This window comes from Acinetobacter sp. BIGb0196 (assembly GCF_011759595.1).
Lineage (GTDB): Bacteria > Pseudomonadota > Gammaproteobacteria > Pseudomonadales > Moraxellaceae > Acinetobacter > Acinetobacter guillouiae.
Map to the genome: position 1 here is coordinate 922,743 of NZ_JAAOZA010000001.1, position 115,343 is coordinate 1,038,085.

The following is a 115,343-nucleotide window of genomic DNA, read 5'->3' on the forward strand; positions in this document are numbered from 1 at the left end:
AAGATCAGTGGTTGCGCAAAAGCACTTTTTAAGTTCAGTGGATGCTGTGACATTATTTCCCCCTTGAACTCAATGCAGGTGATACAAGATATTGTTCGAGCTGACGTAAAGTTTTATCTAAAGCAAAACCAATGATTCCTGTAATAAAAACTCCGACCATGACAACGTCTAAACGTAACATTTGTCGTCCGAGCTCCATCATTTGACCAATGCCAGTGCCTGCAGCAAGTAATTCAACGGCCACCAAAATCAACCAAGCACGACCTAGAGCAATCCGCAGTCCACCGATTAATGGTGGGAGGATGCAAGGGATGATGATGTATCTCAACCATGCTGGAGTTTTTAGTTTGTAGATCTGGCCCAATTCAATATATTTTTTAGGAATATTTCTAACAGCATCCGCTGTTGTGAGTGCGATTGGAAAAAAACAGGCTTTAATAATCAGTAAAATTTTAAATAGTTCACCAATGCCAAAAACCAAAATAAAAATAGGAATAAGCACAAAGATTGGAATTTGATAAAGGATATTGAACAAAATATAAGTGTAATTTCGGAAAGAGGTGAGAGATGCATAGGCAATGCCAAACAAAATCGCACAGGTGGCCGCAATTGAAAAACCCATCAGCAGTCGAGAAAGGCTATCTTTTAAATGCAGTTGTAGTTTACCACTTTGCAACAAGGCAAGAAATGTCTGCCATACCGTTATAGGTGGCACTAAAATTTGGGTTGGAAAAATCTGTAAATAGCTAATCAATTGCCAAACCAGTAACGCCAAGATGGGTGAAAGGAATGAGAGCAAGCGATAGACCTGCTCAGAAGACAATCGCCTCCATAATGGTGCTTTGATCGCCACGATTTTTTTTTCGATAAGCGGATTTACGAGGATTTTCATGACCTAGTTTCCTTACTTATGTTGAATATCAAGTGTTTGTAAATTTTGAATGGCTTGACTGGTAAACTGAGCATTGAGCAACTCTTCAGCTTTGATTGGCGTTTGAATCAATTGGTTTTTTACAGCATGGTCGATGACTTTTGCATAATGCTGTTTAAGAAAATCCACTTGGTACTCAGGTGACCAATCTTGTTGCCAGTTACTGCTGGTATTTTGACTTTCGCGTTGAATCACACTTAGAGGCTGACCAAATTTGGTTTGGCTTTGTTGGAATTCATCTTGATGCTGTGAAATCCACTGCATTGCCCGTACTGTCGCATCAGCAAGTAGTTGGGTTGTGTCTGGATGTTGATCCAGATAAGTCTTGCGTCCCCATAGTTCAGCACGCATTTTCCAGTCAGCGGGTAGACTTTGCGATGACCAAATAATTTTGCCAAGATGGCGATCTTGTAAAGTGAGCGCATCACTTAAGGTAAAAAATGCATCGACGCTTTTAGCGGATAAAGCAGCAGCTCCCGCCTGTGGATTGAGATTGATGATTTGAAAATCTTTAAGCTTTAAACCTTTGCTCTGTATCAATTGAGCAAAATTAATTTCCCAAGGACGACCACGATGTAAGGCAATCTTTTTACCTTTGAGGTCCTCAATGGTTTTGATGGGTGAATCCGCTGGAACCACCAAATAAACATTATTACCGACTCCGCCAGGGACGACAATTTGTGTTCTAACACCAGTGGCATTGAGTACTACCGCAGGAAGATTGCCATAAAAAGCAAAATCAATTTTATTGTTGATAAAGCTTTCATTGACTAAGGTGGCCACAGCCGCAGTGGTTACAGGTTCCCACTTTAATTCAATATTTTTCTGCTTTAATGCTTTTAGAAAAATGGGGTCCTGTGCAATAAGTTGTGGTACACCAATAAAGTCCAGACCGCCAGAAGTTCCATTGGCCACAACCGCAATACGAAGCTGTTGTTGACTGGTTTTACTTTGGTTTGGATCTTCGGTTTTGTGTACGCCACAAGCAACCAATCCTAAAAGACTAAAACTTAAAAAAAGACCAGAAAAAATACGCATATCATCATAAAAATCTAGAAATATAGGGGATAGAGCAAGAACCAAGCCAAAATAATTATTTTATATAAATCAGTTTGTTATGTTTTTATGATTGGTGTTATTTGAATGGATCAAACAGGTTATGTTGTGAAACCGACAGTATTGGATGGATAAGTGTTGAAATTTCAACACCATGTTTAGCTGGGTTTTTATAATATTTAGATAAAACAACAATATAGATGAATTCAATATTGAATAAAAAACGGCATGGTTTCTGCTCATGAGTTGTATCACTCACGATAGCGTGTAAAACCTTTAAATTATTGAGAAGTATTATGTCTGTTGAATTTTTATGGAGAATCCCTGTGCATGGGGATGGTCGTCGAGCACATCAGTTACATACACGAGGTGAATGGAACCAGCTGAGCCCAGCAGTACAATTCCCTCAACGTGTGGCACCTCAACATCAAGATGAATTGTTTGCCTACTATGATTATGTACAACAGGTAGCAAAAGCCGCAGATATCGTAGGTTTTCACGGCGCATTGATTCCTGCTTTTCCACATACTGAAGAACCGTGGGTGCTGGCATCGGCATTGGCAAGAGAAACCAAAAGACTCCGATTATTGATTGCGATTCAACCTTGGTTTATCCATCCTGCATACGCAAGCCAAATGGCAGCAAGTTTGCAGCGTCTCAGTCAGGGACGGGTTGAATGGAACGTGATCTCAGGTGGCGGTGGGGCACAGCAACGAGCCTATGGTGATTTTATTGAACATGATCAGCGCTATGCGCGAACCAATGAATTTTTAGAGTTTGTAAAAGGGTATTCGCATCAGGCACCTTTTGACTATGATGGAAAGTTTTTCCACGTTGAACAAGGTGGTTTGAAATACCCAATGAATCAATATGACGTTCCTCGTTTGTGGTTAGCGGGAGCAAGTCCAGCGGCACTGCAAGTTGCAGGTCGGCATGCCGATATCCATTTAACATGGGGGGAACCTGTTGAACAGCAGAAAAAAGTGATTGAACAGGCGCGATCCTTCCTTGCACAAAATACCCCAGACCATAAGGTAAAGTTTGGTATGCGTATTGATATTTTGGCACGCCCCACACAGGAACAAGCGTTTCAAGAACTTAAACAGATGTATGAAACCATCGCTGTTGATGGCAATGCATTTGAACGTAAAGATACTGAGTCGGTTGGTGCAAAACGTCAGCAGGCCTTAGCACAAGGCAATCGTTTTGAAGACTTATTTGTCAGTCCAAATGTTTGGGCTGGTATGTCAAATGTAAGGGGTGGTCCAAACTGTATTTTAGTGGGGAGCTATGAACAAGTGGCACAGCGCTTACAAGAATATATCGACATTGGTGTTGGGCATTTTATTCTCGCCAGTAACCCACATTTGGAAGAAGCATATCGGGTTGCTGAAGAAGTCTTACCCTTGGTTGGATATAAATTAAAATAATAAGTTTAGATCCCTTTGAGATATCAGAGGGATCTTGTTGTTTCAACAGCATAGAACTGTCTTAAAACCAACAGCTTTGCTGACAAATCGAAGAGTGTTTTTAATTAAATTTATAAAAATTAGTAGCTTATATTGTTGGCATGACTTGTGCAATTTTCAAGACAGTATTTTATTTTTTAGTTTAAATTGCCATGAGTGAACGAATATTTAATCCCCATCAGCGGGCGTTGCTATTTGGGCAATATGCATCTGCTTCAACTGCAACTGGCATATCAGACCCATTTACACGACATCATTTGGATGTGAGTCAATCACCTCCAGCAAAATTGAATAAATTGTGGATCGCGATCATTGCGGTTGCTGCAGCACATTTGGGTATTTGGTATATCGCAAAACAATTACCGACACCAGCTTTGGACATTGCAAAGCCAGAACCCGTGGTGATTGAAATTGTCAAACCAGTGGAACCACCTAAAGTCATTGAACCTAAAATTCCACCAGTGACGCAAAAACCCAAAATTCCGCCTGTGGTCGAAAAACCAAAACCGATTGCGAAACCTATCGAACAGCCGAAACCTGTTCAAAAAACTGTGGAGCAAGCCAAACCGATTGTAAAACCCATTGCGCAAGACACAGTTCAAAAAACTGAGGAACCTGTTGTAAGCAAAAAACTGAGCGCTGAACCTGCTCCAAAAACAGCAGAACCAGTGAAGCCTACTGATGACAATTTACCTGTGACAGAAGCCAAGGGTTATGCAGGTTATCTAAGCAACCCCGCAGCAGAGTACCCAGAACAGGCCTTAGAACGTGGTTGGGAAGGCTCGGTGATTTTAAGGGTCAAAGTATTGCCAAACGGTAGCCCAGATAGCGTAACGGTTAAACAAAGTAGCGGCAAAAAACTTTTAGACAGCGCGGCTGTAAGAACAGTAAAGCAATGGAAATTTTCACCGGCCTTAAAAGGTAAAACACCTGTCGAAGGTTGGGTTGATGTTCCAATTCATTATCAATTACCGAAATAAACTATTTTAAATTAAGAGGATATCTACATGACAGACATAAATTCATTGATCCATGACGGCACAATCTGGTTATTGGTTGCTTTCTCCATCGTCACATGGGTGTTGATCGTGGTTAAAGTGGTACAGACACAGAAAGCCAGCAAGCAAAGTAAGGTCTTTGTCGAAGCCTTTTGGAAAGCCAAAAATTTGCCTGAGGCAGTGACTCAATCACAACAAGGTGAAGGCCCTACAGCCCGTGTTGCAAATGCCGGTTTTCAAACCTTGATTGAGGCAGATGAAAAGACTCATCAAGATTTGCAAAACAGTTGGAGTCGTCAGGATCTATTAGAGCGTCATTTACGCAAGCAAATTTTAACTGAACGTCGTCAATTGGAAAAAGGTTCTGCATTATTGGCTTCGATTGGCAATAACGCACCGTTCATTGGACTATTTGGAACAGTGTTTGGGATTATTCATGCTTTACAGGCCATTGCACATTCAGGTAATGCAAGTATGGATGTGGTTGCAGGGCCAATTGGTGAGGCATTGATTGCTACAGGTATTGGTATTGCTGTGGCGGTACCCGCTGTGTTGGCTTATAACTATTTCATACGTAAAGTTAAAACCATCGGTGCAGACCTCGATGATTTTGCTACTGATTTTGTCAGTTTAAATCAAAAAGCGGGCTTTCAGTTACCTGTCACTAAGCCAAAAAATACCACTGGAAATACTGTAGTCAATCATGATGCATCCACTAAAGAAGTCAAAGAAAAAGGAGTGTTTGCATAATGGCCGTTTCAACCTCCCAAGAAGATGATGTGGTGAGTGAAATTAACATTACCCCATTGGTTGATGTGATGCTGGTTTTACTCATCGTGTTTATCGTTACCGCACCCCTGTTAACCAATACCGTGAAAGTAAATTTACCCAAGGCTGCACCGACGCAGTCAACGGATCAGAATAAAGCGGTTGTCATTAGTGTTAATCCGCAAGGAGAAATCTTCCTTGACAAGGATAAAGTAACTTTGGCAAGTTTTGAAAAAGAGATTCAGTCACGTAAAAACAGTAACCCTAAATTGGCTTTGAATTTAAATGCCGATGAGACCATTCCTTATGGAACAGTTGCAAAATTACTTGCCAGTATTGAGCGAGTAGGGGTAGAAAAATTATCTGTGATTACCGTACCCAAGTAGTCTTTGGATGCTGAATGAAATAGCTGCTACGGCAGCTTTTTTAGTGCCTAAAAATATGAGTAGTTAAAATAAAAACAGCGTTCAAATTTTATTGCTTTGTATAAGCATGATTTATATAAGCCTGATTTTTATAAACTGAATGTGTCTAAAATGAATGTGTTATTCACGATTTTGATCAGCAACATTAAGGTCGTTGTGTTGGGCAGCAATAGACGGGATGTACCATCAGAGCCCCATATTGGATTGACTTTTCGTCCTTGAAAAGTCAGAAGATCGCTGACTACAGCAGATGCTTGATGGCGTTAAGGCTCTGTAAATTTTATTTTAGGCTTGATTGTTCCATAATTTCTCAAAACGCCACGTTGGGAAAATAGTGTGTTCTGCAGCTAATCCTCCAATCTGTTTCGATGCAGCATCTATGCTATGGCTAAAACCCCAAATCAGCATTCCACCGCGTTCATGTTGAATTTTTTGTGCCTGAGCCAAATACACTTTACGCTTGGCTAAATCGGGTTCAGCCAGTGCTTTATAAAACAGCTCACTATATTCTGGGTCTTTAAAGTTGACACGATTGGTTGTTGAAATTGGCGCATCATTCACTACAGCAGTGGATAAATACGGTGTACCCACGTTGGTTGCATTACTGGAGAATTGCCATTTACTCCGATCAGGTCCATTAAAGGTAGCTAAATCAACTTGTTTGACCCGAATACTGACATTGGCTTTCTTTGCTTGTTCTGCAAATATTAGGGCAGGTTGGGCGTTGCCAACGGGAGTAATCAGTTCAACGCTTAAGCCATCTTTAAAGCCCGCTTGAGCCAATAAGTTCTTGGCTTCTGTAATGTCTTGTTGACGTTGTGGCAAATTTAGAAATGCTGGATCCTGTGGAGAATATAGATCATTGGCGATGCGTCCCTGACCGTTTAAACCCCGTTGTATCAGCTCTTGACGATCGGCGATTAAACGAAATGCTTGGCGGACTTTGGGATCATTAAATGGTGCCTGTTGAGTATTAAAGTCAAAACTATTGTGGGTATTGGTTTGAGAACGAACCGTTTGAATATGTTTTGCTTGCTCTAAAATTTTAATGTATTCAGGTGAAATCGCATTTGCAAGATCAATTTGTCCTGCCAATAATGCATTTAGTCGAGAAACTTGATCTTTAAAGTCAATGACTTCAAAACGATCTGCATAAGGCCGATCTGCTTTAAAATAGTTTTCAAACCGAGTAAAGACTGAACGTTGACCGGGGATAAATTCTTTGACTTTATAAGGACCTGCGCCCACAGGGTTATGAATGGGATCAAAATCAGTGGGGACAATACCGCCAAAATTGACCCAAGTTTCAGGTAGCGCTACAAAGCCAGCAATTGAACTAATAAAAGGAATGCGTACTGTATATTGATCTAATTTTTGGATACGATCACGATCAATCCATTGCACAAGATTCCGAAAAGGTGAGGCAAGCTTTGGATCTGTTAAACGTTGCAATGAAAAAATGACATCATCTGCGCTGACGGTTTTACCATGATGAAACTCTAAACCTTTACGCAATCGTATGGTCCATTCGCTGGCATTATGATTAGGTTCTGCAAATTCAGCCAAAGCAAGACGAGGAAGCATGTTTTCGTCCCATTCCCAGAGCTTATTATAAATTGCAAAGCCACGGGTAATCCCACTTCCTGATGCTGAAAGGTGAGGGTCAAGGCTACCTGATTGTTGTCCACCAATCAGCCCTAATCGAATTGTTCCACCATGCTTAGGGGTACTGGGAAGTGAACTTTGGGATTCAGTGCTAGATTGTGGAGATTGTCCACAAGCAGATAAACCACTGATTAAAGAAACGCCACCGAGCGCAGTTAGACTTTGGGTTAAAAATTTTCGACGTGAGAGTAACAAGGTTTCATGTGTCATTAAAAATACTCAGTTAGAACGTATTCAGAGGAGATTGCACAATGAATGCCAATTCTTTTTTATATTTTTCTAATATTTATCAATTGATTATAAGCGTTGTGTTTTTTGTCACTGTTGCTTTTTCAGCATTTCTGTTGAAAAAATAAACATGCATAAAAGTTGTATATCAATGAAGATTATTTAAAAGTAATAAAAATCAATGTTTTATATTTGAGTTTTGCCTATTTAAAGATTGGCATAGGCTTTGCGTAACGCAGTGTAAATTTATTTTACTGAGTGTGATATGAAACAGAACTTTCAATTAAAGCCACTGGTGATTGCGCTAGGGCTATTTGGGGCAATCTTTCCATGCGCTATTTTTGCTGAAGAAACCTCAGAGCAAGCCAAGGATTCTGATGGTGATGTAATTACCTTAGCCGATGTTGTGGTGACAGGAGCAAATAAAAAAGCCACCATTCTCCCCAAGCGTAAAGTCACTTCGATTTATGGGACGGATAGTTCTGTATTAGATACCCCACGTGTCGTTTCACAAGTATCAGAACAACAGTTTCGTGAAGATGTTATTCGTAGTGCAGATGATTTGGTTAAGTATGCTCCAAGTATCACCAGAGGAGGTGGGCAAAATGCCAATTTCGCGGCACAGATACGTGGGCAAAATTCCGAAGTTTTTCAAGATAGCCAACGAATATACAGTACCCGACATCCGACCAATTTAAATGCCTATGAAGCTGCTGATATTGTTGCAGGACCAACGGGGGTAATTTTTGCACCGACCTCAGGTTCAGGGGGATATATTAATTATCTCACCAAAAAACCGAATTTTAATAAAGCACAAACCACGATTTCGGGATCAGTGGGTTCAATTTATGCAGGGCAAGGTGCTGAGCCTAATTTCTCAGTCAGTATTGATCATACTGCACCTATTTCTAAAGAATTGGCATTTCGTGTCAGTGCAACAGCACAACGAACAGATGACTATTATGACAATGTAAAAAATAATTTTAATGCATTTTATGGCGCTTTGGCTTGGCGTCCAGATGACAGTCTACGGGTTGACTGGAATATCAGTTATGACGATTATTCAGATTTTAATGTGACGCATGGTTGGAACAGAGCAACACAACAATCCGTTGATCAAGGGCTTTACTATAAAGGCAGAGCGACCCCGATTATTCAAAACGGTTCAAACTTTTGGTCTCCAGTCTTTGAGTCTGGTGCAGCTCACTCTAAAGTGATTGGTTGGCAAACTCGGCAGAAGAATGACAAAAATCAATATATTGCTGTAGGTCCAGTACAGACTTCTCCTTTGCCAAGTTCCACTGCTGATCAAGCGGGTACAATTCGAGGCTGGGTCTATGATCCATCAATCGCAGGCAATGGCTTAGTCAAATTAGATGATGATGTTTCTGGTCGGAGCGAAGATAAAAACAGTGCAAAGCGCTTTAGTACACAATTTAAACTGGTCAAAGATATCAATGAAAATTGGTCTGTGGCCAATAGTACGCTATATCAAAAGAGTCGTGATTTGGGTGATTCTGTTGGGAGTTTCTTTACCGATTTGGACCATGAGTTATTGGACAACCGCTTAGAGTTTTTAGGCGATCATGACTTTGAGCTATTGGGTGTCAAAATCAGCAATAAAAGCAGTACAGGTGGCGCTTATCGGCATGAGAAATTTACCTCTCTCGCAGCAAACAATAGTTTTAATATCAATCCTTATGATTTAACCAATGATCCATCACAGAAAAACCCGGGGGATTTATTGGGGTTGGTCAATCATGGCGGTTCGACTGGAAGCTGGATTGGGCAGGCTGGTGTTCCACAGTATTCGCAGTATTTTGGCTATTTAAATCTACCTCGAATGTACCCTGTGGGTCATGGCTTATATGCTGAAAAAGGCGGTTTTCCTCCCAATGGAGGTGGTGCAGTTTATACAGGAACAGGCTTTTGGGACACTTACAGCGTATTTACACAGCAAAATTTTACCTTTAATGATGTTTTTGGGATTAATCTGGGAATTAACCACAGTTCTATAAAAGCAAAATTAGAGAATCCACTGGTTTTAGTCCCTACAGATGTCCGCTCAGATTCCAATAAATATAGTTTGCTCAGCTATCAAGCCAGTACCTTTATTAAACCTACTGAAAAAAGTACCCTATATTTTACTTATGATAAAAGTACAGCATTGAATACGGGTGTATTTGGTCCATTTTTAATTTGGGGCGCTGGAAATCAGCTAAATCCTTTGGCTTTTGACAGCCAAAGTGAATTAAAAGAAGTGGGAGTGAAATACGAGCCGATCACTGATCAACTTCTGTTAACGCTCAGTGGTTTTGAACAGAAGCGCGATTTATCACCTGATACCAATGGCAATATGGCGCGTTTTGAAATCAAAGGCCTTGAATCATCATTACGTTGGCAGCTACAAAAAAATATCGCGATCGGGGCAAACTTAACCTATCTCAATGCTGAATATTCTTCCATTATTCCGGCTGGTTTTTCACCTTTTGGTTTCCATGCAGACAATGCGACGGTATGGGGCGATAGCAATGCTTTAAACCAACGCAAAGCAGGACGTTATGATGCAGCAGGCATTCCTAAATATTCTGCAAGTGCTTATGTGGACTATCAGCACCAGTCAGGTTTTGGACTAAACTTATCGGGCTGGTGGACAAGTAACTGGTATACCAATCTAAGTCAGACCGTAAAGGTACCCAATAATTATAATTTAGATTTGGGACTTTATTATCGTCAACCGCAGTGGACAGTAGGCTTAAATATTCTTAATTTGACCAATGAGCGTAATTTCGTAAATGGTTTAGCTGGTGCAAATAGCGAGTTTTTACAGCCAATGCGTCCATTGACGGTACAAGGACAATTTAGCTATAAATTCTAAATTAAACAGATTTTTATTTTTGATTGCATTAGCCATACTTTTGTATGGCTTTTTTATAAATTTATTCTTAGTAGATATCATTAAAAATAAAAAACAGCAAAATGTTGAAATAACAACAATACGACAATTAAAAATGTCTATCTATCAGCAAAAATAAATATTTTTTTTATGATTTTTTATATAACACTTTGAAAATATTTAAATAAATAGAATGGCACAAAAGTTGCCAATAACAAGAATAGATTTATTTAAATGGAGTCAGCATGTTTAAGGTTACAAAAATTAGGCAGAGTATTTTAACTGCTATGTGGGGCGTAACGGCGAGTGTTTCAACACTGGCTATTGCAAATGACGAGATCGAGACTACACCAGCACAACAAGCACAGGTTGAAAAAGCCAAAGATGTCAAAAAATTAAGTGATGTGATCGTCACTGCACAATATCGGGCGCAAAATATTCAAAAAGTCCCAACTGCAATTACTGCTGTTTCGGGTAAGGACTTGGCTGCGAAAGGTTCTACTTTTATTGGGGATGTTTTAACCTATACACCAAATGCTGCAGCTGAAAACCCAGATGGGGATAGTCGTCCACGTTGGTATATTCGTGGTCTAGGTACGGGAGATGTGGCTGCATCGACAGTATTTCCTGTTGGCGTGTATGCAGATGGGGTTTATTTAAATGCGCCAGTTGCAGGTGCAGGTGACTTGTTTGATTTAGAGCGTATAGAAGTTTTACGTGGTCCACAAGGCACGCTCTATGGGAAAAACACCACTGCGGGTGCAGTCAATTATATTTCTAAAAAGCCTAATTTTTCAGATAAACCCAATGGATATGCAACCATTGGTTTAGGGGATCATAACCTACGAACATTTGAAGGTGCTGCCAACGGTAAAATTTCGGAAAATGTTGCGGTGCGCGGGGCTTTTTACTCTGAAGACCGTGATGGATATGCAAAGAATATTGCCAATGGTGAAGATTATGGCAACGTAGATAAAAAATCTTTTCGCTTCCAAGTGCTAGGCAAAATCAATGATGAATGGGATGCTTTGGTCAATCTACACAGCCAAACTTATAATGGCTTAGGCAGTAATGGTTCCTTAAGCGTGGGTAAATACTGGGGTATTTATGAAAGACCTAAAGGACGAGACACCAATTTAGATTTAGATGAAAACAATAAGATTCAGCATGATGGCGCGTCATTAACCTTAACTGGAGATTTGGGGGGCGGATATAGCTTTACTTCGATTACTGCTTTTGATAAGACCACACAAAAGTCGATTTCAGATGGTGATTACACCCCTTATGATGTCGCACGAAGCTATAGTGATAATGAATGGCGTCAATATAGCCAAGAGTTCCGTATCGCTTCTGATGCTGAAAAACGCTTAAGTTGGATTGCAGGATTTCATTATTTCAATGAGGATTTAGATTCCACTGGAGTCAGTGCACGTGTCAATAAAACATTGCCAAATGGCGCTGCTTCTCAAACTGCGTCTACGCCAGCATTTAGAGATATAACCTATAACCAAGCCACTCAAAGCTTTGCACTTTTTGGTAACAGTACCTATAAATTTACAGATAAATTTAAAGTGACAGGTGGTTTACGTTGGACCAGTGAAGAAAAAGATATTGATCTCAATCTGACTCAGATCACAACGGGAGACTATACAAAAGGCAGTTGGTGGAAAAAAGATGGCTATAGCAATGCAGTTTATAACCCAACTCCAAATGCAAATGGGTCAACAAGTCGCAATAAAACTTGGAATGAGTTGACCTATGACATCACCCCAGAATATGAAATTAATCCTAATTTAAATACTTATTTTAGATTCGCACGCGGTTTCCGCTCAGGTGGATTTAACACTGGTTTATCCAGCAGTTTAACCCAACTTGCCGACGTGAATCCTGAATACTTAAATAGTTATGAACTTGGTTTAAAGTCTACGTTATTGGACGGAGATTTAATCGCAAATGCCAATATTTTTTATTATGACTATAAAGATATTCAAACCAATTTACTGGTTGCAACAGAGGGACAAGGTGGTGGGGTGACCTCTGTTCTCGCCAATGGACCAAAAGCTGAAGTTAAAGGTGCTGAATTAGAATTAGATTATTCAGTGACTGAAAATCTACGTTTACGTTTTGCTGGTGCTTATCTTGACAGCGAATATACCGATTTCGTCGATAAAAACCCGGTAACCAATGTGGTTAATGCAGATAATACAGGCAACAGTCTAGTCCGTTCGCCAAAATACACCGTCGGTCTGGGTGGAGAATATACCTTTAATCTCAATGATGGTGCTCGTGTTGTTGTAGGTACAGATGCCAGCTATCGTGACCGTGAATTTTTCCTTGTAAACCGTCAAGACTATTCGGTAGATCCAATCTTAAGCCAAAAAGCATATACCTTATGGAATGCCAATGTTGGCTACCATAGCGCAAATAACAAATACCAAGTCAATGCTTACGTTAAAAACCTATTGAATGAAGAATATCAAGTACATGGCCGTCCAAATGGGCCCGCTGGACAATATGTTTTAACTTATGGAAACCCACGTCAAGTTGGTGTTTCTCTGACTGCTAAATTCTAAGTTATACGGAGAACATCATGGGAATTGAATTTTTTACCCGTCTACCACTGCATGGTGAAGCAGAGTACTTAGCAGGTGATCCACGCAATCGTGGTGATTGGTCACGTGTCGCAGGTGTAGAAAATACTGGTGCAACATCAAATTACCAAGTTGGTGATGACTTTACCTATATCGACTATCTTAGCCAAGTGGCTCGCGCGGCTGAAATCAATGGTTTTGCAGGCGCGCTGATGGTGAATGCACCTACAGGTGAAGAACCGTGGACAGTGTGTTCCTTATTGGCAAGAGAAACCAAACGCTTAAACTTTGTGACTGCATTCCAGCCTTATCATTTTAGTCCTTATAATGCAGTACAAAGTGCAGCAACGTATCAGCGTGCCACAGGGAATCGGTTGGTTTGGAATATTATCAACGGCGGCTCTGAGGTTATTCAGCGCCAAGTTGGGGATGTTACTCCGCACGATGACCGTTATATCCGTGCGACTGAATTTTTAGATGTGGTGAAAGGGTATTGGTATAATGAATCATTCCATTACCAGGGCAAATATTATTCTGCTGAAGGCGGTGGTTTAAAATATCCTCTGAATAAAGCTGAACTACCGATCATTTGTACGGCAGGATCGTCTGAGGCTGCCCGTGAGTTTGGTGCGAAGCATGCTGATTATTATTTAATGCGTGCTGAAAAACCTAGTGAAATTGCTGAATTGATTGCAGATGTGCGCAAACGTGCTGCGAGATATGGGCGGGATAATATTAAATTCGGCTTATCCATTGATACGATTGCACGCCGTAGTGAACAAGAAGCGTTGGCAGAGGCACAACGTTATTTGGATGAAGCTGCTGAAAAACAACGCTTACATGCGTCTGCTGCACATGCAGGTTTGAGATCGGCACGTGTATTGAGTTTTGAAAAAGAATATAGTGAAAAAGCAGGCAGTAAAAACGTCGATGATTTCTTTATTCATCCCAATGTTTGGTCAGGCTTTGGCTATATTGGTATTCCACCAGGTGTTGCTTTAGTGGGAAGTTATTCGCAGATTATCGAGCGGATTCAAGAATATAACAGTATTGGGATTGATCTGTTTTTCTTGGCGGGCTATCCACATTTAGAAGAAGCTTATCGCCTTGGCGAACATGTTTTACCTTATTTCAAAAAACAGCGTCAGGCATTACAGCGTATTTCTGAAGGGGCAAAATATCGTATCGCCTAACTTCCATTGCAACATGTTAAAGCCAAGATTTTTAAACCAGTCTTGGCTTTTTTATATCAATAAAAAATACAAAGCGTGGCAGTGTAAACTTGATTTTCATACTCTTCTTTCTATGCAATGATCAAAGTTTGATGCTTGATAAAGCTTAACCACATTTAAAAATCATTCCGAAGCTTAATTTCGTAAGAGCTATACTGATTATAAGTAAATAAGTGAATAATAATGCTTACTTGCATTTTTTACACAGTTTCGTATATTTGATAGTTGTGCTTCATTTTATCAACAACAATAACCTGACAAACAAACATGACCATTGAGCAGGAAAAATGAAAGTAATTAATATCCATAAAAGAGAAATTCAGCAATCAAAGGCTGAAATTGCTAAGTTATTCAGGACTTTGTCAACAGATAATGATTTGATGTTAGCAACAGACAAATGGCCACCCATGAAGTTGGACAATGGATTAAGTGTGGGTTCAAAAGGTGGGCATGGACCAATCAGATATTCTGTGGCAGATTATCAGCCCGAAAAATCAATCACTTTTCAGTTTGACTTAACAGGTTTTAATGGTTTTCACAGATTTAGCATTAATGAATTAGAACCCAACAAAACAGAAATTTCACATATTATTGATATGAAAACAACAGGTCTAGCGACTTTAAAATGGGCCTTAGCAATTCGTTGGTTGCACGATGCCTATATTGAAGACGCATTTGATAAAGTTGAGAATCATTTTACAGCTGACAAGAAAAATAGTGAGTGGAGTTTATGGGTAAAATTATTGCGAAAAATATTGAAACCTAAAAAGAAATAAAAACCAACACCCAACTTCATATTGTCTAAGCCCATTGCAACAGGTTAAAGCCAAGATTTTTAAACCAGTCTTGGCTTTTTATATCCATTTTTATCTTAATAAAAAATAGTGTGGACTGTAATTGAAGCTTTGAACAGAAAACCTGTAATGGTTTAAATCATGTAACGACATAAAGCGTCAACAATCCTATATAAAAAAATAAAGCTGTTTTCTTTCAATAATAAATCCTGATATTTGTGTATTTTTATTTTTTATAGATTTACATTTCTGCTATCAGAAAATCACCAAAAGCATTGACCTTAAAGTTAACTTTAACCTTAGTATAGAATGACGGTCCATACGAATCGTATCAAACATTGTAATTTACTGACATAAATGAGAACAGCAATAAGTTATTCAAAGTGTAAATCATACACAGGAGAAATTAACATGGCATATGTTACGACAAAAGATGGTGTTGATATTTTTTATAAAGATTGGGGACCGAAAGATGCCCCAGTATTATTTTTTCATCATGGATGGCCATTAAGCTCGGATGACTGGGATTCTCAGTTATTGTTCTTTTTAAATGAAGGTTTTCGTGTGGTTGCACATGATCGTCGCGGACATGGACGTTCAAGTCAGGTCTGGGATGGTCATGATATGGACCACTATGCCGATGATGTTGCAGAAGTGGTCAAACACTTGGGCATTAAAAACGCAGTACATATTGGTCACTCCACTGGTGGTGGTGAGGTTGTTCACTACATTGCACGTCATGGCGAGGAAAATGTATCCAAGGCCGTATTGGTCAGTGCTGTAACTCCAATTATGCTGAAAACGGAAAAAAATCCGCAAGGTTTAGCCAAAGAAGTCTTTGATGACTTACAGAATCAGCTTTTTAAAAATCGTGCTCAGTTTTATCATGATCTACCAGCGGGGCCATTCTATGGCTTTAACCGACCAGATGCTCAACCTTCAGAACCCGTCGTATTGAATTGGTGGCGACAGGGCATGATGGGTGGAGCAAAAGCGCATTATGATGGAATTGTTGCATTTTCACAGACTGACTTTACCGAAGATTTGAAAAAAATCTCAGTGCCTGTTTTAGTCATGCATGGGGATGATGATCAAATTGTACCTTATGAAAACTCAGGGGTACTTTCTGCCAAACTGGTTCAAAATGGCCGATTAAAAACCTATAAAGGTTATTCACACGGTATGTTAACCGTCAATGCCGATGTGATTAATCCAGATTTATTGGCGTTTATTCGCGAGTGAATAGTTGTCGTTTGATTTAAAAACAGAATATCAATAGAGGCCTTGCGGCCTCTTTTTTTATTAAAGTATCAGATCGTTATTATCTTATTATGATGTAAGTCTTTGAATAAAATTAGTTCTTAAAATAATAAAAATTAAATGCGAAAAAAGGATTGACATTAAAGTGAACTTTAATCTTAAAGTAAGTCCATACTCTATGAGGCTATAAAAATGAACGTCTTTGAAAAATTAGTTTTACCCAATGGTACTCAGATTCCAAATCGTATTGCAAAAGCTGCGATGGAAGAGAATATGGCAGATCTCAATCATGCACCATCAGAAGAGCTCATGCGTTTGTATCAGGCATGGGCAGATGGTGGTGTCGGTTTAATCATTACAGGTAATGTGATGGTGGATCGTCGTGCGATGACAGGACCGGGTGGTGTGGTCTTGGAAGATGAACAGCATTTAGCGCACTTCAAACGTTGGGCGAAAATCGCACGTTCTCAAGGCGCGCAAGCATGGTTGCAGATCAACCATCCAGGTCGCCAAATGCAGTCAAATTTAGGTCAGCCAACGTGGGCACCTTCTGCTGTGGCTTTAGATTTAGGTAAAATGTCAGATCGTTTTAATACTCCAATTGAAATGACTCAAGCCATGATTGACGAAGTGATTCAACGTTTTGCCAATACCGCACGTTTAGGTGAAAAGGCGGGATTTACTGGTGTAGAAATTCATGCAGCTCATGGCTATCTACTCAGTCAGTTCCTTTCGCCTTTAAGCAACCAACGTCAAGATCAATGGGGCGGCTCATTGGAAAACCGTGCGCGTATTTTGATTGAGATTGTCAAAGCAGTACGTGCAGTGGTGTCATCAACATTTACAGTTGCTGTTAAACTGAATTCTGCCGATTTCCAACGTGGTGGTTTTAGTGCTGAGGATGCGCAGCAAGTGGTTAAAATGTTAAATGATCTGTCAGTTGATTTGGTTGAGTTGTCAGGGGGGAGTTATGAAGCACCTGCTATGCAAGGCCAAGCCAGAGATGGTCGGACTTTGGCGCGTGAAGCTTATTTCTTAGAGTTTGCTCAAGAGATTGGCAAGGTTGCCCATATGCCGATTATGGTAACTGGTGGTATTCGCCGTAAACCCGTTGCAGAACAAGTCATTGACAGTGGGATCGATATGGTGGGGATTGCAACAGCCTTAGCAATCGACCCTAACTTACCCAATGCATGGAAACAAGGTCAGAATATCGCACCTGAATTGAAACCGATTCACTGGGAAAATAAAACCTTAGCTTCACTTGCCAATATGGCAACAGTCAAATTCCAGTTACAGAAACTTAGTCATGGGAAAAAATCGAATCCTAAGGTTTCACCTTTATGGGCCTTGATAGTACAACAGACAGAAACGACATGTCGTACACGCCAATATAAAAAACGTATGCGTCAGTATTCACATTCAGCTTAAGTACAAGATGTTGGATTAGATCTGACAGACTGTACTGCGGCTGTGGCTCAAAGAGGATTTCCCTAATGCTTAGGTATGATCACCGATTAAAATAATGATGAGAATACTGATCAATCTTTTTGCAGACTCCAAGGTTTGAACATCATAGATAATTTATCAATGACTTATGCACAATTCTGAGCTTAAAGTGAGATTTAAGCTCAATCGCTTTTATGATTTTCCGATAACATGGGAATTTTTAACATTTATCATTGGCATAATAAAGATTCAGTAAACGGTTGGCGTTTTCTTCACAGGTGATTTCGTCAGGCTTACTATTGATTGCAGTGATCATGCTGCGTAGGTTTTGCTTACTGATCAACAACTTTTGTTCTAGATCTTCAATGTCTTTGATTTTACTTTCGAGTAGTCCAATCAGAATATCATGATCCCACTTGCCTACATTTGACGGTAGAAAGGCTTTGATTTCAGCCAATGAAAATCCAACTTGTTGCGCTTGCTGAATTAAAAATAATTGTTTGAGGTCATTGTCGCTATATTCACGATAACCATTAGATTTACGTTTTGCCTTGGGAAGTAGTTTAATTTGTTCATAATAACGAATCGTTGGGGTACTCAAACCACTTTGTTTGGATAACTCGCTAATGTTCATTTTACTGACTTCCACTTTACATTAAAGTTAACTTTAGACTTATGGTCGGGTAAAAGCAAGATGAAAAATAACGTTAAAGCTGAGGTCAATCAGGTTTAAACGAATATTGTGAGTCCTTTCGGTGGAAATTCTCCCATTGAATCAAAATCATTAAACATTTGTTGTGATGAGCTATATTGAAATTAAATAATGATCCATTTAAATATCAATAGTTTGCAATAAATTCATACCATTTATTTGTTACGTGCAATTTTAACGATTAATTTCAAGTTGTTGTCCCTGACAATTCAAAAACAGCTGTTGCTGATGCCAAGCAAGTTGCCCCGAAACAATTGTGGTGCTGACCTCATAAGCAAATGTTTTATGCATAAATGGTGTCCAATTGCATTTCATATAGTTTTTTTGATCTTTCACTGCAATGTGTTGCTGATTTTCTCGAAGGATCACTAAATCAGCCCAGTAACCTTCTCGAATATAACCACGGTCTTTGATCCTAAATAGGTCTGCCACTTGATGTGCAGTTTTTTGAACCAGTGTTTCAATACTCAGTTTACCTGAGGCAACCAGCTCCATCAGTGCAGGCAACGCATGTTGTACCAAAGGCAGGCCAGAAGGGGCATAAAAATATGACTGGTGTTTTTCATCCCAAGTATGTGGGGCGTGGTCAGTACCAATAATATCCAAGCGATTGCTATTCGCAAGGGCATTAATCAAAGCATCTTTATCTTGCTGGGTTTTAATGGCGGGATTACATTTAATTAAGTGGTTCAAAGTAGCATAATCAGCATCATCAAAACTGAGATGATGGATACACACTTCTGCTGTGATATGTTTTCGATTTAAAGGCAGATTTTTAAACAAACACAGTTCTTTCGCGGTGGTGATATGTAAAACATGCAACTGTGTGGCATATTTCTCGGCCAAAGATACAGCCAATTTTGAGCTATCAAAGCAGACATGTTTATTTCTAATCTGCGCATGAATTTCTGCTGGAATATTTTCCCCATATTTTTGAAAATAGAAATTTTCTTCGGCTTTAATGGCAGGGGTAAACTCGCAATGAGTCAATAAAACCGTTGGAACATTTGCAAATAAGCGTTCCAAAACTTTAGGATCATCGACGAGCATATCACCCGTAGAAGCGCCCATGAAAACTTTAACACCGCTGATTGATTTGGGATCAAGCTGTTCAATAATATCTAAATTATGCGCACTGACTCCAAAATGGAAAGCATAATTGGCCCGACTATGTTGTTTTGCAATCTGCTTTTTCTGGGTCAAAGCGTCTAGAGTTAAGGTGGCTGGATTGGTGTTTGGCATATCCATATAGCTGGTGATTCCACCAATCGTTGCTGCCATTGATTCCGAAGCAATATTGCCTTTATGCGCTGCGCCGGGATCTCGAAAATGAACTTGGTCGTCAATCATGCCAGGAATTAACCACGAACCTTCAGCATCTATATTTTTCGCATGATAAGCCCCTGTAATATTGGGATGAATCTTTTCAATCCGACCATGTCGAATCAGTACATCGGAATAATACTGCTTGCCTTCATTGACAATATTGGCATTACGAATAATAAGATTGGGCGAATTTTTAAAACTCATTGTGCAATGCCTTATAGCCTTGAACCAGTTTGATATTGGTGCTGACAACGCTTTCTGAAAACTCACTGATTGAAATATCAATGGGTGGAAATTGCTTTAAATCGGTTTTGGGATTGATATAACTCATTGCAGGTACATAAAAATGATCGGGTAAATCACGACCATCAACCACTGCATTGTGACGAATCGCGCTGTGATGACCCACTGTGCAATTAAATAACACACTGTTAAAGCCAACAAAAACATGATGTCCAATTTCACAGGGACCATGAATAATAGAGCGATGCGCGATTGAAGAATTTTCACCAATGATCACTGCTGCCCCCGCTTTGGAATGAATCACCACTCCATCTTGAATATTGGAATTTGCACCAATAATGATGGGTTCCATATCACCCGCGTCATTGGTTTCATCTGCTCTGATCACTGCATAAGGCCCAATAAATACATTGGCATGGATAATGACTTTTCCGCAAATAATCGCTGTTTGGTCGACATAGGCTGATTGATCTATAACAGGGAGATCTCCAGATGGGTTTTTTCTAAGCATGACTAGACCATTTTAAATAAGTTAAACAATGAGGGTGGTTAGGATAAGGCATTACCATTGCCAAGCGCCCTGAGCAACTGCGTCATGGGCATGTAAACTTTCCGCATGAATCACTTTAAAGTTAAAGCCTAGAATGCTGGGATGATGGATAAATGTGGCATACAAGCGTCTTAATGCATCTTCACAAAACATCAGGTTTTGACCATTCGCAATAGCAAAGGCTTGTTCATCAATACGTTTTACCGCTGTTTGTACGGGTGTCATCAAGGCTTGTTCAGCCTGATTAATAAATAAAATCAGTGGGATATACTGAATGTTTTGATCTAATTTGAAATTTAACTGAGCAAAACTTCTTTGGCTGTGAGGCGTTGCTGCAATTGCATCTGTGCTATTTAGCCAACTGAGGATGTCTTGTGGGTCTAACTGAATCTCTTGATTTTCCAATGCGGATGCAAATCTTTGTTGGATGATGTTTCTGGCAAGTGCTGCGGAACAAGGACAAGTAGATGAATAGGGAATTTCGATTTTTAATTCAGCATAAAAATCATCTTTTAAAAGCTGACAGGACAACACAAAAGGATAGCTTTTCCAGCCAGACAATTGGCTGACTAAGGCAGGGCGCTCGAGATAAAGCTCACTATGAATTTCGATTTTGGCATGTGCTGATAAATCTTTATGGCTGGCTAAGAAATCCAATAAAGCGTCTTTAATATCAAGTAGCGCTAAATTTTTGATCGTGCTCAATTTCAAAAGTCGGGTATACAAGCGCGACATATGAATACCTTTGGCAAACACATCATTCAAACTGACATAAGCATTCACTTGGCTTTGACAAAGACTATTTTCGAGATAAAGCGGAAGCGCGATTTTTTCCATACCGACCCAATCGAGCGGATAGTGATAGCTTCTTGTGAGTGAGGATTCAGCAGAAACATCTGGAAGAACAAGATTCATAGGGGGAATAGCTTAAGTTGAAATACATATTGTTATGTTATAACATAACAATATTAATCAACACTACTCATCTGAGTTAAATTTACGCTATGAGATCATTGCAAATTGAGATGAACAAAAAATATTTGATCGGATTCATACTCTGCCTTTCTGCATGTAGTCAAAACAACTCAAATACAATTCATGCTATGCGTACAGTTCAGCAAACGTCACCACAAGTGCCATTAAAAGCAGACTTTCCTCAGCAGCAAGGTATTTTAAAACAAGAGAAAAATCTGCCGCCTGCTTATTTAAAATGGCTTAGTGAACCGAAAAATGCTGAAAGCGTTCAGGCCTATCAGCGCTTTTTAAAGCAACAAGGTATTTCTGCTTATATTCCTACTTTTGAATTTTTACAAACAGCCAGAGATTGGCAACAATGTGATGCATCTGAATTTGAAGTTCCGCCACAAGAGCTGTGGGGCAATATTGTGCCAACATTAAAAATTTTAAATCGTCTTGTGGATGAAAAAATTTTAACCCAGTTTAGCGTGACTTCTGTCTATCGAAATTTCAAGCTTAATCAGTGTGCAAAAGGCGCTGCTTCATCCAAACATATTTTTAATGCCGCATTAGATTTTCGTATTGGTGATGAATATCCGGACTTAAACCAACAGCTGATGATTCAAGAGCGCAAAGCAAAATTATGTCAATTTTGGCTGGATTCTGGTGAGGAACTTCACATGGGCTTAGGCGTCTATGCATCAGGACAGATTCATATTGATAGTGCAGGTTTTCGTACTTGGGGTGCAGACCATCGCTATAGCTCATCACCATGTATCAATAACGCTTTAATTGGCAACAATAAAAAAGTGAGTGAATCGCCATGAAGTCAAATTTCATCCGTGACATCAGACAACTTTTAATACGAGAAATTCAAGCGACACATGTTTATCTGCCACTAAACAATCTAAATTCTGATGTTTTTTAATCCTCAGCTTAGATTTATAGGATCTTGAAAAACGCTGTAATCATCACCGAATGATTAAAACTGAATCATCAAATTGCAGTGTTGAAAATGTATGTGCAAGCACAGCTAAAATTTAACTCTAAAGCGATCTGTTTGGAGTTATTCAGTCAGTATTTTCATGTCGATCTCGATATGAAAACACAAAAATATAAAGTGAGAATGCCAATGAATACTCTTTTAGCCACTCCGCAAAAACTTCCCGTCACCGTGCTTTCTGGATTCTTAGGGGCTGGAAAGACCACCTTACTCAATCATATCTTAAACAATCGTGAAGGCCGTAAAATTGCAGTGATTGTGAATGATATGTCGGAGGTCAATATTGATGCCGCTTTAGTTCGAGAGGGTGGTGCTGAGCTTTCAAGAACGGATGAAAAGCTAGTCGAAATGAGTAATGGTTGTATCTGCTGTACCTTAAGAGAAGACCTACTGGTTGAAGTGCGTCGTTTAGCACAGGGTCAGCGCTTTGATCAATTGGTGATTGAATCTACAGGGATCTCTGAACCACTCCCTGTTGCAGAAACGTTTACCTTTGAAGATGAAAATGGGATTTCTCTCAATGAGTTTGCCCGCTTAGATACAATGGTGACTGTGGTCGATGCTTATAACTTTTTAAAAGATTATAGTTCGCTGGATAGCTTACAAGCGCGCGGTGAATCATTAGGTGAACAAGATGAGCGAAATGTTGTTGATCTACTGATTGATCAAATTGAGTTTTGTGACGTGATTGTATTGAATAAAACAGATTTGATTGATCAAGACGAGCTGGAAAAATTATTTGGAATTTTGCAGTCTTTAAACCCAAGAGCAAAAATTGAAGTTTCTGCGTTTGGCAAGGTGAATCTTGATCGGGTGTTAAATACCCAGCTATTTGATTTTAACGAAGCGGCACAAGCTCCGGGTTGGTTAAAGGAATTAAGAGGTGAGCATACGCCTGAAACAGAGCAATATGGAATTAATAATTTTGTTTATCGAGCGCGCAGACCTTTTCACCCACAACGGTTTTTTGATTTTATCAACTCCGAATGGAAAGGCGTAATCCGTTCCAAAGGCTTTTTTTGGTTAGCCTCAAATCCCGAGTTTGCTGGATCTTGGTCTCAAGCAGGGGCGATGGCACGCCATGGTGTTGCTGGATATTGGTGGGCAGCAGTGCCAGACGAACATTGGCCTACGGATCAACAAAGTCGAGATGCAATTCAACAAAGCTGGGATGCTCAAACAGGTGATGCACGACAAGAAATCGTGTTGATTGGGATGCAGATGGATCAATCTGAACTTATTCGTCAATTTGATAATTGTTTATTAAACGATGATGAAATGGCATTAGGCGCAGAAAAATGGCAAGAGTTTGAAAATCCTTTTAGTGGGTGGACTGATTCTATCATTAGCCATTAATTCATTATGATCCATTCAATTCAGCCAAAGCATTGCTGAGAATACTTGCAAGCATGAGCATTTTTAATTATACGCTCATGCTTGGCTTTATATTCTATTAAAATTTCGCTCTTAAGGTGAAAGTCACATTACGTGGTTCCCCCCAATAAACACCATTATAGAAACCCACATTTAAATAGTATTTTTCATCAAATAAGTTATTGATATTCACACTTGCAGTCAGTTCATCACTTAACTTATAACTGGCAAAAGCATTGGCCAATACATAGGCCTTTTGTGTGACTACACCACCGTTATAGGCATTTTTAGGAGCTCCCCCCCATTCTTGTGAGATTTCACTTTGCCAATTAAATCCACCACCTAATGTTAGCTTTTCTGAACCTGTCCAGAGGTTCGCTGGAAGGGTATAACTACTAAATAACTTTACTTGGTTTTGAGGAATATTGCTTAAAGCATCGGCATTTGCAGAACTCACACTATTGACATAAGTATAGCCAAAGCTAAGATTCCAATTTTCCTGTAACTTTCCAATGGCTTCTAACTCAAAGCCATTGACTTTAAGTCCTTTGCCCGATGACATATATGCAGTATCCATCTCATCTACTTTTGGAATAGTGCCATTTTTTACACCTTCACGATATTCAACATCTTCTACCGCAAGGTCTTTGACACTTGACCAAAATAAAGCAGCACTGGTCAATAACTTACCATCCAATAGATCTGCTTTAATCCCTAATTCTGTAGTGCTTCCCATTTCAGGATCTAGATAATCGCCGAAACGATCTCGTTTAGTGGATGGATTAAATACATTGGTGTAGCTAGTGTAGGCTGTATAAGTATCATTAATGTCGTACAAAATCCCTGCATAAGGCACCAATTGATCAAAGTTACGTGGCTTTGTAGGAGAAACCGGGGCTTTAGGATCCCATTTATCGACTTTGTAATCATATGAGCTATAACGTGCGCCCAAAATTAACTTAAGCGGGTCAGCTAGATTTAAACGTAAAGTTGAATATACCCCGTAAAGCTCTGTGGTATTGGTACTACCTGCACCATTTTTTTCATAAGTGGGTTTTTTAATATTGCCAGTCCATTCTCGATAATCTGGAATAGCTGCAGGATAAGGAGGTGGGGAGTCATTAAGATCACTTTTCACACCCAATGAAGTGCTTTCACTTTTAAAACCACTATAACCAATGATTAAATCATGTTGGCGATTTAACAATTGAAATGGTCCTGTTGCATAAAGATCTAAATTGAGCTTTTTACTCTCAGCATAAGGGCTGACCATACTCCATAGACTTAAGCCTTTACCTGTGTTCGGGTCTGGAAAGCCACTACCACCATAAGCCACGATCCAACTATTATCCGAGGTACTGTGGGCAATCGCTGCTTTAACCAGCCAGTCATTGGTAAAAGTATGTTCAATATCGGCAAAAACGGTTTTATCGGTATTGGCAATTGAACTCCAGTCCGCAGATAAACTAAAGTTTCGCGAAAAATTTGCTTTGCTTCCATCAGCATTGAAATATGGTACTGTTCCCCACGTTGAGCCTTTAGGGTCGTTGTCTTGATATTGAAATCCGACTGAGGCTGTTGTTGTCGGGGTTAAATCTGCACTGATGATCCCCATTGCGGCTGTTGACTTGAGCTTATAACGATCCATATAGGACTCTTTATCGGTATACGCTGCCATGAATCGACTTCGAACACTGCCATCTTGAGTCAGTGGAATGGATACATCTGCTTCAACACGGGTATTGTCCCATGAACCATAAGTTGAGCTGACATTGCCCTTAAACTCTTTTTCAGGACGCTTACGTACCATATTGATGGTTGCAGAAGGGCTGCCTGTTGAACCAGTTAAGCCAGAAGCACCTTTGATCACTTCAACTCGGTCAAAGAAAAAACTATCAAAGCGGGGAGCGTTGTCTCCTACAGGCATACCATCAATTTGCCTATTGGTAATTTGAAAACCACGGGAATAGTAGTTAGAACGTTCACTGTCATTTTTAGTGGCAGTAACACCTGGTGTTGCGGCAAGAACATCATCCAGAATGGTCAGTCCGCGTTGTTCAATTTGTTCACGGGTGACGACGCTTACAGATTGTGGTGTTTCTTTTAAAGATAATTTTAATTTTGATGAGCTTCTTGAGGATTTTGCTTTAAAACTTCCACTTCCCTCAGTTTTTTCATCCTGAGCATCTGCTTTAACTGTAATGGTGGGGAGTACCGAAGCATTCGCTTCATTACTTTTTTGCTCTTGTGCAAAAGCACTATGGGAAATAGCGCTGCAAATAAGAATTGATTTTATTGCAATGTTTAATGCCGTTTGTTTACGTAGATTGTCCATAAGAATAGAAATTAGTAAATAAGAATCATTATTATTATCAATTAATATACAAAAAGATACAAATAAAACATAATTTTTAAACTTTTTTATGAATGATATAAATATATGGTTTAGGTGGGGTTGTTGAGTTAAGTATATGATTTTAAATTATAAGTTTTTTGAAATTGGTGTTATGTTTGAGTATAAATTTACACTAATAATCTGTAAAATAAGAAGCATATATTTTATTTATCACAATGATTAATTATTGACTGAGCCTTATCCTGATCTCGAATTGAAAGCTTATATCTTTTTCCATTGTCGGTTTTCTTCTGAGAAATTAACCAGAAACGAAACACCTGATTCATCACCAACAAGATATGAGGATGGATTCACCATCAGTACCTTTAATAAAGTCCCTGTTTCAATAGTAATTGGTTCTAAATCATCTTTATTTAAGGTAACGGGTTGGAGTAATTCAATGATTTCCACTTTTATACTAACCTATTGTTTGAAAATAAAATTCTATAAATAATTATTGCACAGCGCAAAGCGCTTTGCTGAGATACAGCGTTAAAAAACGCAACATTGATAGGTCTTTATGTAGCCTAAACATTTTTAAAGTTTCACTGTGGTATAAGGCTAAGTTTTCTCTCAGCGGAAAACTTAGCTTAGACAGTTTTAAATTTTATAAAGTAATCGTTGCACCAAGCGCTTTAACAAATTGGGCTAACCAAGCAGGATGTGCTGGCCATGCTGGCGCTGTTACCAGGTGTCCATCTGTAACTGCTTCAGTGACCGCAATATCTGCATATTGTCCGCCTGCGAGTTTAACTTCTGCGGCACATGCAGGATAAGCGGAACATAAGCGTCCTTTTAATACATCGGCTGCGGCAAGCAGTTGTGCACCATGGCAAACAGCGGCAATTGGTTTTTTAATCGCATCAAACTCGCGAACAATTTCGATTACTCGATCATTCATACGTAAATATTCAGGTGCACGACCACCTGGAATCACTAATCCAACGTAGTTTTCGCTGTTGACTTGGTTAAAGTCATAGTTAATTGCAAAGTTGTGACCACGCTTTTCGCTATAGGTTTGCTCACCTTCAAAATCATGAATCGCTGTTGCTATTGTATCGCCAGTTTTTTTATCAGGGCAAACTGCATGAACGCTATAGCCCAATCCAGTGAGGAACTGAAAAGGAACCATGGTTTCATAATCTTCAACATAATCACCCACTAACATTAAAATTTGTTTAGACATTTTTACACCTTTTGTTCAAATTTTATGATTTATTTCATGTAAAATAACATGCTCTAGTTGCAGTTTTAAGTTGAATTTATACGGCTTTAGTCTTAATTTAACAGACCTAACTGTAATAAAAATTGTATTCAGTGATGAATGAGAAAAATATGAAAAAGTATCTATTGGGTTTAGTGATTGCGGCGGCTGCCATGAGTAGCCATGCTGCGGTAGAAGAAACAGTGTATAGAGGAATGGGCGAGGCATCTGCACAGTTTCCAAGCTTTAAAAAGATGCAAAAGCAGGGGCTAATCAATAAAAAACCGGATATTTCAAGAAATGACTATAATGATGTATATAAATTAAAAAAACCGCTTCAATTTATGGGGCAAACGGTTGCACTGCTATCAGACGAATATATGGCACAGTATGCTGGATGTTGTGTCAGTGAGGGTTGGGGAGCTGTTTTAGCTAAAAAGAGTGATATGAAACTCTTGACTCAATTTGCCAAAACCAACCAGTGTTCATTAAGCAAAGTAGAATCAGATGCCAGTAATTATTATGGTTTTAAACTGAAAGCATTACCAACAGCAGAATATTATGAGCTTTCTTGCCGAGAACGTGATTTAGAAAACCAGCAGTAAAATAGATAAATTAAGCTCTATAGAGCAGTCGCGATTTAAATCTCATATTGCATAGGGTCTGTTGACAATTCGTCTATGTTTGCGACTAAGTATGTTTTTTAGGCGATACTAGGCGCGAAATACGAAATTTAGTCATTCTAAATGAGTAGTTCGTAACGACGTAGCGGCAAAAAACACGCTAGTCCCCCGCTGCGCCTTGCGCTGCAAACAAAGCAGTGCTTTGTTCTTGCTCAGGGTTGTGGCTAAAATTATCTCAGCCTTCGTTATGAAACTCGAAAATAGTCTCGCTATTCTCTTCGTTTCATGCCTTGCCTGCTCAATTTTAACCTACAACGCAAGCCATTTATGAAATGTCAACAGACCCAAAGTTTTCTCCCTCTTTGCTTTGTGTGATACACGGCATAGAGGGGGGGAGATGTCTTGACTGAATTTTTATGAATGAACCTGCGTAGGTGGTCTTGATCAATATCTACAGAATTAAAGCACCTGTACCAGCACCAATCACCATTAACCAAACTGGGTGAACATTCTTAAACAGACTTAGACAAATGGTGATGGCGACGATTGCGATCAGTAAAATATTTTGAGCAGAGGCTTGGGCAATAATCCAAGCACTGACTAAAACCAAACCGACTGTAATAGGTTTTAACGCCTTTTCAAATTTCGCCCGAAGTGGATGACTTTTAAAATTATTCCAAAATTTAAGTGCATAAATGGTGATGATTGAAGACGGACCAAACTTTGCAAAAGACGTCACGATCAGTCCCATAGGCCCTGCGACATGCCATCCCACCAAGGGAACAATCATCATGTTTGGACCTGGTGCAGCTTGCGCCATTGCAAACATAGAGCTGAATTGCTCAGCAGTCATCCATTGGTGAATCACAACCACCTGATGTTGCATTTCAGGTAAGATGGCATTCCCGCCACCAAAGGCCAATAAAGACAGTTGAGTAAACACTAAAGTCAGTGCGATGAGAACATACATCTTATTTTACTCCTGAGTCACTTTAGTTTGATTAAATGCTAAAACTGCCATATTCACGGTGACTAAAATCAACAGCGTCAGTGCCAAGGGCAATTTAATCAACAGCATAAAAATAATGGTCAAGATAATGGTGAAATAGGTCAGCTTACTTTTCATAATTGGTTTTAACATCTTAAAACCTGTCGCAAACAGTAGACCCGCAGCAGCAGCAGCTAAACCTTGAATCATGTGCTGCACCATTGGGATATCTTGAAAACTGCTGTATAACTGGTACAACGAGATAACAATAATGGTCGGGGCCAGCATAAGACCAAATACCGCACTAATCGCACCTTTTACACCAGCAAAGTCATAACCAATTGCCACTGCCATATTTACAATATTTCCACCGGGTAAGATTTGGCAGACACCCAACAAGTCGGTAAATTTTTCAGATGTTAACCATTTCTGATCTTCTACAATTAAACGATGTGCTAGAGGGAGTACCCCACCAAATCCCATGAGGCCAAGTTTCATAAAGCCTAAAAATAATGCTTTGCAATTGGGTGTGGTCATGGATTGTTCCATTGGGATTGCTTCAGTATTCATTTAGACCTCTTCAATTTGCTGTGATGTACTTGGCTTGAATATGATTATCTGCTTGTTGAGTTATAAAGAAAAATGCTATTTTTGCTGTTATTCATACCTAAAAAGTATGCTTTAAACATGAATTAGCACGATAAAAATGAAAAGATCGATATTGAGGCGAAAAGATGATTGATATTCATAAGCTTAATGCGTTTGTGGCTGTGGTTGAGGAAAGTAATATTTCTCGGGCAGCGGTACGTCTGAATATGCAGCAACCGCCTTTAACACGGATTATCAAAAACTTAGAAGATGAATTAGACACAGATTTATTGAAGCGTTTACCGCGTGGCGTAGAAGCAACTGAAGCGGGTAAGGCCTTATACCAAGAGGCACTTACCATACTTGCGCATGCACAGGCTATTCCCAAACGCGTGCAAAATATTTCTAAAGGTTTGGAAGGGCAAATCAATATTGGTTTTACCAACTCAGTCGGTTTACATTCCTTTTTGCCTGCTTTACTGCGTAATTTTCGTGAAGTATTTTCAGCGGTATCTATTCATTTGGAAGAAGATGGCAGTAGCTCATTGATTGATTCGATTATCAATGAAAAGAATGACATCGTTTTTTTGCGTAAGCCTGCGCCGATTGGTTTGGGACTCACCAGTTTGCACGTACTTGATGAGCCTTTAATTGTGGCATTGCCCAATAACCATCCCTTAACCGAACATCCTGATGCCATCCAATTACTTGATTTAGAGCCTTATGATTTTGTACTGTATCGCCGTTTAGCAGGACAAGACTTGTTTGATAATATTTTGGCTAGCTGTTATCAGGCTGGATTTAGTCCAAAGATTGTTCAAGAAGCCCCACGTTTAACATCGAGTTTAAATTTGATTGCAGCAGGGATTGGTTTGTCGATTGTTCCAGAGGCCATTCGAGATTTTTGGAACAAGCAAATTATTTACAAAGCGCTTAAAGCGGATACGCTGTGTATTGCACCAATTTATGCAGTCTATAAGCAGGATGCAGAAAATATCCGTTTAAAACATATTTTAAATTTGCTCGTTTAATTTATAGGTTGACTTGCTAAAGCTCCAACTAAATAAGTGGATTTATATATTTTGAATGTTTGAGCTGTTTTGGAATAATTTATGCTTTGAAACTCTATCTTTAAAACAAAATCAGTGAATCATTGCATTTTTGCTACACATAAAGCCTGAGCTCAAGATTACTATTATTGTTTTAAAATCAAACCTTAGAAATAGAATTGAGGATATCGCTTTGAAACTTGGATTTGTAAAAAGTGTTTTAGCATCTGCAATCATGTTGTCATCTGCACCAGTATGGGCTGAAACAACAGGGCAAATCACTCAAACCACTTCAGCTATTGTGAAAGATCAAAAAAAATCGGGGATTGATCATCAATATTTTGATCAAAATGTAAAAGGAAATGATGATTTTTATCAACATGTAAATGGAGGATGGTTGAAAAATACCGAAATTCCTGCAGATAAATCACGTTGGGGAACTTTTGATATTTTGCATGAAGAATCATTAAAACAATTGCATGATATTGTCGATGAGCTTTCAAAACAGCAATTGGTGGAAGGAAGTTCAGAGCAAAAAGTGGCAAGTCTATATGCCAATTTTATGGATGAAAAAAGTATTGAAGCATTGGGTATTCAGCCGATTCAAGCGGAAATTACCAATGTTGATGCATTGAAAAGCAAAAAAGATATTGCGCAATTGGCCGCACATTTTTCACGTATTGGTGTAACCAGCCCTTTTGATGTGGGTATTGACCAAGACATGAAAAACTCAACTGAAATGGTGGCAATGCTTGGGCAAAGTGGTTTAGGGTTACCTGATCGTGATTATTATTTAAAAAATGATGCCAAATTTAAGAAAATCCGTTCGCAATATCTAAAGTATATTGAAAAAACTTTAACCCTAGCTGGAGACAAGCAAGCCGCCCAGCATGCGCAAGGGATTTTAAAATTAGAAACGCAAATCGCCAAGATACAATGGAGTAATGTTCAAAACCGTGATGTAACAAAACTCTATAATATTTATAAAACGCAAGACTTAGCTAAACTTAGTCCAAAAATTGATTGGCAAACTTATCTAGAAAAACAAGAGTTGTCCGATAAGATTAAAACCATACAAGTCATTCAACCAAGTTACTTCAAAGGGTTAAGCCCAATTGTTGACAATACCTCACTAGAGGTTTGGAAAGCTTATTTTAAATTTCATTTAGTTAGTGATTTTTCATCATTGCTTAGTCAAGCTTTCGTAGACAATAGCTTTGATTTTTATAGCAAACAGCTCAGAGAAATTAAGGAGCAGAAACCACGTTGGAAGCGTGGTGTGCAATTGGTTGAGGGAACTTTAGGTGAAAGTTTGGGCCAAATTTATGTGAAAAAGTATTTTTCTGCTGAGAAAAAACAACGCATGGAAGTCTTGGTGCAAAACTTAATGAAAGCTTATTCTCAAAGCATAGACAAACTGGATTGGATGAGCCCAACCACGAAAGTTCAGGCGCAGAAAAAGTTAGCAAGTTTTGCGGTGAAAATTGGCTATCCAAACAAATGGCGTGATTATTCAGCTTTAGAAATCAAAAATAATGACTTGATTGGTAATGTGATCCATTCACGTGAATTTGAACATCAATATGCCTTGAATAAATTGGGCAAGCCTGTTGATCGTGATGAATGGGGCATGACACCGCAAACCATCAATGCGTATTACAATGCTTCATTAAATGAAATTGTCTTTCCAGCAGCAATTTTACAACCTCCATTCTTTGATATGGATGCCGATGATGCGGTGAACTATGGTGCGATTGGTGCAATTATCGGACATGAGATCAGTCATGGCTTTGATGACCAAGGCAGTCAGTTTGATGAATTGGGCAATATGAAAAATTGGTGGACGGCAGAAGACCATCGAAAATTTAAAGAAAAAACCAATACATTGGTTGCTCAATATAACGCTTATGAGCCAATCAAAGGTTATCATGTCAATGGTGAGTTAACTTTAGGTGAAAATATTGCTGATAATTCTGGATTGGCAATTGCTTATAAAGCTTATCAACTGTCTTTAAATGGCAAGGCTGCACCAGTGTTGGATAATTTAACAGGTGAACAACGCTTTTATATTGGTTGGGCACAAGCATGGCGTTCTAAAATTACTGATGCAATGCAAGTTGAATTCTTAAAAAGAGATCCGCATTCACCTGATAAAGTTCGTGGCAATGCCACCTTGCTAAATCAAGCACCATTTTATGATGCTTTTCATATCCAGCAGGGCGATAAAATGTATTTACCTGCCAATAAACGCGTGACCATTTGGTAATTATCTGAGCTAAAAGCCTGCCAAGCTGTATCAAGACTTGGCAGGCTTTTTTATATTTTTTTCACATGTTGTATAAATAAATGGTAGTGGAATAGATGTCTAGATAGAGCTTTTTAAGTTTTAACTTAATTGATTATCTCTAATCATTTTTTTTGTGATTTTCTTATCACTTTATTTCGATAAATAGTCAATAAATTCAATGTAATAAGTTTGTTGTTTTGAGCATTTTAAGATATTTTTATGCATAAATATAATTGAGAAATGTCAGGTGAATTTAAAAACATTCTTATTGTTGGGTGGGGTAGGTTTTGTATTGCAGGGTTGTACAACCATGAATACATCAACATCAGACGCTTTTAAACAATATGCTTCTGCTCAAGAACTCATTGATAAGCACAATATTAATGAAAACAATAGTGCATCTAAAGAATATGTTTATGATTGGGGATCAAAACAAAGCGATCAGCAGGTGCAGTCTTTAACACCGAAAAGTTACTTAAGCCGTTATTGTAGTGCCAAAGGTGGTCATTTTTCTCAAGTGCAAAAAAGCACAATGAGTTCTGTTAAGGATATTTGGGCAAAAAAATTATTAAATACTTATAGCAGTGTTAAACAGGGGATCGGTGCATACCAATGTACTGAAAGTAATGGTCAGCAATGGTATGTATCCATCGAACCTTTATCTGAACATAAACTCGATCAAACAGGAACCAGAGTTGTAAATTTACAAACCAAGGTTTTATCTTTGGATGAGCTTAATAAATTTTATAATAACAAAAGCAATATGGCGGCAGTTGCCCAAGAAAAGAAATCTAAAAATAGTTATTCAAAAAGCAGTGATGCAAAAAGCACTGATATAAAAACGAACAATTCAAAAAATGCTACTGTTAACAGCGTAGCAAAAACCGCCCCTGTTAAAGTCGTGGAAGAAAGAAAGCTAGTCGCCGCAGTTACAGAGGAAATGAAAGAAAAGCCTCAGCCTGAAAAAACAATAAAGACACCGCAGTCACAACAGATGCAATTATATATTTCTGCGCGCAAAGAGTTAGGGCGTGGGCAAAATCAGATCAATGCCTGTAACAATGCTGAACGTGCTTATAATTATGGGCGCTTGCATGGAACAAGTGGAATTAATGTCTATGCTGAATCAGGTGTATTGGTGGCAAGATGTTTGACCAATGTGCCAAGTTACAGTCAGCGCTTTTCTAATCCGCAAGATCGAGCCAAACGAATTTTGCAGAATTTGGCGGGTAATCAAAATCATGCAGTTGCCAAACATATGTTAAAACAGATTAAGTGAGGGAATAGGGTGTTTTACCTCAACGAAGTGAAACACCCAAATAAATTAAAAGCGTTATTCATCATTCAATGAACATTCAAAACTACTCGGATTCTCTTTACAACGAACTTTTTTGAGGAAATTCATCATTTGTGGATCATAAATACCTGATTTAGTCAGTGCAATACGAGATTCACGCATCATTTTGATATAGTTCAGTTGTTCATTGGCAGGAATATTCATCCAATATTTTGCAGGAATTTCTTTTTCATATTTGGCTACAATGTTAAATGTTCTGCCTAATTGACTTGCGACCCAAGTTCGAGATTTTTGTCCAAACCCTTGAGGGAATTTGTCTTTGCGAATAATAAAATTGGCCGAAATTTGAGTCAGTGGGAATTTTACGATGCCGCCTTTTTCTCCTAGGCCCTTATAGAGCTCAAAAGGTTTAAATGCAACAACAGGTGCAGGAAGGATATCAATTTCATGATTGTTAAATTTAGCGCCTGCACTGGTGACATCAACAGAAACAGCTTGTGCGCCCACTTGTTGAACCAATTTTGGTTGCGCTTCGTCATAACGGAACACCCCAATTTTTTTACCAGCAGCTTTTGCTAATGTGTTGATATTTTTGTCATTTACAAATAGATATGCTGGGCCAATTGTACCTAATCCTGCAATTTCATAAGGGCCATTGATCATCTTTTCCGCTGCTCGAGGTAAAGACAATAATTTATAGGCTGAAATGGCTGTTTTCATATCCGTTAATGCACCGATCGCATCTAAGGAGCCAATATATTTATTAAATTGGCGACCACGTAAACCACTGATAATTGCACCATCACATTTACCCACTTTTAAGTCTTCTGCGGCGAGCCTTTCGTCAGTAACGGCTCTTAAATCTATATCCGCACCCCAATTTTTTGCTTCAAGTGCATAATCTTTAGCTAGGGCATATGCATCACCTGCTTTACCAACCGGATCAAAAACACATACAACTTGCTTTGCAAAAGCAGGCATCGAAAGTGCGAATAAAGTAGTTATTGTAAGAGTTTGAACCATTTTCATATATATTTCCCTATAAACAGTTATGGCATATCTTATTAAAACGTATGTGCTATTGATGAACTAATGACCATGAGGATTGTTTTTTATGTCAAAAAATCCAACAAATGTAGGTTTTTGAATATAGATTATCGATTGAGATCTGAGATATTGGTCTTTTAGATCTTTAATCAGTTTGAGCTAGATGATGGATTAAGAAAGTATTTTATTTTTGAAATTTGAGATGCTTTCTATTTTTAAATACAACATAAATATTGAATCCAGTTTAGCACAGCAAATGAGCCACTATTTTATAGCAAATTTATCTAGTCAAAAATTCGAGCAATTAAGTGAAATATTGCTTTAATTATATTGAGAATAGATCGAATAATTAGTTGACCAATTATTTCTGCAATAAATTCTTTGAGAAAATTCCATATTTTTTTAAGAATATAGGCGACCCATTGAATTAAAGCTATGATCTTTCTACAAATGAAATTGAATATTGCCATGAAAGGATTGCGTTTATTCGACTGCCACCATTTTTGTAGTTTTGTCAGGTTAAGGCGAAGTACGTTTTCGTAGAAAATAAGCGCATAGAGCCAAATACAGAATAAAATACCTAAGCAAGAAAGCGTAATTTGTAGAATTGTCATTGAACGTTGTTTTTAATTTTGAATATAAAGTTTGGACCTATTCTAAACTGTATTTTTAATTATGTTAAGGCGCGATGATTTCACTCTTTTAGGTGAGGATTGTCATCTGCCTCTATCGGATGATTATGGAAAGTTCAGTTTTTCCATTTATCCAGTATTTGATTTTATCTTGTTGTAATGAGAAGTAATTCAAGTTACAGAGTCATAACAGGCGAATAGGTAGCGCTTGTGATACAAAGGATTTAATTTCGAATTGGACTTTGTTTATGTCACGCCAAATTTTCTCCTCAATGCATTCTAAATTTTCCCATATGGGTCGTTCTGTGTTAATGGCGACGGCATTAATGGGAACAGCACAATTTGCTGTCGCAGGGCCGACCGTCGATCAACTTAGCGATTGCTTGGTAAAAGCAACTACAGCAACAGATAAAACTACAGTATTACAGTGGACCTTTGCTGCACTATCTACACACCCCGATCTAAAAGCATTGAGTAATGTTAGTGATGCACAAAGAACACAACTCGATCAAAAGTTTGCTCAGGTTTTACAACGGGTGATTGTAGAGCAGTGTGCCGCACAGACCAAAGCAGTGATTGCAGCTGAAGGTGTGCAAGCAGTCGGTGACAGTTTCCAAGAGTTAGGGCGTACGACAGGCGAAGATATTATTAAAAACCCTGAAGTGAAAAAACAGTTACAGGGTGTATTGCGTTATATCGACTTAAATAAATTGGTGATGACTTTTTTAACCCCTGATATTTGGAATAAGTTGGGTGTGATTCGTCCTTAAATCACTTTATCTTTACGGAGCAAGACTTCTTATCTGTTTAAAGGAGTGGGAATCTTCATGACTCAATAGAAGTCATTATAGAAATTTCAACGAAGCTCCTCTTACTATTGAAAGGCTTTGGGGAGTGGAATGAATGCATCAAGAAAGCTTGTTTAAAGTGACATTGTTAAAATTAGATTGAGTTTTGGTCTGTAAAAAATTGGTGATTGAGGGTATTTAAAAGATCGGGTTTTTTCAGTGATTGCATGTTATCTTGATGATTTGATTCAAAGAAAGCTTAGGTCAATTTAATGAATTTTGAAAAACTCTTTTTATATAAACAATGGTCAGATCAGCGTTTATTTAAAGCCATAGATCAAATTGATCAAGTGCAATATTTAGAAGATTATAATTTTGCCAAGCAACAATTCAATCATATGATCATTGTCGAAGAGTTATTTAGATCTCGGCTAGAAAACAAAAAAGCGTTGCACAGCCAAACCAATACTGAATTTTTACCCGCCATAGATGAAATTAAACAACGAATTGCTGAATCACATTTATGGTTTATTGAATTTGTACAAAATATTCAATCGGATCAACTTGTAGAAATTATTCATTTTCAATTTATAGATAAAAAAACAGGCAGTCTTTCAATAGAAGAGATCCTCTTTCATATCATCAATCATGGGACATACCATAGAGGCAATATCGCGCATGCTTTACATCATGCTCAGGTGGTTCATCCTGCCGATACATATACAGTATTTATTCATCAAAATGAACCTGAACGTAGAGTGGGATAAATCGTTATCATGATATATGTAAGATGTTGAATTAAAAACTTTAAGTAAATAGATAAATAAACATGGACAAGAAAGCAGTCACAATTTTACTTAAAACCATTAAAAGCTCGCAGGATCAAAATTTAGAGCGTTGGTTTTATTGGGATACATACATGCAATTCATTACTGAAGATGAGTTTGAATATGCAAAAAGCCATTCCGTTATGTTTGAGCAAGAAAAAATAAGTCACAATGAAATCTGTCGAAGAATAAAAACAGCAGTTAATCAAATTGAAAAGCAATCTGTGGTGGATGCATTTATTTACAGTCTAAGTACAAGACGATTGGAGTATCGATCTTTTTTATCAAGTTACTGTATTGGTAAAAGTTTGATTGAACATGACTTTGTTTCCAGTCCAGAACCAAACTCAAATATATGTGCAGTTTGTGGGCTATATACATATGAGTTTGAAAGACTCATTGAGTTTAATACACTCAATTTCTTTAAATACAAACATGGAAGCTGTACAGATAATTTGATTTCTATTTTATTTGATTTGGAACAATTTCTTAAATTTCCTGTCGTTGAACCAAGCGATGAAGATTACAATATTCTCAATGAACTCAAAACGATAATAGAAACAGCTCAACCCAATGACAGAATAGCTCAACTTAAAAAGAGTATTTCTAAAGCACTCAAGTCCAATGACGATGAGCGTTTGGGGCTTTTAGAGATTTTTGGGGTGATTGGTATTTTGCATGATGACAAGCATTTTGGCTATACAGATAAATATGTGACATATCCAGAAAGAGAGCACCGACCGATTAGAAATGATGATTTGAACTATCCAACACGATGGTGGCAAGGACAGTTTGGCGTTGATCGTGAGAAATGGGATTATTGGTTTAAAAATAAATGATCAGTAGCGCTCCTCATCTCGTAAACGGAGGGAGAACATTCATTATTGGATGAATAGCATGATTAAGATCATATGAAGCTCCCTCTGGGAGAGGGTTGGGGTGAGGGAACCTTCTCACAAAAAATGACATCGAAAAGAAATAATCTATTTGGATATCTGGGAGAGATTTTAAAAACTAAGGGTATATATTTTATGAACTATAAGATTGCTCTTGAATAGTATCATTCTGCCCATACATATACGGTCTTTATTCATCAGTATGAACCTGAGCGTAGAGCGCTTTGATAGTTTAAAAATAACAGATGATTTTTGTTTTCTGATATTAGAAATAAGTTAGGTATTGTGAAATCAATCGTTGTCTAATTTGGTTAAAATTTAATTGTTAAAAATTAACCAATACGTATAATTAATTAAATGATACGTATGAGGTGAAATCTTATGCAAGCGAAATTGACCTTGTCTATAAATAAAAAAGTGATTGAACGGGCGAAACTTTATGCTCAGGAACATGAGCAGAGTGTTTCGAGTTTGGTTGAAGCTTATTTAGATCGTATTTCAGCACACACTGAAATTTCGAGTGATGTTCAAGCGCCTATTACTAGAAGTTTGACTGGGATGTTTGCCATTCAAGACCAAGGGCAAGATTATAAGGCATTGCTTTCTGAAGCTCGTATGGAAAAACATAAATGAGCGAGCGGATATTTATTGATTCTGATGTAATTTTGGATGTGGCTTTAGCGCGTCAGCCTTTTGTTGAGGCAAGTCAAACTGTTGTAGCGTTGTGTGAGAAAGGGCATTTTACAGGGTGCATTTCTTCGAACAGTGTTGCCAATATTTATTATATTTTGCATAAGTTGGGAGGTGATGAGAAAGCGCGTCTTTTTATTCAACAACTTTTAAAATTCTTGGTGATTATCCCTGTTGATCATGTTGGGATTTCTCAAGCGTTGGTGTCTAAGTTTTCTGATTTTGAAGATGCAATTCAATATTTTTCTGCGTTGAGTTTTGGTTGTAGCAAAATCGTGACGAGAAATATTCAGGATTATAAATTTGCTGAAATAAGTGTTGTTTTACCGAGTGCTTTTATCGGCTGAGGGTATTTTGCCAGATAAAAAATTTTGAGAAAAATAATAGATTTAAATGTATCCCAAATTTTAAAAACTCAACATATAAATCCTTTAAACAAAGAAAACCCGCTCTAAAACGGATTTTCTTTTTAAAATAAAATCAGTTTAACCAATCAATATTTTTTTAATGCTTTGGCTTAAAGTAAGGTTGGCTTAGTTTAATGAGCAGGCTTTACCCTGATACTCATAGCGATTTACCTCATAACTTTTACCATCCCAACGATATACCGCAAAACATAAACCTGGACCTCCATTTTCAATATCAGGCCAGCCGTCTTTGCCTGTGCTTTTTAGAAAAGTCGGTATACCCGCGTTTTCAAAAATAGTTTTCCATTTCCCATTTTTCTGTTGTGCAATAAGGTGGTATCCCACGCCTGTATTACCGTAGCACATGCTGCTGTAGTCTGAAATAACAGCATCATTTAGCCCATTTTTATTTAAATCCCGATATACAGTAATTTCACCTGTTTCGCATTTTCCTTCCCAACCATGCTTTGTTTTTGCAAAACCTGCTGCTTTAAAAATTAAATTTGAATCTTTAGAGGGAATATCAGGCTTTGATTTGGCACAGCTCATAGAAGTTAAAAAGATTGTGGTTACTAGTAAGATAAGTTGATTTTTCATGTTTTAAAGTTCTTTTACCATATACGTTATACAAACAAGATTTTGTAGTTGAATGAAAAGTGTAAATTAAAGATATGAAATTTAAAATATTTAATTTAGAGATGGCTCTATAGTTATGGCCTAGCATCTTATATTTGTTAATATCTACGTTAATTTTATTCGCTTTATTTAAGATATGAAAAATATAGTTATTGGGTGTTTAGTATTGAGCTTAGCTGGATGTAGTGCTGGTGTTGTCAATCAATCGAAAAAAATAGTTGGGCACAAATTATATCAAGATTCAACTGAAAATTTGACTAGCCATCTTCGTATTCAACAAGGTGAAAACTTTAGCGTAAGGATATATCCAAATGGATGTATGACCTCGATGCAACCTAAATTTTTGATGTCGCCAGAAGTTGAAAATATCAATATTTTGGGTGGACAAATTCGTTATAAAACTAAACTGTTAAATATGTCTTTTCCTCCTAAAGACATTCAGTTTGCTGAGTTTAAGATCCCTTCAGAACGTTTTTTAGCGTTGAGTGCGTATAAGAGTTATCACACAGGTTCAGAAATGCGTGGTTGCAGTGTTAATGCTGTTTATAAGTTTGCGACAAATAAGAATTATGAGTTATTAGATAATTCTGGTGGTATAAAGTGCTCTTTGGAAATTAATGAAATCATGCCAAATGGGGACAGAGTTGAGTTAAAACCACTTCGATATTTGAATAATGTGAATGAATGGGCAGGGTGTGACGCTCAGCTTAAGGGGTTGTGAGATTCTTGTTTTGATAATTTTGAAAAAATTATTTTAATCCCTAATCCTTGTGAAACAGCGCATCTTATCTCTTTAAACTAGAGGGACTATTCATGATGCAATTTAAACCATTATAAAATTCGCAATGATGCCCCCTCTCCCTCTGGGAGAGGGCTGGGGTGAGGGTGTTTTTCCATATAAAAAATTTTGAAATAAAACAATAGATTTGAATATAACCAAATTTTTAAAAGCTAAACATACCAATGCCTTAAAAGAAAACCCGCTCTAAAGCGGGTTTTCTTTTAAAATTAAATCAGCTTAACCAATCAATTTCTTCATCAATTCATTGACTTGAGCAGGGTTGGCTTTACCACGAGAGGCCTTCATTACTTGACCGACTAGACCGTTGAATGCTTTCTCTTTACCAGATTTATACTCTTCAACCATCTTCTCATTGGCAGCAAGTACTTCTTTGATAATGGCTTCAATGGCACCTGTATCAGTTTCCTGTTTCAAGCCTTTTTCAGCAATGATGTCATCTGCAGTTTTGCCTTCTTCCCACATAAAGCCAAACACTTGCTTAGCAATCTTACCGCTAATGGTATTGTCAACAATACGTGCGATCATCCCACCCAGTTGTTCTGCCGAAACAGGAGAGTCTTGAAGTTCAAGGCTGGCTTTATTTAAAGCACCAGAGAACTCACCCATCACCCAGTTTGCAGCAACTTTACCTTGAGCCGCGCCGCCAGAAGCAGTAACAACTGCTTCATAGAAGTCAGCCAATTCACGAGACAGGGTCAGTACATGTGCATCATATTCAGTCACTGCAAAGTCTGCGATAAAACGCGCACGACGTGCTTTAGGTAACTCAGGAAGTGCAGCACGTGCAGCTTCAATTTGCTCATTTGCAATGATCACTGGAAGCAAGTCAGGGTCAGGGAAGTAACGGTAATCATTGGCTTCTTCCTTAGAACGCATTGAACGTGTTTCCATTTTGTTCGGATCGAACAAACGGGTTTCTTGATCAATACGACCGCCATCTTCCAAGATGTCCATTTGACGTTGAATTTCAACATTGATGGCTTGTTCGATAAAACGAAATGAGTTGAGGTTTTTTAACTCACAACGGGTACCAAATGGTTGCCCCGGACGACGTAACGATACGTTACAGTCAGCACGGAATGAACCTTCAGCCATGTTACCGTCAGAAATACCTAACCAACGCACCAATGTATGAATCGATTTGATATAAGCAACAGCTTCTTCAACTGAACGCATATCAGGTTCAGACACGATTTCAAGTAAAGGGGTGCCAGCGCGGTTTAAGTCGATGCCAGACATACCTTCGAATTGATCGTGAATCGATTTACCTGCATCTTCTTCTAAATGCGCACGAGTCACGCCTATACGCTTCACTGTGCCATCTTCAAGCTGGATATCGATATGACCTAGCCCAACGATAGGATTGTCCATCTGGCTGATCTGGTAGCCTTTTGGCGAGTCTGGGTAAAAGTAGTTCTTACGCGCAAATACAGAGGCTTGGTCGATATAGGCATCAATCCCCAAACCAAAACGAATTGCAAGATCAACCACTTCTTGGTTTAGCACAGGAAGTACACCCGGCATTGCTAAATCAACAAGGCTGGCTTGCGTATTCGGGTCTTGACCAAATTCAGTTGATGAACCTGAAAAGATTTTAGACTGAGTTGCAAGCTGTGTGTGAATCTCAATACCAATAACGACTTCCCAACCGTCAATCAGCTTTGACACGGATGGTGCTAACTTTTGAGCTTCAGTCATTATGCATTCTCCTCAGCAATTTCCGCACGTTTAGTATGCCAATCTGTATTTTGTTGATATTGATGCACAATTGAAAGCAGTTGTGATTCTGACCAATAGTTACCAATTAACTGTAAACCTACTGGGAGATTATTCATATCAAAACCAACAGGTGCGTTAATGGCTGGTAAGCCCGCCAAGTTCACTGCAAGTGTATAGATATCGCCTAAATACATTTCGGTTGGACTCAAGTTCGCACCGATTTTGTATGCTGTCGTTGGTGCAGATGGTGCTGCAATCACATCGACATTCTCAAAAGCTTTTAAGAAATCTTGTTGGATTAAACGACGAACTTTTTGTGCTTTCACATAATACGCATCGTAATAACCAGCAGAAAGCGCATAAGTACCAATCAAGATACGACGTTGTACTTCTGCACCAAATGCTTCTGAACGAGAGCGTTTATAGAGATCTAAAATATCCGTTGGGTTTTCACAACGGTAGCCATAGCGAACACCGTCATAACGTGACAAGTTAGAAGACGCTTCCGCAGGCGCGATCAAATAATAAGTTGGTACATAGGCTTCAGTCATGTTGAGGTCAATCTCAACCAATGTCGCGCCCATGTCTTGCAATTTTTTCAAAGATTCTTCAACACGTGCCTTAACTTCTGCATCGAGGCCTTGAACATTGAAGTATTGTTTTGGAATACCAATACGTAAACCTTTCACTGCTGTTGCATTTAAGTTTGCAACATAGTCATCTACTTCTTTGTTGATTGAAGTTGAATCTTTGAGGTCATGTCCAGCAATGGTGTTCATCAAAAAGGCACAGTCTTCAGCAGAACGTGCCATTGGGCCACCTTGATCCAGTGATGAAGCAAATGCAATCATCCCGAAACGAGAGACACGGCCATAGGTCGGTTTAAGACCAGTTAAGCCACAGAAAGAAGCCGGCTGGCGAATTGAACCACCTGTGTCGGTACCTGTTGCAAGCGGTGCAAGATCAGCCGCTACAACAGCCGCAGAACCACCAGAAGAGCCACCAGGAACATGTTCTAAGTTCCATGGGTTTTTAGTCGCGCCGTAGAATGAGCTCTCAGAGGTTGAACCCATTGCGAATTCATCCATGTTCACTTTGCCTAAAGTCACTAGGCCAGCTGCTTTGGCTTTCGCCACCACAGTTGCATCATAAGGTGAAATGAAATTGTCCAGCATTTTTGAACCCGCAGTGGTTTTAATCCCTTGGGTACAGAAAATATCTTTATGCGCCAGTGGAACACCAGTCAATACACCAGCAGTTCCAGATTTTAGTAAGTTGTCAGCAGCATCAGCTTGAGCCAATGCTTGTTCGGGAGTGACCGTTACATACGATTTGACACGATCATCAATTTTCGCAATACGGTCCAAATAATGCTGAGTCAATTCACGAGATGAAAATTGGGCAGATTTTAAGCCTTCTGTCATTTCACGAATCGATAAACGGTGTAAATCAGTCATGAGTACAATTCTTTACGATTAATTTTTTAAAATAAGTTCATTTGATCAAATATTATTCAATCACTCTCGGAACGAGGTACAAACCATCCTGAGTTGCAGGAGCAATGGCTTGATATTCTTCACGATGGTTCGCTTCAGTCACGACATCTGGACGAAGTGGTTGCGGATTATCAAATGGGCTCTTAAGTGGCTCAACACCATCGGTATTGATCGCTTTTAAGGTCTCCATCATCCCTAAGATTTTATTTAAACTTTGAGCATATTCAGCAGATTGCGTATCATTCAGCGACAATCGAGCAAGATTGGCGATTTGCGATACAGTTTGTGCATTTAATTCTGCAGAATGCTGAACATCTGAACTTGACATGATGTCTCACCTAATCAGTTTTAAAAAAATTCAAAATATCGTGCGTTATAATAAGCGATTGACTTGTTCAAATCATCACATTTAGTTAAAGTTGCCATCTTGCGTCCATATAAAGTTTAAACTGAGAACGACCCGTGATTCTAAAACGACTAATTGGCTTGTTTTCGCCAGATCTAGCCATTGATTTAGGTACTGCAAATACACTTATTTATGCACCAGGAAGGGGCATTATATTAAACGAACCGACAGTTGTGGCGATTCGTCACAGTGGTTCGCAGAAAATTGTTGCAGCTGTGGGTTTAGATGCTAAGCAAATGCTTGGTCGTACCCCAGCCAATATTTCTGCAATCCGTCCGATGAAAGATGGTGTTATTGCAGATTTCGAAGTTACTGAAACCATGTTAAATCAATTTATTGGTAAAGTGCATGAAAAACGTTTATTTCCACCTGCACCTCGTGTAGTGGTATGTGTACCATGTAAATCAACATTGGTAGAACGCCGTGCGATTCGTGAAGCTGTGTTTAACGCAGGTGCACGTGATGTACGTTTGATTGAAGAGCCTATGGCTGCTGCGATTGGGGCGGGTATGCCTGTTGAGCAAGCGTGTGGTTCTATGGTCGTAGATGTGGGTGGTGGTACAACTGAAATTGCCATCATTTCTTTACAAGGTTGTGTGTACGCAGATTCTTTACGTATTGGCGGTGATGTTTTTGATGAACAAATTATTAACTATGTACGTAAAGCACATGGTTGTGTAATTGGTGAAACAACGGCTGAAACTATCAAAAAAGAAGTGGGCATGGCTGTTGCTGATGGCACAACTTTAGAAATTGAAGTTCGTGGTCGTAACCTTGCTGAAGGTGTACCGCGTGCTATTACGGTAACTTCAGATGAAATTACCCAAGCGATTTCTGATCCATTACAAAGTATTGTTTCTGCTGTGAAATCGGCACTTGAGCAAACTCCACCTGAGTTATCTTCAGATATCGCGGAGCGTGGTATTGTGTTGACAGGTGGCGGTGCATTACTACGTAACCTAGATAAGTTGCTTGCTCAAGAAACAGGTTTACCTGTTGTTGTAGCAGAAGATCCTTTAACTTGTGTAACGCGTGGTGGCGGTAAAGTCTTAGAATTCTTTGACAATCCAAACCATGATATGCTTTTTGTAGGCTAAACTATACTCGATTAAGTTTAAGGATGAGGCGGTGCAACCGAATCTCTTTTCAAGACAACCGCCATCTTTTCGCTCGTTCATCATTGCGGTCATCACTTGTTTGGTAGTGCTGTTTTTTAACTGGCGCATGCCCCAAGTGATTCAACCTGCAAGAGATGTCTTGTATGCGGCATATAATCCAATTTATGCCTTAGCAAGCTATCCTGTATTGTCGAAAGAATGGCTAAATCAACAAACTAAATCTGAGGCTCAGTTACGTCGTGAAAATACCGCGATGCAAGCTGAATTGCTTCAGGCTCAAGTACGTCTGCAAAAACTCTCTGAACTTTCTGCTGAAAATACCCGTTTACGTGGTTTGCTCGATACGCCATTGATTATCGATGGACGTATGGAAATTGCAGAAGTGATTGGAACCGATGCTGACCCATTGCGTCATATCATTATCATTAACCGTGGTGAAGCCAATCATTTAAAAGTTGGGCAAACCGTTTTAGATGATAAAGGAATCATGGGGCAAATCATCAACGTCTATCCACATAGTAGCCGTGTCATGTTGCTTTCCGATAAAGAACATTCTTTATCTGTACGTTTAGAAAGCTCAGGTATGCGCGCCATCGTGGCGGGTACTGGTGATTTAGGACATTTGAAAATGGAATATGTTCCAACAAGTGCCAATATCAAAGTGGGTGATAAAGTTTATAGTTCAGGTTTGGGGCAACATTTCCCAGCAGGCTATTTGGTCGGTTCTGTATCTAAAGTCATGCGTCATAACACGGGTGAGTTTGCGCAAATTGATGTGGTTCCAGCTGCACAATTAGCAGGTGGTCATCATGTTGTGGTACTTTTCTCTGATTCTTTAGCGATGGAGCAGCCAAATGTTGATCGCTAAGAAATTACCTTCTGAAAAGCAACGTAAAGATCCATTATGGATTATTGTTGTCTCAATTATTATTGGTTCAATTTTAGTGGTTTATCCGATGTCCTATGCATTAGCAGGATGGCGGCCACTGTATATGTTTTTAATCATGCTATTTTGGGTGCTGTGTCAGCCTACATGGTGTGGAATTTGGTTTGCATTTACCATGGGGCTATTTACTGACTTATTGTTAGATGCACCTTTGGGGATGAATGCATTGAGCTATGTGCTGATTGCATTTTTAACTCGCTATTTTATTCGAGAAAGACGTGTACTGACATTTAGTAATCTTTGGATTATTAGTATGTTTGCAATTCTCGCGCATTTGGTCTTTACCTTTATGGCGCAAGTGATGGCAGGTACGCATTTTTCGATTACCCGTCATTGGCAAACATTGGTTTCGAGTATTTTTTGCTGGCCAGTTCTTTATTATTTATTAAGAAGATGGCGCATTTAATTCTGGCCTCAGGCTCGCCAAGGCGTAAAGAGCTGCTTTTACAAGTGGGCTTGGATTTTAGCATCCACAGCCCAGATATTGATGAATCTGTCTTGGAACACGAACAGATTGAGCAGTATGTCCAACGTTTGGCTGAAAGCAAAGCCAAAGTGGTATTGGCGTTGCATCCGCAAAGCACTGTTATTGCAGCAGATACAAGCTTGGTTTTTGCCAATCAAATTATTGGGAAACCAACATCTAAGCAGCATGCTTTTGAAATATGGACATTATTGTCAGGTCAAAAACATGAAGTATTGACAGGTGTTTGCGTTGCAAATGCACATCAATTATTGAGTATCGTGGTTCGTACGGAAGTTGAGTTCCAACAATTCAGTCTGAATGATATGGAAGAATATTGGGCTACAGGCGAACCTTTGGGGAAAGCTGGCGCATATGCAATTCAAGGTATTGCGGCAAAGTATGTGACAGGTATAAATGGTAGTTATAGCAATGTGGTTGGGCTACCGTTGCATGAAACGATACAGTTACTTGATCGTATAGATCAGCGCAGTTGAGGCACTAAATTAACTGCTGAAAAGAATTTTTATAATGTTTTGAGTTTAGTTATGTCTGACGAGTTATTGATTAACGTCACACCTATGGAATGTCGTGTGGCGCTAATTCAAAATGGTACGGTCAACGAACTGTTTGTTGAACGAACTGTTAAACGCGGGTTAGTCGGGAATATTTATAAAGGAAAAGTTGTCCGTGTACTTCCAGGGATGCAAGCAGCCTTTGTCGATATCGGGTTATCTCGTACTGCATTCTTACACATCAATGATATGATTTGGCCGCGTAATCAACCTACGCCAAATGTCTTTGAGTTATTACAACCCGGTCAAATTCTGACGGTTCAAGTGATGAAAGACATGTTGGGCACTAAAGGTGCGCGGCTGAGTACCGATCTTTCTATCCCATCTCGTTATCTTGTCTTGATGCCATATGGCAGTCATATTGGTGTATCGCAACGGATTGAGTCTGAAGAAGAACGTGACCGTTTACGCTCGATGATTGAAAGAATTCAAAGCGAGCATAAGTTGCCGGGTTCAGTGATTGTACGTACAGCCGCTGAAGGAATTGAAGAGGCTTCAATTGCTCAAGATATGGCATATTTAGCCAAGCTTTGGGAATTTATTCAGAAAAAACAAAAAATTATTGCAGTACCTTCGCTGATTTTTGAAGAACTTCCTTTACCACAACGTGTTATTCGCGATTTAGCCAATGATGATACGGCAACAATTTATGTAGATTCACGGGAAATACATGCCAAGTTGCAAGAGTTCGTTTGTGAATTTGTACCGAGTATGGAAAGCCGCTTGCAGCACTATCCTGGTGAGCGTCCACTTTTTGATTTGTACAATGTTGAAGAAGATATCCAAAAAGCATTACAAACCCGTGTAGCTTTGAAGTCAGGTGGTTATCTGATGATAGATCAGACTGAAGCGATGACCACAATTGATGTCAATACAGGTTCGTATGTCGGTGGCCGTACGCTAGAAGACACTGTGTTTAAAACCAATATGGAAGCGACACAGGTGATTGCGCGCCAATTACGCTTACGTAATTTAGGTGGCATTATCATTATTGACTTCATTGATATGCAGGAAGCTGTACATCGTGAAGAGGTCATGAATCAGTTTGATAAAATGCTGGAACGTGACCATGCAAAAACCAAGATTACCCAAGTCTCTGAACTTGGCTTAGTTGAAATGACACGTAAACGTACCCGTGAATCATTAGAGCATTTGTTGTGTGAATCATGTCCGACCTGTCAAGGGCGCGGATTTGTGAAAACAGCAGAGACAGTGTGTTACGAAATTTTTCGAGAAATCTTAAGATATACCCGTGCTTATGAGTCTAAGAGTGGCTTTACTGTTATCGGTCATCCGTCGGTGATTGATCGCCTATTAACTGCGGAAGCCCCAGCTGTCGCGGATTTAGAGCATTTTATTAATCGCGTGATTAAATTCCAAGTCGAAAATTTATACACGCAAGAGCAATACGATATCATTTTGAGTTGAAATTGTAACAGGATGTCGTTAAACAGTTGTTACATCTGAAATTTTACTTTTTGAACTGATTTCACAATACTAGATTACAAAGGTAGCCAAAGACTTTCTCCCTTTCACAGTCTTAGCAAGTGAGGTCATAAAATGAGTGTAAGTGAACAATTAATCAGTCGTAGTATCAAGCATGTGTTGGAAAGCCAGCCTAAAAATACATGTGTTATGTTAGATGACAATGGTCAAGAAGTGAAAATCACCAAAGACATGGTGGTTAATGTCTGTCATCAACTGTTAAATAAGTGTCGTAATGTTAAAGATTAAGGGGCATATATTAGCCCCTTAATTTTTGAATCAATTTAAGTTTTTATCTCTCAATCAACACTAAAATCAAATCAATTATAAAATCCTATACTAACTTTCGTGCTGCAACAGATTCCTTCGTTACATCTTGAGTATCCGTTTTTGCCTTGGCTTGAGCGTTTGGCTTTTTATCGGTGAGTTCTAGTGCATTTTTCTCTGCAATAATTTGCTCAAACTTTTGGATTTCATTTTCCAAATGCGTGAGAAGATTCTGCAATTTAGGCAGAGATTTACGGCAACCCGTTAAACCGACTTCTAATTTATCTAAATAACTGGTCATGGTGATATTTAGTGCCTGACCATCCAAAACAATAGAAACAGGGTAGAGGGCATCTAATTTAGCGCCATTCCAATACAAAGGTTCACGTGGTCCAGGTACATTGGAAATGATTACGTTAAACGCCTGACGTTTTGGCATAAGTCCTGATGCAATATTCACGCCTGCTGCACCAAAAACGAAAGCACTATAATTTAAGATTTGATCAGAGCTCATACGTTTAAAACGATTTTTTGCATTTTGTACACTGCGTTTAATAATGTCTAAACGCTCTAAAGGACTTTCTTTATGTGTACCTAAATTTGCCAAAATCATAGTGATACGGTTACTCATATCTGAGTCATCATCACGTAATGAGGCTGGAACCATCGCAATCAGAGGTTTTTTCGGTAAAGCTTCTTGTGTGATTAAATAATCACGTAATGCACCTGCACACACCGCAAGCACCACATCATTAATCGTTACACCAAGAGCTTTGGAAATATCTCTAAAACGATCAAGTTCAAAAGACTGAGCAGCGAAACGACGTGATGAACTTACCCGTTGATTAAATAAACTACTCGGCGCTTGAAAGCTTGAAACATAATCGGGGTTTTTCCCCATTTCTTTAAATACAGTTTGGAACAGCTCTTGAGTGACCTTAGGTGCTGCTTCAACTTGCCCTTTTAAGGCAGAGAATATTTTTTTAGCTTTATCCAGTTTGGTTTCTTTTAAACGTTTTGCCCGTTTACCTTCGACACACCAAGGCGGAATAATGGTTTTGGAGTCAGCATCTTTTGAAAATGATTTTTCCACCAGACGCATACCAGCCACACCATCAATCATGGCATGGTGGATTTTAAAATACATGGCAAAGCGATTGCCTTCAATCCCTTCAATAATATGACAGGTCCAAAGTGGCTTTGCTCGGTCAATCAACGAACTGTGTTCCTGTGAAATATAAACCAATAATTCACGGATACGTCCCGGATGAGGTAGTGCGATATGACGGAAATGATGATCGATATCAAACTCTTCGTCTTCATCCCAAAACATGCCACTTAAGCGATTGTTAAAGGGTGGGACAGGAATAGATTTTGAATTACGAATATCTGCAACAAGATCTTGAATGAAGGTAGAAGGCGCATGTTCTGGTATTTCAAATAAGAATAACCCACCAACATGCATGGGTTGTTGACGTTTTTCTAAATTTAAAAAAATAAAATCAATAGGGTGTAATGGGCGCATAGTCTTGGATTGCCTCACTGCAATTTCTACAACAACTCATTTATGAGCTGGTGAATTGTTAGAATTATAGAACCGTGTAACTTGGGTCTGTTGATCATTCGTCCATGTTTACAACGATGTGATGTTAGAAAACATCAGGTACATCGTTACATTTTGTGTTGCCAACAATGCAGCGCTTTGTTGGCATTCTGGGTATAGCTAAAATTTCTCAGTTTGAGTGATGAAACCTGAAAATAGTCTCACTATTTTTTCATGCCTTTGCCTACTCAACTTTAGCCTATAACACAAGCTATAGATGAAATATCAACAAACCTTAGTATAAAACTTTTCTAAGCGTAAAATCCAAGCATTTCGATGAACGTTAAGTTAATAAAAATTCATGAGTTTTAATGAGTTTTCCTGATATTACTTTTTTAAATTGCCTGCGTGTAAGCCACATTCTTTATGTGTTGCTTCTTCCCACCACCAGCGACCTTCGCGTTCATGTTGATTTGGCAATACTGGACGGGTACATGGTTCGCAGCCAATTGAGATAAAGCCTTTTTCATGTAATGGATTATAAGGAATCTCCATCATACGAATATAGTTCCATACATCCGCACTTGACCAATTGGCCAATGGGTTATATTTAATCAGTTGTTTGCCTTCACCAGAAAAACCGCTATCCGCTTGAATGACTGGAATTTCCGTACGTGTACCTGGACTTTGATCTTTGCGTTGCCCAGTAATCCAACCATCTAAAGTGGCTAATTTTTTGCGTAGCGGTTGAACTTTTCGGATACCACAGCATTCTTTATGATCATCTTGATAGAAGCTAAATAAACCTTTTTCATTGACCAACTGTTGAACGGCATCTGCTTCTGGAAAGCAAATCTCAATTTTAATCCCATAGTGCTTACGTACGGTTTCAAGAAATTGGTAGGTTTCAGGGTGTAAACGACCTGTATCTAAACTAAAAACACGAAATGGTTTACCTAAATTGTGTGCCATATCGATAAGAACAACATCTTCTGCGCCAGAAAATGAAATTGCAATTTCACCTTGCTGAGAAAGCGCAAGTTCTAAAATTTCAGAAGGTGATTTGTCGGCATACTCAGTCGCAAGTGCGTCCACAAGATCTATGGTTGGAATGGCGGTCATATCTGCTCCTGGCAGTTAGCTTGAAGCTACAATTTTCGTAAACATGTTCAAAAGATATTTGAATTTAAGCATTTTGGCAAAAATTAGCTCAATTCAACTTATGTGAATTGCTGCTTTTGACGATCCAGATATTTTAAAGTAAATGAAATATGCTACTTAGCAGATTAATTAAAATGCTTATGAATAAAACAGATTTGTAAATATTCACAAGTCTTATGCATAACCAAATGAAATGGGTTTGCTGTAAAAACTTTCAGCATTCTTTTTAAACTTTAGTGCTATGATAAGCCCAAAATTTTTAACTGACATTTGGGAGAACCCATGGAAATCGTATGTCTTGATCTTGAGGGTGTATTGGTACCAGAAATCTGGATCAATTTTGCTAAAAAAACAGGAATCAAAGAATTAGAAGCAACAACTCGTGATATTCCTGACTACGATGTGTTGATGACTCAACGTTTAAATATTCTTAAACAGCATGGTTTAGGCTTAAATGACATTCAAGCTGTGATTGCAGACATGGGGCCATTTCCGGGTGCAAAAGAGTTTGTAGAATGGTTACGTACCCATTTTCAGTTGATTATTCTTTCAGATACATTTTATGAGTTTGCACATCCGTTGATGCAACAGTTAGGTTGGCCAACAATTTTCTGTCATAAATTAGAAACTGATGAAAATGGTATGATCACTGCGTATAAATTGCGCCAACCTGATCAAAAACGTGAAGCTGTAAAAGCTTTACATGGTTTAAATTACCGTGTAATCGCAGCAGGCGATTCGTATAACGATACAACCATGTTGGGTGAAGCTGATCATGGTTTCTTATTTGATGCGCCTGAAAATGTGATTCGTGAATTTCCACAGTTCCCGCCAATTCATGGTTATGACGCGCTTAAAGAAGCAATTCGTAAAGCATCTATTCGTGATATTCCAGCTTAATCTAAGATTTAAATCCAAAGGCGCTCAATGCGCCTTTTGTTTTGCTTTGATTTTTAACACACTTTAGTGGATGTTCTGTTTATTTTTAAACGCAAAAACAAATGCCAAGCTGGCCAACAAGATAATCATACAAATATAGACATCTGCAGTAAAAATTAAGCCTACTTTATTGACAAAGTATCCAGCAATAATCGCAGGTATACTAAAGGCCAAATAGCTTTCAACAAAAAATGCGGCCATTAAACCTGCACGTTGTTCAGGTAAAGCTAAGGGCATAACAGCACGAATTGCACCCATAAAACCTGTACCAAAGCCAATCCCAGTCACCACAGCACCAATAAACAATAAGATTGGTTGCACCAGATGAATACCAAACAAAATAACACTTGAGCCCGAGACAATCGTAATTGCAGCAGTGACTAAAATTTTAAATGTTGGCGCATTGCGCAGGGTTAAAATCCCAACAGCCCCTGAAACTGATAGGGTAATAAACATCATGCCATTCAACCATGCCGATTGCACATGGAAAGCTTGAGCCAGCAATGAAGGCATTAACGAGAGGAAGAACCCACTGACCATCCATAACGAGATATTAATTGGACTTACGATCAAGAGGGCTTTTCGGGTTTGTACTGGAACAGTCAGTTGCGGTTTTAATGATGCCAAAGCACCCACACGTTTAGTTGCGGTTTCAGGGCTAAAAATTGCGATAAATGTAGTAGATACAAACAGAAAAATGAGTATTTCAAAAATAAGTGTTAATGGAACAGTCGAAAACTCTAAAACAATGCAGGTCATTAGCATACCCGCAGCCATACCAAGCATTGGAGAAATACTATTAATTAAAGAACCCTGTGTTTTACTCAGATCAAGCAAAGCTGCTCCAAACGTAGATGCGGCTAAAGCCGTGGCAATACCTTGCAAACCTCGTGCGATAAACAGCATTTCGATATTGGATGCAAACAAGAAAAAGCCCATGGACATAATTTCTAAAATCAAAGCCACAAAAATAACCGGCTTACGTCCAATATAATCAGACAATGATCCTGCCACCAATAAGGTTAATAGCAATGCAAACGCATAGGTGGCAAAGATAAGCGTTAATAAAACAGGAGAAAAATTGAAGTGTTGTTGATACAAGCGATATAACGGTGTTGGTGCGCTTGAGGCTGCCAAAAAGGCCATTAGGGTAAAAGTATGTGTGTACAGTGCAGCATTATGGCTTAATTTATAGGAAGTCACTTGACGATTAAAATTAGAGTTGCGCATAATCAACATGTACATAAAAGCTATTAATTAGCTTTTATACCGTATTTTGGATTAAACACAAAGGTTTAGCTAAGATGATTTTTGATTAAAGCTGTTCTTCAATCATTAACCCATTGATAGATTTTCATTTATAGATTTGTAGTGATTTGCTGATGACGAAAGTGATTACAGGTTTGCGTCCCGGTGGGCGCAGTGCACGAATACAAGCTGCAGTTCATAATGCGGTGCAAACATTACAGCAGAATGTAGCTGTGGCAGATTTGACGATTCCGATGATTGCTGAATATGCAGGGGTCACCCCCTCTACGATCTATCGACGGTGGGGAGATTTATCTCAACTGCTTGCAGATGTTGCCTTTAATATTTTACATCCAGACAGTGTACCTGCGGATCTTGGGAATTTTAAGCAAGACTTATATGCATGGATGGAGCAATATTTTGAGGAATATGCCTCACCCGTTGGGCGTACAATCTTAAGCGATATTGTGGCGGAAAATGATTCGCCGACCTCTGGTAAGTGTTATGACTTTTTGATTCAACAGTTAGACATTATTCAGCAACGTGCCCAGCAAAGGAATGAAACAAGCATCGACAATCAATTGATTATTGAAATTGTGATTGCACCCATGTTGTATCGAATTCTATTTACCGAACAAGAATCGAGTTTGGACTATATTCACCACTTATTGGCACGTTTGTTTAATTTTGCGGATGTCCTTAAAAACACGACATCCGATTTAGCCAAATAAACAGGTGCAATCATTTCGGCTTTGAGAAAAACTTAAAGCGCGCCTCGAATCAATGGATAGACATTATCGAGTAGAATTTTCTGTGCCGTTGCATTGGGGTGGATTAAGTCTTTTTGCATCAAACTTTTATTGCCTGCAATTCCATTCATAAAAAACGGATGCATTTTAACTTTGTATTGTTGGCTTAGGGTTTGATAATTTTTCTCAAAAGCTTGGCTATAAGCTGCACCATAATTCGGTGGAATTTTCATTCCCAATAAAATGACCGTGGCTTGGCTTTTCTGACTTTGTTGAATTAATTGCGCAAGATTTTTCTGAATCATTTGTGGCGGTTGTCCACGTAAACCATCATTGCCACCCAACTCAATCACCACGATATCAGGTTTATGGCTTTGTAACAGTTTTGGAAAACGCGCCAACGCACCACTGGTGGTTTCACCACTTACACTGGCATTCACCACATTATGTTGTTTGGGAAATTGTTGGTTTAAGCGTTGCTGTAGCAAGAAAACCCAGCCTTGTTGTGGGTTGATACCATAACCCGCACTTAAGCTATCACCTAAAATCATGATCGTTTTTGCAAAACTACTAACGGGCAACAGACAGATTATGCTAAAAAATAAACAATGAATTAGGTTTTTCATCATTTTCAAATTTAACAATTTTTTGATTTGCATATAAGGTACTTTATGATGTCTAAGGTTCAGGATGATTCAACTTCTCCCATCATGCCACAAGTGATAATTTCTGCACAGCAACTTACACAAAAGATAGAATTACCTCATCAAACGCTTACAATTTTTGAAAATCTAAATCTTAATATTTATACAGGTGAACAGGTCGCGATTACTGGACGTTCTGGTTCAGGAAAATCAACTTTATTGGGAATTCTTGCCACTCTAGATCAAGCCAGTGCAGGTCAACTCAGTGTTTGTGGTGAATCAATTGAGCATTTAAATGAAGAACAACGTGCGTTGATTCGACTTCAATATATTGGTTTTGTATTTCAATCTTTCCAGTTGCTCCCACATCTTTCTGCCTTAGAAAATGTGATGTTACCATTACGTTTACAGAAGAATTTTAATTATGCACACGCAGAACAAAAATCTTTAAGTTTATTGGCCAAAGTTGGTTTAGAACGACAAAGCCAACAAACACCGAAAGTATTGTCTGGTGGGGAGCAACAACGGGTTGCCATTGCACGAGCTTTAATTTCTGACCCCAAAATTATTTTTGCTGACGAACCTACAGGCAATTTAGATGAACATACTGCATTTGAAATTGAACAACTCTTATTTGATTTAAATAAAGAACTCGGTACAACTTTAGTGCTTGTCACTCACGATTCGCAATTGGCAGCACAGTGCCAACGTCATTATGAATTAAAAGATGGTCAATTGATTGAACATGCTCAAACGCCTCAATCGAATGAGGTGGTGTAATGTTGACCTTGTTTAAACCCTTATTTAGGCAAAGTTTTGCCAGTTCAGGCATATATTTGCTGATTATTGCATTGAGTTTAGCCATTAGTGCGACTACTGCATTAAAGTTTAGCAATGATCAAGTCAAACAAGCAGTGACCTTACAAGCTGCCAAAATGCAAGCTGCAGATTTACAACTTAGTGATACAGATCCAATTGACCAACAATGGATCAAACAGGCTGATGATTTAAAATTAAAACAGTCCCATGTCACCATTTTTGGTTCAATGGCCTCTACACAGGATCAGTTTGTTATGGTCAATGTGAAAGCCATTGACACAGCATTTCCCTTACGTGGTGAATTAAGGATTGCGCCAAAACAAGCCTTACAAAGTGGCGGGGTTTGGCTAAGCAAACGCGCACAAGAATTATTAAAATTAAACCTAGGCGATAGCGTTCAAATTGCCAATGGTCAGTTTAAAGTTACTGGTATCATTGAACATGATTCAAATCAAGAATTAGGCTTTTCTGCCTTTTCGCCAACCGTGATTATCTCTCAAGCAGATGTTGCAAAAACGGGTGCAATTCAAGTTGGAAGTCGAATTGAATATCGTTTGTTGATGGCAGGGGATGCGGAGTCGATTGCAACATATCAGCAATTTTTTAAGACATTTAAAGCGCAAGAAAAGCAGAATGTGAATCCAAAGATTGCACAAAATTCGGATGCAGATTCAGCTTTAAGTGCATCAAGTGCCAATGCATTGACTGAAAACACATTGACTGAAAAGCAGCCAGCAACACACTCACAAACAGATCAATCCATACAAGATCAACAAAATGCGGATAATGAACTAGATGCACAAAGTAATTTAAGACTACGTAATGCAGATGAGGGCAATTCACGCTTACTTAAACCAATTGAAAACCTCGATACTTTCTTACAATTGGCCAATATTCTGACGATTCTTTTATGTGGTTTAGCCATCGCTTTAACCAGTCAGCGTTATGTACAGCAGAACCAAGATCATATTGCGCTGATGCGTTGTATGGGGGCAACGAAACGGCAGATTTTTCAAACCTATCTCGGGTTACTGAGCGTTGTTATTTTAATCGCCATTGTCATTGGCAGTATTTTAGGACTGATTTTAGGTTATTCATTATTGCAATTGATGTTGCAGATGATTCCTAACCTAGAGTTGCAATTTTCAATGTTGCAGATGTTGGTTGGTCCTTTACCTATAGCAATCTTTACCAGTGCAATTGTATTGATTGGATTTATTTTACCGAGTTTGTGGCAACTGTTAAATACACCGCCTATTCGGGTGATACGCCAACAAGAAAAGTCGGCACGTTCAATGTTGTGGATGATGGCTACAGGTTTAGTGAGCTTAATTATTTTTAGTTTGGTCTTGACCGAAAATCTGATACTTACTGCGTTGGTGATGGGTGCAGTCATTGTGTTAACAGGTTTGTTATATGCAGTGGTTTGGATGATTTTAAAGACTTTAAAATCAATGAAAAATAGGCTCTCAGCCTATATCCGAATCCCTTCACAAACCGCATTACAAATTACCGCTTTGGCATTGGGTTTAAGTCTAATCACGGTACTTGCTGTATTGAGAACTGATTTATTAGAGCGTTGGCAGCAACAATTGCCTGAGGGGACGCCTAACCAGTTTATTTATGGTCTACCACCATTTGAACTGGAGGCTTTTAAACAACAATTGGCACAGCAACACTGGAAAAGCACACCGTTATATCCCAATGTAAAAGGGCGCTTATTGGCAAAAAATGGTCAAGCCTTTCCTGTCCAATTGGTGAAAACCAATAATTCTTTACGTCGTGAGTTAAATCTCACCCAAGCAGATCATTATCCACAAGACAATATCATTGTTGTTGGAGAGGCTCAATTGACTCAAATTGGGCAGGTGTCTGTAGAGGCCAAACTGGCTGAAGAATTGGGCATCAAAATTGGTGATCGTTTAACCTTTAGTTTGCCTGAGGGAAATTTGGACGCGCAAGTTGTGAATTTGCGTACAGTGGAATGGCAAAGCTTTAGTCCAAACTTCTTCTTTATTTTTACTCCAAAGACGTTGGATGAAAATGCAGGCAGCTACTTAGGGAGTTTTTATGTGCCGCCGAGTGAAAAAATCAAGATGGTTAATCTGATTCAACAATTTTCCAATACGGTCTTTATTGACGTCTCTTTAATTTTTGATGAAATTAAAAACTTGGTTTCTGTGTTGGTTAAAATCATTACGGTTTTGGCAGTATTGGTGAGTTTATCTGGCTTTTTGGTACTGATTGCCTGTATCAATTTGCTGATGGATGAACGTAAAAAAGAAGTGGCATTGCTACGCTCTTTTGGTAGTTCAAAGCGCCAGTTAAAAAATATGATGAGTTTTGAAATCGGCTTTATTGGATTATTGGCGGGAATCGTTTCCTGTTTCTTTGCAGAGGTGATTAGTGCCGTTGCCAGTTATCGTATGGAAATGGTGATGCAATTACATTGGGAAATTTGGCTGATTTTACCAATTTCGATGGCAGTGTTGTGCGCATTGATTGGGCGTTACCGATTGAGCTATTTATCCGAAATCCCACCATTGCAAAGTCTAAGAGAGTTGAATTAAACCGCTTTGTTTAAGTGGTTTTATCTGGCTGTTTAATCTCAGTTGAGCCCTTAAAAGACTGCCCAGTGAAGACAGTAAATTAAAAAATGGTGACCTATAGGCCGCCATTTTTTATGCTTCTTGAATTGAGTGTACTCTGCAATGTTTTATTGCGGCATAGACAAGCTATTTTAGAGATTAAAAGTTTAATTGCTCACGCATTTGTGCAATGGCTTGTTGCCAAAGTGGGCTAAGTGGTCCAACGAGATGCTGGCAATAGAGATAAACCGCATAGGTTGCTGCAATCCCTAAAATCACAATGATAATATTGGCAGCTTTACCCATTTTGGCACGTTGTGTTGCATACCAAGCCAAAGCCATGACCGCACCCATTAACATCCCACCGATATGGGCAGCATTATTAATTCCAGAGGCTAAAAAGCCAAAAGCTAAGTTGATCGCAAGTACCGTTAAAAGTGATCTTTTATCTAAAATGAATCTTTGATTCGGGGTAGGTGGGAACAACGATAGTAGTGTCAGTGCACCACCAAGTCCCATCACAGCACCCGATGCACCTGCAGATACATGAGGAAAGAGTTTTTGATCAAAATTTTGCAGCAGTTCGTAGCTATTTCGAATATCCAAATAACCACTTAATAAACTTCCCATGAGTCCAGCAAGGATATAAAGTCCAAGGAAATAAAACTTTCCTAAAGTTTTTTCAGCAACATCACCAAAAATATACAGTGCCCACATATTCATCATTAGATGCAGGATACCGAAGTGAAAAAACATACTGCTGAATAAGCGATATGGTTCCTCTAAGAAGGTTAAAGGTGCATAATCAGCACCCCAACGCAACGCGTCCAATGTTGTCGGGTCAGTAATATTGACACCTGATAAGACTTGGATGGCAAATAAACCGACATTGATGACAATCAGCAATAAGGTTATTTTACCAATAGAATTGGGTTGGCTATAAGTTGAAAGATCTTGATATTTAGACATGCTATTGCTTAGCTTTTTATAGATAGATTCAGCTTAACATGAAACGTCAGAATTTTCGGAGTAAGCAGCTGACATGAAAGCTTTTATTGTTCGTGCTTTGTTAATTGTGGTCAGTATTTTGATCATGATTCAGCTATGGATTTTCTCAAGTTTAATTTATTGGCGTACTCATGATGTAGAAACCACCATGTTTATGCGTTGGACATATCTGTCTGATTTTGAGCCGATTCAACATCAATGGCGCGACTATGACAAGATCAGTGATAACTTTAAACATGCAATTGTCGCAGCTGAAGATGCCAAATTTCTCGATCATCATGGTTTCGACTGGGATGGTATTGAAAATGCACTACAACGTAATCTTAAAAAAGACAAAGTAGTCGCCGGTGGTTCAACGATCTCTCAACAATTGGCTAAAAATTTATTCTTCTATAATCGTCGCTCATTTATTCGCAAAGGTCAGGAAGCGATTGCCACCACCATGATGGAGCGGATGTGGACTAAACAGCGCATTTTAGAAGTCTATATGAACTCTGTTGAATTTGGTGATCATATCTATGGTGTTGAAGCTGCATCACAACATTACTTTTCTAAGAGCGCGGCAAGTTTAAGTCGTGAACAGGCCGCATTTTTAGCAGTGATTTTAACCAATCCGAAGTATTATCAAAAAAATCGTGATGATTCTAAGCTTCAATACCGTAAGCGTTTGGTTTTGAAGTATATGCGTTATACCCGTATTCCAGATTGACGCTAAATAAATGAATTTAAAAAAGCACAAATTGATGTGCTTTTTTTATGAAGCGATGCTTTTTTTATGAAATTGTCACAAATTTGAAGCATACTAGAATTAAGACATTTTTTTTGATGCAGGTTTATTGCATGAATACCGCAGTGACGACAACAACGCCTACAGAATATTCTTATAATGAACGATATATAAATCGTGAGCTTTCAATTTTAGATTTCCATTTACGTGTTTTAGAGCAAGCCGTTGATCCTTTACATCCCTTGCTTGAACGTATGAATTTCTTATTGATCTTTTCTCGTAATATGGATGAATTTTTTGAAATCCGTGTTGCAGGAATGATGGAACAATTAACTTTAGGGAATGAAAGTCGTTCACCAGATGGTTTGACGCCAAAACAAGTTTTAGACCAAATCTCTAAAACTGCACATGAAGCGATTGAGCGTCAGTACCGTATCCTCAATGAGGAAATTTTTCCTAAGTTACGTGAAGAAGACATTTGCTTTTTACGTCGTGGCGAGTTAACGCCTGCACAATCTGTGTGGATTAAAAAATATTTCCAAGAACAAGTTGCACCAGTGCTTACTCCTATTAGCCTTGATCCTGCACATCCATTCCCACGATTGGTCAATAAAAGCTTAAACTTTATTGTGACTCTAGAAGGGAAAGACGCATTTGGTCGACAAATTGATTTAGCAGTTGTACCAGCGCCACGTTCGCTTCCGCGTGTAGTGCGTTTACCTGATGAGCTTACAGGCGGCAAAGAACATTTTGTGATGTTGTCTGCGATTATTCATGAGCATGTATCGGATTTGTTCCCAGGGATGACAGCTACAGGTTGTTATCAGTTCCGTGTTACACGTAATGCAGATTTGGCACTGAATGAAGATGTAGAAGACTTAGCCAAAGCATTGAAAGGTGAATTGAGTTCACGTCGTTTTGGTCGTGCAGTACGTTTAGAAGTGACAGAAAACTGTCCAAAACATATTTATGAATATTTGCTTGAAGAATTTGATCTAGAACAAGAACAACTTTATAAAGTGGATGGGCCGGTAAATCTGGCACGTCTTGTGTCAAATTTTAAACGTCCACATATGCGTTATGACTCGCATGTGCCGGCGATTCCAAAAGTATTGAAAAAGTCTGAAAATATTTTTTCAGCAATGCAAAAACAAGACATTCTTTTACATCATCCATTTGAATCATTTGCACCAGTTATTAACTTGTTGCGTGAAGCTGCACGTGATCCCCAAGTGCTAGCGATCAAACAAACCTTATATCGTAGTGGTGCTGACTCTGAAATTGTTCAGGTACTTGCAGAAGCGGCACGTAATGGTAAAGAAGTCACCGCTGTGATTGAGTTACGGGCGCGTTTTGATGAAGAATCGAATATCGCCGTTGCCAATGTATTACAAGAAGCAGGCGCTGTTGTAGTTTATGGCATCGTGGGCTATAAAACGCATGCCAAAATGATCTTGGTGGTACGCCGTGAAAATAATAAGTTAGTACGTTATGTGCATTTGGGTACGGGTAACTACCATGCAACAAATGCTCGTATCTATACTGATTATGGTTTGCTCACTACAGATAAAGAGCTCTGCGAAGATGTACATCGTATTTTCCAAGAATTGACTGGTATGGGGAAAATGGCAAAGTTGAAAAAACTGTTACATGCGCCGTTTACGCTACATGCTCAGTTAATTGCTTTTATTGATGATGAAATTGCCAATGCCAAAGCGGGCAAGCCTGCACAAATTATTGTTAAAGTTAACGCGTTAACAGAAGTTCAATTGATCAATAAATTATATGAAGCTTCGCAAGCAGGGGTACAAATTGATCTGATTATTCGCTCAATTTGCTGTTTACGTCCTGGGTTACCAAATCTGTCTGAAAATATTCGAGTTCGTTCAATTGTCGGGCGTTTCTTAGAACATACCCGTGTTTATTATTTCGGAAATAATGGCAATCCACGTATTTACTGTTCAAGTGCAGACTGGATGGATCGTAATTTATTTAATCGTGTAGAAGTGTGTTTCCCGATCGAAGATCCAGCATTAAAAAAACGCATTTATCAGCAAGGTTTAGTCAATTACTTAAAAGATAATATCCGCGCTTGGCTGTTGCAAGGCGATGGGACTTGGACTCGTGTGAAACCTAAAGAAGGCGAGGCAATTTACAATGCTCAACAAAATTTGCTTGAGCACTTTGTAAATGGTTAAGCCAAGATAATTTGATTGTCTTAAGCCCGATTAAAATTAATCGGGCTTTTTTGTATCAGTCAATCGGATTTTAATGAAATTGAATGACTTGGTTATTTTAGATTTAAGCTTTTTTAAATCAGCAATCAACGCTTTTAATAAACCATTGACGTTCTTAAATACTAGGATGACTTAAGCTGTTGTGGTTTTAAACTTGATAAAATTGCAGGTAATGCAATTAAATAAATCATCGCGACAACCAACCATATAGCGCCAGTCCATCGTGTTTGGAAATGAAAGTAAAGTGTAGAAAACAACAATGGGGCAATAATCGAGGCCAGACTGATGGTTGATGCGATAACACCTTGAAACTGTCCTTGCTGCGCAGCTGGGATTTTTTGTGAAACAACAGCTTGTAGTGCAGGAGTGCCGATACTTCCTAGGGCAAAGATCGGCATGATTGCAAAAATGATCCAAGCGTGTTGGGTAAAAGCCATGATGATTAATGCCATACATATACATGCCAGACCGATCAGCACGGTATTTCTTTCACCAAAATATCGGACGGCATGTTGCGGTATAAATGACTGAACCAGTACTTGGCATAAACCAAAAGTGCCTAAAGAAAGACCAACCCAAAATGTATTCCATTTAAAGGTATCGTGTCCCCAAAGTGCCCAGCAGACACCATAAGCTTCACCGCAGGCGCTAAACAGAAAAAAATATCAGCAAAATCGGTAATATACCTTTTTGAGCAAGGATAAAACCAAAACTTTTCAAGGGATTTATTTTTAAACTCGAACGTTGCGAAATAGAAGCTTGAGGGGGGACTAGGAGTGGATTGTTGCTTCGGGATTCAGGGAGTAGCCAGAATGCGATAAGCAAGTTAACGGTTGTTAAAATTGCCGCAACGAAAAAAGGTAGTCGTAACCAATATTCGCCCAATAATCCACCGAGTACAGGACCGAGAATAAATCCAATACCAAACATGGCGTTCATTAAACCGAAGTATTTTGCTCGATTTTCTTCTGACGTGGTATCAACGATATAGGCTGAAGCCACGGGCATATTGGCACTACTTATTCCAGCAATGATCCGTCCAATGAACAGCAAGATAAGAGAGGGTGAGCAAGCAAGAAACAAATAGTTGATTGCAGAACCCGCAAGTGAAATCAGCAGAACAGGTCTTCGACCGATACGGTCACTCAAAGCACCTAAGATCGGGGAGAAAATAAATTGCATAAGCGCATACAGGCTTAGGAAAACCCCCATTAACAAGGCAACGTTATACTGATGGCTTAGGTCTTTCAGTAGTGAGGGAAGCAGAGGGAATATGATGCCAATGCCAATTGCATCTAAGACAATCGTTGAAAAAATAATATATAAAGGTCGGTTCATACGCGTCCTATCGAAAATTCAGGCACAGAAAACTGTGGAAACCTGTTAACGATGCTCGAAAGATTCAAGCCCTGTGGAACGCTGACCAATGCGAAGAATTGGATATGTGTCGACGAGATGGATGCATGCTTTTAAAAAACAAGCTGAGGATAGGTCGATTTTTCGCGATTTTTATCGTAACAATACATACAAAAATAAGCGAGTATTTTGTACTGCTCAAATATTATCATTCTTGATCTAGTAAAAACAAGATCGTTGTAATTTTGCTTATGCTGATGTGATCTATAGTCTTTTTAGACATTTCAATAAAAAAGGAGTCAATCATGACTCCTTTTAGTATCGGAAAATTAACGTAAATTTGGCGTGATTTTTTGAAGAATTTGTACCAACACATCAAATTCACTTTGTAGCGGTGTACTTTTACGTGTAACTAAAGCCAGAGTACGTGATGGTGCATTCTCAATAGGTTTAACCACAATCTGATCATTGTTTTTCAGCATATGTGCATGAATTGCAATCTCAGGAAGCAGTGTATAGCCTAAGTTTGAACTGACCATTTCCACTAAAGTTGGCAATGAGCTCGCTTTTAAACGGTGATCATTTTTACGCTCACCGATTGGGCAAACACTTAAGGTATGATCACGTAAGCAATGACCTTCTTCAAGGAGCATGAGATGAGAAAGATCTAAATCATCTAAGCTTCTTGCATTCATCGCATTTTGATCTGCTTTATTGCAGACTAAGAATAAATCTTCTTTCGCAATTTCAGCAACTTTCAAACCACGTGTGTCGAATGGTAAAGCTAGCATGATCACATCTAGATTGCCATGCTCAAGTTTTTCAACAATTTTTTCACTTTGTGCTTCATGCAGATGCAACTGAATTTTTGGAAGTTGTTTATGCACTTCTTCCAAAAGCTGCGACAAAATGAAAGGGGCGATGGTTGGAATAATCCCTAAATGCAAATCACCAGTTAACGGTTCACTCATTTCTCGACTTAACCGCATCAAGTCCTGAGCATCGGCGAGTAGAACACGGGCTCGGGCAACAACTTGCTCACCTAGAGGAGTTAAACGTACGTTTTGGCGATCACGTTCTACGAGTACGCCACCCAATAAACGTTCTAACTCCATGATTCCACCAGATAAAGTAGATTGAGTTACAAACGAACGGCGCGCTGCTTCAGTGAAGTGCAGCGTCTCAGACAGTGTCACTAAATATGACAACTGTCTTAGGGATGGTAATGCAGCCATAGTGTCCTAATGCTTATGATTTAAAATGATGTGCAAATAACCCGCTAAGTTGAGGAACAAAATGCGGTGGGATATCATGCCCCATTCCCTCAATTAATTCAAATTTAGCGCCTGAAATTGCTTTAGCAACTGCCTTACCATGACTTGGAGGTAGTAACCGATCTTTAGAGCCATGTAACACTAAAGTTGGCTTTTTGATCTGCTTATCCAATTTAAGTAAGGAACCTGTACATAATATTGCTAAAAACTGTTGAAGTACACCCGCTGGGTGATAACTACGACGATATAATTTACGTGCAGTTTGAATTGCTTCAACTTGGTTGATATAACCAGGTGAACCAATCATATGAAAAACCTTCAAGGAATGATTCACAATTCCTTCTTCATCACGTGATTCAGGTTTACCAATGAGACTAAAGAGTTGTTTTGGAAATGGTGGAGGTAGCAAAGGTTGATTATTACTGGTAAAGAGTAAGCCGACTTTATCAATTTTCTCAGGATATTTTGCAGCTAAAATTTGAGAAATCATACCACCCATTGAAGCACCCAAAATATGTGGTTTTTCAATGCCTAAACGATCAATCAATAATGCAACATCATCCGCCATATCAAATAAGTTATAAGGCGCGCCGTCATTTGGTAAGCCCAAAGCAAAGCGACCCATCAGCTTATAAGAGTTTAAACGTGGACCTTGGTGGCGAATTTTTGAAGATAAGCCAATATCACGATTATCAAAGCGAATCACATGAAAGCCTTGATCAATTAGTGATTTACAAAAAAAATCAGGCCAAAATAACATTTGCGCACCCAAACCCATAATCAACAGAATGGTCGGGTGTTGTGGATTCCCTCCAGTTTCAACATGAAGTTGAATACCATTACCTAAATCGACTTTGGTTTCATTCATGAACGAGGCATAAGGTGAAACTTGAAATTGAAGTGCGCTATTCATTGTTATTTTCCTAAGCAAGGATATTCTTTGATTAAAAAATATCCTCGCTATTAAAACCTTAAACGGATGCAGGAATCAAGTCTGGAACCAGTTTTGTTAATGTTAAACGCTGTTTTCCAGCAGTTGCACCTAACAATACAAAACCACGTAAGATACCTTCAGCATCTGTTGCTTTAGATAACATCCCATCTTCAAACTCTTCATTCTCCCATGTAACATCTACATCAATTGGAGCAGGAAGTACAGTCAAAGGTGCAGCTGGGGTTTTCACCGCGACTGGCATTGCAGGGTAGTGTACAGTGGTGGTTTGTCCACTCAAGGTTTTGGCTAATGCACGCGCTTGTTGCATGATTGGCATGACAAATGGCAAGAGTGTTCCATTCACTTCGGCACAGTCACCGATGGCAAAAATATCTGCTTGACTGGTTTCGAGCAAGGTATTGGTAATGACACCACGACTGGTGTTGATTTCCGTAGCTTTAGCCAAGGCAATATTAGGTTGTAAGCCAATTGCAGAAAGCACAACATCCGCGAGCAAGGACTGACCACTGGCCAATGAAACGATATAACCACGTTCAGATTTAGAAACTTTTTCTACAGTGGTACCCAAGGCAAATTTAATTCCTGATTGTTCAAGATTGTCTTTAAATGCTTGTGCAACATGATTAGGCAATAAACGCCCTAAAGGTTGTGGTGCTAAGTCGATCACCGTAACCTGATGCCCAGTATTTTGTAAGTCATTGGCAAATTCACAACCAATTAAGCCCGCGCCTAAAATCACCACACGTTTGTTGCCACATTCACCCGTGCTGCAATTGTCTAAAGTTTCACGGAATGCACGATAGTCAATTAATGAGTTAACCACATGAATATCATCACTCCCATCACCAGCAATCGCTAATCGAATCGGATTTGCGCCCACGGCAAGAATAAGTTTTGAGTAGCCTTGAGTTGAAGATTGTCCATCTTTTTCAAGGGTTAATTCATGTTTCTCTGCATCAATACTTTTAACCCATGTTTCTTTTTCAATCCGCATGTTCAGTTGGGTACTCATCTTTTCAGCATCACCTAAACCAATTTGTTCAGGCGCTTTTTTCCCAACCAATGCATTAGATAGGGTAGGTTTTGCATAATTCACCGCATCATCTGCGCAAATCATCACCAATTCCTGTTCGGTGTTTAACTTACGAAATTCTCTTGCAAGGGTATAACCCGCCATGCCAGAACCTATGATGATGATCGGTTGCATATCTTTCTCCATACCTATTTCAAATTTAGAGGTGAATTGAATAATTTTGTATTGTTGAAAATAAATGTAAAAAAGACCATGTAAACATGGTCTTTACGCAATATCTTAGATTTCTACCATTTCAAAGTCTGCTTTAGAAACACCGCAGTCTGGGCATGTCCAGTCATCAGGAATGTCTTCCCACTTGGTACCTGCTGCGATGCCATCTTGTGGCCAACCTTCTGCTTCGTCATAAATCCAACCACAAACGATGCATTGATATTTCTTCATCTGATTCTCCGATATCTGACAGATGCATTGTTTTTTCTGTCAGTAAAATTCCTTCTGCTGCTTGACTCAAATAATATGCAAATAAAATGTGTACATATTCCTCTAAATTCTTACGCAGTTCTGTATCTAAAGTAAAGTAAATATCGGAGTTTATCTAACTAATCTCAAAGCTGAATGGCAGCTCAGGACAAAAGCGATGTTTATTATGCCAACTTTGTCAGACAATTTTAATTACAATCCTGTCATAACAAGGGTTGAGCGCTGATATAAAAGTTTAAAAATATTTGAATTTAGACAAAGGTCTAGATGAATATTTTAGCCAAAAATATTAAGCTAAAATTAGCTCACTCTATAGCCATCATTTTGTGTGAAAATGGACTTAATAAATTCAACAGCTTAGCGTGACCATAATATTGAATAGGTAGCGAGCTGCTGTCAATTTTGGCTAATAAACGTTAAAATTCACGTATTATTTATCTTTTTTTAAATCTCCCCCATGATGAACATGTCTACTGCTTTGTGGTCAAGTATTCGTACTGTCCAAAACTTCCCAAAACCAGGTATTTGTTTTTATGATTTAACCCCATTGTTTATGAACAATCTTGTGGAGTTAACCGATGCATTGATTGCGAGTATTCCTGTAGAGCAATTGGATGCAGTAGATAGTTTTGTTGCAGTTGAGGCACGAGGTTTTGTTTTAGCCAGCTTATTGGCACAACGTACCGGCAAAGGCTTATTGTTGGTTCGTAAAGCAGGTAAGTTGCCACCTCCAGTGGTTGGTGTGGGCTATAGCTTAGAATATGGTTTAGATCGCTTGGAAATGTCAGCGGATATCGCAGCACAAAAAGTGATTATTGTAGATGATGTCTTGGCTACAGGCGGTACTTTAAAAGCAGTCCATCAATTGATGCATAAATGCCAACATACGGTATTGGGTGCAAGTATTTTTCTTGACCTACCTGATTTACATCAAGATCTTGGTTTAAAGGTTTGGTCAGTGCTCGATGAGGATTCCAAGCCAGTTGAAAAAGCGGTTGCTTAAAGACAAAATAACAATTTAAGTTTTCGGGCTACATTCTTGTGATTGAATACTTAAATCATTTGTTTGTCTGTCTCGACGTGAAAAAAGCCTTGTAAATACAAGGCTTTTTTAGTTGGAGAGCAACGAACTGTACTTTGATGATTTTATTTCAAGCAATAAAGGTTTGTTCCATATATTCAATTAAATGATTTAAGTTTTCAGGTTGGACTAAACGATGGTGTCCACCTTCAACAGCTTCAATCTGCATATATGACTCTAGTTGTTCAAGCACTTTATACATATCTAAAACCTCATCACCCAGTTCCAGATAAGCAATTTGTGGAATGTCATGGTCTAAATCATGTTCATCAATCGCTGCATAGTCTTCACGGAAATCTGGATTTAAGCTTGGATTGGCAAGGATTGCAGGAATTCGATGTTGCTGTGACATTTTTAATGCCCAATACCCACCTAAACTATGACCTACCAGTAAATCAGGTTTAATCTTTTCGATAATATCGTGATAAAAACACTCAACCGTTTTGTAGTTAAGGTTACGATAATCCACGTTAATACAATATTTTTTTTCAGCATTTATGGCATGGAATTTTGTCGATTCTTTAGATGAATCTAATCCATGTAAAAATAAAATTTTAGAATGAATACTCTTCATTGTTATCGTTTTCATATGGTCTTTCTTTATTGAGCAAAGGTAGAAATTGAACAAAGCTAGAAAAAGTTATCAATGGATTTAAAATTTTCCATTTAACTATTTTTATATTCAAATATTCTACTTAGCTGCACTTTTTTTAAAACTTAGATTTTGGTCTAAGAGTGTTGTGTAACAGATCAACATGCTTGTTATTTATTGTTTAACATATTGAATATTTAGGTTTAAATTTTTTAGGTGATGGATTTTTATTAACAAAAATTAATCATTCTGGGTTTTTATTGTACTAAGCTATAGATTGGATCAATAAAATAAGAGAAAGAAATGATGACTTTAAGCTATGACATTGTCATTCAAGCGAATGCACAAACAGTATGGAATATCCTGTGGGATACCCATACTTATTCCAAATGGACCCAACCGTTTTCGGAAACTTCGCAGATGCAGTCTGACTGGAAAATTGGCGGGGAAACCTTATTTCAGGATGCCAGTGGCAATGGTATGGTCGCCACCATTGTAGAGTTGGAGCAGTTTAAAAAAGTGGTATTTAAACATTTGGGTGTTTTGAAAAATGGTGTTTTAGATTCAACAAGTGAAGATGTTCAAAGTTGGAGTGGCTCTTTAGAAAAATATTTCTTAAATGAACAGGGTGAAACAACTACATTATCTGCTGAAATAGAAACCTCTGAGGAATATAAGGACATGATGGATCGTGCTTTCCAGCAAGGGTTTGCCATAGTCAAATCATTGGCTGAACAAGACCATTGAGAAATTTAGCACTTTCATTATTGTTTAATGGCATTGAATAATCAGTGGTTGTTCAATAGAAAATGATTTTGCCACACCATTTTCATTACGCGGTTGGAAGCGAATTTTTTCTAGTAAAGGTTGCAGTATCGATTTCATTTGTTCGTGAATTAAAGGGGTGTAACGGATATTTAGGATTTGCCCTTGTGCATCTACCAAAAATTTTGCTGAGAGCGAGATATTACCTTGTTGATCAAATTTAATTTTATTCTGAGATGGTGTCTTACTTTGGTCACAAAAGGGTTCTAAAGCGCTTTGTACTTGTGAAAAGTTGGGTTTTATGGCGTATTGGACGCGGGCTGGAAATTTAATAAACAGAATGTATTTTCCATAATAGTATTTTATTTTTGCGATGTTTTGTTCATCAAAATTGAGTGTTTTATTTTTAAAATCATCACTGACTTGCGGTAATTGATCTAGAGTGAGTTTTTTTGCCAGTTCTAAAGCCCTTAAATTCAGTGCTTTTTGAGTGGGGTGTGGATTCATTAATTTGACTAGGCTTTGTAAACTGGTTCGATTTGGAACGATTTCTAATTGCCAAATATAATCTTGATTATTGAGATTGGTGCTTTCAATTTTTATAGGAAGATCTTTTTGAGTATTGCTCATAACAACGATTTTCTCGGCATCAACCACAGTTGAAAACCACAAAACATTGAAAAGAATGATACTTTGGGCGAATCCTTGCCAGTATTTATTCATGATTTTTAATTTTTACATGGTTCGTAGAGTTATATTCATACGCATTATGTTGTAAATCTGCTATGCTATGCAACTTCCGTTTTTTAATATAATCGAGGCAGAGATGACGCAACATAACGCTCAATCGACTTCTGAACAACACATTTCCGAAAACGATTTAATTGCACAGCGTCATGCCAAGTTAAAGCAAATTCAAGATCACGCCAAGGAAATAGGTGTTAGCCCATGGCCAAACACATTTAAGCGTGAGCATTATGCGCAAGATCTACAAGAACAATTTGCAGATCAATCTAAAGAACAAATTGAAGCAGGCGAGCAAGTTCACGTATCTGTAGCGGGTCGTGTGATGTTGAACCGTGGTTCATTTATCGTGATTCAAGACATGACGGGCCGTATTCAATTGTATGTGCCACGTAAAGAGCTTGCACCTGAAGTTCTAGAAACGGTGAAAAGTCTAGATCTTGGCGATATTATTGCTGTTCAAGGTTATATCGGTCGTTCTGGCAAAGGTGATTTATATGTTCATATTGAACATTTTGAATTATTGACGAAATCACTTCGTCCACTTCCAGACAAGTTCCATGGTTTGAATGACACAGAAGTAAAATACCGTAAACGTTATTTAGACTTAATTGTGAATGAAGAAACACGTAAAACTTTTGAAATTCGTGCAAAAGTTGTGTCAGGTATTCGCAACTATCTCATCAATGAACGTTTTATGGAAGTTGAAACTCCGATGATGCATGTGATTCCAGGTGGTGCGTCAGCGCGTCCATTTGAAACACACCATAATGCATTAGATATGCCATTATTCTTGCGTATTGCACCTGAGCTTTACTTAAAACGTTTGGTTGTTGGTGGTTTTGAGCGTGTATTTGAAATTAACCGTAACTTCCGTAACGAAGGTGTTTCAACGCGTCATAACCCAGAATTCACCATGATTGAATTCTATCAAGCTTATGCTGATTACAAAGATCTCATGGCTTTGACAGAGGGTATGCTTGAAAAATTAGCAATCGACATCTTGGGTTCAACAGATGTTCCTTATGGTGAAGAAGTGTATAGCTTCAAAGGTCCATTTAAGAAAATCTCGATGTTTGATGCGATTCTTGAGCATAATCCAAATTTCACTGCTGAAAATGTTTCGGATCGTGAATTCTTGGCAACATTTATTCGTGAAGAGTTAAAAGAGCAAGTTAAACCAGGTTTTGGTTTAGGTCGACTACAAACCATCGTATTTGAAGAAACTGTTGAAACTCAATTACGTCAGCCGACATTTATCACAGAATATCCTGCGGAAACTTCGCCGTTAGCACGCCGAAATGATGATAATCCACATATCACAGACCGCTTCGAATTCTTTATCGGTGGTCGTGAGTTGGCAAATGGTTTCTCGGAATTAAATGATCCAATTGACCAAGCTGAACGCTTCCAAGCGCAAGTTGCCGAAAAAGATGCAGGCGATGATGAAGCAATGCATTTCGATGCTGACTTTATTGAAGCATTAGAATACGGTTTACCTCCTACAGCAGGTGAAGGTATTGGTATCGATCGTTTAGTGATGTTATTTGCCAATGCAGCAAGTATCCGCGATGTGATCTTATTCCCACATATGCGTCATAAAAATTAATTTATGATGTTATAAAAGATGTTATAAAAGATGTTGTAAAAAAAGCCACTGAATTCAGTGGCTTTTTTTACTTAGATAATCAGCGCATTTTAGAAATGAAATACGCCTAAACCATTTTTGATTTCGTCTAAAGTATCTTGAGTGATGATACGGCATTTTTCCGTACCAGTTTTTAAAATATCCATGATGTAATCTGGATCTTTTGCTAGTTCCATACGACGTTCACGGATTGGTGTAATCAACTCTTTTAACACACCTTCAAGACGTTTTTTCACAGTACCATCGCCTAAACCACCACGACGATAATGTGCTTTAAGTTCTTCAACTTCTTCTTTATTTGGATCAAAAGCATCTAAATAAGTAAAGACAATATTTCCTTCAACCTGACCTGGATCTTCAATACGCAGATGGTTTGGATCGGTATACATTGCATTGACTGCTTTTTTGATGTCTTTATCTGTTGCATCTAACACGATGGTATTGCCCAATGATTTCGACATTTTGGCTTTACCATCAAAGCCAGGTAAACGGCTCATATTGGATAAAAGCGCTTTACACTCAGGTAAAACCTCTTGTCCAATTTGACGGTTTAAACGACGAACAATTTCATTGGTCTGTTCGATCATTGGAATTTGGTCTTCACCAACAGGTACGACTGTGGCTTTAAATGCAGTAATATCGGCAGCTTGTGCAACAGGGTAGCAAAGAAAACCTGCTGGAATATCACGCTCAAAACCACGTAATTGAATTTCAGCTTTGATGGTTGGGTTACGTTCTAAACGAGAAACCGTCACAAAGTTTAAATACAACATGGTGAGTTCATTCAACGCGGGTAAGCAAGATTGAACACAGATTGTGGTTTTTGTTGGGTCAATGCCGACTGCTAAATAGTCTGTTGCTACTTCAAGAATATTACGACGAACTTTTTCAAAGTTATCCGCATTATCTGTTAAAGCCTGAGCATCTGCGAGAAGGAGGTGTTGATGATGAGAATCTTGTAAGCCTACTCGTGAGCGCAAAGAACCTACAAAATGTCCCAAATGTAGTTGTCCAGTAGGACGGTCGCCTGTCAAAATCACAGGACGATTATCTTGATTCGTCATTATCGCTTCCAAAGTCTTTGTATAGACAGTCGTGTTTTATGAATGGGCACTATTGTACGAGATAATTTATTTTAATGTCAGCGAAAAATGGTGTAGAACCAATTTTTATCAATAAATGTGAAAATCTACAAAATTTTATATAGAAAAATGAATTTTCACTTTAAAATGACAGGATAACTAAAATTTTGGATAAAAAATGGCAAGTAGTCTATTAATATTATTAGATGATATCGCAGCAGTGCTCGATGATGTTGCAGTCATGAGTAAAATGGCGGCTAAAAAAACTGCGGGTGTTTTAGGTGATGATTTAGCACTGAACGCACAACAAGTGAGTGGTGTAAGAGCAGAGCGTGAGCTTCCTGTGGTATGGGGTGTCGCGAAGGGCTCATTTATCAATAAATTAATTTTAGTGCCTTTGGCTTTGCTGATCAGTGTGGTTGCACCATGGTTGATTAACCCAATGTTGATGATTGGCGGTCTGTTTCTTTGCTATGAAGGTGTTGAAAAAGTTCTACATAGTTTGCAGCATAAAAAAGCCAAAACCGGTGAAGCTGCACAAGAGGAACTTGAACAAATCGAAACTGATTTAGCCACATTTGAAAAAGATAAAATTAAAGGCGCGATACGCACAGACTTTATTCTCTCTGCTGAAATTGTGGTGATTTCTTTAGGGACTGTTGCGGCTGCAACATTTGGTACCAAAGTGATGGTGCTATCTGTCATCGCAATTTTAATGACCGTCGGTGTCTATGGCTTTGTCGCTATGATTGTAAAGATTGATGATTTAGGTTTGTACTTAACCCAACAAACATCAAATGTTAAACAAAGCATTGGCCGTGGTTTACTGGTATTTGCACCAAAGTTAATGAAAACATTAACGATTGTTGGAACCATTGCAATGTTCCTTGTCGGTGGGGGGATCATCACCCATGCTGTTTCAACTTTGCATCATTGGTCAGAAGAAGCCGTTGATCATATTCAACATATTCCAACCGTTGGTAGTGTTATTGGTGCATTAACACCAACGTTAATCAATTTACTGATTGGTATCGTCGCAGGCTTAGCCGTGGTATTGGTTGTTGGACTTATTCAAAAAGTTCGAGGTAAATCAACAACAGCCTAAATGCAAAGCACATCCTAAACGATAGCCAATTTAAAATAAAAAGGACCGATCTATGCGTTGGAAAGGACGTAGAGAAAGTGATAATGTCGAAGATCGCCGTGGCGGTGGGGGCGTAAAAGCGGGTGGGATTAGTATCCTGGGCTTAATCGTCGCTTTTGTTGCATGGAAGTTCTTTGGTGTTGACCCACAGCAAGCCTATCAAGCGACCAAACAGGTGACTTCGGCTGGTGCAAGCCAAAATTCTGCACCCACCAATTTAACACCTGAACAGCAGGAAACGGCATCTTTTGTTAAAACTGTTTTGGCAGATACCGAAGATACTTGGAAACCGATTTTCCAACAACAAGGTGTACAGTATGTTTCACCTAAGCTGGTGATGTTTAGTGGTGCGATACGATCAGGCTGTGGTACAGCTGAGTCTGCAATGGGGCCATTTTATTGCCCAGCAGATCAAAAAGTGTATATCGATACCCAATTCTTTAAAGATATGCGCCAACAGATGGGCATCTCTGGGGAAAAAAATCAATCTGAGCTTTCAGCTAAAGATGAAGCGGGTGATTTTGCACAAGCTTATGTGATTGCGCATGAAGTTGGGCATCATGTACAGAATTTATTGGGAATATCGTCTCAGGTTCAACAAGCACGCCAGCGTGCCAGTGAAACTCAGGGCAATCAACTTTCAGTACGTTTAGAATTACAAGCGGACTGTTTAGCTGGGGTTTGGGCCAATCGTACACAACAACGCACGCAGTTTTTAGAACAGGGTGATATTGAAGAGGCGATGGATGCCGCTGAAAAAATTGGTGATGACTACTTGCAGAAAAAAGCACGTGGTTATGCGGTACCAGACAGCTTTACGCATGGCACCAGTCAGCAACGTATGCAATGGTTTAACATCGGTATGAACTCTGGTGATATCAATGCGTGTGATACCTTTAAATAGACAGCTATAGATTGTTGAGTTAAAGAAGAGAACATCATGTTCTCTTTTTTTCTCAATCAATTTTTTTTAAGCGCTTTTTATGTTAAAAAATATAACCAGTAATCATCATATTTCAGTTTTTTTTGTACAATTATCTAGATTGTTAAATGGTCTCTTATTTTATATTTTATAAAAAAATGATTGAGTGTTTGATGTGCATTTAAATTAAAAATCTAAAACAGGTTTCGGATGGGTAACTATTTCTTTCTTCAGGTCTTTACAGTCATTTTTGCGCTTTCTATCGCGACTACAATTTTTAATAAGCGAATATTAGGTTTCCCTCAAGCCATTGGTGTTCCCATTGTTTCAGCAATTTTTGTCTTTATTTTGCAATGGGGTGCCAGCTTACTCAATGGCAATCAATTTATCTCGATTAATATTCATAACATTGAAGAAGCTGTACGGCATGTCGATTTTTATGATTTTTTAGTCAATGGTGTCATTTGCTTCATTCTGACTTCTTCAGCACTTAAATTTAAGGTTTCAGATTTAAAAGTTTATTGGAAGCCGATCAGTATCTTGGCAACGATTGCTTTACTGCTCTGTGCTGTATTTTTTGCAGGATTGGTGTTTGGTTTCCAATTCTTGATTGGCAATCCTGTTCCAATTTTAGTTTTATTGTTATTGGGTTCTGCCTTAGGTGCGACAGATCCGATTGGGATCAAAGGTGTCCTCAGTTCAGTACGTGCGCCCCATCATCTGATTGTTAAGTTGGAAGGCGAGTCTTTATTTAACGATGCAATGTGTATCGCAGTCTTCATGACTTTATTGAATGTCCTCGAAGGAGAGCATTTTAGTTTAATGGCAACGCTACAAACTTTCTTATATGAGATTGTGGTTGCGGTCATCATTGGTTGGGCTTTTGGTTTGGGAATCTTGCGTTTATTACGTGGTAAACACGAGATGGAGTCTTTGATTCTTACCACTGCATTATTGGCATGTGGCTCTTATCTGGTTGCATTATTTGCCCATGCATCCGCTCCGATTGCCTGTGTGATTGGCGGTTTAATTGTGGGTAATAAATGGAAAGAAATTTTACAGGATCGTGAAATTCGTGAGGTTAATCATTTTTGGCATACGGTAGAAGGGATTATTAACTCTTTCCTCTTCACCTTGATTGGTCTAGAAATCTTTATTTTAGATTTAAGCACAAGTTTGATTCTTGGTGGTATTTTTGCTTTCTTTGCCTTGCATCTCTCTCGTTTTGCCGCAAATTTCTTAGCTTTTGCATTTTTCCCATCGTTCCGCAAAAAGAGCTATAACGGTAGTCTGGCTATTCTTTCTTGGGGAGGGGTTCGTGGGGGAATTTCACTTGCATTGATCCTTGCTGTGGCAAACGTCCCTGAGTTACGTGACTACAGTAGTATTCTAATTGGTTATACCTTTATCAGCGTATTACTTTCAGGTGTCGTCTGTGGTTTGGGTTTACCTGCAGTCATGAATGCCTTTTATTACAATCCAAATGAAGAAACCCAAGGTTTCAAAGGTTGGTATCAGCGCATGTGCAATAAAATGAACCGTAAAGGCATCAAATATATTGTGGGTGAAGATAACGAAGGGCATGAAACCATCACCATTTATAACCCAGAAGCGTTGGTTGACAAGAAAGCTGCAGATGGTGTGGCCTCCGTACATCATCCTGAAAAAGCGCAAGAAATGAAGCGATTGGAAAATCCAGGTAACTTCTAAATGCAGCGCATTAAGTCAAATGAATAGTTAAGGTATAAAGTTGAGCAACTAAAATTTCAATATTCTTAAATATTTAGCGCAATAAAAAAGCCAGTAACAATACTGGCTTTTTTATTGGAGTTGTTATTTTGCGTTTTTGCCTAAGAAATCGAGGTAAGGTTTAATCAAAAGTTGCTCTTGTTCTAAAATCGGTAAATGTCCGACTCCTTTTAGAATGATTGGCTCTTGTGCATTTTTCAATAAGCCTTTGAGTTCAGCCGCAGCTTCAACATTGATAATTTGATCTTTATCTCCCCATGCAATCAATACCGGCTGGTCAATAGAACGTGCTGCAATGGCAAAAGAATCTGGGGTAAATAATTTAGACATGACAATCAGTTGCTCAACCAATTTGGTGGTGTTTGCCGATTGGCTAATCATCAATTTCTCTTGAGCATCTTTTAATTCTTTAGGAATAAAAGGCGGTAGACTGGTTGCAATTTTCATTAAACGATCAAAATCGCCAGGTTTGCTGACAATCATATTACGTAAAGTTGTTGGATCTTTTAAATAAGGAGTATTGGCAGATTTAAATACACCTGCACTATCAATTAAAAATAAAGATTTGGTATCAACAGGGTATTGTGCTGCGTAAAGTAAGGAAATCGAGCCACCCATCGAGTGACCAGCAACATTTAAGCCATTGTCTACTTTAATAGCTTCAGCAAAACGACGTAATTTTTCAGTGAGATTGGGCAATGAGTAATCAAAATCGTTAGGGACTTTACTGTCACCTTGACCAGGAAGATCAGGAATAATCACATGGTAATAAGGCGTTAAGTAACGTGCCACACGATTCCAGTTGTCACGACTTCCAGCTAGGCCATGAACAAGCATAATGGTAGGTTTGCCAGCTGGTCCGCCTTCACTATAGGCCCAATCAATATCGCCAACTTTTACACGTTTGGTTTCCATGCCCGCCCATGCACGTTCTTGTTGAAGCACACTTTGAATGTCAATCGCTGGGGCAGCATAGCTTGTGGTCGATAAACCTACTGTTACCACAGAACCTATTGCCAATGCCGTCGATAAAATCAGTTTGTTGAAGATTCCTTTCATCTTTGAATACTCTTGTTGTTGTATTTGAGGTACGATTTAAGATTAGATTATGTACAGTCAAATTACATTTGCCTAAAATGTTTAAAGCCTATTTTCAAAGTCAATTTAACCCCGTTTGCCAAGATGCTTATGAATATTATTTTTTATTATTTGATTGATCTAAAAAATGTCAAATCATGAACTCGCTCAGATGATTTTAAATGTCATTATACAAATTCCCCAAGGTAAAGTTGCCAGTTATGGTCAAGTTGCCAAATATGCAGGCTTACCCAAACATGCACGGTTGGTTGGGCGTGTATTAGGACAGTTACCTGAAGATCATGATATCCCTTGGTATCGAGTGGTTAATTCACAAGGGCGAATCAGCTTAAAAAAGCTGGATGAGAAGGGAATGTGTATTCAGACTGCAAAGTTATTGGCTGAGGATGTTATGGTTATTGATGGCAAAATAAATCTAAAAAAATATCAATGGACACCCTAATTCCTCACTATAAAGATAGTGAGGAATGTTTAAAACAAAAGGTGAAAATTATTTAATTACTAAAACAGGGATTTGTAATTCAGTTAATAAGCTTTGCGCTACGCTGCCCATAATAATTTTTTTCAGTCCGGTACGACCATGTGAACTGAGAATGACCAAATCAATTTTTAAATCCTGCACAGCTTGATTTAAAGTATGTGCAATATTTTCGCCTTCGAGTAAACGTGTTTCAACTTGCACGCCTTCTGCGGCAAATTGATCTTTTGCCACATTGATATTGGATTGAATAAATTCACGAGCACGCTCAATCAGCATATTGCTTTGACCATGCGCCAAATATTCTGATGCAATATAAGGGTCTAAAGTCATCACCTGTACAACCGTGATTTTACTGTTAAATGCTTTGGCAAATTCAACCGCATGTTTCACAACAGATAATGAGGTTTCTGAACCATCAACAGGAACGAGGATATTTTGATAAGCCATGTCTATTTTCCTTATTTTACCAAAAAGCTGAGTTGAATATTTATTACAATTCTAAGTTTATAGAATCATCATAACGTGAATATGAGATGAATAAAACCGAGTAAATGTGTAGGGATAATTCATATAAATATCATAAATTTAATTAAATGCATTGGCATCAAGTTACATCGTTTTGTTGCTTGTAAATGCAGCTGAATAAAAAGATAAATCAATCAATAAAATAAAGATCGAGATGCAATCAAGCATGATCAAAATAAAGCTTTAAATTGTTTAAACAAAAGCCATACACAATTGAGAAAATATATTGGCTGAATGAAACAATTGGCAAATTGTAAATCCAGTTCTTCCTTTAAAATGTTTTAAATATAAATACTGAAAATAATAGGACATTACAATTTAAACCATGGATTAAAAGGAAAAGACAATGGAATATCAAACAATTATCGTCGAAGAAAAAAATGCAGTTGGATATTTGAGCTTAAATCGGCCTGAACAATTCAATAGCTTTACACCGCAAATGTGCCTTGAAATTGTAGAGGTCTTAACACAATGGAAAGATGATACCGAAATCCGCATTATTGTGATTGCTGCGATTGGAAAAGCATTTTGTGCAGGTCAGGCGATAAGCCCAGATTTATTTGGTGGTGGTGCTATAGACTTGGGTTTTGTCTTGGAAAAATACTTTAATCCCTTATTAGCGCTCATCAATACACTACCAAAAGTGATTATCTGTGCTGTAAATGGCGTTGCAGCTGGTGCGGGAGCGAGCTTAGTATTGTTATGTGATATCGTGATTGCAGCAAGGTCTGCAAGCTTTTCACAAATTTTTAGTAAAATTGGCTTAATTCCAGACTGTGGTGCAACTTGGTTATTGCCGCGTATGATCGGCTTTGCCAAAGCCAAAGCGTTGATGCTGACTGCCGAAAAAATCAGTGCAGATGAAGCTGAACGATTGGGAATGATTTATAAAGTGGTAGAAGATGATCAATTACAGATAGAGGTTGTTCGCTTAGCTGAGTATTTGGCAACACAAGCCAGCCTGAGTTTTGCCTTGATTAAACAAGCGATGCGGGTCAGCATGCAAAATGATTTTACCAGCCAAGTTAAAGTTGAGCAGGATTTGCAAAGACAGGCAGGGCAGTCAGCAGATTTTTTAGAAGGTGTTCGCGCTTTTTTAATGAAAGATAAGCCAAATTTTAAAGGACGATAAATAACGATTTAAGTTGGGAAGCTTTTCAACCTGAAACATCAAAGCTAGTAGAAAAGTCTCATAATAATGTAATGCTATTTGCGCGAGAATAGTATGCTCGAGGTTATTAGAATAAGAAATAAAAATTACACATAACATAATTTGATTATGTATTGCATAAATTTAAGCTTTCTTGTAGGATAAATTTAGAGTTAAGCGTCAGTGTAAATGCAGCTTAAGGTTAGCGCTTTACATGGACTAAATTATGGAAAGGAAGAGTTCAAATCAGGATATTTTGTTGATTGACCTAAATACCTGTGATCTTTTCTCGGCATTAAAAAACGGATGAATTTATTCAAATAAGGGAAACTAGATGGATATTTTAGATAACCCATTAGAACTATGTGGCTTTGCATTTATTGAGTTTGTTTCGACGGAAAATGGATTAGATCAAATCTTTGAAGCAATTGGTTTTGCTAAAGTCGCAAAGCATAAATCAAAAAAAGTTTATTTATGGCGTCAGGGTAATATTAATATTATCTTGAATTATCAACCTGAATCTTATGCATCATTCTTCTTTAAAGAACATGGCCCATCAGCATGTGCAATGGGTTTTAGAACGCGTGATGCAGCCAAAGCTTTTAAAAATGCAATTGAACTTGGCGCAGAGCCAATGTATTCGCAAGCAGGACCAATGGAATTAAATATCCCAGCGATTAAAGGAATAGGCGGTATGCCAATTTTCTTGGTCGATCGTGATATTTATGAAAATGATTTTGTATTCTTTGATGACGAAAATCGAAATCCTCGTGGAGCTGGTTTAAATGAAATTGATCATTTAACCCATAATGTCTATAAAGGGCGCATGGATTATTGGGCAAATTTCTATGAAAAAATCTTTAACTTCCAAGAAATTCGCTATTTCGATATCAAAGGTGAATATACGGGTTTAACTTCTAAGGCGCTGACTGCACCTGATGGGATGATTCGTATTCCTTTGAATGAAGACTCAGACAAAGGCAATGGACAAATCGCCGAGTTTTTGGCTGACTTTAACGGAGAAGGCATTCAACATATTGCTTTTATTACCGATGACTTAATTTCAACATGGGATAAGTTAAAAGGTTTAGGGCTGAAATTTATGACGGCACCTCCTGAAACTTATTATGAAATGTTAAAAGATCGTCTCCCTGATCATGGTGAGCCGACAGAAGAGCTGCAAAAGCGCGGTATTCTGTTAGATGGCAATACCAAAGACGGTCAGAAGAAACTGTTATTACAGATTTTCTCTGAAAATATGCTTGGACCTGTATTCTTTGAATTTATTCAACGTAAAGACGACGATGGTTTTGGTGAGGGCAACTTTAAGGCATTGTTTGAATCAATCGAACGTGACCAAATCCGCCGTGGCGTATTAGAAGCCAAATAACAAAATCGTACTCAATACAAAAAGCCAAGAATTTAATTCTTGGCTTTTTGCGATCTTTCACTAAAAAATTAACGTGTTTGTATGTATTGATTCATCGCAGCAACTTCACGTTTAAATAGTTCAAGTTTTTCACTACCCGCGTTGACAGGTAAAAACATTTCACTGTCTAATGCAACAATACAAAATTCCATTGCAAGATGCGCATTGAAAATAGGTAAACCCACAGCATTGATACCAACAAGTAAGTCACCTTGGGCAATTGCCATACCTTGTTGTAAAGTATTTTCTTTTAAAACAAGAAATTCGTCCCAATTGGTGGGTTTGACTTGACTATGGTTCAGCGTTGCTTTTTCCCATTCAGAGTGCATCAATGGTTTGATTAGCGCTTCGGGTAAATAGGAGGCAAAAACCCGCCCAGCAGCTGAATTTACTAAAGGCATGATCGAACCGACTTTGGTCACAATTGAAATCGGATGATTTGATTCAATCGACTGTACAACTAATGGGCCTTTAGGTGACCATTTGCTGATTTGAATCCCGCAACCAATTTTACTTTGTAATTCATAAATAAGGTGCTGAACAAGCTGTAAAACATCGGTGTGTTGGATACAGTTTAAACCTAAACGCCAAGCTTGATCACCAAGCGCATACTGACCACCCTCAAGTTGTTTTGCATAATTCATCCGAATCAAACTGACAAGATAACGATGTACCTTGGCTGGATGCATATCAAGTTTACTCGACAACTCTTTTAAAATAATCGGCTTATTATGTTCCAAAAGGGCATTGAGAACGGCTAAGCCCACCTCAAGTGATTGAACCCCACCAGACAACTTTTCTTCAATCATTGAATAACCCTTAATCTGTATACGATCTAGCAGTGTTGATGTGCTGTCGATATTTGATTTACATATTTAACACATAGTGCCTGAGCATTGTACAAAATAGAACTTATCTTTTTAAATGAAATCTCAAAAGAGCCTCAGTGAATGTTATCAGCATACAATTGTTTTTGAAGTGCTGCATATGATTTATTAAAAAACAGGACATCATCAAAAGATCTAGACCATTAAAGTTAAGCCGATAAAAATCGGTATTGGAGTCACAAGGCTTCAATACCGATTAGATCCACTATTGTCTCACAGCAATATTTTAAATGCTGATTGCTGTTATTGCTTAAGATTCAGCAAAACTAGCATTGTGTGCTGTTAATGCTGCTTAATATCGTGTTCAACTAGATCTAGGATGCCAAATCACGAATCATTCGATTAATAAACTTAGTAAGGACTAAGTTGGCTTTGGCACCCAGACATACTCAACTGAGCATGGTTATGCTCCCAACTCGTCTTCATGCAAAAAGTGAGTATGCTGAGGCGCACGTTTGGTACGGCTCCACTCATCTAGCATTTCTAATTTCATTTCTTCGGTAATTCGTGCGATTTTTGCATCTGCATGCACATCGTTATAGGTCAGTTCTAAACGATGACCATTGGGGTCAAAGAAATAAATCGAGTGGAAAATGCCATGGTTGGTGACACCAAGAACTTTAACACCATGTGTTTCAAGATGTTCTTTTGCAATCAATAACGTATCGAGGTCTTCGACTTCAAATGCGATATGTTGAACCCATTGAGGGGTATTTTCATCACGCCCCATATCGGGTTGAGTAGGCAGTTCAAAAAATGCCAATACATTGCCTTGTCCAGCATCTAAGAATAAATGCATATACGGATCAAAGGCTTTAGTCGAAGGCACATGGTCTTCAGCAAAGGCCAAAATAAAATCCATATTGAGCATTTTTTTATACCATTCCACGGTTTCTTTGGCATCTTTACAACGATAAGCCACATGGTGAATTTTTTTAATCGCAAAGCTCATGATAAAACTCCTTTATCTTTATTCCCAATCTGGTTGTTGTTCTGGGGCTGCATTGAAGAAGGCAGGAAGGGTTAAACAGTGTTGACTAATCGACTCAATCTTTGCAAAAGCGCTTAAATCAATTTTAAAGCGTTTGGCGTTATAGACTTGAGGAATCAAACAACAGTCTGCAAATGTCGGTTGTGTACCAAAACAGAATTGCCCATTTGAATCTTGTAGTTGGGCTTCTAAGCTGTTAAAGCCCGCTATGATCCAGTGTTGGTACCAGTGTTTTTTTTGCTCGTCACTGAGACTGAGATCATTTTGTAAATACTTTAAGACTCTTAAATTATTTAACGGATGAATATCGCAGGCGATCGCTTGTGCAAAAGCACGTACTTTACAGCGCGTGACGATATTGTCAGGCAACAATGAAATTGCTGGATAACGTTCTTCCAGATATTCCAAAATACTGAGTGACTGTAAAAAGCTTTGATCTTCATCCACTAAAGTTGGAACACACTGACTTGGATTAAGTGCTTGGTAACGCTCTAGCAGTTGCTCATTCTTGACCAAATGCACGGGCTGTATTTCATAACTCAGTTGTTTGAGGTTCAGTGCAATTCGAACCCGATAAGCTGCAGAGCTACGAAAATAACTATACAGTTTCATAGCTCAAGTCTTCTGTTTGATGAAAGTTAAACTGGCGAGCTGGCAAAATGCTATTGGCAACCTCACCAAAGCCCACTCGGATCCCTGCTTTTTCACAATAGCCTTTCATCACAACACGGTCACCATCTTGTAAGAAACCACGTTTTTCGCCATTCGAGAGGGTTAGCGGTTTGGTGGTATTCCATGTCAGTTCAAGCAAACTACCATAAGCATCTTCTGTAGGGCCTGAAATTGTGCCTGAACCCATCAAGTCACCGACTTGGACATTGCAACCGGCAATCGTGTGGTGGGTGAGTTGCTGTGCCATTGACCAATACATATATTTAAAGTTGGTCTGGCAAATTACATCAGCTTGTGCTGATTGAGGGCTTTGAACTTCAATACTGAGATGAATATCATAGCTGTTAGCAATATTTTCTTCTAAATAGCAAAGTGGTTTAGGCTGTTGTTCTGGGCCTTTGACTTTAAATGGTTCCAGTGCTTGCATGGTCACTACCCAAGGTGAAATTGCACTTGCAAAAGTCTTGGCGTTAAACGGACCTAATGGTACGTATTCCCATTGTTGAATATCACGTGCCGACCAGTCATTGAGTAAGACCATACCAAAAATATGCTCCCAAGCATCTGTAATGGCGATAGGCTCACCCAATTCAGTTGCTTTACCAACGATAAAGGCAGTTTCTAATTCAAAATCGAGTTTACGTGTTGCAGAGAAAACAGGGCGTTCTTGATCTGGTAATTTGATTTGGCCAGAAGGGCGAACAATATCTTTGCCACTGACAATCACAGAGCTGGCACGACCATTATATCCCACAGGAAGTTCGCTCCAGTTTGGAAGCAATGCATTCTTTGGATCTCTAAACATGGTTCCGACATTGGTAGCATGTTCTTTGGACGAGTAGAAATCTGTATAGCCAGAGACTTGAATAGGTAAGTGTAAAGTGACTGTATTTTGCTTAAACAATGCGTTTTGGCGTAAAACCACATCATCACGAAGTGTTGGATTTTCAGCAGAGAGTAGACTTTGTAATGCCGTACGAACCTTTTGCCAGTTGTGTTTACCCGTTTCTATAAATTTATTCAGAGTCGCTTGATTAAAACAATCTTGATGTCCATTGATCGTTAATAGTCCATGTGCCTCTAAGTGGGCAAGGTCTATGACCCAATCTCCAATGGCAACACCCACTCGTTTTGTGCCTTGGGGTGTTTCACTAAAAATACCGTAGGGCAAATTATGTATTGTGAAATCTGATTGTGAGTCAATTTCAAGAAAACAAGTTAAATGTGAGCTCATGATTTGCTTTCCTTGTCTTTAATTTTGTTAGGGGTGATCAAAATCTTTAATGTATTTTTTAAGTATTTGAAAAACAAATAAATATAAAGTTATTTAGATGCCTTGTTCAAATGACTCAAGCAAGTTGTCAGTGTCTTATGATTTCTATCATACTGAAAATATTTAATTACGCAATACATAATTTGATTACATAATTCATAATAATTGTTATTTGTTGAATTTTCTGCTTATATGCGCGGTTATGAGAAAAGTAAATCAATTATTTTTCGATTAGATATAGGCATTTTTGATTAACTTATGATATACGTAATTTTGAATACAAAAATTACGAGACAAGGATGAGAATAATCATATGTCAAAACATGAGCAAGGAAACCTGAAACATGGTTTAAGCAATCGGCACATCCAGCTTATCGCGCTAGGTGGTGCTATTGGTACAGGATTGTTTCTGGGTATTTCGCAATCGATTAAGCTTGCAGGTCCTTCAGTCATACTCGGTTATGCGATTGCTGGATTTATTGCGTTTTTAATGATGCGACAGTTAGGTGAAATGGTGGTGCAAGAACCCGTCAGTGGTTCATTTAGTCACTTTGCCTACAAATACTGGGGCTCATTTGCAGGTTTTATGTCTGGCTGGAATTATTGGGTACTCAATGTTTTGGTATGTATGGCAGAGCTGAGCGCAATTGGTCTTTATATTCAATATTGGTGGCCTGAAATTCCGACTTGGATTTCAGCATTGGTGTTTTTTGTTTTAATCAACGGTATCAACTTATTGCATGTTAAATTTTTTGGCGAAATGGAGTTTTGGTTCTCTATCGTCAAAATTTTGGCAATCTTAGCCATGATCGGCTTTGGTTCCTACTTACTTGCAACAGGTACAGCAGGGCCACAGGCAAGCATTAGTAACCTTTGGGCATTGGGCGGGTTTTTCCCATTTGGTGTGGAAGGTTTAGTCATGGCAATGGCTGTGATTATTTTTGCCTTTGGTGGGATTGAGCTATTTGGTATTACCGCAGCAGAAGCGCGTGATCCTGATAAAACTCTGCCTAAAGCAGTCAATCAAATTATTTACCGTATTTTGATTTTCTATATTGCAACACTGTTTATCTTATTTGCACTTTTTCCATGGAACCAAATGGCAGAAGGCGGTAGTCCATTTGTAATGGTATTTGCTTCACTGGATAGTCATGGTGTTGCGACCTTACTGAATTTTGTCATCCTTACTGCAGCTGTTTCGGTGTATAACGGGACCAGTTATTGTAGTAGTCGCATGTTACTTGGTTTGGCGCAACAGGGTAATGCACCGAAGTTCCTTAAGCATATTAATAAGCGTGGTATTCCAACCAATGCAGTCTATGTTTCAGCTTTTGTCACAGTTTTATGTGTACTACTCAATTATGCATTTCCAGAAAAAGCATTTGGTTTATTGATGATGTTGGTGGTTGCTGCAATTGTGATTAACTGGGTGGTCATTTCATGGACGCATTTAAAGTTCCGTAAAGCCATGCAAACACAAGGGCAGACCACCAAGTTTCCAAGTATTGCTTATCCATTCAGTAATTATCTTTGCATTATCTTTATGTTGGGTATTCTGGTGGTAATGTCATTCACCGGGAATATGCGTATTGCGGTAATGATGATTCCAGCATGGATTCTTTGTTTGATGCTTGCTTATTATCTGAAACAACGAAAGTTAAAAAATGCACAGCAAAATGTTGTGTTAAATTCTGATGTATAGCAAAAGATTTTAATCTTTGCAAAAGGGCTAAATTGATATTTAGCCCTTTTGCTTTCTGTGTGATTATTAACCTATACCGAGGAAATTATTCTGCTGCTTTTAAAAACTCAATCAATTGATTGATATCATCGCCTTGTAATTGTTCACGAATTTTTAAAATCTGCTTTTCATCTAAATCATACAATTTAACTGACTGTAATTTTTCAATCTGATCCTGAGAAAACCGATATTTAATGAGTTTTGCCGGTACACCACCGACAATTGCATACGCTGGCACGTCTTGTGTGACGACTGCACCTGTAGCAACGATGGCACCTTCACCTAGCGTTACCCCTTGCATAATCATGGCACGACTGCCAATCCAACAACCATCGCCAATCACCGTATCCCCAGCGGGTAAAAAGCTACGGGTATCAAAAGGAAATGTAGAAATCCAGTCAGGGCGATGTAATTGATTACCACCCATCATGATCACGCATTCCGCCCCAAAACAAACAAAGTTACCAATATATAACTGGTCAATTGGTTTCTCTACAGTTGATGGCTTATCATGCAAATAACGCACCACGCAACGTTCAAACCCCTGATCCCAATATGCCGAATAATAAGAATAATTTCCTTTAATATGAATATTGGGATTTTTCACAGTCTTAGAAATAAACTCAAATTCGCACCAGTGTTTTACGGGGGAGTGAATAGCGTCAGTCATGGGAGTATAAAAGCTTAAGTGCAAAGGCTAGAGCGCGCATTGTAACCTTAGATTGAACTTAGATCTTGATCAGCAATTAAAAAATATTCAGTGCATTGGGTTTAAACATCAATTCTTCAGCTATTCCTTGGCTGGTATTCAAGTATTAACCTATTTTTAAATGGATCAAATGCGTGGCATGGGTATGACGAATATGATCAGCACGATGGTTAAAGTAACGATGGGTAATGTCTTTACCTGATAAATCTTCAACCACCTGATAACCCATCATTTCAACTGCATGATGCAATGCTTGCGTAGCAAACGCACCAATCAAAGGCTCTTTTAAGAAACGAGTAAACTGTGACACTGCGAAGCTACCCAAACGCTCAATACCTTGTAAGGCTTTATAATCAATCGAATAATCCATCACGACTTGGCTACTTTTTCCAGTAAAGGATGCAATGTTGTGTAAGGTTGCTAAGGTTGCTTGTGGGGTTAAATAATGGGTTGTGCCCAGCCATGAAAAAAATGCGGCTTGGGTGTTTTGAAATCCACTACGTACCAAAGCATCAGACAGTTTTTCTTTTTCAAAATCAATCCCGACAAATTCCACATTGCTTGGGAGCTCACCAGCCTTACTGAGCTTTTGTAATTTTTCTAATTTGGTTCTTTGTGTATCAGGATGATCAATTTCAAATATTTTGAGTTGAGGGTATTGCTGGGCCAAGCGTAATACAAAAGAGTCTAGACCAGCGCCAACCAATACATACTGTTGAATATGATCATGTTCAATCGCTTGCTTTAAAAGATCTTCTGTATAGCGAGAACGTCCAACCACTTGTCCAGTTAATTTACCAAAAGTTTGATTCATCAAATTGGAATTTAACGCTTTACGTAGAAGGGCGTTATTTAAAAGTAAGCGCCATTGTGAATTTGTCATTTCAAATGCATAAGGGTCAGAGAATACTGGATCGTTGGCATTTAAATGGTGATTGGCCCTAATTGCTGCTGCCGCTTCAGCAGTTTTACTTGCTCGTCCTGCTTTCATCCTCGTCCTCAATGAATTTTAATTTTTCCTCAATGTAATGCATAGAAAATATTTAACAATGGCAATTTACTTTGAACAGTTGGTGATAATTGCTAGTTTTCTTGGTGTCTATATGGCTGAGGCATCTTATTTAGCTTGGCGCAAGATCTGAGCGATGTATGGATGATGCTTGATGTTGATTAAATGGATATGCGATCAGTGTTATTTTCTAGGTGAATGCAGGGTTATTCTGATCTGACTGTTTTTAAATTTTTTTATCTATAGTCACCCTTCACTTGTATTAATAATGAGGTGGTTTGACTATATATCTTGAGTTTTTGACACAAAATATTTTGAGTCTGTTTGTCTTAGTCAATGATTGATGACCGAATATACAAGTGATTCGTTTTTGTTATTCATTTTATATATTTAGCCCAATAAAAAGGGCTGAATCATCAGCCCTAGTATGTGTTAAATATATTCAACATTGACCACGTCGTATTCCACTTCACCTTGGTTGAGTCTATTTCTAAAGCAATTAATATTTAAAGCTTAAACTGGCAGTCACACTACGTGGTGAACCATACATATTCTGACGAATCCAATAGTTAACCTTCTCATAATATTTTTTATCAAATAGGTTATCCACATTAATTGCAAACTTATAACGTGGGTTGATTTGATAGCCTAGACTTGCAGAAGCCAAAGTATAACCATTTTGTTGCACACGTTCTGCACCAGAGCCATCGTAGTAACTACTTACTGCTCGTACCCCAAGCCCAACATTTACACCCTCGACTAAAGATGCAGGCAGCTTATAGGTGGTCCATAAATTAAAAGTATGCTTCGGCGTGAATGTACTAACAGGTTGACCTTCTAGATCCGGTTCCTCTAAGTATTTGTTTTGATTAAAACTATAGCCCGTTGTAATTTGCCAATTATCGGTAATCTGCCCATTCGCTTCGATCTCAAAACCACGGCTACGCGCTTTACCTGCTGCTACGGAATATCCTTCAGGCGCGGAAAGATCGGTTATTGCACGGTTTTTATCTTCGATTTGATAGATAGCCGAAGAAAGGTTTAAACGCTCATCGAAGAAAGCCGCTTTCATCCCAGCTTCAATTTGAGTGCCTGTACGTGGATCAATTTGTTTACCTTTACCACCTGTCACAGGATCATAAGTAAAGTTATTTTGCGGTTTAAAGATTTCCGAATAGCTAGTGTAGAAAGATAGATTCGGATTTAGGTCGAAAAGCATTGCGGCATAAGGGGTAAACTCTGCTTTTGCATCATATTTAGCTGCAGGATTGGTGCTATCTACACCATTATCACGCAAGGTGGTTGATATCGATTTCCACCAGCTGACACGACCACCTCCGACCAGTGTCCAATGCTCAAAGGGTTTGATTCTGAGTTGACTATAAATACCATAGTTTTCTATTTCATCTTTGCTCACATTGGTATCGTAGTCAAAATCAGGTTCAGCGAACTGATGTTGGTTGTCATGATAAATATTGATGGTACCTGTGAGCGGTGTTCCCCAAGATGAATAATTGGTTTTGGAATGACCTTTCAGGTAATCTGCCCCGATCAGGAAATTATGGGTCTGTCCAGCAAACAGGAAAGGGGTATTGAAAAATATGTCTGCACTTAAGTCTTTATCTTGTCGCTTAAATGCCAGTGCGCTAAATTTGGACATGTCTCCATTGGCATCTGGCTGAGATGGGTCGCTATATTTAGCATGATTGTCACGTATGCTTTGACGAACAGTGGCTTTAATCAGTCCATCATTGTTGAGATGGTGTTCCAGTACTGCAAATAATTCTGTATTGGTCAAATCCTGCTTATTCCAGTCCTGTACAAAGCTGGTTTTGCGTGAAATATTCAGTAGCTTTCCATCAGGACCATACGGTAAACCACGTGACAATACGGTATTAATATCTTGATATGTTGCACCTAGGGAAAGCGTGGTATTGTCCTGAATGTCATATTCCAATGTGCTGTAGACGAGTTTTTTATTACCATCAATCCCATTCATAAAGGTATCGTAGTCTTGTACTGCAGTGACCAATCTGCCACGTAATGCGCCGTCTTGAGTGAGCTTCCCTGTAATATCAGCCTCGCCACGATAATTTTCCCATGAACCTGCACTTACTTTACCTGTTAAAGCAAAATCAGCCAGCGCCCGTTTTCGCACTAAGTTAATAGAAACCCCTGGTTCACCTGCGCCACTGAACATACCAGAAGCGCCGCGTAATACTTCGATACGGTCAAATACAGACAGATCTAGATAAGTCCCATTAGAATCGGTTCTTAAGGTTGTGCCATCCATTTGGTAGGTATCACTGCCATAACCACGGGCATAAAAATCATTGTAATTTCCTGCTGCATCATAGCGTGCAACAGTGATGCCAGTGACATATTTCATAGCATTATCAATGGTGGAAATATTTTGGTCATCTAGACGTTGACGAGTAACTACTGAAACTGACTGCGGTGTTTCTTTTAGGGATTGTGGTGTTTTTCCGATTGCTATTTTTTTCGTTATATAGGAGGTCGATTTATCGTCATTGGCGATCACGGTAATGGTAGGTAAGGTGCTTTTTTCTACTTGTTCATTTATGACATCGTTATGACTTGATGCAATTGGTTCAGCCATGACCTGAGCAACTTGCCCCGAGAGTAATAATACGGGTAAGGCAATTTTAGTACCTCTTAGCATCAAGTGTAAGGCAAGGGAGAGTGGATGCTTTGTGAATCGTACAACTTGCTGCATAAGGGAATACCTATTAAATATGCATAATGTTTATTTTTGTTAATGATAATTATAATCAATAGCATTATCAAATGATTCTTAACTTAAATTCCGTTTTTATGATCAATGGTTGTTTAATACGTTTTTAAATAAGAAGGGGAGAGCTTTAATTACTGAATTTATTATTATTCTATTTATAAATCATATGCTTGAAACAAAAGAACTCTTCAATTTATGAAGAGTTCCGTGGCAATTCACTCAGGTGAATTAGATGTATTCCACACTCACCACTTCATATTCCACTTCACCCTGTGGTGTGGTGATTTTGGCTTCGTCGCCTTCATTCTTACCAAGAAGACCACGCGCAATAGGTGAGTTCACTGAGATCTTATTGATCTTAAAGTCAGCTTCATCATCACCTACAATTTTATAGGTTTTCTTTTCTTCAGTATCCAAATTCTCAATGGTTACTGTCACACCAAAAACCACACGACCTGTTTGTTCAAGTCCTTTAACATCAATTACTTGGCAAGCACCAAGTTTACCTTCGATGTCTTGAATACGACCTTCACAAAAACCTTGTTGCTCGCGCGCTGCATGGTATTCTGCGTTTTCTTTTAAATCCCCATGTTCACGTGCTTCTGCAATTGCAGCAATAATACGTGGACGATCAACAGATTTTAGCTGTTGCAATTCTTTCTCTAAGGCGACCTTGCCTTCAGGAGTCATAGGATAACGTTGCATTGTTGTCCCTCAGTTCAGTATTTTAAAAATACAGGTTTATAAAATGAAAAAAGCCCGCCACCGATAAGATGGCGGGACTTATCGGAAACGAATTAACCTAGTGTTTGCAAATCTTGCAAGCGATATACATCCATTGGCAATTTAATTGCTAAAGCTTGGCATACAGCATCAGCACCATTCAAGGTTGTTGTGTAATACACTTTACCTTGAAGCGCAGAGCGACGGATTGAGAATGAATCCTGCTGAGCTTGTTTACCTTCTGTAGTATTGATAATGAGGTGAATCTCGCCATTTTTCAAGCGGTCGACAATATTTGGGCGACCTTCTGTTACTTTATTCACACGTTCACATTCAATACCAGCTTCTTTAATGACATCATAAGTACCGCCAGTTGCGATAATTTTGAAGCCTAAATCAACCAATTGTTTCGCAATACCCGCGGCACGAGGTTTATCTGAATGACGTACTGAAATAAATACGTGCTTCACTTCACCTTCAGTTGGTTTACCCGGTAAGCGATCATTAGAGCCTAACACAGCTTTATAGAAAGCTTCACCAAAAGTTGTACCAACACCCATCACTTCACCAGTAGATTTCATTTCTGGTCCAAGGATCGGGTCTACACCTGGGAATTTGTTGAACGGGAATACTGCTTCTTTCACAGCAAAATGCGTTGGGATAATTTCTTTTGTGAATCCTTGAGATTCTAAAGATTGACCCGCCATACAACGTGCTGCAACTTTTGCTAATGATTCGCCGATACATTTAGAAACGAACGGTACTGTACGAGACGCACGTGGATTCACTTCAAGAATATAAACGTCATTACCTTTAACAGCAAACTGTACGTTCATCAAGCCAATCACACCAAGCTCTTTCGCCATAGCAACGGTTTGACGACGCATTTCATCCTGAATCTCTTGAGAAAGAGAGTAAGGTGGAATCGAACATGCTGAGTCACCAGAGTGAATACCTGCTTGTTCAATATGCTGCATAATACCGCCGATCACCACATCTTTGCCGTCAGATACACAGTCAACATCGACTTCTGTTGCATCATCAAGGAAATGGTCAAGCAGTACAGGTGCTTCGTTAGACGCTTGTACAGCATCACGCAAGTAACGTTTAAGTTCGTCGTCGTTGTATACGATTTCCATCGCACGACCACCAAGGACATAAGATGGACGTACAACCAACGGATAACCCACTTTAGATGCTTCAGCCATACCTTCTTCAGCAGATTTAACAATGCTGTTGCTTGGTTGACGAAGATTCAAACGTTGAATCATCTGTTGGAAACGTTCACGATCTTCTGCACGGTCAATCGCATCTGGAGACGTACCGATAATTGGTGCACCTGCTTCTTCTAAAGCACGAGCCAATTTCAAAGGTGTTTGACCGCCGTACTGTACGATAATACCTTTTGGTTTTTCTGTACGTACGATTTCTAAAACATCTTCTAAAGTGATCGGCTCGAAGTACAAACGATCAGATGTGTCATAGTCAGTTGAAACCGTTTCAGGGTTACAGTTGACCATAATGGTTTCATAACCATCTTCACGCATTGCAAGGGCAGCGTGAACGCAGCAATAATCGAACTCAATCCCTTGACCAATACGGTTAGGACCACCACCGATTACCATGATCTTGTCACGGTTAGATGGATTCGCTTCACATTCGTCATCATAAGTTGAATACATGTAAGCAGTATCTGACTCGAACTCAGCTGCACAGGTATCTACACGTTTGTAAACAGGGTATACACCCAAGTTCCAACGGTGCTTACGGAATTGCTTTTGCGAAATGCCCATCAAGTCTGCAATACGTAAATCAGATAAACCTTTACGTTTAAATGCACGGATATTGTCAGCGTTCAAATCACCAAAACCTAAAGTTTTGATTTGCTCTTCAGACTGAATGATGTCTTGGATTTGAATCAAGAACCAACGATCGATATTGGTTGCAGCAAATACTTCATCTAATGTGAAGCCATGACGGAATGCGTCAGCAACATACCAAATACGCTCAGGACCTGGCACTTTAAGCTCTACCAAGATTTTATCTTTCGCGCCTTCAGTACCCACCGCAATTTTCTCATCGAAACCACAAGCACCGACTTCAAGACCACGAAGTGCCTTTTGTACAGATTCTTGGAAGTTACGACCAATTGCCATGACTTCACCCACAGATTTCATCTGTGTAGTGAGTGTTGCATCAGCTTGTGGGAATTTCTCGAAGTTAAAACGAGGAATCTTGGTTACAACATAGTCGATTGCAGGTTCAAATGACGCAGGCGTTGTACCGCCAGTGATGTCATTTTTCAATTCATCAAGGGTATAACCCACTGCAAGTTTTGCTGCAATTTTGGCAATAGGGAAACCTGTTGCTTTAGACGCAAGCGCAGAAGAACGAGATACACGAGGGTTCATCTCGATCACAACCATACGGCCATCTTTCGGGTTGATACCGAACTGAACGTTTGATCCGCCTGTCTCTACACCAATTTCACGTAGCACTGCTAAAGAAGCATTACGCAGTAATTGGAACTCTTTATCTGTCAGAGTTTGTGCAGGTGCAACAGTAATGGAGTCACCTGTATGCACACCCATTGGATCGAAGTTTTCAATGGTACATACAATGATACAGTTGTCGTTTTTATCACGAACAACTTCCATTTCATATTCTTTCCAGCCAATTAATGATTCATCAATCAATAATTGTTTGGTTGGAGAAAGATCAAAACCGCGTTCACAGATTTCAATGAATTCTTCTTTGTTATAGGCGATACCACCACCTGAACCACCCATCGTAAATGATGGGCGGATAATCACAGGGAAGCCGAAACGGGCTTGAATTTCAAGCGCATGTTCCATGCTTTCTGCAACATCAGCACGTGGGCATTCCAAACCAATTTTGCGCATTGCGATATCGAAAAGTTTGCGATCTTCCGCTTTTTCGATGGCTTCTTTGGTCGCACCAATCAATTCAACATTGTATTTTTCTAAAATACCGTTGGCATCTAGTGCCAATGCACAGTTTAATGCCGTTTGACCACCCATTGTTGGAAGAACCGCATCTGGGCGTTCTTTCTCAATGATTTGTGCAACAGTTTGCCACGTAATCGGTTCGATATACGTTGCATCTGCCATAGTCGGGTCAGTCATAATGGTGGCTGGGTTAGAGTTCACCAAAATAACACGGTAGCCTTCTTCACGAAGGGCTTTACATGCTTGCGCACCTGAGTAATCGAACTCACATGCTTGCCCGATGACAATCGGACCCGCACCAATAATTAAGATGCTTTTAATGTCTGTACGTTTAGCCATGATCGCTTCCTTAATTACTTCTTAGATGCTTCAATAAGTTCGATGAAATGATCGAACAATGGGGCACAGTCATGTGGACCAGGGCTTGCTTCAGGGTGACCTTGGAAGCTAAACGCAGGTTTATCTGTACGATGAATACCTTGTAAGGTTTGATCGAACAAAGATTTATGCGTAGCTTTGAGGTTTGCAGGTAAAGTTTCTGCATCTACTGCGAAGCCATGGTTTTGAGAAGTAATCATCACTGTACCATTTTCAAGGTTCTGTACAGGATGGTTTGCACCGTGGTGACCATGTGGCATTTTCACAGTTCTAGCGCCAGAAGCTAAAGCTAGAATTTGATGCCCCAAACAAATACCGAAAACAGGTAGGTTTGTAGTTTCAACAATGGTTTTTACTGCTGCAATTGCATAATCACATGCTGCTGGATCGCCAGGTCCATTTGACAAAAATACGCCATCTGGATTTAACGCCAATACTTTTTCAGCAGGTGTTTGTGCAGGAACAACAGTTAATTTACATCCGCGGTCTGCAAGCATACGTAAGATGTTGGTTTTGACACCGTAATCGTATGCAACAACATGAAATTTTGCTTCTGGTTGAGAAAAGCCTTGGCCCAATGTCCATGAGCCTTCGGTCCATTCAAAACCTTCTGGGTCACAACATTCTTTCGCAAGGTCTAAACCATCTAGACCACCAAAGGCACGTGCTTTTGCAATAGCTTCTTCTTCAGTAATATTATCGCCGGCAAGAATGCATCCGTTTTGTGCGCCTTTGTCACGTAAAATACGTGTCAATTTACGAGTATCGATATCTGCAATGGCAACGACATTATGTTGTTGTAAATATTCGCCAAGAGACTGAGTAGCTCGGAAATTGCTGTGTAATAACGGTAGGTCACGAATGATTAAACCATTCGCCCAAACTTTATGAATTCGACCTGATTCAGCGTCTTCTTCATTACAACCAGTATTACCGATATGAGGATAAGTTAAAGTTACAAGTTGCTGTGCATAACTAGGGTCGGTCAAAATTTCTTGATAACCAGTCATGGCAGTGTTAAAAACGACTTCACCAGTCGTACTTCCCGTAGCGCCGATCGATGTACCTTTAAAAACAGTACCGTCAGCAAGGGCTAAAATGGCGGGGGTGCTCAAACCATAGCTCCTGAACTAAAACCACAAAAATAGGGCTGTAAAAAAGCGAGTAGACGAAAAAAAAGGAAGGCTTACTAAATCCTACCCTCCTCTTGTCTGCTCGCTTGTAACTTAACAGCGCATTATACGCATGAGCCTCTCGAAAGTCTATTTTATTTCGAGGGATAATCTAAGATAAATACCTTGCTATTTAGCATTAATTCTGCTTTTAAAGTGAATTGTTTGAAATTGTAAGTATTTAAATATTGTCAGACAAATCAAAATCTAAAATTTATCCTTTCAATGTATCTTATTGACTCACATTCCAGGGGGAATCAATATGACTATATCTAAAGAAACTGTTACAAATAAAGTAACAAAAGAGACTGCGGCTTTGAAAGAAGTTGTAACTGAAACTACAGAAAGTTTAGAGAAGTTAGGTAAAGAAGCGCAGCAGAAAGTTGCTGAAGCGGTTACCGAAACTAAAACTAAACTTGAAGCAGAATCAGAGCAATTAACTGAGCAAGTTCAAGATCAAGTACAAAACTTTAAACAAGATTTGGTGCAACGTCTTGATGTGATCAAATCACAATTTTCAACTTCACAAAAAGATTTGGTTGAATTGGCTGATTTCTTAAAATCTGAATTAAGCATTTTAGTGAAAGAGTTAACTGAAGTTGGTAAAGAAATTCGTGAAGATGTTTCACAAATTTCGAGCAAACATAAAGTACAGTTAACTGAAACTTTAAAGCGTTCAAAAGATCATACTTTAGAAGTTTGGAATAAAGTAACAACAAAACAATAAGATATGTAAAGCTTATGTTTTGAGGAAAGCCATTTCTAAGAAAAATGGCAATAAAAAAGTGAGGCTAGTTGCCTCACTTTTTTATTTTCAATCACAGTTTACATAAGCGTATTTTAAAATGTATGTAACCAATCACGTTTATTGTGAAAGTCGGCCTGTTGGCCACTGTGTTGCATGGCAAAGAAATGTTGACCTTGCGTGGTATTTAAAACAGCGCTTAAACCTAAAAATAAGTCTGACCATTTTAATTTATTGGCAAGCATGAACTCGCTAAGATCTATGCTGACATTTAATCCATAATGCGTACGCTTTAACTGATTTAATTCAATGTCATAAGCAGCGACTGGCGGCATATTTTCAGGATAACGATATTCTTCAAATTGGTAAGCTTGCCAAGCTTGAGAAGGGGATAGATTAATTTCACGATAATAATCTTCACCTTGCACACCAATAAAAATCTCAAAACAGGTATTTTCCCAAAGGAAATCCTGACGTGGATTTGCTGTAACCAGTTCAGGATAAATTATGAATTGATTGGGATCTCTTAACCAATAACCGACATTGAGTGTATATGGGCTAATTTGTTCAATCGCACCAACTAGGGAGATACTTTGAAAACGACGATCAAATGCATTCAGTTCGAAACTTGCCATGAAAATAAATCTTAATTTGAAAGATGAGCGTGGCGAACTAAATTAGACAATTTTGGATTTTGTTTCGCAGCTTTTTTATAAAGCAATGCAATTTTACCAATTGTTTGAACAACTTCCGCACCAGTGACATTGGCAATTTCAGTAATCGTTGCAGCACGTGCTTCGCGGTCTTCACCTGTAACCTTGACTTTAATTAACTCGTGATCATTTAAAGCACGGTTTAATTCTTCAACGACACTTTCAGTCAAGCCTTTATCGCCAAGCATTACAACAGGGTTTAACGCATGTCCGATTTGACGTAAACGTTTACGTTCTTGGATAGATAGAGCCGCCATAAAAGATAACCTAATTTTAGAAACGACTTAGTATAACAAAAGCCATATCACTACGCTGTAAATTCTGTAGAAATAATCGATGAAGCTTATTCAAAAAAACATATCAATATCTGTCGATTTAAATCAATATGAATACTGCAATGAGAATTTTTTTCACGTACAATCAGAAGTTAGTTATCGGTTTAGATCAAGAGAGTTATGGCTACACGCATTACCAACCAGAAGTTATCCAAAAGTAGTCGTGCGTGGATGAGAGAGCATTTAGATGACCCTTTTGTGAAAAAAGCACAAAAAGAAGGTTACCGCGCTCGTGCTGCATATAAACTTCTTGAAATTCAAGAAAAACACAAAATGATTAAACCAGGGATGACCGTGGTTGACTTGGGTGCTGCGCCAGGAAGTTGGTCGCAAATCGCAGGTAAACTGGTCGGTGATAAAGGTTTAGTGATTGCTTCAGATATTTTAGAAATGGATGCTTTACCTGATGTTACTTTCTTACAAGGTGACTTTAGAGAAGAAGAAGTTTTCGAAAAATTGTTAAATATTTTAAATGGACGCACTGTAGACGTTGTAATTTCAGATATGGCCCCCAATACATCAGGTAATAGGGCTGTAGATCAACCTCGCCAGATTTACTTGTGTGAACTTGCGTTAGATTTTGCCAACAAGGTTCTTGGACCAAAAGGGCAGTTTTTAGTTAAAGTTTTCCAAGGCACTGGTTTTGATGAGTTCCGAAAGCAAGTCGTGGATAGTTTTGATGTGTTAAAAACAGCAAAACCAGCTGCTTCACGTGCACGTTCAAAAGAGGTTTTTTTAATTGGACAGGGCCGTAAAAAAGTTTCGCAATAGCTGGTGTTTTTGAGGTATGTTCATTCTTCGTAATGAATTGCCAACAAATGCTTGCCAAGTTGTTAAAAATTGTGCATTTTGTACCTTTTTAACCTTTATTGCGAAATTCATTACTCGCTTTTTGTTACGATCAAGCAAGATTGAGCCTGATCAAAATAGTTATATATGGGAATAAAGCTTTGAGCGATTACTTCAAAAATGCCGTATTGTGGCTGGTCATACTGGGTGTGCTGATCTTAATCTTCAGCAATCTCAGTGACCGCAGTAAGCCTTCTGCGATGAATTATTCAGAATTCGTCACAGCGGTGAATGCTGGTCAAATTAGTAAAGTCACAATTGATGGTGAAAGAATAAGCGGCGAAAAAAAGAACGGTTCGAACTTTGAAAGTATTCGCCCAGCAGTTCAAGATCCTGAATTGATGCCTACACTCATCAAAAATAACGTTGTTGTTGAAGGTACTGCACCTCAACGTCAAGGTTTATTGATGCAACTTCTCATCGCAAGCTTTCCTGTGCTTTTAATTATTTTATTGTTCATGTTCTTTATGCGTAACATGGGTGGTGGTGCAGGCGGTAAAAATGGTCCAATGAGTTTTGGTAAATCTAAAGCAAAAATGCTTTCAGAAGACCAAATCAAAGTGACCTTTACCGATGTTGCTGGTTGTGATGAAGCAAAACAAGAAGTTGTGGAAATCGTTGATTTCTTGAAAGACCCTGCAAAATTCAAACGCTTAGGGGCAACAATTCCTAAAGGCGTATTGATGGTTGGTCCTCCAGGTACAGGTAAAACTTTACTTGCGAAAGCGATTGCTGGTGAAGCCAAAGTTCCATTCTTTAGTATTTCAGGTTCTGACTTCGTTGAAATGTTCGTTGGTGTTGGTGCATCTCGTGTGCGTGACATGTTCGAACAGGCGAAACGCCATGCACCATGTATCATCTTTATTGATGAGATTGATGCAGTTGGTCGTCATCGTGGTTCAGGTACAGGTGGTGGTCATGATGAACGTGAACAAACACTCAACCAAATGCTTGTTGAAATGGATGGTTTCGAAGGTAATGAAGGGATTATCGTCATTGCTGCAACAAACCGTGCGGATGTACTGGATAAAGCATTACTTCGTCCGGGGCGTTTCGACCGTCAAGTGATGGTGGGTCTGCCAGATATTAAAGGTCGTGAACAGATCTTAGCAGTGCATTTGAAGAAACTTCCTTCGGTAACAGGTGTTGATCTTAAAGTATTGGCACGTGGTACACCTGGTTTCTCTGGTGCGCAATTGGCGAATCTTGTGAATGAAGCTGCATTGTTTGCTGCTCGTCGTAACAAGAACACCGTCGATATGCATGACTTTGAAGATGCAAAAGATAAGATCTACATGGGCCCTGAACGTAAGTCGATGGTGATCCGTGAAGAAGAACGTCGCGCGACTGCATATCATGAAGCAGGTCATGCCATTGTTGCAGAAATTCTTCCAGGGACTGACCCTGTGCATAAAGTAACAATTATGCCACGTGGTTGGGCTTTGGGTGTAACTTGGCAGTTGCCAGAACATGATCAAACCAGCCATTACAAGTCTAAGATGTTGAATGAACTTTCAATCTTATTCGGTGGTCGTATTGCAGAAGAAGTTTTCATTGATCAAATGTCAACGGGTGCTTCTAACGACTTTGAACGTGCAACCAAAATGGCACGTGCGATGGTGACCAAGTATGGTATGTCAGACAAAATGGGCGTGATGGTCTATGAAGATGAAAACCAGAATGGTTTCTTCGGAAATGTCGGTAGCCGTACGATTTCTGAAGCAACACAACAACAGGTTGACCAAGAAGTACGTCGTATCTTGGATGAACAGTATCGTGTTGCGCGTGATATTCTTGAAAATAACAAAGATATTGCACATGCAATGGTAAAAGCCTTGATGGAATGGGAAACGATTGATCGTGATCAAATCCGTGACATCATGGAAGGTCGTGATCCTCAGCCACCTAAGGTTTATGTTGCTGAAAATCCAGTGCTTGATGTAACACCTACAGATGGTCCATCAACACCACCACCATTACCAGCGACCTGATCAGTCAGTGAATAAACAAGAGCCTCAATTGAGGCTCTTTTTTTATACGAAAAAATTCACAGATGAAAAAAAATCACTGTGCTATTGATTTGAATTGTTAAACTAGCCTGAATTGAATACGGAGAATTGACATGCAACTGATGCCACTACCCAAGCAAATTTTGCAATGTGGGCGTTTAAGTCTGGATTTATCACAAGCACATGTCATGGGTATCTTGAATGTCACTCCTGATTCATTTAGCGATGGTGGGAAGCATGATCAAAAAGATCAAGCTGTTGCTTATGCCAAGCAAATGATTGCTGATGGTGCGACAGTGATTGATGTTGGCGGTGAATCTACACGCCCGGGTGCATCTGTAGTCGAGATTGCCGAAGAAATACGTCGTGTTGTTCCTGTGGTTGCTGAATTAGCCAAATTGGATGTCATTATTTCAATAGATACCTCACAGCCCGGAGTCATTCGTGAGGCGGTTAAGGCTGGTGCACATATTTGGAATGATGTCCGTGCCTTAACTCGTCCACATGCCTTAGAGACTGCTGCAGAGCTCAATATCCCTGTGATTATTATGCATATGCGAGGCGAGCCAACCACAATGAATCATCTTGACCAGTATGAAGATGTTACTCAAGAGGTAATTGCTGAATTACAGCAACGCGTAGATGATGCACTACAGGCAGGAATTCACCCTAAAAATATCATGATAGATCCTGGTTTTGGTTTTGCTAAAAATGCGCAACAAAATTTAAAGCTTCTCAATGAGTTTTATCAACTGAACAACATGGGTTATCCAATTTTATCAGCCTTATCACGTAAGCGCTTCATTGGTGAAGCTTTAGATGGTGCAGATGCCAATCATCGTGCTGTAGGTAGTGTTGCTGCACACTTGCTCAGTATTCAACAAGGCGCGTGTATGGTGCGTGCACATGATGTAAAAGCAATGTCGGATGCAATTAAAGTATGGCAAGCCATGCGCTCTGCAATTTAATGATGAATGATCAATAGCCTCTAATATTGTTTGATCTTTTTTTTAAATTTAGATCATCTACATCTGAAAAATTAATCAGTTAAATTGCCTGATCAATTTGGTGAATTGTATGGTTTGTGTTATATAAGCGCGTGAATTGCTGTTTTATTTTAGGTTGCAATGTTTAACGATCTACTTCTCCCAATGTTCGATGATGAATATTATCCAGATATTCTAGTTGCTGAGGTTAAGCAACTTATTGAAAATTTTGCTAAAAAAGTGGCAAAAACCAGCTTCAGTGATGCAGAAATTTATTCTATGGCAAAACTGACTGTGACTGAAATTAATGAAATGAAGCCACAGTTTGAGGATCTTGATTCTTCTTTGGATGGTACTGCAGCAGATTATATTGCTGAAGCAATGATGATGGTGGTACAAGACCAAGGGTATCTTGATATTGAAATGGAAGAGCTTGTTGCAAATAGAGAGTGGTAAGCCACTCTCTTTTTTTGCTATCGATTTTTAGAGATAAATAGGGGAGAGAGCTTAATTCCTTACTTATTTACGATACTTATTAAGCTGATTTTTTCGATAAAAACATAAATATGTATTAATTTTAAACATTTAAATATCAATTGCTTAAAGTATGATCATTGGTGTGTTTCAATGCTTGACGTAGGGTAGATAACTTTAGATAATGCGCACACAGTTTATGGCTATGTAGCTCAGTTGGTTAGAGCACCGCACTCATAATGCGGGGGTCACAGGTTCAAGTCCCGTCATAGCCACCATTTTTATAGACCATGCTCACTGCATGGTCTCTTTTTTTGTGCATCATCAAAAGATCACTAGATACAGATAAAAATTATCATCGTGCTATGAATATTTAGAATACTGAAAAAATCCAGTTGAATATTTGATTAAGCTTTTTCTGCTAAATAATTTTCTATAAATCTTTGTGTTTGCGTGTCAAGGTAGAATGGCGCAATCAAGGATTGAATGATCTCATCCAATAAGCCATGTTGATCCAAAGCACCTAGTGTATGTGGAATAAAACGATCAGCTTCGATAAATAAATCGTTTTGATCTAAGCCAACAGAGTGTAGTAATTCTTGTAAGCTATATTCCCCAAAGTATTCATAAAATGCTTCAACAACATTTAAAATAACCTGTTGCATATATTCTGTTTGACGTAATTCTTTCCAAGTTTCATAAACAAGAATAAAGAATTCCTCAAAATCAATGGATTGAACTTGAGAGAAAGCCTCTTTTAATGAGCGTTGCTTAACTTCATTCCAAACATGTGTAGCGATATCTGCCAGGTCTTCATTAGGCAGTAGAATGATATTGCTGAGTTGGCTACGGATAGCAGTTGCGAGTTGTTGTTCTAATTTAAGCTCAATATTGTGATGTTGATCTTGAATAAAGCTGATGACTTTAGCGCCAATACGGTTATGTTTCACTGTGTATTGACGTAGCTGGTTGAGCCAAGGGGTGTTGCTTTCTAAAATCTGATTGGCAAGCTGTAGGCTAACCTGTTGAATCTGCGGGTTGTGCTGTAAGTTTTCTTGAATATAGTCTCTTAATTGTTCTAATTCTAAGATTTTAAACATCCACAGTTCAAAAGATTCATCTGAGAGTAGATCATTGAAAATGGTTTGACTATGAATGGCATATTGATGAATTTTTTGAGCGACGACACCGATAAATTCAAGAATATCTGCGCCTAAATTCAATTCAAAAGCATATTTTTGCACTACAGACTGGAGTTGCTCAAGTTGAATCACATTTTTTAAAAGGATTTTGTCTGCATTTTGATAGGTTTGGGAAATAAAATTTTGAATAAATTGCGGATTTTTTTGATCTAAGAGTTGTTTTTTAATAAAGCGAACTTGCTCAAGCAATAATGCTTGAGCAAGTTCCTGAGCAAAGCTCGAAGGTGGAGGTGAATTATTCACATTCACGAGGCTTATACACCTGCTTTCCAGCCATTTACAATCGGATAACGGCGTTCACGGCTAAATGCGCGTGAGCTGATACGTGGTCCAATTGAACCTTGACGACGTTTGTATTCATTGCGGTCGACAAGCTGAATGACTTTTTCCACGATTGCACGTTCAAAACCTTTGGCAATGATGTCTTCTTGGCTTTGTTCTTCCTCAATATATGCATATAGAATGGCATCAAGTACATCATAAGCAGGTAAAGAGTCTTGGTCTTTTTGATCAGGACGAAGTTCTGCTGATGGTGGACGAGAAATAACCCGTTCAGGAATCACAGGCGTTTCAGAAATACTGTTACGGTACTTAGCCAATTCAAAAACAATAGTTTTATAAACATCTTTGAGTACAGCAAAACCACCTACCATATCGCCATACAGTGTGCAGTAACCTACAGAAAGCTCAGACTTATTGCCTGTTGCAAGCACAAGGTTACCAAACTTATTGGACAAGCCCATAAGCAATGTACCACGTGCACGCGCTTGAAGGTTTTCTTCGGTTGTATCCGCAGGTGAGTTACCAAAGAATGGGAACAAGGTCTGCATAAAGCTATTTACGATAGGATGAATTTCGGCAATACCAAAAGTAACGCCCATGCGTTTTGCTTGTTCAGTTGCATCTTCCACACTAATTTGTGATGTGTAGGTATAAGGCATCATCACGGCTTGAACTTTATCTGCACCAATCGCATCAACTGCAATTGCCAAGGTTAAAGCTGAGTCGATACCGCCCGATAGTCCTAAAATCACACCAGGGAAACCAGAGCGTTGTACATAGTCGCGTGTTGCTAAAACCAAAGCTTGATAGATCTCAGCCATAGTGTTTAATGCTGGCGCAGCTTCAACCACTTGATAGGCTTTATTTTCTATTTGATAGTCAGCAAAGTAGAGATCTTCTTTAAAGCTTGGTGCTTGTAGTGCAACTTCACCTGAATGGTTAATAACAAAACTGGTCCCATCAAAAATGAGATCATCTTGACCACCCACTTGGTTGATATAAACCACATTGAGATGGAGCTGTTTTGCCAACTCTTTTAATGTTTCGATACGATGTTGCGGTTTGCCGACTTCATAAGGTGAAGCATTCAAGACCAAAACACTTTCCACATTGAGTTGAGCAAGCTGTTGAACTGTATTTAAAGACCATACATCTTCGCAAATCAGGACCCCGAACTTATGACCTAAGTACTCAAATACAAGATGTTGATGTCCTTCATTAAAATAACGCTTTTCATCAAAAACGCTGTAATTAGGAAGATTTTGTTTGTTGTAGACCCCTAAAACTTGTCCATCTTTCATCACTGCAGCAGCATTGTAGCGTTGACCATCGTCTGTAAGATTGGCAAAACCAAATACCATCACGATGTCTTTAACAGTAGACAGTTTCTCGAAAGCTTGTGCAGTACGCTTTGCTAGGCTTGGGCGTAAAAGCAAATCTTCGGCAGGGTAACCGATTATAGAAAGTTCAGGGAAAACAACAATTTCAGCATTCTGTTTTTTTGCATCATTGGCTTGTTCAATCATTTTTTGAACGTTCGACTCAATATCACCAATGAATGGAGAGAATTGCGCGAGAGCAATTTTAAAACTTTTCATTTAAACCAAATCCTATTCCAATAGGGTAATTTATACACAAGTTGTTGATTTTTAAAATGTAGTTATTCAACATATGTGTATAGATATCACAGAAATTGCCAAAGGGCGAAACTATAAAATCATTAAAAAATCATCAAAATCTTTATTTTCTTGCAAGGCAAAAATTTCAGACATTGAGTATTTTAACTAAAAAAACGTCAGAAGCTAGTAATTCATCAAGTTTATTCAATACACCATCAATGACCTCATGAATTTAGTGTATTTTTTTTATAGAAACTAGTGATTTTTCATTATTTTTTGAATTTTATATTGGAAAGGATTAGCTTTAATTTATTTTTGTGAAATACATCACTTAAATTGTTTAAATTTGCATCAAAACAAGGGACTTAAATAGAATGATTGGCTGAATTTTTATCCAGAATAATATTTTCAATTCGATTTAAATAAATATCTTTGGCAATATCGCCTTGTTGCTCAATATTGTAATCGAAATAAGCTTTTCCTTGAATGAGGGTGTAGCGATAAGGGTTATATTTACCCAAACTCAGGTAAAGTGCGGACTGTAAAATCGCCCCTTTAAGTAATACATTTTCATGACGCTGATATTGATAAACATGAGCCATTTCATGAATAAAAACAGCTTGGTAACCCAAGCTCATACAGGAAAAGTCTTCACAATAGTCTGCATCTTTTAAGTGAATATAACCATTGGGCGCCATCAAAATACCAACAGGCTGCCACGGTAAATAAGGATGATTCATCACCTTGACTTGGCTGTAGTCAATTAAATCTCCAAATACACTTTGGCTAATACGAATTTCACCCTCCGTCAATTTACGATACTTGAATTGATCCAATTGAAGAAGCTGTACAAAGCGCCAAATGAAATTGAACATTGTTTTATTTTGTGCTGTGTAAAAAGTACATCATGAAGTTTAGCACTGATTCGGTGTGACCCAAAGATTAACTGTGACCCAGATACATCACGATAAAAAAGCTCTCTATTAGGGTCTGTTGACAATTCGTCTACGTTTGCGACTATGAGTGATTTTTAGATGATACAAGGCACGAAATATGAAATTTAGTCATTCTAAATAAATAGTTCGTAACGATGTAGCAGCAAAAAACACTCTAGTCCCCCGCTGCGCCTTGCGCTGCAAACAAAGCAGTGCTTTGTTCTTGCTCAGGGTTGTGGCTAAAATTATCTCAGTCTGCGTTATAAAACTCGAAAATAGTCTCGCTATTCTCATGCATGCTTTACGACGTATACGTCTCATGCTCAATTTTAGCCTACAACGCAAGCCATTTATGAAATGTCAACAGACTCTATATATATGTGCTGACATGAACCTTTTCTTGTTGCCTGATTTCACTAATGTTGCACATCCCTGGTTAGGGTTCGGTACACCCAAAATTTAAATCATGATTTAAGCCAAAGCTAATGACTTGTCCGCAAAGGTCATTATTTATCAGTAGAGGCAAGCTCAGGCCTTATTTGTCAGACACTTTATTGAATAGTCATAAATTGCCAATGGATTGACCTGAAATGTCAGTGGTATTTGAATCCAGATGACTTACTTTTCCAACATAAATAGGATTTTTTACTTGAAATGTGAATTTGAACTGGTTTTCAGTCAAATCCTTGATCCCTAAATAAACAATAGGTGCTTCATATGTTACTTGCTAAGCCTGTCAAAAAAGTGTTTGCAAAAGCTTTTCCAAGTCGATTGCCTAATTTAAAAGATCAGATTGCGAATATCCCGATTCGTCACTTCAATTTTAAATTTAGCCCAGATGAGTTGGATGTTAAATTTTTTATGCAAAAAGAGTGGGCGACTGCTTATTTTGCCGCACTGTCAATTTTTTTGACCTATGGTGAAGAGTTGGTGATCGAAACCGCACGACATCATCGTGATCAAATACAAGACCCTGTTTTAAAACAGCGTCTAACCAGTTTGATTGGGCAAGAGGCAATTCACTCAAAAGTCCATGAAGAATACAATGAAACCATGATTCCAAATAATTTGCCTGTGCAGTTATATCGGTTTTTAGCAGAACAGGTTTTTAATCATACTTTTTTAAAATTCCCACAACCTTTAAAGCTTTCAATGATGGCTGGGATTGAGCATTTCACCGCTGTCTTTGCTCAATATGCCATGACTCATCAAGACATCTTTAATCATTCTCTTGATGAAAAAACACGTGCTTTATGGTTATGGCATATGCTGGAAGAGTCTGAGCATAAAGATATTGCTTATGATACTTATCAAGTGCTTTCTGCAAATTATCCATTACGAATTTCAGGATTCTTTATTGCGTTGATTACTTTGGGTCTAGGCGTAGGTGCTGGCGCATTGATGTTGCCATTTTTACGACGTCCAATGAATAGCTTTAGTCTAAGTTTTTGGAAAGAGGCAAAGGGCAGTTGGGATTTATTATTTAGTCGAGACAATGGTGTTTTTGGTAGCAGTTTAGGCCATATTTTTGATTATTTGCGTCCAGACTTTCATCCTAATGATCATGATACAACTGAGCTTTTAGAATATTTCAAAAAAGAATTACTTGATCCTGAAACAGGCACACTCACTCCTTATTTTGTTAAAGCGTTTACCCCTGCTTTACGGATGTAATTTTATTCAATCTTAGCATTCAAATTTTCTATTCAATATAAAAATGATGTTGTAGATCGATACTGAGCTTTTCCATCAATTTTTGAAGGAAAAGCTTTTTTTTAAAAGCTGTGATTTTAACCAAGCACTTTATAAAAATTGTTTTTAAGGGACATTCTTTATCAGTGGAGGCAACTCTTAAAAGTGATTGTCTGACAATTATCTAAGGTTGTCATAATTTGCAAACCGAATGAATGCATGTGCCAATGGTAATTGACAAAGCATGTCGTAATTTTTAGCCATCAAAGTAGAGTTTTTACTCAAAAGGCGATCTGTAGCTCATCAGCGTAAAGACGATGAAATGGATTGCCATATTAAATGAATAAAGAGTACCAGCTATGTTCGCTAAGCCAATTAAGAAAGCCGTTGCTAAAGTTTTTGCTGCGGCACCATTCAGTCTGGAAAATCAAACGCCGATTATTCCAATTCGTCATATGAAGTTTGATTTTGATCCAGCGCAAGTAGATCACCGATTTTATATGGATGCAGAATTGGCAAGTGCATATTTTGCGTCATTGTCGATTTTCTTAACTCGTGGTGAAGATCTTGTGATTGATACTGCTCGTTATCATCGTGATTTCATTACTGATCCATTATTGAAGCAACGTGTTACTTCATTGATTGGTCAAGAGGCGATTCATTCAAAAATGCATGAAGAGTTAAATGACGCTTATTTAATTCGTGATTTGCCAGTAAAGCTGTTTCGTACTTGGGCTGGCTGGGCTTTTGAATATGGGTTTGAGCGTCTTCCACAACCGATGAAATTGTCGTTGATGGCTGGTATCGAACATTTTACTGCGGTACTTGCAGAATACATGATGAATCATGAAGAAGTGTTCTTCCGTTCGCAAGATGAAAAACAACGGGCAATCTGGATGTGGCATATGCTTGAAGAATCAGAGCATAAGGATATTGCTTTCGATGTGTTTCAAGAATTATCAAATAACTATTTATTACGTATTGCTGGATTCTTTCCCGCATTGATCACGATTTTGGTGCTGATTTCAGCTGCATCATTTTTAGTTCCTTTTTATCGCAATCCTAAGAACCTGATTAGCTTACGTTATTGGAAAGAGATTCCATATAATTTTCGCCTGATCTTTGGCTTAAAAGATGGTGTTTACGGCAGTAGCTTTAAACATATTTTTGATTATCTTCGTCCCGATTTTCATCCAAATGATCATGATACATCTGAATTTTTGGACTATTACAAAGAGAAACTACTGAATCCAAAGACAGGTCTTCTTACGCCATATTTGACGAAAGAATTTTATCCTGCATTGCGTTCATAAAAACCTAAAAGAGATGGATTTAAAGTTTATGGGTATTTTTTCTAAAAAAGTTAAGCCGAGCCAAAATGCTTATGCGGTCGTGACTGGCGCAGGCAGTGGCATTGGACGTAGTTTTGCAATGGAACTTGCAAAACGTGGAGGAACAATTGTTTGTGCTGACATAAATCTGGATGCAGCCAAAGAAACTGTCAGTTTGATTGAATCACAAACTTCAGCTAAAGCATTTGCTGTGCAATGTGATGTGGGTGAGAAAGAGCAAGTAAAAGCACTTTCAGAACAAGCCGAAAAATTAATGAATCATCCTGTAAGCTTGATCATTAATAATGCGGGTGTAGGGCTGGGCGGTAAGTTTGATGAAGTGTCACTGGAAGATTGGCAATGGTGTATGCATGTCAACCTTTGGGGGGTTATTCATGGTTGTCATTATTTTGTTCCTCAGTTTAAGCAACAAGGTTATGGAGCAATTATCAATGTTGCTTCAGCTGCGGGCTATACAGCAGCTCCCGAAATGACTGCTTATAACGTAACAAAATCCAGTGTGCTGGCATTGTCAGAAACCCTTTCAGCAGAGCTTCGCGGTGACAACATTCGAGTGAATGTGCTGTGTCCAACATTAGTGCCTACAAATATTATGAAAAATGGTCGTTTGCCTGGTCATTATGCGGGTTTAGCAGATGATTTACTGATGAATCATGCATTTACCACCAGTGATCAGGTGGTGATTAAAACCTTAAATAACTTGGATGCAGGCAAGCTGTACACCATTCCTCAGCCAGACGCAAAACTGTTTTGGATATTAAAACGTGTATCACCCACCTTATATGCCAAAGCGCTAGGTATCGGATATCCATTATTTAACAAATACATCAAATAAGCTGCGAGTAGATCAAGATGACAACAGAAACAACTTTAGCTACGCTGCCTAAAGAGAAAAGCGTAGAGCAAAACTCAACACAAACTACAGTCGAAGACATTAAACAGGTGACTCAACAGAATACTGTGCAAGACAAATCGCTTGAAGCAAAACAGCTTAAAGAAAAAGCACTCGTAGAGAAGCAAGTTGAGGCAAAGACTGTTACAAAGCCAGCGAAAGCAAATACTGCTAAAGCTGAAGTCCAAACTCCGGCTAAAGCTAAAAATAAGCCTGAGGTAAAAGTTGAAACGCAAATAAGTGCTCAATCTGAAAAGCTTGGACAATCGGCTGAGGAAAAAGCGCCGACGATTCAGCACAAAGAAGCTGTGCATATTTATGACACCATTGTGGTTGGTGCGGGTATTTCAGGGATTGCTGCTGCTTATAAAATGAATCAAGCAGGCTATAACGATTATGTGGTACTTGAAAAAGCCAGTCGTGTGGGGGGAACATGGCGCGACAATAATTATCCGGGCTGCGGTTGTGATGTACCCTCAGCACTTTATTCATTTTCTTTCTCACCAAGCCATAAATGGAGTCATTTATTTGCCAAGCAACCAGAAATTCTAAGCTATTTAGAAGAGGTGGTGGAAAAATACGACCTTGGTGAGAAAATTGAATTTAATAATGAATTGATCAGTGCCAAATGGGATGAAACACAACATATTTGGCACTTAGAAACATCTAAAGGTCAATATCAAGCCAAGACGGTGATCTTTACGACAGGACCGATTACTGAACCTGCTTTGCCGAAATTAAAGGGCATTGAAAGTTTTAAAGGTGAAATGTTCCATTCAGCACGTTGGAATCATGATTATGATTTAACGGGTAAGCGTGTTGCAGTGATTGGTACAGGGGCTTCTGCAATTCAGTTTATCCCGCAAGTACAACCTTTAGCGAAACAGCTAATCGTATTCCAGCGTACAGCACCGTGGGTACTACCCAAGGCGGATATGGAGTTAAACGAAACGGCTAAAGGGATCATTTCTCGATTCCCAATCATTCAGCAAACTTGGCGTAATAGCATTGCACAGATTTTAAATGGGATTAACTTTGGATTGCGTAATCCTAAAGTATTGGAACCCGTGAATTTCCTAAGTAAGCAATTACTCAAACTGCAAATTAAAGATGAAACCTTGCGTAAAGCAGTGACACCGAACTTTACCATTGGATGTAAGCGCTTATTGTTTGCAAACAATTATTATCCAGCACTACAACAAGATAATGTGAATCTGATTGCACATGGTTTGGTTGAAATTGATGGAAATACAGTGGTTGCAGCAAATGGTGAACGTCATGACGTGGATGTGATTATTTGGGGAACAGGCTTTGAAGTTTCACATCCTCCAATTGGTAAACGAGTTTATGACAGCAATGGTCAAGTCCTTGCTGAGCGTTGGAAAAATAGTTCACCTGAAGCATATTTGGGTGCCAGTATTGAACATGTACCGAATGCGTTCTTGGTCCTTGGTCCAAACATTCTGGTATATGACTCATTTATTGGTATCGCGGAAGCACAAGTCGGTTATATTGTTGATGGCTTGTTAAAAATGCGTGAGCAAAAATTCACTCGCTTTGAAATCAAAGCGGATGTGCTTGCCCAGCATAATAAACGTTTGCAGAAACATTTAAAAACCACTGTATTTAATGCGGGTGGGTGTAAGTCCTATTATCTGGATGAAAATGGTCGTAACTTTGCAGCATGGCCATGGTCATTGCAACAATTACGTAACCAATTAAAACAACTAGATTTAAACCATTATAGTGTGAGTAAAAAATAAGTTTAGTGTTCAATTGCTGAACACTTTTTATGCGAGCCCTAAATTGATTTAGGGCTTTTATTTTTTTGTCTTGTGCGACGATGTAATCCAAAAATAATGATTTCAGCTAGGATTAGATTGACCACCCAACCTAACCAAGATTCTAACTGATAGATGTGAATTGGGGTTAACCAATCAAAATAAGGTTGTAACTCATAAAGCACGATTTTCCATGTCCTTAAGCTTAGCGCTGAAAGACTTAGTGCAAAACTACGGATCATCCAGTCACGATGTAAAATCCAGCGCTTTTTCAATAAAAAGTATAAAGCGGATAGGGTGGTGATCGCCCAGAGTGAACTTAATAAGACAAAGCTGATTTGTGTGGATAACCCTCCAGCCGCTGAAAAAGCTAAAATTAAGCCACTGGGTAAAGACAGCCCCAAAATGGTGATGATGTAGAGCCAACCACTCCAGCGATGAATTCGGGGATAACGCGTGCGAAAGACACGAAAAAACTGTGTAAATCCAGCGATGAGTACAAAACTACTGCTGATCACATGGATTTTAAAAGCCGCCTGCCAAGGTTGAGTATTGACTACATCTTGCTTTAACAAGAGAAAATACTGATCAGTTTGCCATGGGAAATATTGTAGACAAATTGCCACCATGAGATAGCATAAATAAGCATAGATCACGAGTGAAATTAGACTCAAGCTTGAATATGCCAAGGTAGTTTTTGTTTTGTTCATCACTGCTTATAATGGAATGGTGATTGAGAAATTATAATGGAAGATAAGTTGAAACAGCATATTTATGTTTGGGTATGGCATAGATTTTAAAATAAACCACAGAGAATCCTGATTTATTTATCTTAAAGTAGATCACAAAGCAAACAATTTAATCTAAAATCAATGTGAAAATGCATCCAATATCTTCATAACAAATAGGTATAACAATGAATAAAAGTTTAATCGCACTCGTCGGATTAGGAATGATTGGTTTCCAGAATAGCTATGCACTGGATATTCAACAGTTGCAAAAATCTTGGTCTGGAAAATATGATGAGCAGAAAATTGCTGTTTTCATCCAATCTATCGATCGTAATCAGGTCAAAGGCTATAGTGTTCTCGGTAAAAATAAACAAAATTTCTCAGGAAAAGTACAGACGACTTCACAAGGCTATAAAATTACCGCAACAGAAAGCGGTGCTAAAGCAAGTAGTGGTGTGTTTACGTTTACTGTAAAACAAAATCAGCCGAATGTGTTGGAGTCTAGTTGGGAATCTACAACGGCTAAGGTTAAACCAAAATATTTTGATTTAAAGCCGCAACAGTGTCGCTATCAAAAAGATGTCGGTGATTATCCAGTTGCATCACAACGTTTATTAAAAGATGAGGATCTACAAATTCCTCCTGAAGAACTGGACTGGATGCGTAATGAAATTTATGCGCGTCATGGTTATTCATTTGCCAATAAAGAGATTGCCTCTCAATTTGCTAACGATA

Annotated in this window: 102 protein-coding genes, 1 tRNA gene and 1 pseudogene (2 of these 104 cut by a window edge); 55 read left to right on the forward strand and 49 right to left on the reverse strand. The window is 38.7% G+C overall.

All coding sequences use genetic code 11. The features are described 5' to 3' along the window. The 3 genes in view from FHR28_RS04225 to FHR28_RS04235 are tightly spaced (at most 12 nt apart) and all read right to left on the reverse strand, a layout consistent with a single transcriptional unit that may run on beyond the window. On the reverse strand, window positions 1–53 hold the 5' portion of the coding sequence (locus FHR28_RS04225) for an ABC transporter permease (RefSeq protein WP_004717492.1). It extends 736 nt beyond the left edge of the window; the window shows 53 of its 789 coding nt (coding positions 1–53); it begins with the start codon at window positions 51–53; the stop codon falls past the left edge of the window. After that, a complete protein-coding gene (locus tag FHR28_RS04230; RefSeq protein ID WP_166782003.1) occupies window positions 53–892 on the reverse strand; it encodes an ABC transporter permease in 840 nt (279 codons plus the stop codon). The genes FHR28_RS04225 and FHR28_RS04230 overlap by 1 nt, the downstream gene beginning before the upstream one ends. A gap of 12 nt (window positions 893–904) precedes the next feature. Next, a complete protein-coding gene (locus FHR28_RS04235; RefSeq protein ID WP_166782004.1) occupies window positions 905–1,969 on the reverse strand; it encodes an ABC transporter substrate-binding protein in 1,065 nt (354 codons plus the stop codon). 314 nt (window positions 1,970–2,283) lie between these two features. On the opposite strand from FHR28_RS04235, the gene FHR28_RS04240 reads away from it, so the two are divergent. From FHR28_RS04240 to FHR28_RS04255, 4 genes are all read left to right on the forward strand, one after another. Beyond that, window positions 2,284–3,417 (forward strand): LLM class flavin-dependent oxidoreductase, encoded by a 1,134-nt coding sequence (locus FHR28_RS04240; protein WP_166782005.1) that lies wholly within the window; start codon window positions 2,284–2,286, stop codon window positions 3,415–3,417. Between the two features lie 191 nt (window positions 3,418–3,608). Continuing rightward, on the forward strand, window positions 3,609–4,436 hold the full coding sequence (locus tag FHR28_RS04245) for an energy transducer TonB (protein ID WP_056518011.1): 828 nt from the start codon (window positions 3,609–3,611) through the stop codon (window positions 4,434–4,436). 27 nt (window positions 4,437–4,463) lie between these two features. Beyond that, entirely contained in the window at window positions 4,464–5,204 is a 741-nt protein-coding gene (locus FHR28_RS04250) for a MotA/TolQ/ExbB proton channel family protein (RefSeq protein WP_166782006.1), read from the forward strand. Then, entirely contained in the window at window positions 5,204–5,608 is a 405-nt protein-coding gene (locus tag FHR28_RS04255) for an ExbD/TolR family protein (protein ID WP_004717481.1), read from the forward strand. The genes FHR28_RS04250 and FHR28_RS04255 overlap by 1 nt, the downstream gene beginning before the upstream one ends. Window positions 5,609–5,932: 324 nt before the next feature. On the opposite strand, the gene FHR28_RS04260 is transcribed toward FHR28_RS04255, so the two are convergent. Beyond that, window positions 5,933–7,522, reverse strand: coding sequence for an ABC transporter substrate-binding protein (locus FHR28_RS04260; RefSeq protein WP_166782007.1), 1,590 nt, complete (start codon window positions 7,520–7,522; stop codon window positions 5,933–5,935). A gap of 283 nt (window positions 7,523–7,805) precedes the next feature. Here FHR28_RS04260 and FHR28_RS04265 point away from each other — a divergent pair, with 283 nt between their 5' ends. The 6 genes from FHR28_RS04265 to FHR28_RS04290 all read left to right on the forward strand — a co-directional run bounded on the left by FHR28_RS04265 (window position 7,806) and on the right by FHR28_RS04290 (window position 17,744). Continuing rightward, window positions 7,806–10,418 (forward strand): TonB-dependent receptor, encoded by a 2,613-nt coding sequence (locus tag FHR28_RS04265; RefSeq protein WP_166782008.1) that lies wholly within the window; start codon window positions 7,806–7,808, stop codon window positions 10,416–10,418. A 263-nt stretch (window positions 10,419–10,681) separates the two neighbouring features. Next, complete coding sequence (locus FHR28_RS04270; protein ID WP_374759595.1) at window positions 10,682–13,009, forward strand: TonB-dependent receptor; 2,328 nt, start codon at window positions 10,682–10,684, stop codon at window positions 13,007–13,009. Window positions 13,010–13,026: 17 nt separating this feature from the next. Beyond that, a complete protein-coding gene (locus FHR28_RS04275) occupies window positions 13,027–14,220 on the forward strand; it encodes an LLM class flavin-dependent oxidoreductase (RefSeq protein ID WP_166782009.1) in 1,194 nt (397 codons plus the stop codon). A gap of 326 nt (window positions 14,221–14,546) precedes the next feature. Continuing rightward, the gene (locus tag FHR28_RS04280) at window positions 14,547–15,035 is read left to right on the forward strand and encodes a hypothetical protein (protein ID WP_004717470.1); all 489 of its coding nucleotides are present in this window, start codon (window positions 14,547–14,549) and stop codon (window positions 15,033–15,035) included. 429 nt (window positions 15,036–15,464) lie between these two features. Beyond that, window positions 15,465–16,295, forward strand: coding sequence for an alpha/beta fold hydrolase (locus FHR28_RS04285; protein WP_166782010.1), 831 nt, complete (start codon window positions 15,465–15,467; stop codon window positions 16,293–16,295). Window positions 16,296–16,505: 210 nt separating this feature from the next. Continuing rightward, window positions 16,506–17,744 carry an NADH:flavin oxidoreductase/NADH oxidase family protein gene (locus FHR28_RS04290; protein WP_151956362.1) on the forward strand — a complete coding sequence of 413 codons (1,239 nt, stop codon included), beginning with the start codon at window positions 16,506–16,508 and terminating at the stop codon, window positions 17,742–17,744. Between the two features lie 238 nt (window positions 17,745–17,982). Here the strand turns inward: FHR28_RS04290 and FHR28_RS04295 are convergent, their stop codons facing one another. From FHR28_RS04295 to folE2, 4 genes are all read right to left on the reverse strand, one after another. Continuing rightward, window positions 17,983–18,396: a MerR family transcriptional regulator gene (locus FHR28_RS04295; RefSeq protein WP_004717464.1), complete on the reverse strand. Its 414-nt coding sequence runs from the start codon at window positions 18,394–18,396 to the stop codon at window positions 17,983–17,985. Between the two features lie 252 nt (window positions 18,397–18,648). Continuing rightward, window positions 18,649–20,004: a dihydroorotase gene (locus FHR28_RS04300; RefSeq protein WP_151956361.1), complete on the reverse strand. Its 1,356-nt coding sequence runs from the start codon at window positions 20,002–20,004 to the stop codon at window positions 18,649–18,651. Continuing rightward, complete coding sequence (locus tag FHR28_RS04305; protein ID WP_004717461.1) at window positions 19,994–20,554, reverse strand: hypothetical protein; 561 nt, start codon at window positions 20,552–20,554, stop codon at window positions 19,994–19,996. The genes FHR28_RS04300 and FHR28_RS04305 overlap by 11 nt, the downstream gene beginning before the upstream one ends. Window positions 20,555–20,605: 51 nt before the next feature. Then, window positions 20,606–21,508, reverse strand: a complete 903-nt coding sequence (folE2, locus tag FHR28_RS04310) for a GTP cyclohydrolase FolE2 (protein ID WP_151956360.1) — start codon at window positions 21,506–21,508, stop codon at window positions 20,606–20,608. Between the two features lie 110 nt (window positions 21,509–21,618). Here folE2 and FHR28_RS04315 point away from each other — a divergent pair, with 110 nt between their 5' ends. Next, window positions 21,619–22,377, forward strand: coding sequence for a D-Ala-D-Ala carboxypeptidase family metallohydrolase (locus FHR28_RS04315; RefSeq protein ID WP_166782011.1), 759 nt, complete (start codon window positions 21,619–21,621; stop codon window positions 22,375–22,377). A gap of 305 nt (window positions 22,378–22,682) precedes the next feature. Continuing rightward, window positions 22,683–23,909 carry a zinc metallochaperone GTPase ZigA gene (zigA, locus tag FHR28_RS04320; RefSeq protein WP_166782012.1) on the forward strand — a complete coding sequence of 409 codons (1,227 nt, stop codon included), beginning with the start codon at window positions 22,683–22,685 and terminating at the stop codon, window positions 23,907–23,909. 97 nt (window positions 23,910–24,006) lie between these two features. Here zigA and FHR28_RS04325 read toward each other — a convergent pair whose 3' ends face one another. From FHR28_RS04325 to FHR28_RS04335, 3 genes are all read right to left on the reverse strand, one after another. Beyond that, the gene (locus FHR28_RS04325; RefSeq protein ID WP_166782013.1) at window positions 24,007–26,262 is read right to left on the reverse strand and encodes a TonB-dependent siderophore receptor; all 2,256 of its coding nucleotides are present in this window, start codon (window positions 26,260–26,262) and stop codon (window positions 24,007–24,009) included. 282 nt (window positions 26,263–26,544) lie between these two features. After that, entirely contained in the window at window positions 26,545–26,733 is a 189-nt protein-coding gene (locus FHR28_RS04330; protein WP_151956356.1) for a hypothetical protein, read from the reverse strand. A gap of 196 nt (window positions 26,734–26,929) precedes the next feature. After that, window positions 26,930–27,508 (reverse strand): DJ-1/PfpI family protein, encoded by a 579-nt coding sequence (locus tag FHR28_RS04335; protein WP_216070492.1) that lies wholly within the window; start codon window positions 27,506–27,508, stop codon window positions 26,930–26,932. A 149-nt stretch (window positions 27,509–27,657) separates the two neighbouring features. On the opposite strand from FHR28_RS04335, the gene FHR28_RS04340 reads away from it, so the two are divergent. After that, window positions 27,658–28,131: a hypothetical protein gene (locus tag FHR28_RS04340; RefSeq protein ID WP_151956355.1), complete on the forward strand. Its 474-nt coding sequence runs from the start codon at window positions 27,658–27,660 to the stop codon at window positions 28,129–28,131. A 469-nt stretch (window positions 28,132–28,600) separates the two neighbouring features. On the opposite strand, the gene FHR28_RS04345 is transcribed toward FHR28_RS04340, so the two are convergent. Further along, entirely contained in the window at window positions 28,601–29,119 is a 519-nt protein-coding gene (locus FHR28_RS04345) for a chromate transporter (protein WP_004823357.1), read from the reverse strand. A 6-nt stretch (window positions 29,120–29,125) separates the two neighbouring features. Further along, a complete protein-coding gene (locus FHR28_RS04350) occupies window positions 29,126–29,707 on the reverse strand; it encodes a chromate transporter (protein WP_004823356.1) in 582 nt (193 codons plus the stop codon). A 164-nt stretch (window positions 29,708–29,871) separates the two neighbouring features. Between FHR28_RS04350 and FHR28_RS04355 the strand changes: the two genes are divergently transcribed. From FHR28_RS04355 to FHR28_RS04365, 3 genes are all read left to right on the forward strand, one after another. Beyond that, window positions 29,872–30,756, forward strand: a complete 885-nt coding sequence (locus FHR28_RS04355) for a LysR family transcriptional regulator (protein ID WP_166782014.1) — start codon at window positions 29,872–29,874, stop codon at window positions 30,754–30,756. Between the two features lie 211 nt (window positions 30,757–30,967). Continuing rightward, on the forward strand, window positions 30,968–33,040 hold the full coding sequence (locus FHR28_RS04360; RefSeq protein ID WP_166782015.1) for a M13 family metallopeptidase: 2,073 nt from the start codon (window positions 30,968–30,970) through the stop codon (window positions 33,038–33,040). Between the two features lie 268 nt (window positions 33,041–33,308). Further along, complete coding sequence (locus FHR28_RS04365) at window positions 33,309–34,340, forward strand: hypothetical protein (protein ID WP_151956353.1); 1,032 nt, start codon at window positions 33,309–33,311, stop codon at window positions 34,338–34,340. A gap of 54 nt (window positions 34,341–34,394) precedes the next feature. Here the strand turns inward: FHR28_RS04365 and FHR28_RS04370 are convergent, their stop codons facing one another. Next, window positions 34,395–35,387: a putative solute-binding protein gene (locus tag FHR28_RS04370; RefSeq protein ID WP_154129234.1), complete on the reverse strand. Its 993-nt coding sequence runs from the start codon at window positions 35,385–35,387 to the stop codon at window positions 34,395–34,397. An 898-nt stretch (window positions 35,388–36,285) separates the two neighbouring features. Here FHR28_RS04370 and FHR28_RS04375 point away from each other — a divergent pair. From FHR28_RS04375 to FHR28_RS04395, 5 genes are all read left to right on the forward strand, one after another. Further along, window positions 36,286–36,807 (forward strand): hypothetical protein, encoded by a 522-nt coding sequence (locus FHR28_RS04375; RefSeq protein WP_216076321.1) that lies wholly within the window; start codon window positions 36,286–36,288, stop codon window positions 36,805–36,807. Window positions 36,808–37,097: 290 nt separating this feature from the next. Further along, entirely contained in the window at window positions 37,098–37,592 is a 495-nt protein-coding gene (locus FHR28_RS04380; RefSeq protein WP_154129232.1) for a DinB family protein, read from the forward strand. 152 nt (window positions 37,593–37,744) lie between these two features. Beyond that, on the forward strand, window positions 37,745–38,491 hold the full coding sequence (locus FHR28_RS04385) for a hypothetical protein (RefSeq protein WP_228722016.1): 747 nt from the start codon (window positions 37,745–37,747) through the stop codon (window positions 38,489–38,491). A gap of 438 nt (window positions 38,492–38,929) precedes the next feature. Further along, the gene (locus tag FHR28_RS04390; protein ID WP_151956350.1) at window positions 38,930–39,181 is read left to right on the forward strand and encodes a DUF6364 family protein; all 252 of its coding nucleotides are present in this window, start codon (window positions 38,930–38,932) and stop codon (window positions 39,179–39,181) included. After that, entirely contained in the window at window positions 39,178–39,585 is a 408-nt protein-coding gene (locus FHR28_RS04395) for a PIN domain-containing protein (RefSeq protein WP_154129230.1), read from the forward strand. The genes FHR28_RS04390 and FHR28_RS04395 overlap by 4 nt, the downstream gene beginning before the upstream one ends. A 186-nt stretch (window positions 39,586–39,771) precedes the next feature. On the opposite strand, the gene FHR28_RS04400 is transcribed toward FHR28_RS04395, so the two are convergent. Next, window positions 39,772–40,242: a hypothetical protein gene (locus FHR28_RS04400; protein ID WP_154129229.1), complete on the reverse strand. Its 471-nt coding sequence runs from the start codon at window positions 40,240–40,242 to the stop codon at window positions 39,772–39,774. Between the two features lie 175 nt (window positions 40,243–40,417). Here FHR28_RS04400 and FHR28_RS04405 point away from each other — a divergent pair, with 175 nt between their 5' ends. Then, window positions 40,418–41,002 carry a hypothetical protein gene (locus FHR28_RS04405; RefSeq protein ID WP_171501816.1) on the forward strand — a complete coding sequence of 195 codons (585 nt, stop codon included), beginning with the start codon at window positions 40,418–40,420 and terminating at the stop codon, window positions 41,000–41,002. 297 nt (window positions 41,003–41,299) lie between these two features. Here FHR28_RS04405 and gatB read toward each other — a convergent pair whose 3' ends face one another. The 3 genes from gatB to gatC are packed head-to-tail and all read right to left on the reverse strand — an operon-like array spanning window position 41,300 to window position 44,626. Next, window positions 41,300–42,781, reverse strand: coding sequence for an Asp-tRNA(Asn)/Glu-tRNA(Gln) amidotransferase subunit GatB (gatB, locus tag FHR28_RS04410; protein ID WP_004717427.1), 1,482 nt, complete (start codon window positions 42,779–42,781; stop codon window positions 41,300–41,302). Continuing rightward, entirely contained in the window at window positions 42,781–44,259 is a 1,479-nt protein-coding gene (gatA, locus tag FHR28_RS04415; protein ID WP_166782017.1) for an Asp-tRNA(Asn)/Glu-tRNA(Gln) amidotransferase subunit GatA, read from the reverse strand. Before gatA ends, gatB begins: the two co-directional genes overlap by 1 nt. Window positions 44,260–44,311: 52 nt before the next feature. Further along, window positions 44,312–44,626 carry an Asp-tRNA(Asn)/Glu-tRNA(Gln) amidotransferase subunit GatC gene (gene gatC, locus FHR28_RS04420; protein ID WP_004717422.1) on the reverse strand — a complete coding sequence of 105 codons (315 nt, stop codon included), beginning with the start codon at window positions 44,624–44,626 and terminating at the stop codon, window positions 44,312–44,314. A 134-nt stretch (window positions 44,627–44,760) separates the two neighbouring features. Between gatC and FHR28_RS04425 the strand changes: the two genes are divergently transcribed. The 6 genes from FHR28_RS04425 (at window position 44,761) to FHR28_RS04450 (ending at window position 49,540) form a co-directional block, all read left to right on the forward strand. After that, window positions 44,761–45,801 (forward strand): rod shape-determining protein, encoded by a 1,041-nt coding sequence (locus tag FHR28_RS04425; protein ID WP_004717418.1) that lies wholly within the window; start codon window positions 44,761–44,763, stop codon window positions 45,799–45,801. A gap of 31 nt (window positions 45,802–45,832) precedes the next feature. Next, window positions 45,833–46,690 (forward strand): rod shape-determining protein MreC, encoded by an 858-nt coding sequence (gene mreC, locus FHR28_RS04430; protein WP_166782018.1) that lies wholly within the window; start codon window positions 45,833–45,835, stop codon window positions 46,688–46,690. Next, window positions 46,677–47,174: a rod shape-determining protein MreD gene (gene mreD, locus FHR28_RS04435; protein WP_004717415.1), complete on the forward strand. Its 498-nt coding sequence runs from the start codon at window positions 46,677–46,679 to the stop codon at window positions 47,172–47,174. The genes mreC and mreD overlap by 14 nt, the downstream gene beginning before the upstream one ends. Next, window positions 47,162–47,728 (forward strand): Maf family nucleotide pyrophosphatase, encoded by a 567-nt coding sequence (locus tag FHR28_RS04440; RefSeq protein ID WP_166782019.1) that lies wholly within the window; start codon window positions 47,162–47,164, stop codon window positions 47,726–47,728. The genes mreD and FHR28_RS04440 overlap by 13 nt, the downstream gene beginning before the upstream one ends. Window positions 47,729–47,779: 51 nt before the next feature. Further along, window positions 47,780–49,234, forward strand: a complete 1,455-nt coding sequence (gene rng / locus FHR28_RS04445; protein WP_004717413.1) for a ribonuclease G — start codon at window positions 47,780–47,782, stop codon at window positions 49,232–49,234. Between the two features lie 132 nt (window positions 49,235–49,366). After that, a complete protein-coding gene (locus FHR28_RS04450) occupies window positions 49,367–49,540 on the forward strand; it encodes a PA1571 family protein (RefSeq protein WP_004717412.1) in 174 nt (57 codons plus the stop codon). Window positions 49,541–49,625: 85 nt separating this feature from the next. On the opposite strand, the gene FHR28_RS04455 is transcribed toward FHR28_RS04450, so the two are convergent. Continuing rightward, window positions 49,626–51,083: a WS/DGAT/MGAT family O-acyltransferase gene (locus FHR28_RS04455; RefSeq protein ID WP_166782020.1), complete on the reverse strand. Its 1,458-nt coding sequence runs from the start codon at window positions 51,081–51,083 to the stop codon at window positions 49,626–49,628. Between the two features lie 405 nt (window positions 51,084–51,488). Then, the gene (locus FHR28_RS04460; protein ID WP_004717410.1) at window positions 51,489–52,223 is read right to left on the reverse strand and encodes a phosphoadenylyl-sulfate reductase; all 735 of its coding nucleotides are present in this window, start codon (window positions 52,221–52,223) and stop codon (window positions 51,489–51,491) included. Window positions 52,224–52,544: 321 nt separating this feature from the next. On the opposite strand from FHR28_RS04460, the gene thrH reads away from it, so the two are divergent. Then, window positions 52,545–53,162, forward strand: coding sequence for a bifunctional phosphoserine phosphatase/homoserine phosphotransferase ThrH (thrH, locus tag FHR28_RS04465; protein ID WP_004717409.1), 618 nt, complete (start codon window positions 52,545–52,547; stop codon window positions 53,160–53,162). Window positions 53,163–53,225: 63 nt separating this feature from the next. Here the strand turns inward: thrH and FHR28_RS04470 are convergent, their stop codons facing one another. Next, on the reverse strand, window positions 53,226–54,431 hold the full coding sequence (locus tag FHR28_RS04470; protein WP_216076322.1) for an MFS transporter: 1,206 nt from the start codon (window positions 54,429–54,431) through the stop codon (window positions 53,226–53,228). Window positions 54,432–54,583: 152 nt separating this feature from the next. On the opposite strand from FHR28_RS04470, the gene FHR28_RS04475 reads away from it, so the two are divergent. Further along, window positions 54,584–55,180 (forward strand): TetR/AcrR family transcriptional regulator, encoded by a 597-nt coding sequence (locus FHR28_RS04475; RefSeq protein WP_166782022.1) that lies wholly within the window; start codon window positions 54,584–54,586, stop codon window positions 55,178–55,180. A gap of 32 nt (window positions 55,181–55,212) precedes the next feature. On the opposite strand, the gene FHR28_RS04480 is transcribed toward FHR28_RS04475, so the two are convergent. Then, window positions 55,213–55,827 carry an arylesterase gene (locus tag FHR28_RS04480; RefSeq protein ID WP_151027073.1) on the reverse strand — a complete coding sequence of 205 codons (615 nt, stop codon included), beginning with the start codon at window positions 55,825–55,827 and terminating at the stop codon, window positions 55,213–55,215. A gap of 45 nt (window positions 55,828–55,872) precedes the next feature. Between FHR28_RS04480 and FHR28_RS04485 the strand changes: the two genes are divergently transcribed. Continuing rightward, on the forward strand, window positions 55,873–56,622 hold the full coding sequence (locus FHR28_RS04485; RefSeq protein ID WP_035372018.1) for an ABC transporter ATP-binding protein: 750 nt from the start codon (window positions 55,873–55,875) through the stop codon (window positions 56,620–56,622). Further along, window positions 56,622–59,231, forward strand: a complete 2,610-nt coding sequence (locus FHR28_RS04490; RefSeq protein WP_166782023.1) for an ABC transporter permease — start codon at window positions 56,622–56,624, stop codon at window positions 59,229–59,231. Before FHR28_RS04485 ends, FHR28_RS04490 begins: the two co-directional genes overlap by 1 nt. 177 nt (window positions 59,232–59,408) lie before the next feature. On the opposite strand, the gene FHR28_RS04495 is transcribed toward FHR28_RS04490, so the two are convergent. After that, the gene (locus FHR28_RS04495; RefSeq protein WP_056518074.1) at window positions 59,409–60,218 is read right to left on the reverse strand and encodes a rhomboid family intramembrane serine protease; all 810 of its coding nucleotides are present in this window, start codon (window positions 60,216–60,218) and stop codon (window positions 59,409–59,411) included. Window positions 60,219–60,291: 73 nt separating this feature from the next. Between FHR28_RS04495 and mtgA the strand changes: the two genes are divergently transcribed. Together mtgA and ppk1 are read left to right on the forward strand one after the other, a co-directional pair. After that, on the forward strand, window positions 60,292–60,966 hold the full coding sequence (gene mtgA / locus FHR28_RS04500; RefSeq protein WP_004717400.1) for a monofunctional biosynthetic peptidoglycan transglycosylase: 675 nt from the start codon (window positions 60,292–60,294) through the stop codon (window positions 60,964–60,966). Window positions 60,967–61,097: 131 nt separating this feature from the next. Then, window positions 61,098–63,182: a polyphosphate kinase 1 gene (gene ppk1 / locus FHR28_RS04505; RefSeq protein ID WP_056518076.1), complete on the forward strand. Its 2,085-nt coding sequence runs from the start codon at window positions 61,098–61,100 to the stop codon at window positions 63,180–63,182. Window positions 63,183–63,343: 161 nt separating this feature from the next. Here the strand turns inward: ppk1 and FHR28_RS04510 are convergent. The 5 genes and pseudogenes from FHR28_RS04510 to rubA form a co-directional block, all read right to left on the reverse strand. Next, a pseudogene (locus FHR28_RS04510) lies at window positions 63,344–64,559 on the reverse strand (TCR/Tet family MFS transporter). Window positions 64,560–64,906: 347 nt separating this feature from the next. Next, window positions 64,907–65,812: a LysR family transcriptional regulator OxyR gene (gene oxyR / locus FHR28_RS04515; RefSeq protein ID WP_004717396.1), complete on the reverse strand. Its 906-nt coding sequence runs from the start codon at window positions 65,810–65,812 to the stop codon at window positions 64,907–64,909. Between the two features lie 13 nt (window positions 65,813–65,825). Next, window positions 65,826–66,764, reverse strand: a complete 939-nt coding sequence (gene estB / locus FHR28_RS04520) for an esterase EstB (RefSeq protein ID WP_004823254.1) — start codon at window positions 66,762–66,764, stop codon at window positions 65,826–65,828. A gap of 58 nt (window positions 66,765–66,822) precedes the next feature. Next, window positions 66,823–68,013: an NAD(P)/FAD-dependent oxidoreductase gene (locus FHR28_RS04525; protein ID WP_166782024.1), complete on the reverse strand. Its 1,191-nt coding sequence runs from the start codon at window positions 68,011–68,013 to the stop codon at window positions 66,823–66,825. A 105-nt stretch (window positions 68,014–68,118) separates the two neighbouring features. Further along, the gene (rubA, locus tag FHR28_RS04530) at window positions 68,119–68,283 is read right to left on the reverse strand and encodes a rubredoxin RubA (protein WP_004678010.1); all 165 of its coding nucleotides are present in this window, start codon (window positions 68,281–68,283) and stop codon (window positions 68,119–68,121) included. A 496-nt stretch (window positions 68,284–68,779) separates the two neighbouring features. Here rubA and FHR28_RS04535 point away from each other — a divergent pair, with 496 nt between their 5' ends. After that, window positions 68,780–69,325: an adenine phosphoribosyltransferase gene (locus tag FHR28_RS04535; protein WP_166782025.1), complete on the forward strand. Its 546-nt coding sequence runs from the start codon at window positions 68,780–68,782 to the stop codon at window positions 69,323–69,325. Between the two features lie 148 nt (window positions 69,326–69,473). Here FHR28_RS04535 and FHR28_RS04540 read toward each other — a convergent pair whose 3' ends face one another. Beyond that, window positions 69,474–69,977 carry a YqiA/YcfP family alpha/beta fold hydrolase gene (locus FHR28_RS04540; protein ID WP_004717385.1) on the reverse strand — a complete coding sequence of 168 codons (504 nt, stop codon included), beginning with the start codon at window positions 69,975–69,977 and terminating at the stop codon, window positions 69,474–69,476. Between the two features lie 321 nt (window positions 69,978–70,298). Here FHR28_RS04540 and FHR28_RS04545 point away from each other — a divergent pair, with 321 nt between their 5' ends. Beyond that, window positions 70,299–70,742, forward strand: coding sequence for an SRPBCC family protein (locus FHR28_RS04545; RefSeq protein WP_166782026.1), 444 nt, complete (start codon window positions 70,299–70,301; stop codon window positions 70,740–70,742). A gap of 24 nt (window positions 70,743–70,766) precedes the next feature. Here the strand turns inward: FHR28_RS04545 and FHR28_RS04550 are convergent, their stop codons facing one another. Next, the gene (locus FHR28_RS04550) at window positions 70,767–71,483 is read right to left on the reverse strand and encodes a hypothetical protein (RefSeq protein ID WP_166782027.1); all 717 of its coding nucleotides are present in this window, start codon (window positions 71,481–71,483) and stop codon (window positions 70,767–70,769) included. Between the two features lie 103 nt (window positions 71,484–71,586). Here FHR28_RS04550 and lysS point away from each other — a divergent pair, with 103 nt between their 5' ends. Further along, a complete protein-coding gene (gene lysS / locus FHR28_RS04555) occupies window positions 71,587–73,113 on the forward strand; it encodes a lysine--tRNA ligase (protein ID WP_056518084.1) in 1,527 nt (508 codons plus the stop codon). Window positions 73,114–73,202: 89 nt separating this feature from the next. Here the strand turns inward: lysS and trpS are convergent, their stop codons facing one another. Continuing rightward, window positions 73,203–74,216 (reverse strand): tryptophan--tRNA ligase, encoded by a 1,014-nt coding sequence (trpS, locus tag FHR28_RS04560; protein ID WP_004717376.1) that lies wholly within the window; start codon window positions 74,214–74,216, stop codon window positions 73,203–73,205. Window positions 74,217–74,412: 196 nt separating this feature from the next. Here trpS and FHR28_RS04565 point away from each other — a divergent pair, with 196 nt between their 5' ends. The 3 genes from FHR28_RS04565 to FHR28_RS04575 all read left to right on the forward strand — a co-directional run bounded on the left by FHR28_RS04565 (window position 74,413) and on the right by FHR28_RS04575 (window position 78,010). Beyond that, complete coding sequence (locus tag FHR28_RS04565; protein ID WP_166782028.1) at window positions 74,413–75,339, forward strand: DUF808 domain-containing protein; 927 nt, start codon at window positions 74,413–74,415, stop codon at window positions 75,337–75,339. Window positions 75,340–75,391: 52 nt separating this feature from the next. Beyond that, complete coding sequence (locus FHR28_RS04570) at window positions 75,392–76,282, forward strand: neutral zinc metallopeptidase (protein WP_166782029.1); 891 nt, start codon at window positions 75,392–75,394, stop codon at window positions 76,280–76,282. A 228-nt stretch (window positions 76,283–76,510) separates the two neighbouring features. Next, the gene (locus FHR28_RS04575) at window positions 76,511–78,010 is read left to right on the forward strand and encodes a cation:proton antiporter (protein ID WP_151956205.1); all 1,500 of its coding nucleotides are present in this window, start codon (window positions 76,511–76,513) and stop codon (window positions 78,008–78,010) included. A gap of 123 nt (window positions 78,011–78,133) precedes the next feature. On the opposite strand, the gene FHR28_RS04580 is transcribed toward FHR28_RS04575, so the two are convergent. Next, on the reverse strand, window positions 78,134–79,108 hold the full coding sequence (locus FHR28_RS04580; protein WP_004717368.1) for an alpha/beta fold hydrolase: 975 nt from the start codon (window positions 79,106–79,108) through the stop codon (window positions 78,134–78,136). Window positions 79,109–79,274: 166 nt separating this feature from the next. Here FHR28_RS04580 and FHR28_RS04585 point away from each other — a divergent pair, with 166 nt between their 5' ends. After that, window positions 79,275–79,589 (forward strand): MGMT family protein, encoded by a 315-nt coding sequence (locus FHR28_RS04585; RefSeq protein WP_154129219.1) that lies wholly within the window; start codon window positions 79,275–79,277, stop codon window positions 79,587–79,589. A gap of 48 nt (window positions 79,590–79,637) precedes the next feature. Here the strand turns inward: FHR28_RS04585 and FHR28_RS04590 are convergent, their stop codons facing one another. Continuing rightward, the gene (locus tag FHR28_RS04590; RefSeq protein ID WP_004717364.1) at window positions 79,638–80,075 is read right to left on the reverse strand and encodes a universal stress protein; all 438 of its coding nucleotides are present in this window, start codon (window positions 80,073–80,075) and stop codon (window positions 79,638–79,640) included. Between the two features lie 424 nt (window positions 80,076–80,499). On the opposite strand from FHR28_RS04590, the gene FHR28_RS04595 reads away from it, so the two are divergent. Both FHR28_RS04595 and hppD read left to right on the forward strand, forming a co-directional pair. Then, on the forward strand, window positions 80,500–81,285 hold the full coding sequence (locus FHR28_RS04595; protein WP_166782030.1) for an enoyl-CoA hydratase-related protein: 786 nt from the start codon (window positions 80,500–80,502) through the stop codon (window positions 81,283–81,285). Window positions 81,286–81,637: 352 nt separating this feature from the next. Then, the gene (gene hppD / locus FHR28_RS04600; RefSeq protein WP_004717360.1) at window positions 81,638–82,693 is read left to right on the forward strand and encodes a 4-hydroxyphenylpyruvate dioxygenase; all 1,056 of its coding nucleotides are present in this window, start codon (window positions 81,638–81,640) and stop codon (window positions 82,691–82,693) included. Between the two features lie 68 nt (window positions 82,694–82,761). Here hppD and FHR28_RS04605 read toward each other — a convergent pair whose 3' ends face one another. The 4 genes from FHR28_RS04605 to fahA all read right to left on the reverse strand — a co-directional run bounded on the left by FHR28_RS04605 (window position 82,762) and on the right by fahA (window position 86,516). Then, window positions 82,762–83,541, reverse strand: a complete 780-nt coding sequence (locus FHR28_RS04605; RefSeq protein ID WP_056518097.1) for an IclR family transcriptional regulator — start codon at window positions 83,539–83,541, stop codon at window positions 82,762–82,764. Window positions 83,542–84,022: 481 nt separating this feature from the next. Further along, window positions 84,023–84,571 (reverse strand): VOC family protein, encoded by a 549-nt coding sequence (locus tag FHR28_RS04610; RefSeq protein ID WP_004717353.1) that lies wholly within the window; start codon window positions 84,569–84,571, stop codon window positions 84,023–84,025. A gap of 18 nt (window positions 84,572–84,589) precedes the next feature. Continuing rightward, window positions 84,590–85,222, reverse strand: a complete 633-nt coding sequence (maiA, locus tag FHR28_RS04615) for a maleylacetoacetate isomerase (RefSeq protein ID WP_105713576.1) — start codon at window positions 85,220–85,222, stop codon at window positions 84,590–84,592. Further along, entirely contained in the window at window positions 85,209–86,516 is a 1,308-nt protein-coding gene (gene fahA / locus FHR28_RS04620) for a fumarylacetoacetase (protein WP_166782031.1), read from the reverse strand. The genes maiA and fahA overlap by 14 nt, the downstream gene beginning before the upstream one ends. A gap of 352 nt (window positions 86,517–86,868) precedes the next feature. Here fahA and FHR28_RS04625 point away from each other — a divergent pair, with 352 nt between their 5' ends. Next, window positions 86,869–88,257, forward strand: coding sequence for an amino acid permease (locus tag FHR28_RS04625; protein ID WP_166782032.1), 1,389 nt, complete (start codon window positions 86,869–86,871; stop codon window positions 88,255–88,257). An 85-nt stretch (window positions 88,258–88,342) separates the two neighbouring features. On the opposite strand, the gene FHR28_RS04630 is transcribed toward FHR28_RS04625, so the two are convergent. The 6 genes from FHR28_RS04630 to carA all read right to left on the reverse strand — a co-directional run bounded on the left by FHR28_RS04630 (window position 88,343) and on the right by carA (window position 97,954). Continuing rightward, window positions 88,343–88,966, reverse strand: coding sequence for a CatB-related O-acetyltransferase (locus FHR28_RS04630; protein WP_154129216.1), 624 nt, complete (start codon window positions 88,964–88,966; stop codon window positions 88,343–88,345). A gap of 145 nt (window positions 88,967–89,111) precedes the next feature. Next, the gene (locus tag FHR28_RS04635) at window positions 89,112–89,996 is read right to left on the reverse strand and encodes a class I SAM-dependent methyltransferase (protein ID WP_166782033.1); all 885 of its coding nucleotides are present in this window, start codon (window positions 89,994–89,996) and stop codon (window positions 89,112–89,114) included. A 517-nt stretch (window positions 89,997–90,513) separates the two neighbouring features. Beyond that, window positions 90,514–92,751 carry a TonB-dependent siderophore receptor gene (locus FHR28_RS04640; protein ID WP_166782034.1) on the reverse strand — a complete coding sequence of 746 codons (2,238 nt, stop codon included), beginning with the start codon at window positions 92,749–92,751 and terminating at the stop codon, window positions 90,514–90,516. A gap of 246 nt (window positions 92,752–92,997) precedes the next feature. Further along, window positions 92,998–93,474 carry a transcription elongation factor GreA gene (gene greA / locus FHR28_RS04645; RefSeq protein ID WP_004717337.1) on the reverse strand — a complete coding sequence of 159 codons (477 nt, stop codon included), beginning with the start codon at window positions 93,472–93,474 and terminating at the stop codon, window positions 92,998–93,000. 92 nt (window positions 93,475–93,566) lie between these two features. Beyond that, window positions 93,567–96,800 (reverse strand): carbamoyl-phosphate synthase large subunit, encoded by a 3,234-nt coding sequence (carB, locus tag FHR28_RS04650; RefSeq protein ID WP_004717334.1) that lies wholly within the window; start codon window positions 96,798–96,800, stop codon window positions 93,567–93,569. A 14-nt stretch (window positions 96,801–96,814) separates the two neighbouring features. Continuing rightward, the gene (gene carA / locus FHR28_RS04655) at window positions 96,815–97,954 is read right to left on the reverse strand and encodes a glutamine-hydrolyzing carbamoyl-phosphate synthase small subunit (RefSeq protein WP_004823230.1); all 1,140 of its coding nucleotides are present in this window, start codon (window positions 97,952–97,954) and stop codon (window positions 96,815–96,817) included. Between the two features lie 319 nt (window positions 97,955–98,273). Between carA and FHR28_RS04660 the strand changes: the two genes are divergently transcribed. Next, the gene (locus tag FHR28_RS04660; protein WP_004717330.1) at window positions 98,274–98,738 is read left to right on the forward strand and encodes a hypothetical protein; all 465 of its coding nucleotides are present in this window, start codon (window positions 98,274–98,276) and stop codon (window positions 98,736–98,738) included. Between the two features lie 113 nt (window positions 98,739–98,851). Here the strand turns inward: FHR28_RS04660 and FHR28_RS04665 are convergent, their stop codons facing one another. Together FHR28_RS04665 and yhbY are read right to left on the reverse strand one after the other, a co-directional pair. After that, window positions 98,852–99,391 (reverse strand): DOMON-like domain-containing protein, encoded by a 540-nt coding sequence (locus FHR28_RS04665; RefSeq protein ID WP_004717328.1) that lies wholly within the window; start codon window positions 99,389–99,391, stop codon window positions 98,852–98,854. An 11-nt stretch (window positions 99,392–99,402) separates the two neighbouring features. Continuing rightward, window positions 99,403–99,726, reverse strand: coding sequence for a ribosome assembly RNA-binding protein YhbY (yhbY, locus tag FHR28_RS04670; protein ID WP_004717326.1), 324 nt, complete (start codon window positions 99,724–99,726; stop codon window positions 99,403–99,405). 198 nt (window positions 99,727–99,924) lie between these two features. On the opposite strand from yhbY, the gene rlmE reads away from it, so the two are divergent. The 5 genes from rlmE (at window position 99,925) to FHR28_RS04695 (ending at window position 104,400) form a co-directional block, all read left to right on the forward strand. Continuing rightward, on the forward strand, window positions 99,925–100,575 hold the full coding sequence (gene rlmE, locus FHR28_RS04675; protein WP_004717323.1) for a 23S rRNA (uridine(2552)-2'-O)-methyltransferase RlmE: 651 nt from the start codon (window positions 99,925–99,927) through the stop codon (window positions 100,573–100,575). A gap of 179 nt (window positions 100,576–100,754) precedes the next feature. Further along, on the forward strand, window positions 100,755–102,644 hold the full coding sequence (gene ftsH / locus FHR28_RS04680; RefSeq protein WP_004823226.1) for an ATP-dependent zinc metalloprotease FtsH: 1,890 nt from the start codon (window positions 100,755–100,757) through the stop codon (window positions 102,642–102,644). A gap of 131 nt (window positions 102,645–102,775) precedes the next feature. Further along, entirely contained in the window at window positions 102,776–103,630 is an 855-nt protein-coding gene (folP, locus tag FHR28_RS04685) for a dihydropteroate synthase (RefSeq protein WP_004717318.1), read from the forward strand. A gap of 159 nt (window positions 103,631–103,789) precedes the next feature. Further along, on the forward strand, window positions 103,790–104,104 hold the full coding sequence (locus FHR28_RS04690) for a DUF5713 family protein (RefSeq protein WP_004717317.1): 315 nt from the start codon (window positions 103,790–103,792) through the stop codon (window positions 104,102–104,104). 219 nt (window positions 104,105–104,323) lie between these two features. Continuing rightward, a tRNA-Met gene (locus FHR28_RS04695) sits at window positions 104,324–104,400 on the forward strand. A gap of 129 nt (window positions 104,401–104,529) precedes the next feature. Here the strand turns inward: FHR28_RS04695 and FHR28_RS04700 are convergent. The 3 genes from FHR28_RS04700 to FHR28_RS04710 all read right to left on the reverse strand — a co-directional run bounded on the left by FHR28_RS04700 (window position 104,530) and on the right by FHR28_RS04710 (window position 108,100). After that, on the reverse strand, window positions 104,530–105,573 hold the full coding sequence (locus FHR28_RS04700) for a hypothetical protein (protein WP_004717314.1): 1,044 nt from the start codon (window positions 105,571–105,573) through the stop codon (window positions 104,530–104,532). A 5-nt stretch (window positions 105,574–105,578) separates the two neighbouring features. Then, window positions 105,579–107,204, reverse strand: a complete 1,626-nt coding sequence (locus FHR28_RS04705; protein ID WP_004717311.1) for an NAD+ synthase — start codon at window positions 107,202–107,204, stop codon at window positions 105,579–105,581. Window positions 107,205–107,590: 386 nt separating this feature from the next. Further along, window positions 107,591–108,100 (reverse strand): hypothetical protein, encoded by a 510-nt coding sequence (locus FHR28_RS04710; RefSeq protein WP_166782035.1) that lies wholly within the window; start codon window positions 108,098–108,100, stop codon window positions 107,591–107,593. A 777-nt stretch (window positions 108,101–108,877) separates the two neighbouring features. Between FHR28_RS04710 and FHR28_RS04715 the strand changes: the two genes are divergently transcribed. The 4 genes from FHR28_RS04715 to FHR28_RS04730 all read left to right on the forward strand — a co-directional run bounded on the left by FHR28_RS04715 (window position 108,878) and on the right by FHR28_RS04730 (window position 113,859). Beyond that, window positions 108,878–109,834, forward strand: coding sequence for a metal-dependent hydrolase (locus FHR28_RS04715; protein ID WP_034612484.1), 957 nt, complete (start codon window positions 108,878–108,880; stop codon window positions 109,832–109,834). Window positions 109,835–110,211: 377 nt separating this feature from the next. Continuing rightward, a complete protein-coding gene (locus FHR28_RS04720) occupies window positions 110,212–111,165 on the forward strand; it encodes a metal-dependent hydrolase (protein ID WP_004717305.1) in 954 nt (317 codons plus the stop codon). 28 nt (window positions 111,166–111,193) lie between these two features. Then, on the forward strand, window positions 111,194–112,039 hold the full coding sequence (locus FHR28_RS04725) for an SDR family NAD(P)-dependent oxidoreductase (RefSeq protein ID WP_166782036.1): 846 nt from the start codon (window positions 111,194–111,196) through the stop codon (window positions 112,037–112,039). 17 nt (window positions 112,040–112,056) lie between these two features. Then, window positions 112,057–113,859: an NAD(P)-binding domain-containing protein gene (locus FHR28_RS04730; RefSeq protein ID WP_166782037.1), complete on the forward strand. Its 1,803-nt coding sequence runs from the start codon at window positions 112,057–112,059 to the stop codon at window positions 113,857–113,859. Between the two features lie 38 nt (window positions 113,860–113,897). Here FHR28_RS04730 and FHR28_RS04735 read toward each other — a convergent pair whose 3' ends face one another. Continuing rightward, a complete protein-coding gene (locus FHR28_RS04735; RefSeq protein ID WP_166782038.1) occupies window positions 113,898–114,587 on the reverse strand; it encodes a DUF2306 domain-containing protein in 690 nt (229 codons plus the stop codon). A gap of 206 nt (window positions 114,588–114,793) precedes the next feature. Between FHR28_RS04735 and FHR28_RS04740 the strand changes: the two genes are divergently transcribed. Next, window positions 114,794–115,343, forward strand: partial view of a YARHG domain-containing protein gene (locus tag FHR28_RS04740; protein WP_034612492.1) — the 5' portion only. The gene runs 119 nt beyond the window's last position; only the first 550 of its 669 coding nucleotides appear in the window; the start codon lies at window positions 114,794–114,796; the stop codon falls past the right edge of the window.

Bases quoted from the DNA above. Each gene is read 5' to 3' on its own strand.
- FHR28_RS04230 (WP_166782003.1), bottom strand. From the start codon at position 892: ATGAAAATCCTCGTAAATCCGCTTATCGAAAAAAAAATCGTGGCGATC.
- FHR28_RS04235 (WP_166782004.1), bottom strand. From the start codon at position 1,969: ATGCGTATTTTTTCTGGTCTTTTTTTAAGTTTTAGTCTTTTAGGATTG.
- FHR28_RS04240 (WP_166782005.1), top strand. From the start codon at position 2,284: ATGTCTGTTGAATTTTTATGGAGAATCCCTGTGCATGGGGATGGTCGT.
- FHR28_RS04245 (WP_056518011.1), top strand. From the start codon at position 3,609: ATGAGTGAACGAATATTTAATCCCCATCAGCGGGCGTTGCTATTTGGG.
- FHR28_RS04250 (WP_166782006.1), top strand. From the start codon at position 4,464: ATGACAGACATAAATTCATTGATCCATGACGGCACAATCTGGTTATTG.
- FHR28_RS04255 (WP_004717481.1), top strand. From the start codon at position 5,204: ATGGCCGTTTCAACCTCCCAAGAAGATGATGTGGTGAGTGAAATTAAC.
- FHR28_RS04260 (WP_166782007.1), bottom strand. From the start codon at position 7,522: ATGACACATGAAACCTTGTTACTCTCACGTCGAAAATTTTTAACCCAA.
- FHR28_RS04265 (WP_166782008.1), top strand. From the start codon at position 7,806: ATGAAACAGAACTTTCAATTAAAGCCACTGGTGATTGCGCTAGGGCTA.
- FHR28_RS04270 (WP_374759595.1), top strand. From the start codon at position 10,682: ATGTTTAAGGTTACAAAAATTAGGCAGAGTATTTTAACTGCTATGTGG.
- FHR28_RS04275 (WP_166782009.1), top strand. From the start codon at position 13,027: ATGGGAATTGAATTTTTTACCCGTCTACCACTGCATGGTGAAGCAGAG.
- FHR28_RS04280 (WP_004717470.1), top strand. From the start codon at position 14,547: ATGAAAGTAATTAATATCCATAAAAGAGAAATTCAGCAATCAAAGGCT.
- FHR28_RS04285 (WP_166782010.1), top strand. From the start codon at position 15,465: ATGGCATATGTTACGACAAAAGATGGTGTTGATATTTTTTATAAAGAT.
- FHR28_RS04290 (WP_151956362.1), top strand. From the start codon at position 16,506: ATGAACGTCTTTGAAAAATTAGTTTTACCCAATGGTACTCAGATTCCA.
- FHR28_RS04295 (WP_004717464.1), bottom strand. From the start codon at position 18,396: ATGAACATTAGCGAGTTATCCAAACAAAGTGGTTTGAGTACCCCAACG.
- FHR28_RS04300 (WP_151956361.1), bottom strand. From the start codon at position 20,004: ATGAGTTTTAAAAATTCGCCCAATCTTATTATTCGTAATGCCAATATT.
- FHR28_RS04305 (WP_004717461.1), bottom strand. From the start codon at position 20,554: ATGCTTAGAAAAAACCCATCTGGAGATCTCCCTGTTATAGATCAATCA.
- folE2 (WP_151956360.1), bottom strand. From the start codon at position 21,508: ATGAATCTTGTTCTTCCAGATGTTTCTGCTGAATCCTCACTCACAAGA.
- FHR28_RS04315 (WP_166782011.1), top strand. From the start codon at position 21,619: ATGAACAAAAAATATTTGATCGGATTCATACTCTGCCTTTCTGCATGT.
- zigA (WP_166782012.1), top strand. From the start codon at position 22,683: ATGAATACTCTTTTAGCCACTCCGCAAAAACTTCCCGTCACCGTGCTT.
- FHR28_RS04325 (WP_166782013.1), bottom strand. From the start codon at position 26,262: ATGGACAATCTACGTAAACAAACGGCATTAAACATTGCAATAAAATCA.
- FHR28_RS04335 (WP_216070492.1), bottom strand. From the start codon at position 27,508: ATGTCTAAACAAATTTTAATGTTAGTGGGTGATTATGTTGAAGATTAT.
- FHR28_RS04340 (WP_151956355.1), top strand. From the start codon at position 27,658: ATGAAAAAGTATCTATTGGGTTTAGTGATTGCGGCGGCTGCCATGAGT.
- FHR28_RS04345 (WP_004823357.1), bottom strand. From the start codon at position 29,119: ATGTATGTTCTCATCGCACTGACTTTAGTGTTTACTCAACTGTCTTTA.
- FHR28_RS04350 (WP_004823356.1), bottom strand. From the start codon at position 29,707: ATGAATACTGAAGCAATCCCAATGGAACAATCCATGACCACACCCAAT.
- FHR28_RS04355 (WP_166782014.1), top strand. From the start codon at position 29,872: ATGATTGATATTCATAAGCTTAATGCGTTTGTGGCTGTGGTTGAGGAA.
- FHR28_RS04370 (WP_154129234.1), bottom strand. From the start codon at position 35,387: ATGAAAATGGTTCAAACTCTTACAATAACTACTTTATTCGCACTTTCG.
- FHR28_RS04375 (WP_216076321.1), top strand. From the start codon at position 36,286: ATGTCACGCCAAATTTTCTCCTCAATGCATTCTAAATTTTCCCATATG.
- FHR28_RS04380 (WP_154129232.1), top strand. From the start codon at position 37,098: ATGAATTTTGAAAAACTCTTTTTATATAAACAATGGTCAGATCAGCGT.
- FHR28_RS04385 (WP_228722016.1), top strand. From the start codon at position 37,745: ATGCAATTCATTACTGAAGATGAGTTTGAATATGCAAAAAGCCATTCC.
- FHR28_RS04390 (WP_151956350.1), top strand. From the start codon at position 38,930: ATGCAAGCGAAATTGACCTTGTCTATAAATAAAAAAGTGATTGAACGG.
- FHR28_RS04395 (WP_154129230.1), top strand. From the start codon at position 39,178: ATGAGCGAGCGGATATTTATTGATTCTGATGTAATTTTGGATGTGGCT.
- FHR28_RS04400 (WP_154129229.1), bottom strand. From the start codon at position 40,242: ATGAAAAATCAACTTATCTTACTAGTAACCACAATCTTTTTAACTTCT.
- FHR28_RS04405 (WP_171501816.1), top strand. From the start codon at position 40,418: ATGAAAAATATAGTTATTGGGTGTTTAGTATTGAGCTTAGCTGGATGT.
- gatB (WP_004717427.1), bottom strand. From the start codon at position 42,781: ATGACTGAAGCTCAAAAGTTAGCACCATCCGTGTCAAAGCTGATTGAC.
- gatA (WP_166782017.1), bottom strand. From the start codon at position 44,259: ATGACTGATTTACACCGTTTATCGATTCGTGAAATGACAGAAGGCTTA.
- gatC (WP_004717422.1), bottom strand. From the start codon at position 44,626: ATGTCAAGTTCAGATGTTCAGCATTCTGCAGAATTAAATGCACAAACT.
- mreD (WP_004717415.1), top strand. From the start codon at position 46,677: ATGTTGATCGCTAAGAAATTACCTTCTGAAAAGCAACGTAAAGATCCA.
- FHR28_RS04440 (WP_166782019.1), top strand. From the start codon at position 47,162: ATGGCGCATTTAATTCTGGCCTCAGGCTCGCCAAGGCGTAAAGAGCTG.
- rng (WP_004717413.1), top strand. From the start codon at position 47,780: ATGTCTGACGAGTTATTGATTAACGTCACACCTATGGAATGTCGTGTG.
- FHR28_RS04450 (WP_004717412.1), top strand. From the start codon at position 49,367: ATGAGTGTAAGTGAACAATTAATCAGTCGTAGTATCAAGCATGTGTTG.
- FHR28_RS04455 (WP_166782020.1), bottom strand. From the start codon at position 51,083: ATGCGCCCATTACACCCTATTGATTTTATTTTTTTAAATTTAGAAAAA.
- FHR28_RS04460 (WP_004717410.1), bottom strand. From the start codon at position 52,223: ATGACCGCCATTCCAACCATAGATCTTGTGGACGCACTTGCGACTGAG.
- thrH (WP_004717409.1), top strand. From the start codon at position 52,545: ATGGAAATCGTATGTCTTGATCTTGAGGGTGTATTGGTACCAGAAATC.
- FHR28_RS04470 (WP_216076322.1), bottom strand. From the start codon at position 54,431: ATGCGCAACTCTAATTTTAATCGTCAAGTGACTTCCTATAAATTAAGC.
- FHR28_RS04475 (WP_166782022.1), top strand. From the start codon at position 54,584: ATGACGAAAGTGATTACAGGTTTGCGTCCCGGTGGGCGCAGTGCACGA.
- FHR28_RS04480 (WP_151027073.1), bottom strand. From the start codon at position 55,827: ATGATGAAAAACCTAATTCATTGTTTATTTTTTAGCATAATCTGTCTG.
- FHR28_RS04485 (WP_035372018.1), top strand. From the start codon at position 55,873: ATGTCTAAGGTTCAGGATGATTCAACTTCTCCCATCATGCCACAAGTG.
- FHR28_RS04490 (WP_166782023.1), top strand. From the start codon at position 56,622: ATGTTGACCTTGTTTAAACCCTTATTTAGGCAAAGTTTTGCCAGTTCA.
- FHR28_RS04495 (WP_056518074.1), bottom strand. From the start codon at position 60,218: ATGTCTAAATATCAAGATCTTTCAACTTATAGCCAACCCAATTCTATT.
- mtgA (WP_004717400.1), top strand. From the start codon at position 60,292: ATGAAAGCTTTTATTGTTCGTGCTTTGTTAATTGTGGTCAGTATTTTG.
- ppk1 (WP_056518076.1), top strand. From the start codon at position 61,098: ATGAATACCGCAGTGACGACAACAACGCCTACAGAATATTCTTATAAT.
- oxyR (WP_004717396.1), bottom strand. From the start codon at position 65,812: ATGGCTGCATTACCATCCCTAAGACAGTTGTCATATTTAGTGACACTG.
- estB (WP_004823254.1), bottom strand. From the start codon at position 66,764: ATGAATAGCGCACTTCAATTTCAAGTTTCACCTTATGCCTCGTTCATG.
- FHR28_RS04525 (WP_166782024.1), bottom strand. From the start codon at position 68,013: ATGCAACCGATCATCATCATAGGTTCTGGCATGGCGGGTTATACCCTT.
- rubA (WP_004678010.1), bottom strand. From the start codon at position 68,283: ATGAAGAAATATCAATGCATCGTTTGTGGTTGGATTTATGACGAAGCA.
- FHR28_RS04535 (WP_166782025.1), top strand. From the start codon at position 68,780: ATGATGAACATGTCTACTGCTTTGTGGTCAAGTATTCGTACTGTCCAA.
- FHR28_RS04540 (WP_004717385.1), bottom strand. From the start codon at position 69,977: ATGAAGAGTATTCATTCTAAAATTTTATTTTTACATGGATTAGATTCA.
- FHR28_RS04545 (WP_166782026.1), top strand. From the start codon at position 70,299: ATGATGACTTTAAGCTATGACATTGTCATTCAAGCGAATGCACAAACA.
- FHR28_RS04550 (WP_166782027.1), bottom strand. From the start codon at position 71,483: ATGAATAAATACTGGCAAGGATTCGCCCAAAGTATCATTCTTTTCAAT.
- lysS (WP_056518084.1), top strand. From the start codon at position 71,587: ATGACGCAACATAACGCTCAATCGACTTCTGAACAACACATTTCCGAA.
- trpS (WP_004717376.1), bottom strand. From the start codon at position 74,216: ATGACGAATCAAGATAATCGTCCTGTGATTTTGACAGGCGACCGTCCT.
- FHR28_RS04565 (WP_166782028.1), top strand. From the start codon at position 74,413: ATGGCAAGTAGTCTATTAATATTATTAGATGATATCGCAGCAGTGCTC.
- FHR28_RS04570 (WP_166782029.1), top strand. From the start codon at position 75,392: ATGCGTTGGAAAGGACGTAGAGAAAGTGATAATGTCGAAGATCGCCGT.
- FHR28_RS04575 (WP_151956205.1), top strand. From the start codon at position 76,511: ATGGGTAACTATTTCTTTCTTCAGGTCTTTACAGTCATTTTTGCGCTT.
- FHR28_RS04580 (WP_004717368.1), bottom strand. From the start codon at position 79,108: ATGAAAGGAATCTTCAACAAACTGATTTTATCGACGGCATTGGCAATA.
- FHR28_RS04585 (WP_154129219.1), top strand. From the start codon at position 79,275: ATGTCAAATCATGAACTCGCTCAGATGATTTTAAATGTCATTATACAA.
- FHR28_RS04590 (WP_004717364.1), bottom strand. From the start codon at position 80,075: ATGGCTTATCAAAATATCCTCGTTCCTGTTGATGGTTCAGAAACCTCA.
- FHR28_RS04595 (WP_166782030.1), top strand. From the start codon at position 80,500: ATGGAATATCAAACAATTATCGTCGAAGAAAAAAATGCAGTTGGATAT.
- hppD (WP_004717360.1), top strand. From the start codon at position 81,638: ATGGATATTTTAGATAACCCATTAGAACTATGTGGCTTTGCATTTATT.
- FHR28_RS04605 (WP_056518097.1), bottom strand. From the start codon at position 83,541: ATGATTGAAGAAAAGTTGTCTGGTGGGGTTCAATCACTTGAGGTGGGC.
- FHR28_RS04610 (WP_004717353.1), bottom strand. From the start codon at position 84,571: ATGAGCTTTGCGATTAAAAAAATTCACCATGTGGCTTATCGTTGTAAA.
- maiA (WP_105713576.1), bottom strand. From the start codon at position 85,222: ATGAAACTGTATAGTTATTTTCGTAGCTCTGCAGCTTATCGGGTTCGA.
- fahA (WP_166782031.1), bottom strand. From the start codon at position 86,516: ATGAGCTCACATTTAACTTGTTTTCTTGAAATTGACTCACAATCAGAT.
- FHR28_RS04625 (WP_166782032.1), top strand. From the start codon at position 86,869: ATGTCAAAACATGAGCAAGGAAACCTGAAACATGGTTTAAGCAATCGG.
- FHR28_RS04630 (WP_154129216.1), bottom strand. From the start codon at position 88,966: ATGACTGACGCTATTCACTCCCCCGTAAAACACTGGTGCGAATTTGAG.
- FHR28_RS04635 (WP_166782033.1), bottom strand. From the start codon at position 89,996: ATGAAAGCAGGACGAGCAAGTAAAACTGCTGAAGCGGCAGCAGCAATT.
- FHR28_RS04640 (WP_166782034.1), bottom strand. From the start codon at position 92,751: ATGCAGCAAGTTGTACGATTCACAAAGCATCCACTCTCCCTTGCCTTA.
- greA (WP_004717337.1), bottom strand. From the start codon at position 93,474: ATGCAACGTTATCCTATGACTCCTGAAGGCAAGGTCGCCTTAGAGAAA.
- carB (WP_004717334.1), bottom strand. From the start codon at position 96,800: ATGGCTAAACGTACAGACATTAAAAGCATCTTAATTATTGGTGCGGGT.
- FHR28_RS04660 (WP_004717330.1), top strand. From the start codon at position 98,274: ATGACTATATCTAAAGAAACTGTTACAAATAAAGTAACAAAAGAGACT.
- FHR28_RS04665 (WP_004717328.1), bottom strand. From the start codon at position 99,391: ATGGCAAGTTTCGAACTGAATGCATTTGATCGTCGTTTTCAAAGTATC.
- yhbY (WP_004717326.1), bottom strand. From the start codon at position 99,726: ATGGCGGCTCTATCTATCCAAGAACGTAAACGTTTACGTCAAATCGGA.
- rlmE (WP_004717323.1), top strand. From the start codon at position 99,925: ATGGCTACACGCATTACCAACCAGAAGTTATCCAAAAGTAGTCGTGCG.
- folP (WP_004717318.1), top strand. From the start codon at position 102,776: ATGCAACTGATGCCACTACCCAAGCAAATTTTGCAATGTGGGCGTTTA.
- FHR28_RS04690 (WP_004717317.1), top strand. From the start codon at position 103,790: ATGTTTAACGATCTACTTCTCCCAATGTTCGATGATGAATATTATCCA.
- FHR28_RS04705 (WP_004717311.1), bottom strand. From the start codon at position 107,204: ATGAAAAGTTTTAAAATTGCTCTCGCGCAATTCTCTCCATTCATTGGT.
- FHR28_RS04710 (WP_166782035.1), bottom strand. From the start codon at position 108,100: ATGTTCAATTTCATTTGGCGCTTTGTACAGCTTCTTCAATTGGATCAA.
- FHR28_RS04715 (WP_034612484.1), top strand. From the start codon at position 108,878: ATGTTACTTGCTAAGCCTGTCAAAAAAGTGTTTGCAAAAGCTTTTCCA.
- FHR28_RS04720 (WP_004717305.1), top strand. From the start codon at position 110,212: ATGTTCGCTAAGCCAATTAAGAAAGCCGTTGCTAAAGTTTTTGCTGCG.
- FHR28_RS04725 (WP_166782036.1), top strand. From the start codon at position 111,194: ATGGGTATTTTTTCTAAAAAAGTTAAGCCGAGCCAAAATGCTTATGCG.
- FHR28_RS04730 (WP_166782037.1), top strand. From the start codon at position 112,057: ATGACAACAGAAACAACTTTAGCTACGCTGCCTAAAGAGAAAAGCGTA.
- FHR28_RS04735 (WP_166782038.1), bottom strand. From the start codon at position 114,587: ATGAACAAAACAAAAACTACCTTGGCATATTCAAGCTTGAGTCTAATT.